This window comes from Sphaerisporangium sp. NPDC049457, assembly GCF_055586705.1.
The window spans coordinates 155,568-270,910 of the sequence record NZ_JBVJHR010000001.1; the positions used below are offsets into that span (position 1 = coordinate 155,568).

Below are 115,343 nucleotides of genomic sequence, written 5' to 3' on the forward strand. Positions count from 1 at the left end.
GGAAAACGGAAGCCCCCGTCCCCCCTCCCTTGGGCCCCCCCCCCCCCCTCCCCCCCCCCCCCCCCCCCCTTCCCCCCCCCCCCCCCCCCTGGGGGCCCCCCACGGCCGGCCTCGGGCCGGGAAGCGAAGTGCTCACTCACCAGCGGCCACCGGGCACCGGGTCCGCCCGATCGGGCGACCCGGTATCTCCCGTCAGGCGACGGGGGCGCGGGTGAGGGCGACGGCCACGCCGTAGGCCACGCCCATCACGGCCACCTCCAGCGCCGCCCAGGCGGCGAATGCCGCCGGCCTGCGCTGGACGAGGGACGGCATCAGGCGCCAGCGGATGTTGGCGCCCAGCAACGCCACGCCGGCCATACAGGCGATCTTCACGAGCACCAGCTGGCCGTAGTGGGTCGTGAACAGCGACCCCGGCAGGCTGGTGATGGGCGACAGCGCCAGCTCGACGAGCCCGTTGAACAGCCCGGACAGGCCGACGACGATGAGCGCGACGGTGGCCAGGCGGGAGAACCTCGGCAGAGCCCGGGCCAGCAGGTCGCGGTGCCGCGCCAGCAGCACAACCATGGCCGCCAGGCCGCCCGTCCACAGCGCGGCCGCGACGACGTGCAGCTCCATCGAGACCATGCTCAGCTCGTGCCAGTACCAGTTCGAGGCGTGCCCGCTGACCGGCAGCGGCAGCAGGCCGAACACGGCGACGACGACGCGGATCTCCGCGGGCACGTTCTCGCCGAAGCGCACGGCCAGCAGGCCGAAGAACGTGAAGGCCAGGGCGCAGGCCGCGCTGATCACCAGGCCCTGTCCCGAGCCGAGCGTCTCGACGTAGGCCCCGGGGTCGGGCGCCCGTCCCGGGGTCACCTCCGCGGCGCTGAGCACCATGGCGGCCAGCGCCGTGACGGCCCAGCCGAAGGCGGCGAGCACCGCCCAGGCGCGGGCCCTGGTCAGGACCGGCTCGGTGCGTGCGGGGTCGTCGAAGCCGAGCAGCTTGGGCAGCAGGCTGAGCCCGACGGCGGCCAGGGCGCACAGTTCCATGGCCAGGCGGGTGACCGGCAGGCCGTACGCCACCAGCGGCCCGGGGAGCGTGATCCCTGGAACGGCCTGCGGGGAGGTCCACCAGGTCGCGGCCGTCACCGCCACCAGCGCCGCCCCCGCCAGGCCCCACGCCGGCCCCCACACCGGCCACAGCCGCACGCCCCCGCCGGCCGGCGCCGCGTCGCGACCGGCCCCGTTCGGCGCAGCGTCGTGCTCCGTGACCGGCGCCGCGTCGTCGCCGGCGGCCGGTGGCGTCTCGTCCGGGCCGGGAGGGCGGGTCGCCGTCCGGCCGCCGGTCTCGTCGGTGGTGCTCACGCGCCGCCTCCAGCGGTCGCGCGGCCGTGGCGGGCGACGACCAGGATGCCGAGGCCCGAGAGCAGCAGCGCGGCGACGAGCAGGCCCCACACCCAGCCCCCGCCGCCCGTGCTCTGCGCCGCCGACCGGGCGAGCGGCTGGGCGCCCGCGGGCGCCTGGCCGCCCACACCCGGGGAGGCGTCCGGCGCGGCCTGGGGCGGGGCTCCCGCCGCCGAGGGGCCAGGCGTGGGGACGGCCCCGGCGGAGGGCGGTGCGGCCGACGGCTGAACGGCCGCCCCGGTGACGGTGAAGCCGATCTTGCCGGTGACCGGGTGCCCGTCGTTGGACAGGATCTGGTAACCGATGACGTACGCGCCCGCCGCCCCCGCGGAGGGCGGAGCGGGCAACTCGGCCGTTACCTCGGCGTCCACGACCTTGATCGCCGCCTTGGAGGTCGACCCGTCGGGCCCGGTGACGGCCACCTGGGCGAAGTCGGCACGCACCGGTTGGTCGAAGGTCAGCGTCACCCGGCCGGGGAGCGCGGCGAGCCGGGCGCCGTCCTTGGGATCGCTGCCGGTCAGCACGTTGTGCGCCTGGGCGGGCGCGACCGCCACGGCCAACGCCGCGCAGGCGGTCAGCAGGACCGTGAGCAGCCGTCTCACTGGGCTCTCCAGCCGTGACAGGACGTCAATGGACATGACCTTTCCATCGTTCAGAGCAGACGCTGCCATGGTGCCACCTGTGCGCCCCGGTGAGGTCCCGAGGGGCCCCGGCGCGACCGCCGCCACCTCGCCCGCATCCCCGGCCTGCGGCGGCGCCGACTAGGATTGCCGAGGTGGAGCCCAGGCTGCTGTACGACGGCACCGCCGAGCACTACCGGCGCTACCGCACCGGCTACGGCGATGAGGCCGTCGCTCACATCGCGCGCGAACTGGCCCTCGGCAGGCGGTCCAGGGTGCTCGACCTGGGGTGCGGCCCCGGCACGCTGACCATCCCGCTGTCCCGGTTCGCCGGCGCCGTCGTCGCCGTCGACCCGAGCGACGACATGCTGGCCGAGGGGGCGCGCGGAGCGCCGTCGAACATCCAGTGGCTCCAGGGCGATTCGAGCCGGCTGAGGCGGCTGCCGCTGGGCCGGGTCGACCACGTCGTGATGGGCCGTTCGTTCCACTGGATGGAGCGCGCCCAGGTGCTCGCCGACCTCGACGCCATGCTCCCCCCGGACGGGGCCGTCGTGCTGGCCGGCCCGGCCCGCGACCCCGTCGAGCCGCCGTGGGAGCCGGTGGTGCAGGCGGTACGGCGGCGGTTCGAGCTGGAGTGGCGGATGAACAGCGAGTCCTACCGGCAGTCCGGCCGCCGCCACCTGGAGGTGCTCGCCGAGTCGCCGTTCAGCGCGACCTCCGCGGCGTCGTTCCACCGCACGGTGCGGCGCGACACCGAGCAGGTGATCGGCCTGCAGTTCTCGTTCTCCTACTCCACGCCCGCCCGCCTCGGCGACCGGCTGCCCGACTTCGTCGAGGCCCTCGGCGCCGCGCTGACCGAGGCCAACCCGAGCGGCGTCTGGCAGGAGGAGTTCACCACCGAGGTCCTCACCGCGCGCAGACCCTGACGACCACTCCTTCCTCGCGGCGTCTCGCGGCCTCATCCGATTTCGGGGAGTGTCGAAGTGGGTCTTTATCGGCGGGGGGTGCGGCCACTACCATCCGGGCACGCCTCGTCACTAGGAGCCGCGCTGGTGAGCACCGTCCCCCCTGTCACACCGCCGCACGACCTCCCGATCGCCCTCGCCGAGCCCGTCGCGCGGGTCCGCCCCCGCTGGGTCGCGTTCATCTCGCTGGCCAACCTCGTCCTGTGGATGGGGTACTTCGGCCCGCTCCAGGTGCTGCTGCCGCAGCAGATGGCGCTCGCCGCCCCCGCGGGCAAGGAGAGCGCCCTGGCGTGGGTGACCGGCGCCGGCGCGGCGGTGGCCATGGTCTTCAACCCGCTGGCCGGGGCCCTGTCCGACCGCACGACCGGCCGCTTCGGCAGGCGTCACCCGTGGACGCTGCTGGGCGCGGTCGCCGGCGGCCTGGGCCTGGCCTTCCTGGCGTTCCAGGGGTCGGTCGCGGGCGTCCTGATCGGCTGGTGCCTGGCACAGGCCGGGCTGAACGCCATGCAGGCCGCGCTCACGGCCGGCGTGCCCGACCATGTCCCGGTCGGCCAGCGCGGCGAGGTGTCCGGGTGGATCGGCGTCCCGCAGACGCTCGGGGTGGTGCTGGCGGTCGTGCTGGTGACGATGGTCGCCACCACCACCGAATCGGGATATCTGCTGATCGGCGCACTGGTGCCGCTCGGGGTGCTGCCGTTCGTCCTGACCACGCGCGACCCCCGGCTGCCCGCCGGGCACCGGCCCCCGTTCGGCCTCGGGAGCTTTCTGCGGAGCTTCTGGGTGAGCCCGCGCGCCCATCCCGACTTCGCCTGGGCCTGGCTGACCCGCTTCCTGATGCAGCTCGGCAACGCCATCGCCCTGCTGTACCTGCTGTACTTCCTCACCGACGCGGTGGGCTACGAGCGGCTGTTCCCCGGGAGCAAGGCCGAGGACGGCCTGCTGGTGCTCATCCTCGTCTACACCGTCGCGGTGGTGCTCACCGCGGTGGCCGGCGGCGTGATCTCCGACCGCCTGGGCAGGCGGAAGACGCTCGTGACGGCGGCGGGCGTGATCAGCGCCGTCCCCGCCGTCATGCTGGCCTTCTGGCCCGCGTGGACGGTGGTCGTCGCGGCCGCCGTGATCATGGGGATCGGGTTCGGCGTCTACCTGTCGGTGGACAACGCCCTGGTCACGCAGGTGCTGCCCGCGGCGGCCGGCCGGGCGAAGGACCTCGGTGTGATCAACATCGCCAACTCGGGCCCGCAGGTGCTCGGGCCGGTGATCGCCGGCCCCATCGTGTCGGGGCTGGGCGGCTACCCGGTGCTGTACCTCACCGCCGCCGCGCTGACGCTGCTCGGCGCGGGCCTGGTGTGGAAGATCCGCTCCGTCCCCTGAGCCGCCGCTCCGCCCGCCGCCCCCGCCCGGCGCCGCACGCCTGGCGTGGCCGGTCACGACGGCCGCGTCCTCCCGAGTCCGGGCGGCGGGAGGCGGTGGGCGTCAGCCGCCGAGGGGGTAGGTGTCCAGCCGGCCGCACATGCCGAGGCGCGGCTCGGGGGCCGTCGAGAGGATCCCGGCGTCCCTGAGGTGCTCGGTGTCTCCTTCGCGCAGGGCCCGCAGGTGGACGCCCGTGGCCTCGGCGGCCCGCAGCGCGCCGGCCCGCCACCGCCTCTCGAAGCCCTCGACGGCGAGGTCCCTGCGCCGCCGCGCCCCCGCCTCGTCGGTGATCGCCGCGACCTTGTGGTACCTGGCCGGGTCGTCCAGCACGGCGGGCGGGAAGGTGAACACGGCGTCGCCCGCCTCGGGCAGGCCGCTGTTCTGCATGACGACGACGATGCGCAGGCGGGCGTCGTCGTTGACCAGCCGGTGGATCGTGCCGGGGGTGAACCGGACCACCGCGCCGGGCGCGAGAGGCGTCTCCGCGTACCCGTTCCAGGTCAGCGTCTGCACCGCGCCTGCGCCCTCCACCACGACGTAGGCCTCCGAGCACAGCAGGTGCATGTGCGGCGTGCCGCCGCGGACGCCGTCGGCCGAGGGCCAGTCGTAGACGCGCAGTCCGGAGACGCCGACGCCGCCGGGGAAGGTCATGGCCGCTCTCCTGTCCTCAGGGCGCGGGCGGGTGGTCCCGCACGTAGCTTTCCAGCGCGTCGCGGTCCCAGGCGCCGTCGGCGACCACGACCCGGTAGCGCACGCTCCAGCTCGCGCCCGGGGCCAGCTCGACCTCCTCGTGGAAGGCCAGCGAGGGGTTCACGGCGGCGAAGGGAGTGGTGCGGACGAACCACGTGGTGCCCGGCGCGGCGAGGAACAGCAGCGTCGAGGCCCGGTCCACCTCGTCGTGCCACCCGGTGTAGGCCAGCCAGGACGCGGTGCGCCCCATCATCTCCGGCCCGCCCTGGCCTCCCTCGGCGATCACCCGGCCGTCGGCGAACGCCCTCGGGCCGCGCCAGAACAGGCCGCAGTACCCGGCCATCGGCCTGCCGTGGGTCGTCGGGCTGCCGAAGCGGAGCGGCTCCGCCCGGGTGTTGGTCATGGTGGAGGACACCTCGAGCGCCCATGAGGTGCCCTCCACGTCTTTGACGGTCAGCCGCCGCACCTCGTCCACCCAGTGCTCGCCCGCCTGCGTGTGCCAGCTCAGCCGTTCGCGGCCGGGGGCGGTGAACTCCTCGTGGCGCATGCTGCCGACGTTGGGCAGATCGACGTAGGTCCGCCTGTCGTGCACGTACGTCCCGCCGCCCCAGAAGTTCTGGCCCGACAGGTGGGACACCGTCATCTGCAGGCCCTTGTGCCAGCGGTGGTCGTGCGGCCGGTAGCCGGTGACCACGTCGCCGGCCAGGGTGCGCAGCGGGTGGGCGTAGGGCTTGCTGGACTCGGTCGCCGGCATGTCGGGGCGGTAGACGTACCGCATCAGCTCGACGCCGCGGGCGGTCGCGACCAGTTCGGTCCCGGTGTCGTCGACTGTCACGGCGTCGCCGGCGCTCATGAGGCCGCGCCCGCGTCGAGACGGCGGTAGAACGGGTGGTCCGCCGTGAGCTCCGAGCGCAGCACCGGCCTGCCGGTGAACGCCGAGGCGTACAGGCCGGTGGCCAGCTCCAGCGCCTGCCGTCCCTCGGCGCCGCTCATCGGCGGCCGCTCGCCGCGCTCGTAGGCGTCCAGCAGGCCCGACAGCTGGGCGGCGTGCGAGCTCGGCACGTCGTCGGCCGGCCGCCACAGCTCAGGGGGGTCGCACGTCCAGTTCTGGTTGCCGTACCCGTACAGGTGCCTCAGCTCGACGGTGGCCGCGCCGAAGTCGAAGCGCAGGTAGCTCTCCTCACGGCGGGACAGCACGCTGTTGACCACCGAGGCCATGGCCCCGCCGGCGAACCGCACCGTGGCCATGGACACGTCCTCGGTCTCCACCGGGCGGTCGATCCGGCCGGTCATGGCGCGGATCTCCTCCCACTCGCCGAGGATCGACAGCATGAGGTCCATCTGGTGGATGCCGTGCCCCATGGTGGGGCCGCCGCCCTCGGTCTTCCACCTGCCTCGCCAGGGCACCGAGTAGTAGGCGTGGTCCCGGTACCACGCCGTGACGCACAGGCACACCATGGCGGGCCCGAGGACGCCGCTCGCGGCCAGCTCGCGCAGGTGCCGCGCGCCCGAGCCGAAGCGGTGCTGGAAGACCACGGCGGCGTAGGTGCCGTTCTCCGCCGCCGTGATCCGATCGTGTTCCGCCAGTGACAGGCACAGCGGCTTCTCGCACCACACCCACGCACCGGCGCTCAGACACTGGACGATCTGGCGCGCGTGCAGGTGCGGCGGGGTGCAGACGTGGACGAGTTCGGGACGCTCGCGGGCCAGCATCTCGCCGAGGTCGGTGTAGGCCCGCGGGATGTCGTGCTCGGCGCAGAACGCCCGCGCTCGCGGCCCGTCGACGTCGGCGGCGGCCACCACCGTGGCGCGGTGGCGCTCGGCGGCGAGCGCCGGCATGTGGGAGTACCCGGCGATGCCTCCGGCGCCGACGATGGCCACCCGGATCATCGCGCGTGCCCGTCGGCGCGGGGAACGACCGCGTCCGGCGAAAACCGGAAACGGGTGAGCACGCCGGCGTATGCCTGATGAGCAGCGCTTACCATCTCGCAGATGGCGACCCGCGCTCGTCTGGGCACCCGGACCCTCCGAAACTTTCAGAAGTTTTACGAGAGTTTTCGTGTGCCAGAAACCTAAAGCGGGCGGGCGACGGACGTCAAGACCGCCCGCCCGCCGGCCGCGAGGGCGAGATCGCGCCCCGGCGGGCCGGAGGCGGGACCGCTATGGCGTCCGCGGCGCCGTGCTGTCGCGGATGAGCAGGTCGGTGGCGAGCTCCACCCGCCTCGTCTCCAGGGAGTCGCCGCGCGAGATCTCCAGCGCCATGCGGGTGGCCAGCGCGGCCATCTCCTCCAGCGGCTGGCGCACGGTGGTCAGCGGCGGCCACGCCGAGCGGGCCAGGGGCAGGTCGTCGAACCCGACCACGCTGAGGTCGTCGGGGACGCGCAGCCCGGCGCGCCGCACGGCCTCGAACACGCCGAACGCCTGCATGTCGCTGCCCGCGAAGATGGCGGTCGGCCGGTCGGGCAGTTCGAGGAACGCCTTGCCGTGGACGTGGCCGGAGTCCACCAGGAAGTCGCCGTAGCGGATCAGCTCGGGGTCGACGGCCACCCCGGCGGTCTCCAGGGCGGCGCGGTAGCCGTCGATGCGCGCCCGGCTGCAGAGCATCTCGGGCGGCCCGCCGATCATGCCGATGCGGCGGTGGCCGAGCTCCAGCAGGTGGCGGGTGGCGGCGAGGCCGCCGTGCCAGTTGGTCGCCCCCACCGAGGCGACGTCGGGCGCGGGCTCGCCCTCGGGGTCGACGATGACGAACGGTATGGAACGGGCGAGGAGCTGGCCGTGCTGGCGGCGGGTGAGCCGCGAGGCGACCAGGACCACGCCGTCGGTGCGGCGGGCGGCGATGCGGTCGAGCCAGTCGCGGCCCGGCCCCGAGTGGGTGTGCAGCACCGAGACCACCACGGCGGCGTCGGCCTCGCGGGCCGCCGTCTCGGCCCCGCGGATGATCTCCATCGCCCACGGGCTCTCGATCTCGGCGAAGACCAGGTCGATGAGGCCCACCGGGCCGTCACCCTGGCCGGTGCGGCGCCGATAGCCGTGCTCGTGGAGCAGCCGCTCGACCCTGCGGCGTGTTTCCGGCGCCACCTCGGGACGGCCGTTGACGACCTTGGACACCGTCGGGACCGAGACTCCGGCCTCCTCGGCGATCAGTGCGATGGTGACCCGCCTCTTCGCTGACATGCGACGGAGTGTATCCGAAAGCTTTCGGAATTGCCCCGCCGGGGCCACTGTTCTCAGCACCCTTCCGGCCGCCATGCTGTCCTTGGCACCGCGAACCCGTTCCTGCGTGGCTATTGACGTGTTACGGGGGGTTTACGTACTCTCCGGGTCACGAAATATTCGGGGGTGCCAAAGAAACTTTCAAAGTTCTCGGGGCTGAGTCCGTAGGTCTCGCAGCGGGTGCGTAAATGAGGAAGGAACCACGAGGATGTCGTTGAGTCGGCGAAGTGTGGTCTTACTGGCCGCAACGGCGGTGCTGCTAGCGGGAGGCTGCGGCGGGCAGGGCAACACAGAGGGGGCCACGGGCGGGGCGGCGACGGGGACCGCGTCGGCCGGCAAGGTCACCGTCGAGTGGTGGAACATCTCCACCACCGAACCTATGAAAAGCTTCTATGAGCAGAAGGTCAAGGAGTACCAGACCGCGCACCCGAACGTCACGATCAAGAACGTCCCGATCGAGAACGAGGCGTTCAAGGCCAAGCTCGCCACGGTCACGCAGTCCGGCAAGACCCCGGACATCTACACCACCTGGGGTGGTGGCGTGCTGAAGCAGCAGATCGACGCCGGCCTGGTGAAGGACCTCTCCTCCGAGGCGGCCACCTGGCTCGCCGACTTCACCCCGGCCGCGCTGGCGGCGTACCAGTTCGACCAGAAGACCTACGCGGTGCCGCAGGACATCGGCATGGTCGGCTTCTGGTACAACAAGACGCTGTTCGAGAAGGCCGGCGTCACCCAGCCGCCCGCCACCTGGACCGAGTTCCTCGACGCCGTCAGGAAGATCAAGGCGGCCGGCATCACCCCGATCGCGCTCGCCGGCAAGGAGAAGTGGCCCGGTCACTACTACTGGGCCTACCTCGCCATGCGCATCGCCGGCCTGGACGCGCTCAAGCAGGCCGCCGTCGATGACGACTTCAACAAGCCGGACTTCATCGCGGCCGGTCAGAAGCTCAAGGAACTGGCCGACCTGCAGCCGTTCCAGAAGGGCTACCTCGGCGCCGCCTACTCCACCCCCGACGGCCAGGCCGCCCTCATGGGCAACGGCAAGGCCGCCATGGAGCTGATGGGCCAGTGGGCGCCGACCGTCCAGAAGGACGCGAGCAAGAAGGGCCTGGGCGACAAGCTCGGCTTCTTCACCTTCCCGGCCGTCGACGGCGGCAAGGGCTCGGCCACCGACGCCTTCGGCGGCGGCGGCGGGTACGCGGTCGGCGTGAACGCCCCGGCCGAGGCCGTGGACTTCCTGAAGTTCCTGTCCAGCAAGGACATCCACGGCCAGGCGGTGGAGACCGGCGGCATCCAGCCCGTGCTCAAGGGCGAGGAGAGCGTGGTGAAGGACCCGAACCTCGCCGTCGTCGCCAAGACGCTCGCCGGCGCCTCCGGGTTCCAGCTCTACCTGGACCAGGCCTACCCGCCGGCCGTCGGGCAGGAGGTCAACGACAGCGTGGCCGCGCTGATCGCCGGCTCCAAGACCCCCGAGCAGGTCGCCCAGGCCATCACCGAGACGGCCAAGACCGAGTAACGAAGGCGCGGACAGCGAAGTGGGAACCACGCGCGCCGTGACCGGCGGGCCCGGCTCGGGCCGGTGCTCGCCGGCGGCGCACCTCACGGGGCCGGCGGCGTCGTGGTTCCCGCCGCGGCGCGTCCACCGCCTCACCGGCCACCGCGGGGCGCCCCGCTCGGGGCGGCTCCGCGGACCGCACGATCTCACCCGCCACCGCGGGGCGTCCTCCTCGGGACCTCCCCGCGGAGGGCGCTTCTCCATCCGCCGCCGGGAGCCCCTCGCCGGGTCTCCCCGCGGAGGCGGCATCTCCGCGCGCCGCCGCGCGGCCCCCTCCCTCGGGCGGTCCCGCGGACGGCGCCCAACCACCTGCCAACGAGCGGCACCGTGCCGCGTTTCCCCAGGGCTGCGCCCGGGGCTCCACGCTGGGACAAGACGATGACACGACCCGCGCTGACCGACCGTCCGAAGACCGCGGCGGGCGTACCGCGCAGGGCGAGCCCGGGCTCCGCCTCATCCCCACGTCGTCGCCGGTTCAGGGGTCTGGCGACGATCACGCTGTTCCTGCTGCCGGGGCTCGCGCTCTTCATACTGCTGGTGCTCGCGCCGATCGCCATCGCGGCGTACACGAGCTTCTACAAGTGGAACGGGCTCGGCGGCCTGCCGGACAACTGGATCGGGCTGGACAACTACACCCGGATGTTCAGGGACGAGGTGTTCCTCGGCGACCTGCGGCGCGGCGCCGTCCTGATCATCCTGTCGCTGGTGATCCAGCTTCCGCTGGCGCTGGCGATCGCGATGCTGCTCAACCAGAAGATGCGCGGCCGGGCGTTCTACCGGCTGCTGTTCTTCGCGCCGTACGTGCTCTCCGAAGTGATCACCGGTGTGCTGTTCTCCATGATCCTGTCGCCGGAGGCGGGCCTCGCCAACCAGATCCTCGGCTCCATCGGCCTGGAGAGCCTGCAGTCGAGCTGGCTGGCCGAACCCGACACGGTCATGATGTCGCTGTTCCTGGTCATGATCTGGAAGTACTTCGGCTTCCACATGATCCTCTACTTGGCCGGCCGCCAGTCCATCCCCAAAGAGCTCGGCGAGGCGGCCTCGATCGACGGCGCGGGCCCCTGGAAGCAGTTCCGGTACGTCACCCTGCCGCTGCTCGGGCCGACGATCCGCATCAGCGTGTTCCTGTCCATCATCGGGGCGATCCAGCTCTTCGACCTGGTGTGGGTGCTCACCGCCGGCGGGCCCATCCACTCCTCCGAGACCATGGCCGTCACGATGTTCCAGTTCGGCTTCAAGCGCTCCCAGATCGGCTACGGCAGCGCCATCAGCGTCGTGATGTTCCTGATCAGCCTGGTGTTCGCGCTCGGCTATCAGCGGTTCGTCATGCGCCGCGACACACAGGGAGCGATCACCACCATGGGAGACCAGCGATGACCGCGCACGCCAGGGAGCAGACGGGGCCCCGCCTCGGCCGGCTCCGCTCCATCTCGCTGCAGACGGTCGTCATCATCCTCGGCGCGTTCGTCGTGGTGCCGCTGCTGTTCGCCGTGATCGGCGGGTTCAAGGACACCGGCCAGCTGTCGACCAACCCCTTCGGCCTGCCCGACCCGTGGGTCCCGGAGAACTACACCGACGTGCTCTTCTCGGGCTCGTTCTGGCGCCAGCTCATCAACAGCATCTTCGTCGCGGTCGCCACGACGCTCATCGTCGTCGGCCTGTCGGCCATGGCGGCGTACGTGTTCGCCCGCTTCGCCTTCCGCGGCAGGGAGTTGCTGTACACGCTGTTCGCGATGGGGCTGATGTTCCCGTTCGCCGTGGCGATCCTGCCGCTGTTCGTGCTGCTGCGGACCCTCGGACTGCTGGACAACCCGTTCGGCGTGATCCTGCCGCAGGCCGCCTTCGGGCTGCCCATGACGATCATCATCCTGCGCGCGTTCTTCCGCACCATCCCCCGGGAGGTGGAGGAGGCCGCGACGATCGACGGCTGCACCTCGTTCGGCTTCTTCTGGCGGATCCTGCTGCCGATGGCAAGGCCCGCCCTGGCCACGGTGTCGGTGCTGGCCGTCGTGGCCAGCTGGAACAACTTCTTCCTGCCGCTGGTGATCTTCAACGACCCCAACTGGTGGACCATCCCGCTGGGCGTCCAGCAGTTCACCGGGCAGTACTCCGCCGACACCGCCAGGATCCTCGCCTACATCGTTCTCGCGATGGTGCCCGCCCTCGCCTTCTACGCCGTGGCGGAGCGCCAGCTCATCGGCGGTCTCACCGCGGGAGCGACGAAGGGGTGATCCGCCTGCACGGTAAACCGAGCTTCCACGGCCTACAAGGCCATCCCTGAAGGAGCGCTGATGACCCTGCGTGTGTCCGGATCCAACCTCGTCGCCGCCGACGGCACCCCGGTGCGGCTGCGCGGAGTGGGCCTTGGGGGCTGGATGAACATGGAGAACTTCATCACCGGCTACCCCGCCAACGAGTCGGCCATGCGCGGCGCCGTGCGCGAGGTGCTGGGGGAGGAGCGGGCGGCGATGTTCTTCGACCGGCTGCTCACCTCGTTCTTCGGTCCCGACGACGCCGCGCTGCTCGCCGCCATGGGTGTCAACTGCGTGCGCATACCGGTGAACTACCGGCACTTCGAGTCCGACGACCGGCCGCTGGAGGTGATCGAGGACGGCTTCCGCCACCTCGACCGCGTCGTCGCGCTGCTGGCCGAGCGGCGCATCTACAGCGTCATCGACCTGCACGCCCTGCCCGGCTCGCAGAACCAGCACTGGCACTCCGACAACCCCACCCACGTGGCGTCGTTCTGGCAGCACCGGCACTTCCAGGACCGCGCCGTCCACCTGTGGGAGGCGATCGCCGACCGCTACAAGGACAACCCGTGGGTCGCCGGGTACAACCCGATGAACGAGCCCGGCGACGTCGGCGGCCGGGTCATCGGCCCGTTCTACGACCGCCTGGTCAAGGCGCTGCGCGCGGTCGACCCCGCCCACGTCCTGTTCCTCGACGGCAACACCTACTCCACCGACTTCTCCATCTTCCGCGAGGTGTACGAGAACACGGTGTTCGTGTGCCACGACTACGCGCTCGCCGGCTTCGCCCACGGCGGCCCGTACCCGGGGTACACCCGCGGCGAGTGGGTGGACCGCGGCCAGCTGGAGCGGGCCTTCGAAGAACGCACGACCTTCCAGCGGCAGACCGGCACACCGCTGTGGGTCGGCGAGTTCGGCCCGGTCTACACCGGCGACCCGGAGATCGACCGGCAGCGCTACCAGATCCTGTCCGACCAGCTGGAGATCTTCGACGCCCACCAGGCCGGCTGGTCGCTGTGGACCTACAAGGACATCGGCCTGCAGGGCCTGGTGCACGCCGACCCCGACGGGCCCTACCTGCGGCGCTTCGGCGACTTCGTGGCCAAGAAGAAGCGGCTCGGCGCCGACCGCTGGGGTTCGACGATGGAGGAGGCGGCCGACACGCTCTCGCCGCTGCACCGGCTCGTCGAAGAGGAGTTCCCCCAGTGGGACCCCTACCCGTGGGGCTCCCGGTACCAGACCGACGACCTCGTCCGGCACATCCTCATCGCCCAGGCGCTGGTGCCGGAGTACGCGGCGCTGTTCGGCGGCCTCGACGACGGCGAACTGCTCGCGCTGGCCGACTCCTTCGCGCTGGCCGGCTGCGTCCGGCGCGACCCGCTCATCGAACTGCTCACCGCCAACCTCACCTCCGGCGCCGCCTGACCGGCGCGCCGGGCCGACCCGCACAACCGAAACACCCGGGCCACGTCCCAAGCCGGTACGCGTCCTCCGATGCCCGCCCCTGGAGGACCGTCCGTCCAGGAGTCACGCCCTCCGGCACCTGACCCCGGAGGCTCCTCCGACGGGCCGGCCCGCCCGGACGTCCGGCACGTGATCGCCGGGACCGTGCCCGGTCCCGGCGATCACCGCTGTCCGGGCTGTCTTGCACCTGGCTCTATTCGACCTGACCTTGAGGAGACCAGCATGCGGTTCCCGCGTTCGTGGGTGGCGGCCGCCCTGTTATGCCTACCGCTGTCCGTCCTGCCGCCCGCCGCGGCGGGCACCGCCCAGGCGGCGGCGCAGGTGACGATAGCGACGTACGACTTCGAAAACGGCACCGCCCAGGGGTGGACGCCGCGCGGCGACGGAGTGTCGGTCGCGGCCGTCTCCGACGCCGCCCACTCCGGCGGCGCGTCCCTGCTGACCACCGGCCGCACCGAGACCTGGCACGGCGCCTCGATCACCCCGCCCCTGGAGAAGGGGGTGATCTACTCGGTCACCGCCCACGCCCGCCTGGCCGCGGGGACGCCCGCGAACACGATCGCGCTCACCGTGCAGCGCACGCCCGACGGCGGCACCACCACCTACGAGCGGGTCGGCGCGGCCACGGTCACCGACGCCGCCTGGACCGAGATCAGCGGCACCTACTCCTTCAGCGCCGACTCGCCCGGCCTGCAGCTCTACGCCGAGAGCTCGGAGGCCACCGCCGCCTTCTACCTCGACGACATCACGATCACCGCGGACACCGACCCCGGCCGGTCCGGCGTGACCAGCGACTTCGAGACCGGCACCGCGCAGGGCTGGTCGCCGCGCGCCTCGGCGTCCCTGACCGTCACCGCAGACCAGGCCCACGGCGGCGCCGCCAGCCTGCTCTCCACCGCCAGGAGCGCCTCCTGGGACGGCCCCGCGCTGCGCATCCTCGGCAAGATGACCAAGGGGTCGAAGTACACGCTGTCGGTGTGGGTGCGGCTCGGGCCGGACACGACCTCCGGCGACCTCGGCCTGTCGATCGAGCGCGGGCTGAACGGGACCGCGAGCTACGACAGGGTGGCCGCGCCCACCGCGATCGCCGCCGGCGGCTGGGTGCAGTTGAAAGGTTCATACACCCTGGCCTACGACGTGGACTTCCTCAGTGTGTACGTCGAGTCGGCGAGCGGGACCTTCCCGTTCTACATCGACGACTTCACACTGGCGTACGTGCCCGCCAAGCCCGTCCAGACCGACATCCCGTCGCTGAAGGACGTGCTGCCGTTCGACATCGGCGCCGCCATCGAGCGGGGGGAGACCCTCGGCGAGCACGGGAAGCTGCTCACCAAGCACTTCGACAGCGTGACCACCGGCAACTCCCTCAAGTGGGACGCCACCGAGCCGCGTGAGGGCGAGTTCACCTTCGAGGAGGGCGACCACCGGGTCGGCTTCGCCCTCGACAACGGCATGAAGGTCCGCGGCCACACGCTCGCCTGGCACAGCCAGACCCCCGACTGGGTGTTCAAGGACGGCGACCGCGACCTGACCGCCACCCCCGCCGACAAGGCGCTGCTGCTCAAGCGCCTGGAGAACCACATCAGGACCGTGGTGGGCCGCTACAAGGGCAAGATCAAGACGTGGGACGTCGTCAACGAGGTGGTGGACGAGTACCAGCCGGACGGCATGCGCCGCAGCCCGTGGTTCACCGTCACCGGGTACGACTTCATCCGCACCGCCTTCCGCGTCGCCCACGAGGTAGACCCGGCGGCCGAGCTGGTGCTCAACGACTACAACACCGAGTTCCCGCGCAAGCGCCAGGCCGTGTACAACCTGGTCAAGAAGCTCAGGGCCGAGGGGGTGCCGATCGACGCCGTCGGCCACCAGTTGCACGTCAACATCGAACGGCCCGCGGCGTCCGAGATCGAGAAGACGATCGAGCTGTTCGCCGGACTGGGCGTGGACCAGCAGGTCACCGAGCTGGACGTGAGCGTCTACACCGACTTCGTCTCCTCCTACACGACCGTCCCGCCCGAGGTGATCGTCCAGCAGGGATACCGGTACAAGGAGATCTTCGACGTCTTCCGCCGCCAGGCGTCCCGCCTGTCCTCGGTCACCCTGTGGGGCCTGGCCGACGACGGCACCTGGCTGTCGACCTTCCCGATCAACCGGCTCAACCCGCCGCTGCTGTTCGACGACGAGCTGCAGGCCAAGCCGGCGTACTGGGGCGTCGTGGACCCGGCCGAGCTGCCGCCGCTGACCCGCCGCCTCGACGCCCCGCAGGCCGCCGTGAAGGTCGACGCCGAGCGCGAGCAGCAGTGGAACCTGCTGCCCGACACCCCGATCGCCCGCGTGGGAGACCTGGCCGCCCGCTTCCAGGCCCGCTGGTCGCCCGCCGGGCTCGCCGTCTGGGCCGAGGTCGACGACCGCACGTGCGACAGGACCGACACGGTGACGCTGCGGCTCGGCGGCGCCGACCGCGTGGTCAAACGGGACGGCCACGCCCCCTGGTACCGCACGGCGCCCCTGAAGGACGGCTACCGCGCCGAGGCCCTGCTGCCCGCCTCGGCCGTCCTCGGCGGGAAACTGCCGTTCGAACTGGTCGCCCGCGACGGCAAGACCGGCAAGGACGTCTCGTGGAAGGGCGAGCTGACGCTCACCGCGCCGGTCAAGGTCACCACGGCCGCCAAGGGCGCCCCGGTCGTCGACGGCGTCGCCGACGCCGCCTGGGCCAAGGCTCCGGAGATCACCACCGCCACCTGGATCCAGGGCGGCTCCGGCGCGACGGCCAAGGTGCGAACCCTGTGGGACGCCGGCCACCTGTACGTGCTCGCGCGCGTCACCGACCCCCGGCTCAGCGAGGAGTCGCAGAACGCGTGGGAACAGGACTCCGTCGAGATCTTCGTCGACCCCGGCAACGACAAGACCAAGGGATACGACGATGACGACGGGCAGTACCGCGTCTCGTTCACCGGCAGGCAGACCATCGGCGGCACCTTCGACGCCTTCGCCGTCAAGGACAACCTGGTGAGCGCGGCCAAGGCGGTGCCGGGCGGGTACGTCGTCGAGGCGTCCATCGCGCTGCCGACGATCACCCCGGCCAAGGGCGGCCTGCTCGGGTTCGACGTCCAGGTCAACGACGCGACGGGCGCCGCGCGCACCGCGGCCGTCACCTGGAACGACTCCTCCGGCGTCTCCTATTTGAGCACGGCGGGATGGGGAGTGCTCGAACTGGGCAGGTAGCCGGGACGGTAGCGTCCCTGAGTAGAAAGGCCGTACGTGGTGCGCTTCAGCAACCCGATCCTGCCGGGGTTCCATCCGGACCCCTCGATCTGCCGGGTGGGCGAGGACTACTACCTGGTGACGTCGAGCTTCGAGTGGTTCCCCGGCGTGCCGATCTTCCACAGCAAGGATCTGGTCCACTGGCGGCAGCTCGGGCACGTGCTCGACCGGGCGTCGCAGCTCCCCATCGACGGCGTCCGGCCGAGCGGCGGGATCTACGCGCCCACGCTGCGCCACCACGACGGCCTCTTCTACATGATCACCACGTTGATCGACGGGTTGATGGAGTCGGGCAACTTCATCGTCACCGCCGCCGACCCGGCCGGGCCGTGGAGCGAGCCGTACTGGCTGCCCGAGGCCGAGGGCTTCGACCCGTCGCTGTTCTTCGACGACGACGGCCGGGCGTGGGTGCACGGCACGCGCCCCGCCCGGCAGCAGCGTCACGAGAACCACACCGAGGTCTGGATCCGCGAACTCGACCTGGACGGCATGAAGCTCGTCGGCGAGGAGCACGTGCTGTGGGACGGCGCCGTCAAAGGCGCCGTCTGGGCCGAGGGACCGCACATCTACAAGGTCGACGGGGCCTACTATCTGCTGGTGTCCGAGGGCGGCACCGACTACGACCACGCCATCAGCGTCGCCCGCGCCGAGCGGGTCACCGGCCCCTACACCGGCAGCCCCCGCAACCCCGTCCTCACCCACCGCAACCTCGGCCGCGACCATCCGATCGTCGGCACCGGCCACGGCGACCTGGTGCGCACGCCCGGCGGCGACTGGTGGATGGTGCTGCTGGCCATGCGGCCGTACGGCGGCTACCACTACAACCTCGGCAGGGAGACCTTCCTGACGTCGGTGCGCTGGGAGGACGGCTGGCCGGTCCCCGGCCCCGTCCGGCTCGACGGCGAGGCCCCCGCCCTGGCCACCTGCCGGTGGCCGGTCCCGCCCGCCTGCGACAACTTCGACAACCTGCGGCTGATGCCCCAGTGGAACCACCTGCGCACGCCGCGCGAGCCGTACTGGACCCTCACCGAGCGCCCCGGCTTCCTGCGGCTGCGCGGCCGCCCCGAGTCGATCACCGAGCGGGCCAACCCCAGCCTCATCGCCCGTCGCCAGGAGCATCCGAACTTCGCCGTGCACGCCGCGATGGAGTTCGTCCCGGAGAACCGCGAACGCGCCGGGCTGGCCCTGGTCCAGAACGACGACTTCCACATCCTGCTCGTCATGACCACCGGCGGCCTGACGGTGATCAGGAGGAAGGACGGCGCCGACCACACCCTGATCCAGGCCGACGTGTCACCCGGCCGCCTGTGGCTCGGCGTGGAGGCCCACGGGCAGGACTACCAGATGCTCTACGGCACCCGGCCCGGCGAATGGCGCCTGCTCGGCGAACCGGTCGACGGCCGCGTCCTCAGCAGCACCGTGGCCGGCGGCTTCATCGGCGCCTACATCGGCATGTACCTCAGCGGCGAAGGCCACCCCACCGGCAACGTCGCCGACTTCGACTGGTTCGAGTACCTCCCACTGCCCGAGCGCTGAGCGGTCGCCGGTCGCCGTCGTCCGGATGAAATATTCATCCGCGCTGCCGCGTCCGCACAGGTCACATGATCGCGGATGGCCCCACGCTTGACCGGCGGCCGGGGACGGAAGCACGCTCCACTGGACCACCCGCGCCTGTGCACGGGATCGGCCCGCGACTGATTGTTAGCGTTAACACATCGTCGCGGCGACCCGGTCACAGCCCTACCGGCCCGGCCGACCCGAACGGGCCGGACTCCACCCCCCGAGGAGCTTGGTGAACAGAAAACGGCTACGCGCCATCCTGGCCCCCGCCATCGCCGGAGCGCTGGCCCTGGCGTCGAGCGCGGTTGCGCTCACGGCCACCGCCGTCCCGGCACAGGCACTGGAGAACGGCGTGGGGCGCACGCCGCCGATGGGGTGGAACAGCTGGAACACCTTCGGCTGCAACATCAGTGAGACGCTGATCAAGCAGATGGCCGATGCGATCGTCAACTCCGGGTTGCGTGACCTGGGCTATCAGTACGTGGTGGTCGACGACTGCTGGTTCAATCCCACCCGCGATTCGGCGGGGAACCTGCAGGGCAACCCGTCGCGGTTCCCCAGCGGGATGAAGGCGCTCGGCGACTACCTGCACGGTAAGGGTCTGAAGTTCGGCATCTACCAGGTGCCCGTGGACAAGACCTGTGCGCAGTACTTCAGCAGCTACCCGGGCGCGACCGGAAGCCAGGGGCATGAGGTCCAGGATGCCCGGCAGTTCGCGGCCTGGGGTGTGGACTATCTGAAGTACGACTGGTGCTCGCCTAATGGCACCATGGACGACCAGGTGCGCACGTTCGCGAAGATGCGCGACGCGCTCGCCGCGACGGGGCGGCCGATCCTTTACAGCATCAACTCCAACAGCATTCACGACAAGACCGGGCCGCGGCGCAACTGGGGTGATGTCGCCAACATCTGGCGGACGACCGAGGACATCACCAACAAGTGGGACACCGGTCAGACCAACGGGTACCCGATGGGCATCCAGAACATCGTCAACGTCACCGTCCCGCTCGCCTCCTACGCCAAGCCGGGGGCGTTCAACGACCCCGACATGATGGAGGTCGGCCGGGGCGGCATGAACGACACCGAGATGCGCAGCCATTTCGCGCTGTGGGCGATCATGGCCTCTCCGCTGATCATGGGCAACGACGTGCGCAGCATGGATTCGGCGACGCAGACGATCCTGAAGAACCAGAACCTGATCGCCATCAACCAGGACTCGCTCGGGCTGCAGGCGACCCAGGTCAGCAACGACGGGACCCGGCGCGTGCTGGCCAAGCGGCTGGCCAACGGCGATGTCGCGGTCGCGCTGTTCAACCAGGGCGGCGGCACCACCACCGTCTCGACCACCGCCTCCGCGATCGGCCTGTCGGGTGGCTCGTTCACGCTGCGCGACGCCTGGACGAACGCCACCAGCAGCACTTCCGGCGCCATCTCGGCCAGCGTCCCCGCGCACGGCACCGTCGTGTACCGCGTCAGCGGCGGCGGCACGAACCCGACCCCCACGCCGACCCCGACCGTGACCCCCACGCCGACCCCGACCCCGACGGCTGGCGGGAACAGGCTGGTCAGCGTGTCGTCCGGCCGTTGCCTGGACGTGCCGAACAGCAACACCGCCAACGGCACCCAGCCGGTCATCTGGGACTGCAACGGCCAGGCCAACCAGCGCTGGACGGTCAGCGGGCAGACCATCCAGTCCCTCGGCAAGTGCCTTGACGCGCCGAGCGGCGCCACGGCCGGTTCGAAGGTGCAGGTCTGGGACTGCAACGGCGGCGCCAACCAGCAGTGGAACCTCAACTCCGACGGCACGATCCGCAATGTGCAGTACAGCAACCTGTGCCTGGACGTCTACAACAACGCCACCGCCAACAACACCCCCGTGATCGTCTGGACCTGCAACGGCCAGTCCAACCAGCGCTGGAACAGGAACTGACCGACCCGAACCAGGCCGGTGTCCGGCGACACCCGGACACCGGCCCGGCAGGCCGCACGCCTCACCATGAGCCATGCCATGTCCGTCGAGGAGATGGATGAGCTGGAGATGACGGCGTCGCGGGGGCCTGCACCCAGGTTCTCGCCGTGGCGCTCGTCGGTGACGAGCAGCCGGACGACGCCGCGGACCCGGGGAACTCCTCGGCCTCCCTCACGATCCAGTCGTCGCCGACGGGGGTGTCCTGCGTGCGAAGGATCCCGTAAGCGCCGGGATTGCCCGGGAGATGGCCATGTTCGCGAACGCGACCTTGAGCCTGCGCCTTCTTACCTCTCGCAGCACCTCGCCCACCGTCTTCCTGCTGCCCCCCGGGCGTTTCTGTGATGGTCCATACGAAGGACTGACTGGGCTCGAAGAGCTTGGTGTCGATCGGCATCCGCATCTGGCGCTGTGCGCCGGAGCCGTCCATAAGCCAGGCCGGGACCCAGCGCCACGCCCACGGCGAGCAGGGCGGCGACCCCCTGGCCGAGAAGGCGGGGCCGTACCGGCGGGCATGACGGACGGCGCGGGCCGGGCGCGTCGGCCTTGTGCCGGGTGCCCCCGCCGCCGGCGACGTCGGGTCTATCGGTCCTGAGATGTGATCGCGGGACATCGGCTCTTGCGTGCGCCCACGCAGCCCGGCCGCAGTGACGAGCTGTCCGGAATGTCACCGTATAGCGTGAACGGCGCTCACAACTATAGGTGAATCTATTGCTGAAATCGGTGTGTCTCTGTACCGTTCCGTACACAGAGCTGACTGTGGAGGCTGGGGAGGGCAGGTCGGCACGAGTGATCTCGTGGGGGGTCGCTCCTCCATGTCGGTTCCAGAGCTCGCTAGGGGTGGAGGTGCCTCGGTAGTGAAACGGTGCAGATGCGGCCAACACAAGGCGCGGCATCAAAAGGAGGGTACGCCTGAAGCTCGGGCGCCGCTGGGCTATCTCGCCGATTACGTGACGTGTCACGATTTGGAGGTCGTGGTTGCCCATGCCGCCGCAAAGGTGACGGCTGAGGACCTGACTTCGGGTATCCGGCTCTATCCGCCGGAAGGGCGGCGGCTGATCTTTCAGCAGGTGGGGCTGCGCAGTCAAAAGGGAATGAATCCGACCGTCGCCGCCAATCTCGTCCGGCTGCTGCGTGGTTCGGACGGAAAACGAGCGGCCCTTATACACATTCTGAGCGTGCCGCTTCTACACGCTTTCCGTAACGCGGACGACCTGACCGCCGAGGACTGTGGTCTGGTGCTGGGGAAGGAGACGGCGGGGAAAGTCCTGGAGGAGGCGGTGATCCTCCGGCAGGCCCTGCGGGTCATGGCGCCGCCGCTGCCCAGAGCCATCGCCGACCTCATGCTCGCGGCCGTCATACAAAGCGACCTGCCGCTGTCTCCTCTCGCCCTTGGCATGTTCAAGGGCTCTGAACGAGACATGGGGGACGAGGCCCGAAGCGTTGTCGAGGCGCTATGGAGCCAGGTCAGGGCGGAGGTCTTCGGGCTGCCGGAAACGCCGGCGGGAGTGGACGCGCTCTCCGCGCTGGCCGTGGCCGTCGCTCCAATGGATGGGGCCGACGAGGGTGATACGAACGAGGACACCGTCGCGGTCGAGGAAGAGGAGCATGCGCCGATGCAAGAGCATCATCACGATGTCGAGCCTTCGCAGGCCGGTTTGCGAGACGCGCTTCACCTGCTGGACCGGCGCTACGCGGAGGCGTGGGAGGCCGCGGGACGGGTCCGTGGAGCGCTCCAGGAACGCCGTCGCCTCAGTGGTGCCGACGTCGAATGCATCGTGCGTGTTCTGCACGAGTTCGACGAAATCCATGAGCGGATCCAGAGCCTGGACGATGTTGAGGTGGCGGCGACCTCGCTGCATGAACTGACCCGTGCGCTGGACCAGGTGGAGGCCGCACAGGCCATGGGCGAGAGGGTCGCCCGGCTCGTCCACCTCCAGGGACCGCCGGTGCTGAGTGAACAGCTCGCCGAAATCCGTAAGGCGGCCGCCGAAGGGTCCACCGGCGGATTGGACGCGCTCTGCCGACTCATCGAACTGTCCTCGGAGGATCCGGACGCCGTCCTCATCCTCGCCGACGATCTCGAGGAGCGGGCGCGGCGAGAGCTTCCTGGACGGTGGCATCCGTTGATACGCGCAGCCGTGCAAGGACGCCTCACGATAGAGGAGCCGATGGCGGAACCTCTTCCAGGCGTGGAAGCCGACGACGGACAACCTCGCGATGAACCGTCACGCGCAGCGGAGGAGCGGCCGATCGCCCGGAGCGAGGAGGAGAACGACGAGGGAGGCGGCCAAGGGGGCGCCCCGCTCACGGATGTCGATCCACATGACCCGCCTCCGGACGATCAGAGCATGGCCGAGCCGGTCAGACCGGAGGAGCCGGAGCTCGTGGATCTGGACGTCCTGTTGGCCGACAGGTTCGGCCGTCGCCCCGCGACGCCTTCCGCCGGGCTCCGCCCTGAGTCGTCCGAGCGGGTCCTCACGCCGGAGGTCGTGCTGGCGGACGCGCTCGCGGCTCCGGCCGCCGAGAACTCGTCCACGGCGGCCGCATCCGAGTCGCAGAGCCCGGCGTTCGCCGAGGCGGAGGTTGCGGCGCTCGCCGTCCAGCGATTCGGGCTCGCGGCCTGGATCCGGGAGGTGGCTGGCCGGCCGGCGTCCGAGATCGCGGCCCGGCGCTGCGCCGCTCTGGCCGCCGACATGAGCTCGTTCGCCGGCAGATTGTCTGCGGCCTTCATCGAGACGTCCCGGCAGATCACCATCGCCGGCATGGCCGACGACCCCACGGGCCGTCTCCTGGCGTGGGCCGCGGCCATCCGCGCCGGGCTGGTGCACCCCACCGTGGAGTCCTCCCGTCTGGTGGAAGAGTTCTCCTCCGCGGTGATGGGCTATCCGGCGCTTACCTTCTGTGGCACCGCCTTCAGCCAGGCTCTCCGGTCCGGTGTGTACCTCGTGCCGGGCCATTCCAGCCAGATGCGCGACGTCGCCCAGGCCGAGCGGGCCCAGGCCCACGCCGTGGCGGCCTGCACCAACCTCCTGGAGGAGGGGCCGCACAGAAGGATCAAGTACCCGCTGGCCACCGAAGTGTGGAAGTCGCTCATCCAGCCCGACGGAGTGGTGGGTGAACTGGTCGCGGTCGCGGCGCGCGACGACATCGGGCTACTGCAGGAGACCGTTCGCAAACTCGACGAAGTGCGTGAGGCGGGGGCGATCGACCGGCTGATCGACGGAGAGGCCAAGCGCTCCCGGACCACAAGGAACACCAAGATCATTGCAGGGGCGCGCGCGAAGCTCATCGAGATGATCGACGAAGCGGTGGAGAACGTGGCGAACTGGGCCACCGCCGTTCAGGAGGTGCAGATCCGACGTCCCTCCGGCACGGACGAGTGGCTGGCGAGAGGGCTGGCCGAGCTACGGCAGATGGTCAGCCGCAAGAGGGGCGAACTCCACGCCGAACTCGCCGCCTTGAGCGCACAGCCAGATCACCTGCTCGGCGCCGCCGCGGCGGGTGCGGCATATCTGATCAACGACACTCTTCATCTGCTCGACGGCGAGGCGCTCGGCGCAACAGAGCCGTCGGTGGCGGCGGTGCTCAACCAGGATCTCCTTTTCGCCCCAGAGATCCTGCTCGACGCGGATGGTCTCCAGCCCCTGGAACGTCCCAGCATCGAGACGATGGCCCGCATCGCGACCGAGGACGCGCATGACTGGCGCGGCGCCTTCGATGCCCGGGCCGCCCGGCTCGACCACGAAGGCACACGCGCCATCGTGGAGGTGGTCTGCCGTCTTGCCCCCGACCTGGGGAACGAGTTGCGGCACATGAGGGACACGCTCGTCGCGGAGGCTGCGGCGCGGCGCAACGAGCGAGTGGAGGAGGTCCTGGACCGGCTCGCCGGATGGCGCAAGGACGGCGTGGTTCCCGAGACCGACGCGACGAGGATCGCGAGCAGGCTCACGTCGTTGCAACGCTCCGCGCGGGAGGACTTCGGGATCATCGACGGAGAGATCACGTCTCTGGAGTCGGAGGCCGCGTCCATCCGCGCGAACCGCATCGCCGCCGTGGACCGACTGCTCGACCAGAAGATCGCGGCTCACCCCGACGTCCGGGCCGCCGCGTCCCGCATCAGGGAGCACATCGCCATTGGCGATCTGACCACGGCCCGTGAGTTCCTCCAGCAGGCCGAGGCGGGTAGGCCGCTGCCCGCCGTCCACAAGACCGTCGACCACTTCGACCTCTTCTTCCCGCGCTTTCCCGAGGCGTTCGAGGGCATGTCGCTGCAGTCCTCCGGAGGACGGGCTCGCAAGCAGGAGAGCGACGAGTGGGTCACCGAACTGATGGAGGCGATCCGGAGTGGGCGGGAGGTCGCCGACCCCGGCCTGCACGATGTCCTGTCCGAGGCAGGGCTGAGCGTTCAGGCCATGCCGCCCGGTCGGCGTGAGGAGTCCAAGGAAGGGCTGCGGCTGTGGAGGTCGCTCGCCCAAGGCCCCAAGTCCGCCGGGAACCTCGGCACGGCCATCAAGGCCGTGCTCCGGGTGATCGGTCTGGAAGGCCGTCAGGAGGCAGCCGGTCAGGACCAGAGCAGAATCTGGGTGACCTTGCACGACGTGCGATACGGTGACGCGCTGCTACCGGAGTTCGGATCGAAGATGAGCCCTTCCGGGGACAGCATGCGCCTGCTGTTCGTCTGGCGCAGGCCGGGACCGCAACAGCTCATCGAGTGGCTCAAGGACGAGCCGCAGGACCGCACCATCCTGGTCTTCTACTTCGGCGTTCTCTCGCCCGCACAGCGTGAGCAGCTCACCATGGCCTGCCGCAGGCGGCCTCGTCCGGTGACCGCGGTGATCGACGACGCCGCGATCAGCTACCTGGCCGCCCTGCCGGAGGCCAGTTGGACCGCTGCCGTCAGCCTGCTCGCCCCGTTCAGCGCGGCCAACCCCTACGCGCCCACCGGTGATGTGCCGATGGAGATGTTCTACGGGCGCTCGTCCCAGCTCTCCAGCGTGATCAGTGCTTCAGGCTCGTCGATCGTCTACGGCGGGCGCCAACTCGGCAAGTCGGCGCTGTTGCGCGAGGCGGCCGGGACGCTGCGCCGGAGTGATCCCGGCCGTGTGGTGATCCTTGAGCCCATCCAGGAGATCGGCAAGGTCGTCCCGGAGGGCATGCTGTGGCCGCGTCTCGCCACCCGGCTGGCAGAGGTGGGAGTGCTGCCCCAGTCGGGAGCGACGCTCAAGGATCGCGAGGAGATCTGTCACGCGGTAAAGCACTGGGCGAATCAGAGCTCGGGGCGGCAGTTGCTGATCCTGCTCGACGAGGCGGACGCGTTCCTCAACCAGGACGCACGGAACGCGAAGTTCACCAATGTCGAAGCGTTGCGCGACCTGATGCAGGCCACAGACCGGCGGGTCAAGGTGGTCTTCGCCGGCCTGCATCAGACCGCCCGGTTCCAGAGCCTTTCCAACCAGCCTTTCCCGCACCTCGGAGCCCCCATCCCGATCGGCCCGCTGGACCCGCAGGACGCCTTCGACCTGCTCACCAGGCCGCTCATGGCGCTCGGCTTCCGTTTCCCGCCGACTCTGGCGGCGAGGGTGATCGCGGAAGCGAACAACGCCCCGGCGCTCATCCAGCTCTTCGCCGAGGCTCTGCTCCGACGGCTGCGGCGCATTCCCATTCAGGGGGGTGGCCTGCCGTACGAGATCACCTCTGACGACGTGGACGCCGTCTGGCACGACCGAGCTCTTGAAGTGGGCTTCCGTGACCGGTTCGAATGGACGCTGGATCTGGACAAGCGCTACAAGGTGATCGCTTACGTGGTCGCCTTCCACTCGCTCGCCTACGACACGGACAAGACGCTCAGTGTCCAGGAATTGCGTGACGAATGCCTCGCCGTATGGCCCGCCGGTTTCGAGAGCTGCACCAGCGACGGCTTCCGCGGACTGCTGGAAGAGTGCGTCAATCTCGGGGTCCTGGCCTCGGACTCCGGCGGCTATCGGTTGCGGACACCGCACGTCCTTACCTTGCTGGGCGGCGCCGAAGAGGTGTACACGGTCCTGTCCAAGGCCGATGAGTTCGAGCAGCCCGACTCCTTCGACGCGTACGCCTATCGTGCCGTCTACCAGGATGGTCCCGACCGGTCTCCGCTCACCGGTGAGCAGGTGAGCCGCCTCTTCGATCGTCGTGACGGCGTCTATCTGATCGCAGGTTCCGCGGCGCTGCACATCGAACGCGTAGGTGCGGCTCTAGAGGAGGAGGCAGGGCGGCAGCATGTCGCTCACGTCCGGCGGGTACGGCGGGACGTCTGCACCTTCGAGGGCGCGGTGAAGCGCAGCAGAGACGGGGGCGGTCACAACGTCGTGGTCGTCGATCTCGCGGGCCGCTCGGTGGAGCAGGCAATGGAGAGTATGGAGGCCGCGGCCGGAGCCGTGGCCATGGATGGGGCCGGCACGCTGGCGGTCGCGCTGGTGGCGCCGCCCGAACTCTCCCCTCTCTGGCTCGCCGCCGTGAACACCGGCGAACCGTCGCAGCAGGTCTGGCTCGTGGAACTGCGGCGCTACGACCAGCCGGACGTGCGCCAGTGGATGAACGACACCGACGACGACCTTGGCTATCGAGACGTACCCGGGCAGGAGGCCCTGCTAAGGGTCACCGGCGGCTGGCCGTTGCTGATCAGCAAGGTCATCGGAGATCGCCACTCGAGCCGGGAACAGGCCCTTGAACGGTGCCTAACCTGGATCGACGACAATCCCATGGAGTTCGTCTCGTCGACCGGCGTGCGCAGGGACACCACGTTGTGGCAAGCCTGGCGGCACATCCTCGACGTCGGCTCCGCCCGCCCTGACGAATTGGCCGATTATCTGGAGATGGCCGGCGAGGAGCCGTCCAGCCCTCTCATCCGAGATCGGCTCACGGCCCACGGCTACCCGTCCTATGCCGCCTTGGTGGAGATTCTGAGGACGCTCGGCGCGCTGGAGCCCAAGGCGGACGGAACCTTCGCGTGCGAGCCGGTCCTGGCCGCGGCGAGCGGGCGGATGGAGGAGCACGGATGACGGACGTGTTGTCGCCCTTACTGAGGGCGGCGGCGGACGTTGCGCTCTCCCGCCCGGCTCTGGCCGGCTACGAGGACGACGCGGACCGGTTCGTCGCCGATCACCGGAGCGATCTGCTCGACATGCTCATCAAGTCGGAGGAGCTGCGGCGGCTCACGCAGGAACGGCTGCGGATCCCCCGCTCGCAGCGGACGGAGCGTGACGTCGCCGACCTTCTGCTGCACACCGATCCGGTGGTGCGGGAGGCCGCGGCGAGGGTCGCGGAGGCGGTCATCAAGAGATCGTCGAACACGGCCGCCGACCGCAGGCTGCGCCGCCTGACCGACAAGGTAGCGGAGTTGAAGGAAAGGCTCCGAACGGCGAACGGACGGCTCGCCAACGCCGGCGTCGACATCGAGACCTACCGCGAGGCGACGCGCGAGGCGACCGAACGGGCCGACCTGCTGGACGCCGAGCTCGCGGCGACGCGCCGGCGGTTACGTGACCCGAAGTTCATGACCTCGGCGCTCTTGGCTCTGCTGCAAGAGGAAGTCCCGGAGCCGGAGGGAGATTCGAGCACTCGTGACCCGCAACGGCCCAAGACCGAGCCCACCGAGCGGCCTCTCTCCCTCCTGGACTCCGCAGCCCGCGCCGCCGAGATCAGCCCCGACAGCCTGGTCAAGGCACTCCAGGCGCTCATCGAACCGCCGGTGGCACCGGACACCGCCACGGTGGTGGCGGTCCGGGAACGTGACCTGCGTGTCGTGCCTCTGGGCGGCGGGACGCGGATCGGCGGCTCGTGCCTGCTGGTCGAGGCCGGCGGGACGCGGGTCCTCGTCGACGCCGGGCTGGTGCCGGGGGACCCGTCCGAGCCGCCTCAGGACATCGACCAGGCCCTTGACGGCCCCGTCCACGCCGTCGTGGTGACACACGCCCACAACGACCACTGCGGCTACGTCCCCGCTCTGGCCGAGCGGCTCCCGGGCCTGCGGATCATCGCCACTCCGGAGACCACGCAGCTCATGCCGGCGATGTGGGCCGACTCCGTGAAGATCATGGAGCAGCGGCGCCGGCTGGCCGACACCTGGGGCGCCAGAACCGAGCCGCTGTACGGGCGCGGAGCGATCACGAGAGCCACCCAGGGATGCGAGGAGCTGGCCTTCGGCGTGCCCCGCCGGATCGGTGATCTCACGGTCGAGTTGTTCCCGGCCGGTCACATCCTCGGCGCCGCCGGAGTGGTGGTCCGGGCGGGTGACTCCAGGGTTGTGGTCACCGGCGACATCTCGGGATTCCGGCAGCACAGCGTCGGCGGGTACGCCCTCCCGGAGCCCGCGCGGTACGCCGACCTGCTGGTGATGGAGTCCACCTGCTGCACCGAGGACCACCAGGAGCGGAGCGACCTGGTGAGCACTCTCGTCAAGGCCGTCGAGAGTGTGTACGCCGGAGGTGGCCGGGTCCTCATCCCGGCGTTCGCCCTCGGCCGCGCGCAGGAACTGGCCCTGATCATGCGCGACCGGCTCCCGCACGTGCCGGTTCTCCTCGACGGCATGGCCGCGGAGATCGGCCGGTCCTTCGAGACCATCACCGCCGGTGGCCCGCGTCCGCTGTCGGTCTTCGGGGACAACGTGTCCCGCGCCCGTCCTGGTGACCTGGACGAGTTCACCCGCGGTGTCGTGATCAGCACGTCTGGGATGCTCGCGGGCGGCCCCGCGGTCCGCTGGGCGGCCTCGATCCTGCCGGACCCGAAGAGCGCCCTGTTCCTGTCGGGATACCAGGACGAGGAGTCACCGGGGCGACGGCTGCTGAACGCCGCCCAGGGCGGGGCGCCGCAGTTGGTCATCGACGACATGGGAGAGGAGAAGAAGATCCCTCTGCGCGCCCGGGTGGAGATGATGCGGCTGTCCGCGCACGCCGACAAGCGGGGCCTGCTCGACATCGCGGACGAGGTCGGCGCCCGAGAGGTGATGCTCGTCCACGGCCTGGCCAGACGGCAGGCCGACTTCCGCGAGATCCTCCGCCTCCGCGGCCACACCGCCACGCCCACCGCAGCGTGGCGTGTCGTCTGAACCGTCGAGCTTCCGGCTCCTCGCAGCTTTGGCCGCTTCTTCCACGTCGATCGTCGGCGGCCGAGGAAGACTGCTCGTCCTCGGCCGCTGTAGGGAGAACAACTCGTGACCCCCATCTACCACATCACTCATGTGGAGAATCTGGCCGGAATGATCGGTCGTGGCATCCTTTGTGATCATGACCGGCAGACTGGTGCGATGCGTTCGGTCAATATCGGGCACCGGCACATCAAGGACCGCAGATCGCGGCGAGTAGTGCCCTGCGGAGCCGGAGGCACGCTTGCCGACTACGTGCCGTTCTACTTCGCGCCGCGGTCGCCCATGCTCTACGCCGTGTATCGGCAGAACGTCGACGGCGTCACCGCGCGGCAAGAGGACATCATCTACCTCGTCTCCACCTGTGAGTCCGTTCTGTCCGCCGGGTTGGCCTTCGCATTCACCGACGGCCACGCCATCATGGGGTTCAGCGAGTTCTACGATGACCTGAGTGACCTGGACAAGGTCGATTGGGACATCATGCGGGCTCGCTACTGGAACGACACCGACCGAACGGGTGAGCGGCCACGGAAGCGTCAGGCGGAGTTCTTGGTCCACAAGCGGTTTCCATGGTCATCGATCACCATGATCGGGGTCATGAACGAGGCAGCCCGCATCCGAGTCCGCTCGATCGTCGCCGAAGTCGAACACCAGCCCGAAATAATTGTCCGCCGCGACTGGTACTACTAAGAGGAGGGAGGTCATCATGCTCACGCTGCGTAGCGGCAACCTCCTCGACGCGGATGTCGAGGCGCTGGTCAACACCGTGAACACCGTCGGTGTGGCAGGCAAGGGCATCGCCCTGCAGTTTCGGCAGGCATACCCAGACAACTTCACGTCTTATGCCAGAGCCTGCAAGCGCGGCGAAGTGGTGCCAGGGAAGATGTTCGTCTACGACGACGGGCGCATGGGTAGCGGGCGCTATGTGATCAACTTCCCGACCAAGCGCCACTGGCGAGCGGGCTCACGCCTGGAGGACATAGAGTCGGGCCTGGTCGACCTTGTGCGCGTTCTCCGTGAGCTGGACATCCGATCGGTTGCGATACCTCCTCTGGGGTGCGGTAACGGGGGGTTGGACTGGGGTGACGTCTACCCCCTTATCCAGAGGGCGGCAGCGAAGCTGCCCGATGTCGAGGTGGTCGTCTATCGCCCCGAAGGCTCGCCTGATCCCGAGAAGATGATCGTCCGCACTGAACGCCCGTCGCTCACGGTCAACCGCGCCGCTGTCATCGCCCTGTTCGGGCGCTACCTGCTCCCCGACTATCGCTTGACCGCTCTCGAAGCGCAGAAACTGACCTACTTTCTGCAGGAGTGCGGCCAGTCGCTACGTCTGCAGTTCACAAAGGGTAAGTACGGCCCATACGCGGAAAATTTGCACCATGCGCTGCAGCAGCTTGAGGCCCACTTCATCCGCGGCTACGGCGACCGAACGCAGGGTGCCCGCATCTTCCTGCTGCCCGGAGCGGTGGAAGAGGCCGACCAGGTGCTCTCCCAGGACCCGGAGACCGCCGCGCGTGTGGCGCGTGTGGCCTGCCTGATCGAGGGATTCGAGACCCCTTACGGCCTTGAGCTCCTTTCGACGGTGCACTGGGCGGTCAAGGAGACCAGCAGCGCCGATGCGTCAGATCTGAGCCGGTACATCCGCGAATGGTCTCCCCGCAAAGGGGCTTTGTTCGAGCCGTCGCATGTCAGCGTGGCGCTGGAGCATCTCCGCCAGTTGAAATTCGTGCCGGTTCGCGCCGGTGCTTGATCTTCTTCGCGAGAAGGCTCCTGCGGAGCCGACCACAGACGGCAGGTTGGCCACGGACGTGGTCCGCGAAGCGCTGCTCATCGCCAATCGCCTGCGGCGCATGGAAGTCGCCCGGCCGGAGGCGCAGGAACTCGCCAACGATCCGGAGGACCTGGCGGAAATCCGAGCCGTACGTCGCGACCTGGGCGAAGACTCTGCGCGGTGATGTCTGTCCTGAACAATCTACGTTCAAGGGAAAGATCGCGGCGGCGGGCGTAGGGCGGAGCGGGGGATGGGGCGACGTGGGCGTACCCGTGGTGCGGTGCCAGGGGTAGGCAAGTCGGCCTGGGATTCGTACCTCTCCGCCCGCCACACCAGCTCAGCGAGTTCCTCTGGACTGGCCGCCTCGATCAGACTGGGCCGCCCTTGGTGGCAGGCCGGTGCGAGCGCCCACCAGCGTCCGGTGGCGGCGCCGTACCAGAGACTCCAGCCGGTGAACCGCCGCGCCAGCGCCCCCACGATGTCCTGGCGCGCTGTGGCGGGGTCGGGACCGGTAGGTGCCGCCGTCACGCGGGAGCTCCTGGCGTAAGGGCGGGGGAGAGTTCGGCCCAGGTGGTGGTCCTGCGGTGGCCGATCACGAAGCCCCAGCAGGTCGCCACCTCCTCCACCAGGCGCAGGCCCCGACCTCGGAGGCCAACGTCGTCGAGGTCCCCGGCCCACCCCGGGAACGCCTCGCAACCGGCGGGGCGCATGCGGGGGACGCCGTCTGCGCCGTCGTCCCGCACCTCGACCCGTACGCGGACGCCGGCGAGCAGCACGTACAACGTCACCGTGCCGCCGGGCAGGGACGAGCGGGAGTGCTGGACGCTGTTGGAGACCAGTTCGGAGATCACCAGCAGCGCCTCCTCCAGGAGCGGGCACCCGTCGAGCAGCTTCCGCGCGAACGCGCGTGCCGCCCCCACCTGCTCCACCCGTCCGGCGAGCGTGACGAACCCGGCGACGGTTCGTGGCTTCGGCGCCACGGCCCGGTCACGGCCGACGTCCGGGCCGGTGTCGTCGGCCGCCTTGGGGCCGGTGGCGCCGCCTACGACGACCATTCCGGGTACCCGTTCCGCCCGTTCGCCGGAGGTCGCGCAGTCCCGAGCCGGTTCGACCGACTCGCAGCCCTGCGCCGTCGCCGCTCCGCTCTCCACCGCGACACGCTGCGCGGGCACCACCTCCCACAGCGGGACGCCGACCCGAGCCACCTCCCGCTCCAACACCTGAAGCACCCGCGCCCCAGCCCCCAGCAACTCCACCCGCCCTGCCTCACGCCCCACCACTACCTCCACAGGCTTGCGGTTGCCCGTCCCGTATCGACACAGGGCAACCGCTTGACTACTGACTGTTCTCGGAGTGTCGCGGAGCGCAACTGCGTCGTGCAAGTGCATCAAGCAAATCCGTCGAACTTTCGTCGCGTATTGTGCGGGCGGCGTGACGACTGGTGACGCTAAGGTTCACCCGAAACGTCTCCACGGCTCCGAGGTGCAGCATGTCCGTCAACCAGGGACCCACGGTTCGGCGACGTCGACTGGGCATGGAACTGCGGCGCCTGCGGGAGGCCGCCGACAAGACGATCGAGGAGGTTGCGCGCCACCTAGAGCGGTCCGCGTCGACCGTCAGTCGTATCGAGACGGGGAAGACTGTGCCGCGGCTGCGCGATGTGCGGGACATGCTCACTATGTACGGAGTTGTGGATGGCCAACAGCGGGAGTTGCTGCTCGCCATGGGGCGAGAGGCGCAGCAGAAGGGATGGTGGACGGACTACGAAGACGTCTTGCCTGCCGGCTTCGAGACATATGTAGGGCTCGAAGCCGAAGCCGCGTCGTTGCGCACCTACCAGACCAACCTCATCCATGGTCTGCTGCAGACCGAGGAGTATGCGCATGCTCTTCTTCGCGCCGTCCGTCTCATGGACAGCCAGGACAGCGTGGATCGCCTGGTTTCTCTACGCATGAGGCGGCAGTCGGCCCTCGTGCGTGACCCTCCACTTGAGCTATGGGCTGTGCTTGACGAGGCTGTTCTGTGCCGTCCCATCGGTGGGGCTGCCGCCATGCGGGCTCAGTTGAAGCACCTTGTGCAGCTTGCGGGCTCGCCCACCGTCACCATTCAGATCCTGCCGTTCGCGAAGGGGGCGCACGTCGGACTGATCGGCCCGTTCTCGATCATCGAATTCCCCGGCACGAACGATCCTGATGTCGTTTACGCGGAAAGTCCGGCTGGGAACCTGTATGTAGAGAAACCGAAGGATGTGCGGCGATATACCCTGGTTTTCGATCATCTCCGCGCTGTTGCGCTGCCACCGGATGAATCGATGGCCGCCATCACTGCGGCAATGAAGGCGATCGTGTGACAGAGACGGAAGGGCGGGAGCGGCGATGGATGGGACGCAGCTCAAGTGGCGTAAGAGCTCACGCAGTGCCAACGGGTCGGAGTGTGTGGAGATTGCCGTGACGGGAAGTGCTCCAGGGGGGCCAACGAGAGATCGCTGGGTGTTAGTGCGAGACAGCAAGAACCCGTCGGGCCCGATGCTCAGGTTCACTTCAATGCAATGGCGTGCCTTCATCGGCGGAGTGAAAGCGGGGCGGCTGGGCTGAGGGGACACCTTCAGAGCCGCAGATGATAGCTGTGTATGGCGCTCACAACTGTATTGCTGTAGGGTCTCGTTTGGCTGATCGGGCTTCGTGTGGGTCCGAGGGGCGGCAGACTTGCTCTGCTGTCTGAAGTGTCGACGAGAAGGGTCACCCCGTGGCCAAGCTGACGTTGCCCCAGTTGGAGCGCCATCTGTTCGGGGCGGCGGACATCCTCCGCGGCAAGATGGACGCCTCGGAGTTCAAGGAGTACATCTTCGGGATGCTTTTCCTGAAGCGGTGCTCCGACCAGTTCGAGGTGGTACGCGCCGCGCTCATCCAAGAGCTGCGGGCCGGCGGGCGCAGCCAGGAGGAGGCCGAGCGGGCCGCCGACAACCCGATGTTCTACGAGGGCGGCAGCTTCTTCGTCCCGGAGAACGCGCGGTGGCAGTACATCAAGGACAACTCCCGCAAGAAGGGCGTCGGCGACCTGCTCAACAAAGCTCTGCACGAGCTGGAGCTCGCCAACTCCCGGGCCTTGGAAGGTGTCCTTGAGCACATCGACTTCACCAGGAAGGTCGGCCAGTCCACCATCCCGGACAAGCGGCTCCAGCAGCTCATCGACCACTTCGACCGCTACCGCCTTGGCAACGACGACTTCGAGTTCCCCGACCTGCTCGGGGCCGCGTACGAATACCTGATCGGCCAGTTCGCCGACTCGGCGGGCAAGAAGGGCGGCGAGTTCTACACGCCGCGAGGCGTCGTCCGCATGATGGTCCGCTTGGTCAAGCCCGGCCCGAACATGCGCGTGTACGACCCCTGTTCCGGCTCGGGCGGCATGCTCATCCACGCCAAGGAGTACGTCGAGGAGCACGGCCTTAACCATCGTGACCTGACCCTGTGCGGCCAGGAGTACAACGGCGGCACCTGGGCCATCTCCAAGATGAACATGATCCTGCACGGCGTGCTCAACGCGGACCTGCGCAACGACGACACGCTGGCCAACCCGCTGCACAAGGAGGGCGGGTACCTCACCCTCTTCGACCGGGTCCTCACCAACCCGCCGTTCTCGCAGAACTACAGCCGTGACGGCATGGAGCACCCCGAGCGGTTCACGAAGTACGGCTTCGCCCCCGAGACGGGTAAGAAGGCCGACCTGATGTTCGCCGAGCATGTGCTGGCCGTGCTGAAGCCGGACGGGATCGGCGCGATCGTCCTGCCGCATGGCGTGTTGTTCCGTGGCGGCAAGGAGAAGGAGATCCGCGAGCGCATGCTCAAGGACAATCGGGTGGAGGCCGTCATCGGCCTGGCGCCCAACCTCTTCTACGGCACTGGCATCCCGGCCTGTGTTCTCGTCCTGCGCGGCAAGGCTCTGCGGCCGGAGGAACGGCGCGGCAAGGTGCTGTTCATCAACGCCGACCGCGAGTACACCCAAGGGCGGGCGCAGAACTACCTGGACCCGCAGCACGCCGAGAAGATCGTGGCGGCGTTCGAGGAGTACCGGGAGATCCCCGGATTCGCCCGCGTGGTCGACATCAAGGAATTGGCGGAAAACGACTTCAACCTCAACATCCGCCGCTACGTCGACAACACCCCACCGCCCGAGCCTCAGGACGTTCGAGCCCATCTGCACGGCGGCGTCCCCAAGGCGGAGGTCCGCGACAAGGCACACCTGTTCACCGCGTTCAACATCGCCCCGGCGACGCTGTTCGCCGAGCGGGACGCCGACTACTACGACTTCCTGCCGGAAGGCTGGCAGCGAACGCTCGAACGCCTGCCGTCTCTGGCCGAGCCGGCCGAGACGCGGCTGCGTGAGGCGTTCTCCGACTGGTGGTCCCGCCACAGCAAGCGCCTGGTCGAGCTCCCCGAGACCCGCAAGGTCATGGAGATCCGCGCCGAGCTCCTGCACTCCTTCGTCGCGGAGCTGAAACCACTTGGCCTGCTCGACCGCTTCGAGTTGGCCGGAGTTGTTGCCGCCTGGTGGGGCGAAACCCAGTACGACATCAAGACCCTGTCCCTGCACGGCTTCAACGGCGTCGTCGAAGGCTGGCTCACCACCATCGAAAGCGCCTTCGCTATGGACGAAGAAGAAGCCGAATATTGGGACAAGCAGAAGATCGCCACCGAAAAACGCAAGGCCCGCGACCATCGTGTCGTTCCTAAGCTCATCCCCGAATATTTAGTCGAACTAGAAGAAGCAGAAGCCCACTACAACGAACTGCATGCGAATTTGAAGGCGGTGTCGGCCAGGCCGAACGAGGATGAAGGTGAAGTCAACGAACTTGAAGAGACTATTTCGCCTGCCGATCTAAAGCGCCTAAGAGTCGATATTTCAGCTGCTCGCAGCAAGTTGAGTCTCCTTCAGACTGATTTCATTCGCCGCCTCCGTCAAGCTGTCGATCACCTTAGCGAGGACGCCCATATCAAGCTTGTCCTCAATGTGTTTCGTGATGCCCTACGCACTCGTCTGGATTTCCGTGCAGAAGTCGTGCGGCGAGCCTTGATTAATTCCGTAATAATGTGGGCGGACAAGTATGCCGTCACTCTTCGCGAATTGGAAGTGCAGAGAGTGGACGCTGCTGCACGCCTGGAAGCGGACCTCAAGGGGCTCGGGTATGTGTGACGAGTGGCGATCTGTCGAGCTTGGTAAACTCGCGATCGAAAAAGTCCTTGGCACGGCTTCCCGAGGTGAGAATGGAGTAGGCGACCTGACGCTGCTCAAAATGGGTAGCTTGCGAGCCGGAAAAATAGAGAAAACTCAGATAGAGCCGGTTGAGTCTAGAGCCATCTCAAATCTAAGTAGGCTTAGGTTGCATCCCGGTGATCTGCTTTTCAACACGCGAAACACTCCTGGTCTTGTTGGGAAAGTGGGCGTGTGGCGGGACGGTGATGGCGGCACTGTGCCGGATAACAATCTTATGATAATACGGTTCGAGAAGTCTGTAGACCCGCGTTATGTTGCTGCGCAGCTCACTTTCGGCCCGCCTGCTGCAAGGGTTCGTAGCTTGGCAATGGGTACTACGAGCGTTGCTGCTATCTATTGGCGGGATCTCGGTCTGGTGAAGATACCTCTGCCGCCGATCGAGGAGCAGCGGCGGATCGCAGATATTCTTGAGGCTCTAGACGGACAAGTCGCGTTGATCGGTAGCGTGCTGGAAAAGTACGCCAAACTCAGGCTCGGTCAGGTGCGTGCCGCGATGTCGGAAGGGCTTGATTTGCTCCGGTCGGCCGAAGCTTCCGAACTTGGGGCTGTCGCTATCTCAAACAGCGGCGCCTGGTCGATAGCCCCTTTGGGGGGCGCGCTGCTGGGTATAGAAGCGGGCCATAGTCCGAGTGTGGAGGATGTGCCAGCTGGGCCTGGCGAGTGGGGCGTTCTCAAGGTAAGTGCTGTTGGTAGAGATGGGTTTCGGCCGCAGGAAAATAAGGTGGCACACGATCGATCTCTACATATAGAGGCGTTGTGTGTGAGGCGCGGCGATCTTTTGATCACTCGAGCGAATACCTCTGAGTTGGTTGGGCTGAGCTGCATAGTACGGGAAAGCCCTAAAGGGCTGATGCTTTGCGACAAAACTCTGCGCTTGCGTGTAGATCGAGAACGGTCGTCCCCCGAATATATTCAGCTGAGTCTGGGATTGACTGAAGTTCGACGTCAGATTCAGATCGCGGCCACGGGCACCAGTGGAAGCATGAAGAATATCACTCAAGCATCGATCCGGCGTTTGATGATCCCTTGGGCTGACCCGGAAGCCATGGAAAAGGTCGTTAAGCTCGATGACGCATACGTCTGCCAAATGGGAGTTTATAGGCGGCAGATGCAAGCGCTGCAAAGCCTTAAAAGTGGTCTAACGGAAGATCTGTTGACCGGGCGAGTGCGGGTGTCGGAGGCGGAAACGGTGCTTGAGGGATTATAAACTCGGAGATCGGAGGGCGCGATCTTGACCGCATTTTCCGGTTATGTGGGATAGTGACGGGAGCTGGGATGGCTGGGCTGGAGTATTCGCTCGTTGAGCGGCCGTTATGTGAGCAGCTCAAGGTCATGGGGTGGGCGCATCTCGAAGGGGCCGAGTACGGGGCGGTTATTCCGACCAATCCGTTCGCGTCTGGGCGGTCGATGTTTGATGAGGTGGTGCTCGACGACCGGCTTCGGGCCGCTGTTCATCGGATCAACCTGGGGCCGGACGGGAAGCCGTGGCTGGATGAGGGGCGGATCACCAGTGCGGTGAACGAGCTTTCCCGGATTTCGGCCGGCAGTCTGCTCGAAGCGAACCAGAAGGCGACCGAGCTGCTGATCAAGGGCACGGTGGTGGACGGGGTGCCGGGGTGGGAGGGCGGTAAAGGGCGCACCGTTCACTTCATCGACTGGGAGACGCCGGCGAACAACGAGTTCACCGTGGTCAACCAGTTCCGGGTGAACATCCCCGGCACGCAGGGCAGGCCGGTCATCCCCGATGTGGTGCTGTTCGTGAACGGCATCCCGCTCGTCGTCATCGAGTGCAAGGAGCCCACGACCACCAGCCTGGGCAAGGCCGTCGACCAGCTCCTCGACTACGCCGAGCAGCGGCCGAGCCAGACCCGTACCGGCAACCAGAAGCTCTTCCACACCGTGCAGCTCACGATCGTGACCAGCGGCGAGCAGGCCAAGCTCGGCACGTTCTCCGCCCGGCTCGAACACTACGTGCCGTGGAGCGACCCCTACCCGCTGACCAAGGAGGAGCTCGCCGAAGGGCGCGGCAAGGCGGCGGCCGGGCAGCTCAGCCGGCAGGAGATCCTGGTCGCGGCCGTCCTGCAACCGGGCCGATTACTCGACATCGTGCACAACTACGTGGCCTTCATGACCACCGACCAGGGCAGGACCATCAAGGTCGCCCCCAGGTGGCAGCAGTACCGCGCCGTGGACAGGACGGTTCGGCGGCTGCGCACCGGCAGGACCCGCGCCCGGGACGGCAAGCAGGACCGGCGCGGCGGCATCATCTGGCACACCCAGGGCTCCGGCAAGAGCCTGACGATGACCTTCCTGGTCAGGAAGCTCCGCGCCACCCGCGACCTGGAGCACGTCAAGGTCGTCGTGGTCACCGACCGCACCCAGCTTCAGGACCAGCTCAGCGAGACCATGGAGCTCAGCGGCGAGAAGGTGGACGTCGCCGCCAGCGCGTCCAAGGCCAGGGCCGTCCTCGCCAAGCACGGGCCCGGCGTGGTCTTCGTCATGATCCAGAAGAGTCAGGACGGCGGGACGACCCAGGGGATGGCGGCGGGGACGTCGCTGGGCGAGGTGAACGCCGACGAGTCGATCGTCGTGCTCATTGACGAGGCACACCGCTCGCACACCGCCGCGCTCGGCGCCAACCTGCGCGAGGCGCTGCCGAACGCCGCCCGCATCGGCTTCACCGGCACCCCCATCATGACCAGGAAGGGGCAGCGCAAGACCAGCATCGAGCTGTTCGGCCCGTTCATCGACACCTACCGGCTCAAGGAGGCCGAGGAGGACGGGGTGATCGTCCCGATCCTCTACGAAGGGCACACCGTCACCGGCGCCGTCCGGGACGGCCGGGACCTCGACGAGGTCTTCGAGGAGGACCTGGAGGAGCTGACCGAGGAGGAGCGCGAGCGGCTGCAACGGCGCTACGCCACCAAGGGGCAGGTGCTGTCCGCCGAGGAGCTGATCGCCGCCAAGGCCCGGCACATGCTGCGGCACTACGTCGGCAAGATTCTCCCCGAGGGGTTCAAGGCGCAGATCGTGGCGCGCGGCCGGGAGGAGACGATCCGCTACCGCGAGGCGCTGCTGGTCGCCCGGGACGAGCTGGTCCGCCGCATCGAGGCGCTGCCGCCGAAGCTGCTGGACACCCCGTCCACCGAGCTCAAGAGGCGTGACGCGTTCCTGGTGAACGCCGCCCGCCACCTCGACCTGCTCAAGCGCATGGACTTCGTCCCGGTCATCTCGGCCGGCGAGAACGACGACAGCCGGTACACCGAGTGGACCGATCCGGTGCGCCGTAAGCAGCGGGTCGAGGAGTTCACCAAGCCGTACGGCGAGTCCGACATCGGGTTCGTCATCGTCAAGTCGATGCTGCTCACCGGGTTCGACGCGCCGATCGAGCAGGTCATGTACCTGGACCGCTCCCTGCAGGACGCCGAGCTGCTCCAGGCCGTCGCCCGGGTGAACCGCACCTCCGAGGGCAAGGACTTCGGGTACGTCGTCGACTACCAGGGCGTGGCCAAGAACCTGCTAGACGCGCTGCGCGTCTACGCCCGCGACTTCGACGGCACCGAGGCGGAGGACGTGGAGTCCGCGCTCAAGGACCCGAGCACCGAGATCGCCAAGCTGGAGCCGCAGCGCGACCGGCTCCGCCTGATGTTCCGCGACCCCGCGGACATCGAGGGGTGCGTGCAGACGCTGGAGGACGAGGAACTCCGCGCCCGGTTCAACGTCGCGCTGGCCGCCTTCCTCAAGACCGTCAACGCCGTCCTGCCCGATCCCGCGGCCAAGCCGTTCCTGGCGGACGCCAAGCGGTTCACCGTCATCCGGATCACGGCGACCCGCCGGTACCGCGACGACGACGGGCACTTCGACCCGGCGGCGTACGGGGCGAAGATCCGCGAGCTGATCGACGAGCACGTCACCGCCCTCGGCATCGAGCAGAAGCTTCCCCCGGTCGCGCTCACCGCCCCCGACTTCGCCAAGAAGGTCGAGGCGCTGCCCGGACCGCGGGCCAGGGCGTCGGAGATGGAACACGCCATTCGGCACCACATCACCGTGCACCGGGGCGAGGACCCGGCCCGCTTCCAGCGATTGAGCGAGCGGCTGGAGGAGATCCTCCGGCAGCACGCCACCGACTGGGAGCAGCTCGTCGCCGAGCTGAGCGGCCTGATCACCGAGATGACCGAGGAGGAGCCGCGGAATCCGTTCGGGTTGAGCAAGGTGGAGAGCGCGCTCTACGGGGTCATCCTGCAGGAGACCGCGACCTCCGCCGACAGCGCGCAGGACGAGCACCTCGCCGAGGTGGCCAGGAAGATCCACCGGACCGCCGCCGAGACGATCCACCTCACCGACTTCTGGACCGCCGGCAAGCAGGTGGACCAGGAGGACTTCCGCCGGCACATCTTCCGCATCCTGTTCGACGAGCGGGTGTGCGACACCAGGCAGCTCGACCACCTGGCCGGCCTGCTGTTCGACGTGGTCAGGAGCAACCGCCAGTACATACCTCGGGCGTGACCCTGGCATGCTGATGGCCGTGAGCGAGTTTCCGGGGGTCCTGCGCGTCGGCGACCTCGACGTGAGCGTGTCGGTGAGCGAGCGCCGCAGAAGCGTGCGCCTCACCGTCGAGCGGGACTCCTCGGTGACCGCGGTCGTGCCACCAGAGGTGTCACGGGACGAACTGGCCAAGGTCGTCAGGGCCAAGCGGTCCTGGCTGTACGGAAAGCTCGCCGAGCGGCGCGAGTTCGGTGCGCCGCGGCCCGCGCGCGAGTACGTGTCCGGCGAGGGGTTTCCCTACCTCGGCAGGTCCTACCGGCTGCGCGTCGTCGACCGGCCTGGTGATGTGCGGCTGGTGCGCGGGCGGCTGGAGCTGGGCCGCGGTGGCGGGGCGCCGGAGCTGGTCCGCTGGTACCGCCGGGTGGGGGAGGCCTGGCTGCGGCGCCGCGTCCGGCCGTGGGCCGAGCGGCTCGGAGTCGAGGTTTCCGGTCTGCGGGTGCTGCCGCTCGGCTACCGCTGGGGTTCGTGCTCGCCGTCGGGCACGGTGAACATCCACTGGGCGACGATGCAACTGCCTCCCACGCTGATCGACTACGTTCTGGCGCACGAGCTGGCCCATCTGCTCCGGCACGATCACGGTGAGGAGTTCTGGCGGCTGGTCGAACGGGCGATGCCGGACTTTCAGCGTCATCGCGAGCACCTGCGCCGACTCGGCCCCGACCTGTGGCTGCCGGAAGAAGGACGATGATGCGCGACGAGGTCACCGTCACCGCGGCGGAGATCGCACGCCTCGCCGACGTCGGACGCGCGGCCGTCAGCAACTGGCGCAAGCGGTTCGACGACTTCCCCGAGCCGGTCGGCGGCACGGCGACGAGTCCGGCGTTCTCCCTGGTGGAAGTGGAGCGATGGCTGCGCCGCCACGACAGGTATGTCGAGGTGCCGCCGCTGGAACGGGCCTGGCAACTGATGCGCGGCGCAGGCGACGACCTTCGGCTGGGCGACGCGGTCGGCTACGCCGGCGCCTTCCTGCTGTACCTCCAGCGCGACCCGTCCGGTTGGATCACGCTGTCCACCTGCACCGATCGCGAGCTGCTCGGGCGACTCCCCGTGGCCGTCGGGGAAGCGGTCCCGGAACTGCCCGGAGGGCCGCCGGAGGCACCGGGCGTCGAAGCGGACGTCATCCGCGCTCTGGCGGATGTCGCGGCCGAACAGGGGCCCGTCGAGACCTTCGACCAGATCTGCGACCGCTACACCGACCTGCACTCCCGTCGGCTGCTCGCCACCCCGCCCGACGTGGCCGGGCTGATGACCCGGCTGGCAGAGACGTCCGGCAGGACGGTGCTGGACCCGGCATGCGGCATCGGCACTCTGTTGATCGCCGCTGAGGGCTCCCGCGTCCTCGGACAGGACATCAATCAGAGCGCGGCACGGCTGACCGCGATCCGGCTGCTGTTGCACGGCGCCGACGCCGTCATCACGGCGGGTGATTCACTCCGGGCAGACGCCTTTCCCCGGCAGCAGGCGGACGCGGTGGTCTGCAACCCGCCGTTCAACGACCGGGGCTGGGGATACGAGGAACTGGCCGGCGACCCGCGCTGGCAGTACGGCCTGCCGCCGCGCGGCGAGTCCGAACTGGCCTGGGTTCAGCACTGCCTCAGCCACGTGCGACCGGGCGGGCTGGTGGTCATCATGATGCCGGGAGTCGCGGCGAGCCGTCGTTCGGGCCGCCGGATCCGTGGCAACCTGCTGCGCGCGGGGGTGACGCGGGCGATCATCTCGCTGGCGGCCGGCGCCGCGCCCGCGTCCAGTGGAGCGCCTGACCTATGGGTGCTGCGCCGTCCGGAGCAGGACGAGCAGCCTCCTTCCAATGTTCTCCTGGTGAACGCCGGTGAGGACCTGGCCGTCGCCGACGCGGCCTGGCGGGCCTACATCGAGGGCGGTGAACTGCCGGACGCCGCCCGTACCGCCCGGATCATCGACCTGCTCGACGAGGAGGTGTCGCTCACCCCCGCTCATCGAGTGAGCGACCCGGGTCTCACGGAGGCGTCCGCGTTCAGCGCCATCAGAGACAAGGCGGTGGCGGCGATCGCCCGGCTCGGTGTTCCGGACCTGACACCGTTGACCGAACGGCGTGAGCTGCCCATGGCCACGGTGGGAGAGCTCGTCAGGGCCGGGGTGATGACGGTCTTCCAGGGGCCGCTCAAGATGGCCTTCGAAGAGGACGGTGTTCCCGTTCTGACGGTCAAGGACCTCCTGCTCGGCCGCGCGGCCAGCAGGAGGACGACGGACGCGCATGAGCGGGTCGTCATCGAACCCGGGGACGTCGTCTGCCCGCTCGTCCATCGGCGCGACACCGCCGCCCGCGTGATGGCGAAGGGCGGAGCCCTTCTCGGGCCTGAGCTGCTGCTTTTCCGTGCCGACCCCGAGCGGCTCGACCCGCGGTTCCTCGCCGGATGCCTTCGCCGCATCAGTGAGACGAGCACGCGTCCAGGTTCCTCGGGTCGCATCGACCCCCGTCGCGCCCGGCTGCCCCGGCTGCCCATGGACGAACAACGGGTGTACGGGGAGACCTTCCACCGGCTCCAGATCTTCGAGGACGCCGTCCGGGAGATCGGAACGGCCAGTGAGGCCCTGATCCGGTCGGGTGTCGACGGTCTTCTCGAAGGCACGCTGCGGCCCGGCTAGATCCCTTACCCCGTAGACCCCCTTGTTGTCGCCCGGAGGCGTGGTGGCTGAACGCGTGCTGATCCTCGGCCGGTATGAGCTGGACCAGATGCCCCTCGGCAGGGGAGGCATGGGGGAAGTATGGGGCGGCTTCGACAAACGCCTGGACCGCCGGGTCGCCGTCAAGTTCGTCCGTTTTCCCGACGGCGTCCCGGACGCGGGCCTGGAACGCAGGTTCATGCACGAAGCGATGATCATGGCCAGGCTGGACCACCCCGGAATACCGGCCATCCACGACGCGGGAACATTCCGCGATCCGCTCCGCGGGCCCCGGCTGTTCATCGTGATGCAGTTCGTCGACGGGGTCACGCTCGACCACCTCATCGACGAGCAGGGGCCGCTGCCGATCGGCTGGGTCGCCGCGATCGGAGCTCAGGTGGCGGCAGTGCTCAGCGCCGCCCATGACCGATCGATCCTCCATCGAGATCTCAAACCCGCCAACCTCATGCTCTGCCCTGACGGCACGCTGAAGGTGCTCGACTTCGGTCTGGCGGTGCTTCATGACCCGGCGCTGTCACGGCTCACCCGCTCCGGCCAGACACTGGGCACCGCTTCTTACATGCCGCCGGAGCAGATCCGTGCGGGGACCCTCGCACCGCAGACCGATCTTTATGCCCTCGGGTGTGTGCTGTACGAGTTGTGCACCGGCAGCAGGCTCTTCACGGGCAGGACCGAATACAGCGTCTTCGAGCAGCAGATCCAGAGCGCGCCGGCCCAGGTACGGTCGCTCCGTCCCGACGTGCCACCCGAATTGGACGAACTCATCCTGTCGATGTTGGCGAAGCGGGTGGAGGACCGGCCGTCGGATGCCGCCACCGTCCATGACCTGCTGCTTCCTCTTGTGACAGGAGTAGGTCCCCTTCTCGGCGTGACGGCGAGAGGTCCAAGCCCCCTGCGCATGTACGCGCAGGTGGTCGGCCGCATGCTGAACCGTCCTGACGCGACGGCCGGCCAGGCCGCGCGGTTGTCCGCGCAGCCTTCGGGGTGGGGTGGCACCGACTTCAGCAGGGGCGACATCGAACGGGCCCGGCGCGAGGCGGCGTCCCTTGTACGAGAATCCCGCTACAGCCAGGCCGTCGAGGTGCTCGCCGCCGTGGCCGAGCCCGCGAGCAAGGCTCTCGGCCCTGAGGACGTGGAAGTGCTCAGCCTGCGCACGCATCTCGCCAATGTGCTGTTCGAGGCGGGCGACCACCGTCGGGCGGCTCCGGAGTTCCACCGGCTCGCCGATGATCTGGCGAAGCGGTACACCGCCGACGACGAGCGGGTTTTCCAATGCCGTATGCAGGAGGCCATCTGCCATGCGCACCTTGGTGACAGCGTGCTCGCACTCCAGATGTTGAACGACCTGCTGTTCGACGAGATGCACGCCTATCCGGTCGACGACCCGCGAACCCTGGAACTGCGACGGCAGATCGGCGAGTTGGAGAAGAGCGCGGGCGACATCGACTCCGCCCGCCGGACCCTCTCGGACCTACTCGACGATCTCATCCGCCTTTACGGCTCCGACCATCCGGCGACCATCAGAGTCCGCGACAGCCTCGCCCGTCTCACTTTCTAGCGGAGCGAGCGCTGGGACGGCTGTGCATCAACCTGCCTGTTGGAGGGCTTCGCGCATGCTGTCCGGATCCTGCTCACCTCGGGGGACCGCCTCCTCCGGGTCTTGTGGACGTGGAAGCAGGGGTGGAGCAGACGATCGTCGTCCGCCACGACGACACCGTCAGGATCCAGCTCGGCCCGCCGCTGTGATGGGCGGCGGTGTCATGGGGTGGTGGGGGGTCGCAGGGGGAGGAGGCCGCGCTGGTAGGCGACGGCGACCGCCGCCGCCCGGTCGTTGACGTCGAGTTTGGCGTAGATGTGCAGCATGTGCGTCTTGACGGTGGCCTCGCTGATGAACAGGCGGGTGGCGGCCTCGCGGTTCGTGGTGCCCTGGGCGACCAGGTTCAGGATCTCCAGCTCTCGCGCGCTGAGCTGGTCGGCGGGGGCGCGAACCTGGCCGAGCAGGCGGGTGGCCACCGACGGCGCGAGCGCGGCCTCGCCCCGGGCGGCCGCGGCCACGGCGCGTACGAGTTCGTCCCGCAGGGTGTCCTTCAGCAGGTAGCCGGTCGCGCCGGCCTCGATGGCGGGCAGCACGTCGCGGTCGGTGTCGTAGGTGGTGAGGACGAGCACGCGCGCCCGCAGGCCCAGCCTGGCGAGTTCCCTGATGGCCGTGACCCCGTCCATCCTGGGCATCCGCAGGTCCATGAGGATCACGTCGGGCTCCAGCGCCCGCGCCAGCTCGACGGCCTGGACGCCGTCGTCGGCCTCGGCGAGCACCTCGAAGCGGGGATCGCCGGTGAACATGCCGCGGATGCCGTCCCTGACGACGGGGTGGTCGTCGGCGATCAGCAGCCGGATGGGGGAGTCGGGCACGCGGGTCTCCTCAGAGGTGGCCGGCCGTCGGCGGGCGGACGGGGCGGTCGGGCACGGGGGTCTCCTCAGGGGACGCGTTCACGTCATCCTCAGCGATGGCGGGCACGGCAGTCTCCTCAGCGGCGGCGGGGACGCGGGTCTGCTCGGGGGTTGCGGGCACGCGGGTCTGCTCAGCGGAGGCGGGGACGCGGGTCTGCTCGGGGGTGGCGGGCACGTGGGTCTGCTCAGCGGAGGCGGGGACGAGGGTCTCCTCGGGGGTGGCGGGTGGGGCGGCGATGGCGGGGACGACGGCGGAGATGGCCGTGCCGGCGCCGGGCTCGGACTCCACCTCGAAGGCGCCCGCCAGGCGGGTGACCCGCCCGCGCATCGACGCCAGGCCGAAGCCGCCCCCGCCGGCCGCCCGCGCCGGGTCGAATCCGGCGCCGTCGTCGCGCACGTCCAGGCCGACCACGTCCTCCATGTACGACAGCGTGAGCCCGGCGCGGGACGCCCCGGCGTGCTTGGCGATGTTGGCCAGGGCCTCCTGGGCGACGCGCAGCAGCGTGGCCTCCACCTCGGGGTGCAGCGGGCGCGCGGTGCCGGTCGTGGTGACCTCGGCGCGCACGGCGTTCGCCTCCGACCAGCCGGCGGCGATCTCCGCGAGCGCGGCGGGCAGCGGGGCCGACTCCAGCGGCCCGGGCCGGACGGCGTGCACGGACCTGCGGGCCTCGACGAGGCTCTCACGGGCCAGGCGGGTCGCGGTGTCGACGTGCCGCCGCCAAACCGAGGGATCCGCCTGGGCGTGCACGGCGGCCTGGAGCTGGGTGATGATGCCGGTCAGGCCCTGGGCGAGCGTGTCGTGGATCTCCTCGGCCATGCGCTGGCGCTCGTCCAGCACCCCCGCCTCGCGGGCCTGGACGAGGAGCTGGGCGTGCAGGCCGGCGTTCTCCCGCATCGTCTCTTCGAGCCGGGCCACCATCGACTTCCGCTCGGCGCTGCGCTCGGCCGTCACGTCGCCGAAGATGCTGAACAGGCTGACCACGGCCACGATCGCGGCGGTGAAGACGAGATGGGCGAGGATCGAGGACGCCGTGGGCTCGGGCGGCCCGCCGGTGTACGCCGACACGCTGATCGCCGCCGTGGCGGCCACTCCGGCGAACCTCCACCAGCCCTTCAGCATCCACCAGGAGTGGAGGTATCCGACGAAGGCGAAGAAGCCGGCGAACCACACACCGCGCGTGCAGAGCACCGCGATCAGGATCATCAGGCCCGTCACGTAGACGGCCGGGTGACGGGCGGCCGTCAGGCGGATCCACGCCGCGGCCAGCGCGGCGAGGCTGAGCGTGACGAGGTGGTACGTCCACGGACGGTCGCCGCCCGTGAGCCAGGACAGCGCCGTCGAGATCGCCAGCAGGAGGTACGGCACGGCCGGCAGAAGGCGGTCCATGTGATCTTCCCAGCGGTCCAGGCGTGCGCCCGTCTCCGTCGTCATCGCTCACTCCCAGCGGAAGAACCGGGCCGCGGCGACGCTGACGACCAGCGCGTACACGACCATGACGCCCATCGGCAGGGGGGCCGGCGAGGCGCCGGCCCAGACGTCCTGGAGGGTCTGCCGGAAAGCGCCCAGGGGGGTGAACTCGCCGACGCGAGCCAGGATAACGGGCATTTTGTCCGAAGGTTGGATCAACCCGGCGAGGTAGGCCATCGGGAAGTACAGCAGCACGCCCACCCCGTTGGCGGTGCGCCCGTTCGCGGCCACGGCCGCGATGAGCAGGCCGATCGCGAACATCGCGGCGGTTCCGAGCAGGAAGGCGGCGGCGGCCGGCAGCGCCCGCGAGGGGATGCTCGCGCCGAGGAAGGCGCCCGCGACGGCCACCAGCAGGGCGCAGGAGACCAGCGCGAGGACGAACTGCAGGATGAGCTGCACGAACAGCATGCTCGCGGGCCGTACGGGGGTGGTGGAGAGCCGGCGCAGGATGCCCCGCTCCCGATAGGTGGCCAGGGTGGTCGGCAACTGGTACAGGCTCACGAGTCCCACGGCGATCGCCAGCGTCATCGGCAGGAGCACCGTGTCGCCCGGAGCGATCGAGCTGCCGAAGACGACCAGGATGAACAGCGGGATGAGGATCGAGAAGATCGAGCCGGGTTCGCGTGCCAGCAGCTTGAGCTCGACGGTGGTGAGCTTCGTGACGACGGTCATGTGGGGGGTCTCCATCTGAGGACGGGAAGCGGGTGGGGGCCGGGGCGGCTGCGGGGGGTGCGGGGGCTCAGGGGTTGAAGGAGCGGCCGGTCAGGGCGACGAAGGCGTCTTCCAAGGTGCGCTTGTCGATGCGCAGGTCGGCGACCGGGACGAGGTTGCGGGCCAGGACCGCGGTGACGGCGGTGGCGAAGTCGCCGCGCCCGGTGACGGTCACCCGGGCGCCGTCGCGGGTCACTCCCGACACGCCGGGAAGCCCGCTCAGCAGGGCGACCGGGTCGGCGCCTTCCCCCGTCATCATCGTGAAGCGCATGCGGTGGTCGGCGTCGACCCCGTCGATCAGCTCCGCCGGGGTGCCGGTCGCGACGATGCCGCCCCGGTCGAAGACGGCGACGCGGTCGCAGAGCTCCTCGACCTCGTCCATGAAGTGGCTGACCAGGACCACGGTCACCCCGGACGCCCGCACCCGCTTGATGAGCTCCCAGGTGGCCCGCCGGGCCTGCGGGTCGAGCCCGGTCGTGAGCTCGTCGAGGAAGGCCACCCGCGGGCCGCCCACCAGGGCGAGGGCGATGAACAGCCGCTGCTTCTGGCCGCCCGACAGCCGGCCGAACCGGGTGTCGCGCTTGTCGGACAGCCCCCACTGCTCCAGCAGCTCACGCCAGTCGCGCGGCGAGGCGTAGAACGAGGCGTACAGGTCCAGCGCCTCCCAGACCTTGATGTTCTCCGGTAGCTGCGTGTGCTGGAGCTGCACGCCGATGCGCTCGCGCAGCGGGCGGCCGTCCTTGACCGGGTCGAGCCCGAGGACTCTGATCGACCCGGCGTCGGGCCGCCGCAGGCCCTCCACGCACTCGACGGTGGTGGTCTTGCCGGCGCCGTTGGGGCCGAGGAGGCCGAAGATCTCGCCCTCCTCGACGGAGAACGAGACGCCGTCCAGGACTGTGTGGCCCGCGTACCTCTTGGAGAGGTCGGTGACCTCGATGACTGCCATGCCTCAAGCATGTTCTTCCAGCTCACGCCTAGGATCGCCCTACGGGCCACCATCGCGGCCGTATCCGGTGCACCTTCGAATCCACCGATCGGTGGATACCGCGCCGTCCCGATTTGTGATCGCGCCGCTCCCGCTATCCGATCTTCGTCGCCGGCCGGGAGGGCTCCGGGGAAGACAGGAGCGGGTGGCGGTGTTGTGGGGGCGTCGGCGCCGGGCTGAGCGGCCGGGGCCGGGAAGGGAAGACGGTCTGATGAGCTACGAGGAGTACCAGCGCGGGTGTCTGTACTTCGAGGCGAGGGACTACCCCGAGGCGGCGCGCATACTGTCGCCGCTGGTGGCGGCGGAGCCGGGTAACCGGGCCGCCGCCGAGCTGCTGGCCCGGGCCTACTTCCACAGCGCCCAGCTCGGGCGCGCCGAGGAGGCCTTCCGCCGCCTGCTTGAGCTGGACCCGGCGAACGGCTGGGCGTACGAGGCCCTGGCCCGGACGCTGGAGCGCCGCAGCCGCCACGACGAGGCCGAGCGCTACCGCAAGCTGGCGAACGCCATGGGGGCCGAGCAGGTCGGCGAGACCGACATGTCGGTGTACGCGGCGAACCTCGCCTGAAGCGCGCGAGGCTCGCCTGAGGTGGCGCGTCTCGCCGGAGATGGCGTACTTCGTCCGGGAAGGCGGGTCTCGCCCGTGTGAACGGCCCTGCCGGGTGGCGGCGGGGCCGTTGTCGTGTTCGGCGGAGATTCTCGCCGGACGCGCGTGCGTCCCGGTTGTGCGGACGCGCGTGCGTCGCGGTGGCGCTTTCACGGAGCGATTCGCGGGGAAATGCGAGGTGTCATAACGGACAATCACTGCGAGTGAAGGCGCGGTTACTCCGCTTTGTTCCGGATGGAACGGGTCGGAAACCTCCGGGGAGTGGACTGGGACCCGTGGCGAACCGCTGGTCCGGTGAGCCGCTTCCCTCACAGGAGGCTCGCGTGCCTGAGATGTACCCCCAGGTCAGACGGCCCGGCCGATCGCTGTTCCCCGGCGAGGGCCCGGTGACGGCCGCAAGGCCCGGCCGGTGAACGGGGACCGTCCCGCGGGGACGCCGGACGAGCGCCGGGCCGAGATGCCCGAAGAGCGTCGGGCCGAGGCGAGTGGGGAGCGCCGGGCCGAGGTGGGTGGCGGGCGTCATGCGGTGGTCGTCGTGGGCGGTGGGCAGGCCGGGCTGGCGATGAGTCACCACCTGAAGCGGCGCGGCGTCGACCACGTCGTGCTCGAACGGCACCGGGTGGGCCACGAGTGGCGTTCCCGCAGGTGGGACTCCTTCTGCCTGGTCACGCCGAACTGGCAGTGCCGGTTGCCGGGGTTCCCGTACGCGGGCGACGACCCCGGCGGGTTCATGGGACGCGACCAGATCGTCCGGTACCTCCAGGACTACGCGGCCTCGTTCGCGCCACCCGTGCTGGAAGGCGTCTCCGCCACCCGGCTGACGAGCGTGGCGGACGGGTTCGAGATCCGCACCGACCAGGGGACGTTCACCGCCGGCCAGGTGGTGGTGGCGACCGGGCCGTACCAGACGCCGGTGATCCCGCGCCTGGCCGAGCGGTTCCCTCCGCACGTGACGCAGCTCCACTCCGCCGAGTACCGCAACTCCCGGCGGCTGCCGCCGGGCGAGGTGCTCGTCGTCGGCAGCGGCCAGTCCGGCTGCCAGATCGCCGAGGACCTGCATCTGGACGGACGGCGCGTGCATCTCGCCGTGGGGTCCGCGCCGCGCGTCGCCCGGTTCTACCGGGGCAGGGACGTGGTGGCGTGGCTGGACCTGATGGGCCACTACGACCGGCCGATCGGCTCCTTCGCCGACCCCGACGGGGTGCGGGCCCGCGCCAACCACTACGTCACCGGGCGCGACGGCGGGCGCGACATCGACCTGCGGGCCTTCGCCCGCGACGGCATGCGCCTGTACGGCAGGCTCGCCGGCGTCGAGGACGGGACGATCAGGTTCGCCCCTGACCTGCGGCGCAACCTCGACCACGCCGACGCGGTGTGCGAGAGCATCAAGGACACCATCGACTCCTTCATCGCCGCCCGCGGCATCGAGGCGCCCGCCGAAGCCCGGTACCGGCCGGTGTGGGAGCCTTCCGGCGAACCGGACGGCCTGGACGCGCGCCGCGTCACCTCGGTGATCTGGTGCACCGGATTCCGCGCGGACCACCGGTGGATCAGGGTGCCGGTCTTCGACGGCACCGGGTATCCGGTCCACGAGCGCGGCGTCACCTCTGCGCGCGGGCTGTACTTCCTCGGGCTGCCCTGGCAGCACACCTGGGGGTCGGGCCGGTTCTCCGGCGTCGCCGCCGACGCCGAGCACCTGGCCCGCCACATCGGCTCCGTCCCCGCGCCCCGCTCCCGCCCGCGTGCCGCCCCCGTCGCCGCCGGCCGGCGCCCGGACCAGGCCGCGGACGCCGGGCGGTACTTCGTCCATCCCGAACTGCTGGGGAGCTGAGCGATGGTCTTCGACGCGCATCGGCACCTCGGCGTGCTCCCCGCCTACCCGTTCTACGGCGGCCCGCCGGTACGGCCCGACGTGACCGCGCGGGCGACCGTGGACGGGCTGCTGGACGACCTGTACGCCGAGGGCACCGAGCGGGCGCTGGTGCTGCCGAACTACGGGGTGCCCGACCCGGCGGTCGCCTTCGGGTTCAACGAGCTGTGCCTGGAGGCGGCGGCCCGCGACGAGCGCGTCCGCTGCGGGCTGTGGGTCTCGCCGCGGCCGCAGGACGCCGAGCGCACCGCGGCGGCGCTGGCGCTGGCCGGCGAGCGGGGCGTGCGGGCGCTCAAACTGAGCTTCCTGCTCGGCGGCAGGCCCACCGACCCGGCCTGCCGGCCCGCGCTGGACCGGATCTTCGCGGTCGCCCGCGCCCACGACCTCGTCGTCCACGTGCACACCTCGCCGGGCGCCGCCTCCGACATCGACGAGGTCGGCCACCTGGTCGAGTGGTACGGCGACGAGACCGCGGTGCACCTGGTGCACTTCGGCGGTGGGATGAGCGGCCACATCAAGCTCGCCGGCTCGCGCTTCTTCGACTGGATCGCGGCGGGCAAGCGCGTCTACACCGACCTGTCGTGGGCGATCGGGTTCGCGCCCCGGTGGCTGGCCCGCGAGATCGAGCGCCGCGGCGTCGGCCACGACCGGGTGCTGTTCGCCAGCGACGAGCCGTGGGGCGACTTCACCGGGGAGCGCGCCCGGCTCGGCGCGGCGGTCGGCGACGGCGAGCTGGCCCGGCTGATCTTCCACGACACCTTCGGGAAGCTCTACGGCTGACCATCCCGTCCCCGGCCCTCCGATCCGCCCACCACCGCGAACGCCCTGACGGCCCCCATCCACCAGACGGCCCCCCCGACCTCCGGCCCCCCGACCTCCGGCCCCGACATCCGGCCCCTCGGCCTCGATCCTTCGACAAGGAGACCTCCATGGCGGAAACGACCGACCTGACCGACCTCGAGAAGCAGAGCCTGACGGAGATCCCGCACCCCTCGCTGCCCGAGGGGTCGAGCCTCTACGGCGGCACCAAGGTCTTCCCCGACTACCAGGCGGAGGACGGCGAGTGCTACTTCACGCTCGTGCACGGCATCGCCCATGAGTCGTCGGTCAGCTTCGTGGCGATCCTGCAGGCCACCAGGGCGCTGCGGAAGGGCTTCGAGTCGGCCATCTACTTCTACGGGCCGGGCTCGCTGAACTGCCTGGCCACCCGGGGCTTCCCCACCACGGGCAACTCCGCCTTCCCCGGCGAGCACAACATCAACAACTCGCTCAAGACCTTCATCCAGGAGGGCGGCAAGGTCTACTGCTGCCGCTTCGGCCTGTCCCTGCACGGCGCCCGCGAGGAGGACCTGATCGAGGGCGTCATCCCCACGCACCCGCTGGACGTGCAGGACGCCCTGATCCACTACGGCCGCAAGGGCGCGATCATCAACTCGACCTACATGTTCTAGGAGGTCCGCGTGAGCGTCGGTACCAGGGTCGACGTGGCGATCAGGGGCGTCCGCGCGGACGCTCCGGTACGCCGCGCCGGCGGGGCGGGGCCGAGCGACGACGGCCACCTGATCATGGGTGGCGCCGGCGCGGCGATCCCGTTGAACCCCGAAAGTCCGTACATCGTCCGCGACGGCAGCTTGTGGCTGGGGGAGACCGATCTCGGCGTGCCGGTCCTGCCGGTGCCGCGGCCCCGCTTCTACGACCTGGTCACCGCCGACGGCGTCCCGTACGAGAAGATCGCCAGGTTGCACGGCGCCGACGTGCTGGCCACCACCGTCGTGCAGACCTGTGTCCGGTACGGCGAGGCCGACCGGTGCCGGTTCTGCACCGTCGAGGAGTCCCTCAGGACGGGCGCCACCGTCGCCGCCAAGACCCCGGCGCAGCTCGCCGAGGTCGCCGAGGCGGCGGTGCGCCTGGACGGGGTGCGGCAGATGGTGATGACCACCGGCACCACCTCCGGACCCGACCGGGGCGCGCGGGTCCTCGCCCGGTCGGTCCGGGCCGTCCTGGAGGCGGTCCCCGGCCTGCCGATCCAGGTGCAGTGCGAGCCGCCCGCCGACCTGTCGTGGATCGCGACGCTCAGGGAGGCGGGGGCGACCGCGATCGGCGTGCACATCGAGTCGCTGGACGAGGCGGTCCGCCGGCGGTGGACGCCGGGCAAGGCGAGCGTTCCCCGGGCGGCGTACGACGCCGCGTGGGCGGAGGCGGTGCGCGTGTTCGGCCGCAACCGCGTCTCCACCTACCTGCTCGTCGGCCTCGGCGAGGACCCGGACGAGCTGGTCGCCGGGGCCGCGGAGCTGATCGAGCGCGGCGTCTACCCGTTCGTCGTGCCCTTCCGCCCGCTGAAGGGCTCACCGGCGGCCCGGGACGGCTCGCCGGCCCCGTCGCCGCAGGTCGTCCGGCAGGTCACCGAGCGGGTGGCGGCGCTGCTGCGCGCCGCCGGCATGGCCGGCGCCGACCAGCGGGCGGGATGCGCCGCCTGCGGGGCGTGCAGCGCCCTCGCCGTGGCCGGCGGGTGAGGCGCCCATGAGACCGCCGCACCACTCCATGACGACGAGGTCCTCGCACGGCTCCGTGACCCGGGCGAGGGGCCGATGACGACGGCGTCCGGCCTGGGGGAGGTGCTGCTCGGCACGTCCCGGCGGCAGGTACGACCGCGCGACCTCGCCGGCGGCCCGCCGGGGACGCCGTCGCGGGCGGCCGGTGACCCGGTCTGTGATGTGCTGCTCGGACGGCGGCGGCCGTACGTTCTGGTCGAGGAGGCCGACCGCGCCGGGCTCGCGGCCTACCGGGCGCTGCGCAAGCAGGTCTTCGTCGAGGAGCAGGGACTGTTCCACGGCCACGACCTGGACGACCACGACTTCGACCCGCGCACCGTGGTGCTGGTGGCGAGGAACCGCGCGGGCGCCGTGCTCGGCGGCGTCCGCCTCGGCCCCGCCGCGGACGGCCCGGACATCGGCTGGTGGCGGGGCGGACGCCTGGCCGTCGACCCCGCCGAGCGGGGCGGTTCCGGCATCGGGCCCGCGCTCGTGCGGGCCGCGAGCGCGCGGGCGGAGGCCGCGGGCGCGCTCCGCTTCGAGGCCGCCGTACAGCCGCACGCCGAGCGGATGTTCACCCGCCTCGGCTGGCGGACCGTGCGCGCGACCCCGGTGGCGGGCGTCCCGCATCTGCTCATGCGCCGGCCGATCGGGCGGATCGCCGCCCTGGCCCACGGCGCCAAGCGGGCGCTGGGCGCGCTGCTGGCCGGCATGGCCCCGGGAGGCCCGCGGTTCCTCGGCGACGACGGGGCCCCGGTGCCCGGCAGCGACCTGGTCGCGGCCTGCGACGCGATCCTGCCGTCCATGGTGGAGCGCGACCCCGGCTGGGCCGGGTGGTGCTCGGTCCTGGTCAACCTCAACGACCTCGCCGCGATGGGCGCCGCTCCCGTGGGCCTGCTCGACGCGCTCGGGGCACGGGACGTGGCCGCCGCCGAGCTCGTGCTCGGCGGGCTGCGCCGCGCGGCCGCCGCGTACGACGTCCCGGTGCTCGGCGGGCACACCCAGCTCGGCGTGCCCGCGGCGCTGTCGGTCACCGCGCTCGGCCGTACGCCGCGTCCCGTCCCGGGCGGCGGCGGCCGTCCGGGCCACGCCGTGCGGCTCACCGCCGACCTGGGCGGCGGCTGGCGGCCCGGATACACCGGGCGGCAGTGGGACTCCACGACGCGCCGCCGCACTCCTGAGCTGCGGGCCATGCTGGGCGCGGTGGCGGCGGCCCGTCCCGCGGCCGCCAAGGACGTCTCGATGGCCGGAGTCGCCGGGACGCTCGGCATGCTCGCCGAGGCGTCGGGGTGCGGCGCGGTGCTGGACGTCGCCGCGGTGCCCCGTCCCGGCGCGGCGACCATGGGCGACTGGCTCACCTGCTTCCCCGGCTTCGCGATGCTCACCGCGGACGAGCCCGGCCGTCCCGGCCTCGCGGCGGGGCCGGCGACCGGAGCCGCGTGCGGCGAGCTGACGTCCGGGCGCGGGGTCATGCTGCGCTGGCCGGACGGCGAACTGACCGAGGCGATCGCCGGCCCGGTGACCGGGCTCGGCGCCGCGGGCGAGAAGGGCTGGGCATGAAGGTGCGCATGGGCGCCGTCGCGGCGCCGTTCGACCGTGACGTGGAGGCGTGCTTCGCGCGCGTCGGGCACCTGGTGGCCGAGGCGCGCGCGCAGGGATTGGGGCTGCTCGCCCTGCCGGAGGCGTGCCTGGGCGGCTACCTGCTCAGCATGGACGGCGACGCCGGTGACGTCCCGCCCGCGTTCGAGCGGGACGGGCCGCAGATCCGGCGGCTGGCGGCGATGGCGGGTGACATGGTGGTCTGCGCCGGCTACTGCGAGGCCGCCGGGCCGTGGCGGTACAACAGCGTCGTGTGCGTGACCGGCGACGGCGTGCTCGGCCACCACCGCAAGGTCCACCAGCCGCTGAGCGAGGACGCCCTGTTCGCGGCCGGTGACGGGTTCGCGGCGTTCGACACCCCGGTCGGGCGGCTCGGCATGATGATCTGCTACGACAAGGCGTTCCCCGAGTCGGCGCGGTCGCTGGCCCTGGACGGCGCGGAGATCGTCGTGTGCGCGTCCGCGTGGCCGGCCAGCCGCACCGACCCGGCGCCCGACCTGGCCGAGGACCGCTGGACGCGGCGCTTCGACCTGTTCGACCAGGCGCGGGCCCTGGAGAACCAGGTGGTCTGGGTGTCGGCCAACCAGTCCGGCGCCTTCGGCTCGCTGCGGTTCGTCGGCAGCGCCAAGATCGTCGGCCCGGGCGGGGAGGTCCTCGCCCGCACCGGAGTGTCCGGCGGCGTCGCGGTCGCCGAGCTGGACGTGCCGGCGGCGCTCGCCGTCGCGCGCCGCTCCATGGGGCACCTGCGCGACCGCCGCCCGGACGCCTACGCCCGCGACGACGGCGCGTCGGCGTCCGCTGCCGCGGTGGGGCGCTGACCGGTGGTCCGCATCGCCGCGGTGTCCGCGCACTTCGGGCGCGACCTCGCGTTCGACGTCCAGCGCATCGCCAAGCTCGTGGCGGACGCCCGCTCGTCCGGCGCCGCGCTGCTGGTCCTGCCGGACGCGTCGCTGGGCGGCTACCTCGCCGACCTGCGCCACCCCGACCCCGACTCCCTCCCGCCGGCGCTGGACAAGGACGACCCGATCTTCAAGCGGCTCGGCGTGCTGGCCGGCGAGATGGTGCTGTGCGTCGGGTACTGCGAGGACGCGGGGCCGGTCCGATACAACGCGGCGGTGTGCCTGAGCGGGGACGGCGTGCTCGGACGGCACCGAAAGGTGCACCTGCCGGCCGGGGAGGCCGCCGCCTACGCCGCCGGCGACCGGTTCGACGCCTTCGACACGCCGGTGGGCCGCGTCGGCATGCTCATCGACTACGACAAGACCTTCCCCGAGTCGGCGCGGTCGCTGGCCCTGGACGGCGCCGAGATCCTCGCCTGCCTGTCCGCCTGGCCGACCAGCATCACCAACCGGGCCCCGCGGATGGCGCAGGACCGCCAGTCCCGCCTGTTCGACCTGTACGACTGCGCGCGGGCGGCGGAGAACCAGGTCGTGCTGGCCTCCTCCAACCAGACCGGCGCGATGGGCGGGATGCGCTTCCTGGGGCAGGCCAAGGTGGTCGGCCCCGGCGGGGACGTCCTCGCCCGCACCTGGTCCAAGGCGGGGCTCGCGGTCGCCGAGGTCGACGTGGCCGCGGAGATCGCCACCGCGCGGCGGGTGCTCAAGCACGTCGACGAACTGCGCCCGGAGAGCTACCGATGAGACCGGCCGCCGCCATAGAGCGCGGGAGAGTCGCCGATGAGGCCGGGTGGCGCCGCGGAGCGTGGAAGCCGTCGATGAAGCCGGGCGGCTCCGTGCAGCGGAAGAGGCGGGTGGCGCCGTGGCGCGCATAAGAGCAGCCGATGCGGCCGGGCGGTGCCGTGCGGCAGGGCGGCCGTCGATGAGGCAGGGGGGCCACGGGTGAGGATCGCGCTGCTGACCTACTCCACCAAGCCCAGGGGCGGGGTGGTGCACACGCTGAGTCTGGCCGAGGCGCTGGCCGCCGCGGGCATGCAGGTCACGGTGTGGACGCTCGCCCGGGGCGGGGACGCAGGGTTCTTCCGCGCGGTGGACCCGGCCGTGCGGCAGGTGCTCGTCCCGTTCCCCGACATCCCCGGCGAGACGGTCGGCGATCGCGTCCTGCGCTCGATCTCGGTGCTGCGCGAGGCGTTCGACCCCGCCCCCTACGACGTCGTGCACGCCCAGGACTGCATCAGCGCCAACGCCGTCGAGGACTGCGTGCGCACCGTGCACCACATCGACCACTTCACCACACCCGAGCTGGCGGCCTGTCACGAGCGGGCGATCGTCCGCCCGCACACCCACGTCTGCGTCTCGGCGGCCGTCGCCCGCGAACTGGCGGAGGACTGGGGGATCACCGCGACGGTCATCCCGAACGGCGTCGACGCCGGGCGCTTCGCGCGGGCCGCGTGCGACGGCGACCGGCGCTGGCGCGACCGGTTCGGGCCGTACGTGCTGACCGTGGGCGGCATCGAGCCGCGCAAGGGCTCGATGGACCTGCTGGAGGCGTACGCGCTGCTCGCCGACCTGGATCTGCGCCTGATCGTCGCCGGCGGGGAGACCCTGTTCGACTACCGCGGCTACCGGGCCGAGTGGGATCGCCGCGCCGCCGCGCTGGGCGTGGAGCCGATCGTGCTCGGCCGGGTCGGCCACCATGAGCTGCCCGACCTGGTCGCCTCGGCCGCGGTCTTCGCCTTCCCCTCGCTCAAAGAGGGGTTCGGCCTGGCCGCCATGGAGGCGCTGGCGGCCGGGGTGCCGCTGGTCACCCGCGACCTGCCGGTGTTCCGTGAGGTGTTCGGAGCGGCGGCCGGCTTCGCGGCCGGCCCGCGCGGGCTCGCCGAGGCGATGCGCGCGGCGCTCACCGCCCCCGACCCTGGCCGCCGGGCCGCCGGACGCGCGCTGGCCGCCCGCCACACCTGGTCGGAGGCCGCCGCCCGCCACATCGCCCTGTACGAGTCGCTCTAGCCTCCCGCCCGGCCCGGGTGCGGCGGGCGGGATTCAGGCGGGGGACGGGCGCGGCGATGGGTCTTGCACAATCTTGTCAAGAACGTTTTAATCCCCGTAAAGCTCTTGTGAACCATTTGACGTACCGCGAGGTGAAAGGCCGTCGCGCGCCTTTCGCAGGAACTCGTGAGCGCTGCGCATGTACGGGGACGGGTTTTTCGCCGTCACCGGAAAGCGCTTTCCACAGGAGGCGATATGTCGTTGCGCAAGGCCCTGACGGGAGCGGTCGCGACCGGTCTGCTGGCCGCCCTGGCGGCGTGCGGGGGCGGCGGCGGAGGGGGCGCGGGCGACGGCACGGTGACCATCCGCTTCGCCTGGTGGGGCAGCGACCAGCGCGCGAAGATCACCAACGAGGCCGTCCGGCTGTTCATGAAGAAGAACCCGGGCGTCAAGGTCGTCACCAGCACCGCCATCTACGACGCCTACTTCCAGAAGCTGGCCACCGAGACCGCCGGCGGCAACGCCCCCGACGTCATGCAGATGAGCGACCGCCACCTGCGTGAGTACGCCGACCGCAACGTCGTGCTCGATCTGCGCCCGCACGAGGGCAAGGAGATCCGCACCGCCGACCTCAAGAAGGAGGTCATGGGGCTCGGCACGCTGGGCGGCAAGCTCTACGGCCTGCCCCTCGGCCAGACCGCCGTCGTGATGGTCTACGACCCGGTGCTGTGGAAGCAGGCGGGCGCCAAGGAACCCAAGCTCGGCTGGACCTGGGACGACTACTTCGAAGCCGCCAAGAAGGTGACCGCGCGCACCGGCGGCAAGGTCTACGGCGCAGACGACTTCGGCGGCATCGAATCGTGGTTCAAGGTCTGGCTGTCCCAGCAGGGCAAGGGCCTGTACACCGCGGACGGCAGGCTCGGCTACACCGAGCAGGACGTCCTCGCGTGGTGGGAGATGGCCACGAGGTTCCGCAAGGCGGGCGCCGCCACCCCCGGTGAGATCACCGCCGTCAACCCCGCGGGCTCGCCGCTCGCGCGCAAGCTGTCGGCCTCGGAGTTCCAGCCGGACTCCACCGTCGCGCCCGACGCCTGGGCCGGCTACGACAACCCCTACGCGCTGGCGCCGCTGCCGCAGGTCGGCGACGATCCCGGCCTGTACGGCGAGCCGCCGATGCTGCTCAGCGTGTCGGCCAGGACCAAGCAGCGGGCCGCGGCGCTCAAACTGGCCGACTTCATCATCAACGACCCCGAGGCCGCCAAGATCCTCGGCATGTCGCGCGGCCTGCCCGCCAACGTGAAGAACCGCGAGGCGATCGCGCCGGCCCTGACCGGAGCGTGGAGACAGGTCTACGACTACGAGGAGCTCATCGCCGGCAAGATCAAGCTCGGCCCGCCCGCCCCGCCGAAGGGCGCCGGCACGCTGTTCACGCTGTTCGACAAGTACTACCAGGACGTCATGTACGACAAGGCGACCCCGGCCGACGCCGCCAAGCGGTACTACGCCGAGGCCCAGCAGATCATCGCCGGCTGACCGGGACCGCGGATGTCCATGACGCGACGCGCCCCGGGGAGGACCCCGGTGGGACGCCCCCGGGACGCGCCCGCCGCGGCCCGGCCCCGCCGCACGGCCTACGGCGAGCGGCCGGGCGTCGCGTACCTGTTCCTGTCGCCGTGGGTCGCGGGCGCGGTCCTGCTCACCGTGGGGCCCATGCTGGCCTCGCTGTACCTGTCGTTCACCGACTACGACCTGTTCACCGCGCCGTCGTTCGTCGGCCTGTCCAACTACGCCCGGCTGTTCACACAGGACGCGCACTTCCTCAACGCGGTGGAGGCGACGGTCAAGTTCGTCGTGTGGTCCGTCCCGGTGCAACTGGCGGCCGCGCTGGCGGTGGCCATGCTGCTCAACCGGGCGAGCCGCCTGCAGGGGCTGTACCGCTCGGCGTTCTACGCACCGTCGCTGCTCGGCGCGAGCGTCGCGGTGGCGCTGGTGTGGCGGGCGATGTTCTCCGGCGGCGGCGCCGCCGACCAGGTGCTGTCGGTCTTCGGCGTCAGGACGGGCGGCTGGGTGACCGACCCCGACCTCGCGCTGCTGGTGCTCGTGCTGCTGGGCGTCTGGCAGTTCGGCGCCCCGATGGTGATCTTCCTGGCCGGGCTGAAGCAGATCCCGGCCGAACTGTACGACGCGGCGTCGGTGGACGGCGCGGGATGGTGGCGGCGGTTCTGGTCGGTCACGGTGCCGATGCTCTCGCCGGTGATCCTGTTCAACCTGGTGCTGGACACGATCAGGGCCTTCCAGGTGTTCAACGCCGCGTTCGTCGTCAGCAACGGCACCGGCGGCCCCGGCGACTCCACCCTGTTCTACACGCTCTACCTGTGGCAGAAGGGCTTCGTCGACTTCAAGATGGGCTACGCCTCCGCCATGGCCTGGGTCCTGCTGGCGGGCATCGCCCTGGTCACCACGCTGATCTTCAGGTCGGCCCGTTCGTGGGTGCACTACGGAGGCGGTGAGCGGTGAACGGTCACGAATGCCGCCCGGCCCGCACGGGAGGTGGCGGGCGGTGAACGGCCGCGGGCTGCGCCGGGTGGTCTGGCACGTGGTCGTGCTGGCGGCGCTGGCGGTGATGCTGTACCCGGTGCTGTGGCTGGTGACCAGCTCGGTGAAGCCGAGCGCGCGCATCGCCGCGAGCGTCGGGCTGTGGGCGGAGTCGTTCACCTTCGGCAACTACGCCGCCGTTTTCGACGCCTCCGCCGCCACCCCGGTGTGGCGGTACTTCCTCAACTCCACGCTGGTGGCGGGCGGCGCGGTGATCGGCAACGTGGTCACCTGCTCGCTGGCCGCCTACGCCTTCGCCCGGCTGCGGTTCCGGCTGCGCACCCCGCTGTTCGCGTTCATGCTCGCCACGATCATGCTGCCGCAGCACGTGGTGCTGATCCCGCAGTACACCGTCTTCCAGCGGCTCGGCATGGTGGACTCGTTCTGGCCGCTGGTGCTGCCGAAGTTCCTGGCCACCGACGCGTTCTTCGTCTTCCTGATGGTGCAGTTCATCAGGCAGCTGCCCCGCGAGCTGGACGAGGCGGCCCGCATCGACGGCTGCGGGCCGGTCAGGATCTTCGCCCACATCACGCTGCCCCTGATCAAACCCGCGATGATCACGACGGCCATCTTCACGTTCATTTGGACCTGGAACGACTTCTTCACCCAGCTGATCTACCTGTCGTCCCCCGAGCGGCTCACGGTGCCGCTGGCGCTGCGCATGTTCGTCGACCTGCAGGAGAGCGCCGCCTCCTTCGGCCCGATGTTCGCCCTGTCGGTGCTCTCGCTGGTGCCCGTGCTGCTGTTCTTCGCCGCCTTCCAGCGCTTCCTGGTCCAGGGCCTGGCCACCTCGGGCCTGAAGGGATGAGCCGCCGCCTGGCGCTCCTGTCGGAGTCGCTGCTGCTCGGGGTGCTGGTGTTCCTCGCCGCGCTGCCGGTGGTGACGGCCTTCGCCGCGCTGGCGGCCGGCTGCGCGCTGCTGCGCGACCGCGGCGAGAGCGCCGTCGGGGTGCGGCCGTACGCCCGGCGCCTGCTGGCCGTCGCCCGCGCCGGGCCGCTCGCGCTCGCCGTGCCGCCGGCGCTGTGCCTGGTGCTGGCGCTCGACTGGGCGGCCGTGGACGCCGGGCTGCCCGGGCACGAGGTCTTCGCCGTGCTGGTGCCGCTGCTGGCCGTCGCCGCCGCCGGGCTCGCCCTGCGCTGCGCCGGGGCCTGGCGGCCCGGCCTCGGCTGGCCGGACGCCTTCCGCGCGGCCCTGCGGGCCGACCTGCACGGGACGGCGCTGCTGGCTATGGCGGCGGCGGCCGCCGCCATCATCTGCTCCACGTTCCCCCTGGTCACGCCGCTGGCCCTCGGCCAGCTCGTCCTCGCCGCCGTCGCCGTCGACGCGCGGGTCCCCGCCCAGCACGCCTGACCTCGGAGCGGAAGGCACGTCCGCGAGGTCGGCCACCACGTACGGAGGTGCAGTTCAGCCATGCCTGAGATCGCCCGACGAGATGTGTTGAAGGGGATGGCGGCGGCCGGCGCCGGCGCCGTCCTGCCCCTCGCCCCGCAGCCCCCGGCCGCCGCGCCCGCCGCGGCGACGGCCGCCGGGGTGCCCGGGGTGCCCGAGGTGCCCGAGGTGACGGTGCGCTGGCTGGAGGAGGCGCCGTCCCTCGCCGCCGGCTCCACCTGGGGCACCCCCTGGCCGCGCGGGACGGTGCCCAAGGGGCAGGCGTTCGCGCTGACCGCCCCGGACGGAGCGGCCGTGCCCGTGCAGAGCTGGCCGATCGCCTACTGGCCCGACGGATCGCTGAAGTGGACCGCGCACGCGATCAGCGCCGCCGTCCCCGCCGCGGCCTACACCCTCGCCGCCGGCACGCCCGCCGCCCCGGCCGCGCCGGTCACCGTGAAGGACGCCAAGGGCCACGTCGAGGTGGACACCGGCGTGATCAGGGTCCGCGTCCGCAAGGACGGCCCGGAGCTCATCAGCCACGTCTGGCGCGGCGGGGCCGAGATCGCGCGCCGGGGCCGGCTCGTCGCCCTCCGGCAGGACGCGATCGCCGAGGACGACGACGAGGACATGCCGCGGCGCGAGCGCTTCCTGAGCGACGTCCGCCAGGTGACCGTGGAGCAGTCGGGCCCGGTGCGCGCGGTGGTCCGCGTCGAGGGCAGGCACCAGAGCGCCAGGGGCAGGACGTGGCTGCCGTTCACGGTGCGCCTGTACTTCTACGCGGGCGCCGAGAGCATCCGCATGGTGCACTCGTTCGTGTTCGACCGCGACGGCCGGCACGACTTCGTCGCCGGGCTCGGCGTGCGGTTCAGGGTGCCCATGCGCGACGAGACCTACGACCGGCACGTGCGCTTCGTGGGGGAGGGGCACGGCATGCTGGCCGAGGCGGTCAAGGGCGTCACCGGCCTGCGCAGGGACCCGGGCGCGGCCGTGCGCGCCGCCCAGGTCGCGGGCGGCAGGCTGCCCGACGTCTCCACCTGGGACACCCGGGTGAGCGGCCGCGTCGGCCTCATTCCCGCCTGGGGCGACTACACGCTCGCCCAGCCGTCCGCCGAGGGCTTCACCGTGCGCAAACGGACCAAGAAGGGCCACGGCTGGGTCGACGTCGACCAGGGCGGCCGCGCCTCGGGGCTGGGGTACGTCGGCGGCGTCTCCGGCGGGCTGGCGTTCGGGCTGCGCGACTTCTGGCAGCGCCACCCCACCCAGCTCGACGTGCGCGGCGCCGCGTCGCAGGAGGCCGAGGTCACCGTCTGGCTGTGGTCCCCGCAGGCGCCCCCGATGGACACCCGCTTCTACCACGACGGGATGGGCCAGGACACCTACCCCGAGCAGCTGGAGGGGCTGGAGATCACCTACGAGGACTACGAGCCCGGGTTCGGCACGCCGTACGGCATCGCGCGCACCAGCGAGCTGATGTTCTGGGCGGTCGGCGCCACCCCGGACGCCGCCCGGCTGGCCGCGATGGCCGACGCCGTGCGCACCCCGCCGCAGATCGTCAACCCGGTCGGGCACCTGGTCGCGGCGAAGGTCTTCGGCGGGCTGTTCGCCCCCGCCGACCGGTCGAACCCGGCGGCCGCCGCGATCGAGGACCATCTGGACTTCCTGTTCTCCTACCACAGGTCGCAGGTCGAGCAGCGGCACTGGTACGGGTTCTGGAACCACGGCGACATCATGCACACCTACGACACCGACCGGCGGGTCTGGCGGTACGACGTCGGCGGGTACGCCTGGGACAACTCCGAGCTGTCGCCCGACCTGTGGCTGTGGTACGCGTTCCTGCGCTCGGGCCGGGCGGACGTCTACCGGTTCGCCGAGGCGATGACCCGGCACACCGGCGAGGTGGACGTCTACCACGCGGGCCCGTGGGCGGGGCTCGGCACCCGGCACAACGTGCAGCACTGGGGGTGCAGCGCCAAGCAGCAGCGCATCTCCACGGCGGCCTACCGGCGGATCTTCTACTACCTGACCGCCGACGAGCGGGCGGGCGACCTGATGCGCGCGCTGGTCGACTCCGACAAGACGTTCATGGCGCTCGACCCGCTGCGCAAGATCCGCACCGAGCCGTACACGCCGGACCCCGAGGCGCTGGCCATCGGTCTCGGCACCGACTGGTCGGGACTGGCCGCCGCCTGGCTGACCGAGTGGGAGCGCGGCGGGGACCCGGTCGCCGAGCGGAAGCTGAAGGCGACCATGCGCACGATCGCCGCGATGCCCAACGGCTTCGTCACCGGCGAGGGGTCGTACAGCCTGAGCACCGGAGAGTTCGCCCCGGCGCAGAAGAAGGTGGCGGTCTCGCACCTGTCGGCCATGTTCGGCCAGGTGGAGATCTGCGCGGAGCTGATCGACCTGGTCGACATGCCGGAGTTCGAGGCGGCGTGGCTGCAGTACTGCCGGCTGTTCAACGGCACCGCCGCCGAGCAGACGGCCGAGACCGGCGCCGCCTTCGGCAACCTCATCCTCCGGCAGGGGCATTCCCGGCTGACCGCCTACGCCGCGGTGCGGCTCGGCCGCGACGACCTGGCCGCCCGGGCGTGGCGGGAGTTCTACACCGGCGACGGCTACGCCCCGAACCTGCCGTGGCGGTCGGAGAAGGTCGCCACGACGCTGAACCCCACCGAGGAGGCGGCGTGGGTGTCCACCAACACCACGGCCCTGTACGGGCTGGCGGCCATCCAGAACCTGGCCCTCGTCGGCGACCGGATCACCCCTCCCTGACCCGCGGCGGCCGGTTCAGGGACCGGTGAGGAGGGGCAGGCGCAGGACGAAGCGGGCGCCGACCGGGGAGTCCTCGATGACGAGGTTCCCCTCGTGGTGCTGGGCGATGTCCCGGGCGATCGCCAGCCCGAGGCCGGTGCCCTGCTTGTCCTTCTCGCGGCCCGAGGGCAGCCGGGTGAAGCGCTGGAAGACGGCCTCCCGCTGGTCGGGCGAGATGCCCTCGCCGTCGTCGATCACCTGCAGCTCGGCCCGGCCGTCGTCGCGGTCGACGAGGATGGTCACCGTGGAGGTGGCGTGCCGCTCGGCGTTGTCCAGCAGGTTGGTCAGCAGCCGCAGCAGCTGGAGCCGGTCGCCGCTGACGACGACGCCGGGTCGCAGGTGCAGCACGACGCGCTTGCGCCGGGGCCGGCGGCCGACCTCGGTGCGCACCAGCTCGGCGAGGTTGATGTAGCTGCGCGAGACCTTCTCGCCCGCGTCGAGCTTGGCCAGCACCAGCAGGTCGGTGACGATGGCCTGCAGCCGGTCCAGGCTCGCGACCACCGCCTCCGCCATCTTCGTCCAGTCGGTGTCCTCCGGGTGCAGCAGCGCCTCCTCCACCTGGGTCCGCATGGCCGTGATGGGGCTGCGCAGGTCGTGGCCGGCGTCGGAGGCGAAGCGCCGCTGCTGCTCCACCGCCTGCTGCAGGCGGTCCAGGGTCGAGTTGACGGTGACGGTCAGGGCGGCGATCTCGTCGCGCTGCGCCGGGACCGGTACCCGGCGCCCCAGGTCGGACACGGTGATCTCGGCCAGCTCCTCGCACACGCTCTCGACGGGCGCGAGGGCGCGGCGCACGATGCGGTACGTCCCGACGGCGGTGGCGCCCGTGAGCGCCAGGGAGGCGACGCCGAGCAGCGCGAGGACGGCGGGATGGACGTACCACGGGACGGGCGTGCCGGCGCCGTAGATGACGTAGTCGCCCCCGGTCCGGTAGAAGCGCAGGGCCACGACGTCCACGCAGGTGTCCGCGATGCCCGGCGGCGAGCAGAGCTTCCTGCTGGCGACCGCGGCGTCGTCCGGCGGGGTGAACCGGGCGATCGGCGGCTCGCCGGCGAGCTCGGGGGTCGCGGCGAGGACGCGGCCGGAGGGGTCGACGACCTGGATGTGCCGCGCGTGGTCCTCCGGTTTCAGGGTCGGGGGCAGCCTGTCCTCATGGATCATTCTCGAGACGTGCATGAGGCTCGCCATGATCTCCTGGCGCTGGCGGGACTCGGCGAGGCCGTACATTCCCAGGAAAACGAGCACGCTCACGCCTACGCATAGCAAGGCCGTCATGACGCTGGCGACCCACGTCAGCCTGGTCCGCACGGACCAGTCGCGCCAGAGCCTCACCGCAGCGCCCCCCTGTCCGCCTCGTGATCACCTTAAATCCGCATCATTCGAGGTCGGGGCAGTGAAAGGGCAAGATGGCACAAACTATGGATCAAGGACATGTAGTGTGCGGGGCGCCAGGTTCATGGTCCGCACCCCGGTTTCGCTGCATTCCACTACGTCTCCGACTCGGGCTCCGTAAAGGTCGGGTACGTGGATCGCAGGTTCGATCGCCAGGGTCATGCCCGCGGCGAGCACCGTGCGGTCGGCGGCGGTGAGCCAGGGGCCCTCACGCGGCTCCAGCCCGATGCCCTGGCCCGTCCCGCGCGTGACGTACGGCCCGTAGCCGCTCTCGTCCAGCACGGTCCAGGCGGCGGCGTCCACCTCGGCGGCCGTCGCGCCGGGCCGCACGGCCGCCGCGGCGGCGTCGCGGGCCGACAGCAGCACCGCGTACAGCGCATCGAAGTCCTCCGGCGGCTCGGCCACGAAGAAGGCGCGGGCGGCGTGCGCGTGATACCCGCCCGACCGCGCCGCGACCTCGACGGTGACCGCGTCGCCGGGGTTGATGACCCGGCCGGACGGCACGTGCCGCGGCCGCGCCGTGTTCTCCCCGCTCGCCACCACCACCGACAGGTGCTCGGCGTCCCCCGCCTCCGCGGCGAGCCGCGCGGCCATGCCCTCCTCGGTGGCGCCGAACCACGACAGCGCCCGCGCCGCGCCGAGGACGCGGTCGGCGGCCGCCGCGGCCCGTTCGATCGCGGCGACCTCCTCGGGGCGCTTGCGCATCCGCAGCGGGTCGAGCACGGCCGAGGCCAGCACCAGGTCGGCGTCCACGCGCAGCACGAACAGCTCGTGCGCCCGCATCTGCGCGTCCACGCCCACCCGCGAGGCCGAGGCGGGGATGAGCGCGGCGGCCTCGGCGGCGTCCGGGGCGAACCCGGGCGGCAGGCCGGGCACCAGCACGAGGAACCCCGGCGCGTCGTGCCCGGCGACGTAGCGCATGTCGGGGGAGGGGCGCAGCACCAGCGCGTCCAGGCCCGCCTCCGACATCCGCGCCTGGACGGCCGCCATGACCTCCTCGATCATGCGGGCGGGTGCAGCCAGCAGGCCACCGGCCCGAACGCGGGCTCCTCGTCCGCGCACACCTGCATCGCCACCGGGCACCGGGGGTGGAAACGGCATCCGGGCGGCGGGTCCGCCGGGTCGGGCACGTCCCCGGGCAGTTCCTCGGGCAGCCGGCCGAGGCCGTCCGCCTCCGGGATGGCCCGCAGCAGCGCCTGGGTGTACGGGTGGCGCGGCTCGGCCCAGATCTCGGCGGTCGGCCCGGTCTCCACGATCTTCCCCAGGTACATCACGGCGATGCGGTCGGCGATCAGCCGGACGACCGACAGGTCGTGGCTGATGAACAGCAGCCCCGCGCCCGACTCGACCGCGAGGTTGCGCATCAGCGTCGCCACCTGCGCCTGCGCGGAGGCGTCCAGCGCCGAGATCGGCTCGTCCCCGATCAGCAGCGAGGGGCGGGCCGCCAGGGCGCGGGCGATCGCGATGCGCTGGCGCTGCCCGCCGGAGAACTCGTGCGGGTAGCGCTCGGCCATCCGGCCGGGCAGGCCCACGCGTTCGAGCATGCCGGCGGGGGTCGTCTCGCGGTCGCCGGCCGCCGCCAGGCCGTCGGCGATCTGCGCGCCCACCCGCCGCCGGGGGTTGAGCGAGGCGTAGGGGTCCTGGAACACCATCTGGATCTTGGTGAGCGCGGGGGTCCTGCGGCGCAGGCCGAGGGGCGTGACCGGGCCGCCCTCGAACGCGACGGCCCCGCCGCCGGCCGGGACCAGCCCGCAGACGGCGCGGGCCAGGGTGGACTTGCCGCAGCCGGACTCGCCGACCAGGCCGACCACCTCGCCGGCCGCCACCTCCAGGCTGGCCCCCGCGACCGCCCGCACGGCCGGCCTGCCGGGCGTCCGGTGGTCGACGACCAGGTCCCGCACGGTCAGCAGGCTCATGACCCCTCCCTCGGCAACACGTCCGTTCCCTCGCCGGGCGGCACGGGCCCGCCCGGCGACGGCTCCTGCGGGCCGCCCGGAGACGGTTCCCGCGGGCCGCCCGGCGGCGGCTCCTGCGGGGCGTCCGGCCGGACGGCCGCGCCCTCCTTGGGCAGCGCGTCCAGCAGCGCCCGGGTGTAGGGGTGCTCGGGTTCGCGCAGCACCCGGGCGCGCGGCCCGGTCTCAAGGACCAGGCCCTCGCGCATGACGCTGACCTCGTCGGCGACCGCCGACATGACGCCGAGGTCGTGCGTCACCAGCAGCACGGCGAGCCCGAGGTCGTCGCACAGGCCTCTGATCAGCCGCAGCACCCCCGCCTGGACGGTCACGTCCAGCGCGGTGGTCGGCTCGTCGGCGATCAGCACCTTCGGGCCGCAGGCCAGGGCGATCGCGATCGCGATGCGCTGGCGCATGCCGCCGGAGAACTGGTGCGGGTAGCGGTCGAACGCCGCCGACGGGCCCGGGATGCGCACCTTCCCGAGCAGCTCCTCCGCCCGCGCCCGCGCCTCGGCCCTGCCGACGCGCAGATGGTGGCGCATGTGCTCGGTGATCTGGCGGCCGACGGTCAGCATCGGGTGCAGGCTGGTCGCCGGGTCCTGGAACACCATGGCGATGTCGCGTCCGCGCACGGCGTTCAGGTCGCGCTGCGACAGGCCGAGCAGGTCGCGCCCGTCCAGCGCTATGCGGCCGCCCGTACGGGCGCCGTGCGGCAGTAGGCCGAGCGCGGCCAGGCCGGTCATCGTCTTGCCAGAGCCGCTCTCGCCGGCCAGGCCGTGCACGCGTCCCGGTCGCAGCAGCAGGTCCACCCCGCGCAGGATCTCGTGGCCGCCGATCGAGACCGTCAGCCCTTCGACGCTCAGCACCGGGGAGTCGTCCCGGACGTCGTTCACGGTCACAGCGCACGCTCCTTGATGGCCCGGGCCGTGCGCGGGTCCAGGGCGTCGCGGAGGGTGTCGCCCAGGAAGTTGAAGGCGAGCACCACGGTGAGAATGGCCAGGCCGGGGAACGTCGCGACCCACCAGCTGTCGAAGACCTCCACGCCGGAGGCGACCATCGCCCCCCACTCGGCGGAGGGCGGCTTGGCCCCGAGCCCGAGGAAGGACAGGCCCGACAGCAGCAGCAGCGCGCTGCCGATGTCCAGCGTCGCCAGCACCAGGATGGGGCCGGTCACGTTGGGCAGCACGTCGACCCGCAGGGACCGCCAGGCCGAGAAGCCGAGCAGGCGGCCGCTGAGCACGAACTCGCGCTCGCGCATGCCGAGCACCAGGCCGCGCGTCACGCGGGCGTACGACGGCCAGGCCACCACCAGCACGGCGAGCACCGCGTTGGTCAGGCTGGCGCCCAGGGCCGCGGCGACGACCATGGCGAGGATGACGGTGGGGAAGGCGAAGACCAGGTCGGCCAGCCGCATGATCCCCTCGCCGACCCATCTGCCGAAATATCCGGCGCAGGCCCCGAGCGCGCCGCCGATCAGCAGCGACAGCACCACCAGCAGCAACGTCAGCGGGATGGACACCCGCGCCCCGTACATGACGCGGGACAGGATGTCGCGGCCGAGCTGGTCGGTGCCGAGCCAGTGGCCCGGCCCGGGGGAGGCGAGCCTGGGCAGGTCCTGGGCCAGCGGGTCGTGCGGCGCGAGCAGCGGGGCCGCCACGGCGATGACCAGCCAGGCGAGCGCGACCACCCCGCCCGCGACGGCGAGCGGCCGCCGCCACGCCTCCGGCAGGCGCGCCAGCACGCCCTTCCTGTCCGGGGCGCCGGGAAGGATCCTCACGCCGGCCCCCCTCCGCGGCGGACGCGGGCGATCACGACAGCCTCACTCTCGGGTCGATGATCCCGTACAGGATGTCGACCACCAGGTTGATCAGGACGTACACGAAGCCCACCACCAGGCCGACGCCCATGACGGCGGGCAGGTCGAGGGTCGTGGCGCTCTTGTAGGCGTACTGGCCGATGCCGGGTCGCGCGAAGACCGACTCCACCAGCACCGTTCCGGACAGCAGGCTGCCGAACGCCAGGCCGGCGACCGTGATGATCGGCACCAGCGCCGACCGCAGCACGTACCGGAACAGGATCACCCGGCCGGGCAGGCCCTTGGCCCGCGCGGCGCGCACATAGTCCTGCCCGAGCACCTCCAGCACCGCCGACCGCGTGAAGCGGGTGAGCAGGCCGATGGTGTACGCGGCGAGCACCAGCGCCGGGGTGATCAGGTGGCCCACGGCGGAGGAGAACACCTCCCACTGGCCCGCGAGGGCGGCGTCGACGGTGTACAGGCCGGTGACCGCGGGCGGGGCGCTCATGTCCGGCGCGATCCGGCCGCTGCCGGGGGTGATCTGCAACCGGAAGAAGAACACGTAGAACGCCACCAGGGCGAGCCAGAAGGTCGGCACCGAGATGCCGACCAGGCTCACCACGCGCAGTACCTGGTCCGACAGCCGGTCGCGGCGCAGCGCCGCGATCACGCCGAACGCGACGCCCGCCACCAGCGAGATCAGGATCGCGCCGCCCGCCAGCTCGATCGTGGCGGGCACGAACTCCGCCAGGTCGTCCAGCACGGGACGGTGGCTCTGCTGGCTCATGCCGAGGTCGCCCCGCAGCAGGCCGCCGAGGTAGGTCAGGTACTGCGCCGGCAGCGGCTTGTCCAGGCCGTGCTCGGCGCGGAACTGCGCCACGATCGCCGGGTCGCCGAGCGCCCGCTGGCCGAGGTTGGCCGTCACCGGGTCGCCCGGCACCAGATTGGTCAGGACGAAGGTGACCAGCGTGATCCCGAATCCGAGCAGCACCGCGATCGCGATCCTGCGGGCCAGGAACCGCGCCAGCGGATGCCGCCGGTGCCCCCTGCCGCGCGGCCGGCGGCGACCGCCGTCGTTCACGGCAGGGCCGCCGGTGGTGGTGTCGTTGTCGCCCGGGCCGGCGGCACGGCTCGCCGCCGCGCCGCCCGCCCGGTCGTCACTTGGCGCCGAGGGCCGCGACATCGACCGTCCACACCGGGTGGAACTGGAGCCCGGTGACCGAGGCCGCCGTCACGATGTTCTGGCTCGGCTGGATCAGCGGGATGAACGGACCTGAGGCGTTCAGCTTGTTCTGGATGTCGGTGTAGAGCTGCTTGCGCGTGTCGTCGCCGATGGTGGCGGCCGCCTTGTCGCCGAGGGCTTCGAGGTCCTTGTCGGCCCCCGCCTTCCAGCCGGCGCGCAGGCCGACCGTCTTGCCGGGGAGGAAGGCCAGGTAGTCCGTCGGGTCCGGGTAGTCAGGGCCCCAGTACCACAGGCCCAGCTCCTCCTTGCCGTTGCGGTAGTTGTCCAGCGCCGTCGCCACCGGCCCGGGGGCCAGCTCGACGGTGATGCCGACCTCCTTGAGGTTGGCCTGGACGCGCTCGGCGAACGGCTGGAACGACAGGCCCTGCAGGGTGATGTCGCTCGGGTACTCCAGCTTCACCGTCGGGTTGCTCACCCCGCTCGCCGCGACGGCTGCCTTGGCGCCCTCGACGTCCCGCTTGACGGCCTGGTCGGCGGGCAGCGCGCCCAGCAGCATCGTCGGGATGACGCCCGGCGCCTGCACCGAGCCCTCGCCCGCCAGCTCCAGCAGGCCCTGGTAGTCGACGCCCTTGCGGACGGCCTCGACGATCTTGGGGTTGCTCGTGACCCCGCTGACGCCCGAGTCGTGGTTGGCCAGCAGGAACACGACGTTCGCCGAGGCGGTCTTCAGGGTCTGCAGGTTCCCGCCGACGCCCTTGACCTGGTCGCCGGACAGGTCCAGCGCGATCTGGCTGTCACCCCGCTGGACGTTCAGCTTCTGGGTGGCCGACTCGACGTTGCGGATGACGACCTTGGTGTAGGCGGGCTTGTGGGCGCCCCAGTACTTCGGGTTGGCCTTCAGCACGACCTGCGAGGAGGTGTTGAACGACTCCAGCTCGTACGGCCCGGACCCGGCGGAGGCGCTGTTGAGGTACTGCTCGGCCTTGTCGGAGGAGTCGGCCGTGCCGCCGTGCTCCTTGACGACCTTGGAGTTCAGGATGCCCAGCGCGGGGTTCGGCAGGACGAACGGCAGCTCGGGCCGTGGCGTCTTGGAGGTCAGCGTGATCGTCGTCGCGTCCGTCTTGGCCACCTCGACGCCGTCCAGCAGGAAGGACGGGTTGCCCTTCAGGTCGCGGACCCGGTTGAGGGAGAACACGACGTCGTCGGCGGTGACCGGGGAGCCGTCGGAGAACGTGGCGCCCTGGCGCAGCTTCAGCGTCAGCGTCCTGCCGTCGGGGGACTGCTCGTAGGACTCGGCGAGCGAGGGGAGCGGCTTGGTGACGTCGGAGCCCTCGAAGGTCAGCAGGGTGTCGTAGAGCGCCTTGCCGACGGTCAGGCCGGTGGGCTCGTAGTTGCGGCCGGGGTCGGCGGTCTTGAGGGTGAAGGACGCGTCCATCACCAGGGTCTTGCTCGTGCTGCCGCCGCCCTGCGACGACGTGGTGGACGGGGTGCCACCGGAGCAGGCGGCGAGGGAGAGCGCGCCGGTGAGCAGGACCGGCAGCAGAGCCGCCCTCGCCTGCCAAGCCGTACGGCGCCGCGAGCGGGTCGCCATTCTGTGTCCTCCGGAATTGGGCTATGTAGACGATTGTTAGCGTGTGGTCCAGGATTGTCCGATAAAACGTCCAGCTCATGGCAGTGAGCCGAGACGGATAGAGCGCATGGGGACGATGTATGACCGAAATGTCAGGCACGCCATCGTCCGGGACCGGGGTCCCTGGACGGATCGGCATCGGCCTGCAGCTCGACGCCATCCACATGAAGATCATGGAGGTGCTGCGGGAGAACGGCCGCATCTCGGTGGCGGCGCTGGCCGAGCGGGTCGGGATCTCCCGGGCGAGCGCCTACACCAGGTTCGAGGCGCTGCGCGCCGACGGGGTGATCAAGAAGTTCACCGCCGAGGTCGACCACGTGCGCGCCGGGCTCGGCATCACCGCGCTCGTCTTCGTGACCGTGCGCCAGCAGATGTGGAAGCAGTTCCGCGCCCAGCTCGCGCAGATGCCCGAGGTGGAGTACTGCGCGATCACCACAGGGCAGCACGACGCGATGATCCAGGTCAGGATGCCCGACGTCGCCTCCGTGCACACCCTGGTCACCGAACGGCTGGCGAGCATCCCGGCCGTCAAGGCCACGGAGACCGTCTTCATCCTGGACGAGGTGCTCAGGCGGCCCTACGTCCTGCCCTCCGACGGCCGCTCCCGTCAGCCCGCCCGCCGCCCGCCCGCAGCCGCCGCCGACCCGCCCCCGCAGCCCCCGTCGAACGTCCCCCTGGGCAAAATGCGCTTCGTCGGCGCCGCAGAAGGCCGCGCCCACCTCCACAAGGAACCGTGACCCCCGCCGACCTCCCGCTCCTCGGTCCCTCGCCCTTGGGGGCAAGCGGATCCGGCGAAGGCCGCGCCCACCTCCAGGACGTGAGTTCGCCCGCTGACCTGCGGCTCCTCGATCCCTCGCCCCTTGGGCAAGCGGATTCGGCGCTGCGGCGGTGGGATGTGGTGTGGTGAATCCGGCGCCGTCGTACGGAGGGGAACCGGACCGGCCGACTCCTCAGGTGGTCTCGATCTCCTCGCAGACGCTGATCTGCGGGGTGTCGTCGCCGTCGAAGGCGAACTCCTCGATCAGGCGCAGCCGTCCGTCGGGCAGCGGCTCGATGCGGCTGGTGGCGCGTCCGGCCGCCCGGCCGCCGGTCTTCAGCGCGTGCGCGTAGGCGAGCTCGACGCGGTCGTCGTCGCGGGTGCCGACGAACCGGCCGTGGACGACGGTGTCGCCGATGTAGTCGCCCCAGACGATCCCGTTCGCCTCCTGGTAGTGGAAGCGCGTGGGCTCGTCGGCGTTCACCTCGCTCGCGGTCGAGCTGACCATCGCGAAGGTGCGGCCGTCGAGCAGGTCGCCGGAGGCGCCGGGGGAAAGAATCGTCTCGCTCACGTCTCCGCATCGTGCCCCTCCGCGCTCCGACCGCAAAACGGGGTTGGACGTTTCGCTCACCTTCGCCAGACTGACGAAGTGATCTGTCTGCGGCGGCCCCGCGGACCGAGCCATGTTCTGTACGACCGGCCGGGCGGGTTCGGAAGAGCAATGTTCTGGGGACGGAGTACCTGAACCGCCCCCCACGCCTCGACCACCGCCCGCGACGAGGAGCGCCCATGGACATCAGCGAGCTTCCCGGCTTCTACGCCATCGCCGGTGCAGACCCCGATCGCAGGGCGGTCGTGGGCGCCGACGGCGCCGTCACCACCTACGGCGAGCTGCTCGCCCGCGTCAACCAGGTGTCCCACGGCCTCAGGGGTCGCGGGCTGGTCAAGGGCGACGTGGTGGCGGGCGTGCTGCCCAACGGACTCGACCCCGTGGTCATGCTCCTGGCGACCGGGCAGATCGGCCTGTACTACGTGCCCGTCAACTGGCACCTGACCGCGTCCGAGATCGCGTACATCCTGCGCGACTGCGACGCCCGCGTCGTCGTGCACGGCGACACCGGCGACGGCGCGCTCGCGGCCACCGTCAAGGACGCCTGCGCGGCGGCGGGGATCCCGGCCGAGGCGACGTTCGACGGCCACGCGGGCCTCGCGGAAGGGCGGCCGGCGGACGCGCCGGAGGACCGGTCGAACGGGTCGGTCATGTGGTACACCTCCGGCACCACCGGGTTCCCGAAGGGCGTGCAGCGGCCGCTGTCCGGCGCGGCGCCCGAGCGGTCCGCGCCGATCGTCCGGTGGTTCGTGGGCGAGGTCTGCGACCTGCGGCCCGGCGATGCCGTCCACCTGGTCACCTCGCCGATGTACCACTCGGCGCCGTGCGCGCACACGCAGATGGCGCTGAACCTCGGGCACACCGTGGTCATCGCCCCGAGGTTCGACCCGGCGCTCATCCTGGAGCTGATCGAGCGCCACCGGGTGACCAACGCGATGATGGTGCCCACGATGTTCCACCGCATGCTGCGGCTGCCCGACGAGGTCAAGAAGCGGTACGACCTGTCCTCGCTCCAGCAGGTCGTCCACACGGGCGCGGCCTGCCCGGTGGCCGTCAAGAAGGCGATCATGGACTGGTGGGGTCCGGTGCTGTACGAGTACTACGGCTCCACCGAGTCCGCCATCGCCTTCGCCGTCAAGCCGCGCGAGTGGCTCGCCCGCCCGGGCACCGTCGGCCGCCCCGCGCCCTCGTTCGAGGTCCGGATCCTGGACGACGACGGCGGCGAGCTGCCCGCCGGGCAGCCCGGACTGATCTACATCAAGTCCTCCATGGGCGCCTTCCAGTACCGCAAGGACCCCGCTCGCACCGCCGCGAGCAGGCGCGGCGAGTGGTACGCCCCCGGCGACATCGGCTACCTGGACGAGGACGGCTACCTGTTCCTGTGCGACCGCCGCACCGACCTGATCATCTCGGGCGGGGTGAACATCTACCCGGCCGAGGTCGAGGCCGCCCTGCTGGAGCATCCGGCCGTCGCCGACGTGGCCGTGATCGGCGTCCCGGACGAGGAGTGGGGGCAGCAGGTCGTCGCCCTCGTCCAGCCGGCCCCCGGCGCGGCGCCGGGCCCCGAGCTCACCGCCGAGCTGCTGGCCCACTGCGAGCCGCGCATCGCCCGCTTCAAGCACCCCCGCGTCATCGGCTACCGCGACGAGCTGCCCCGCACCCCCACCGGCAAGCTCTCCCGCTCCCGCGTCCGCGACGCCTACCTCCACGACCGCTGACCCACGAGGCGGGTCGGCTCGGGGCGTGTGCTCCCGCTCGATCCGCGGGCCGGCCCGAGTGGTATCGCAGGGGACATGACGATCGATGAGATGTACGCCGCGTTCGCGGTGCGCGAGGCCCGCGGGGTGTCGCCCACGTACGAGCGGCTGGCCTCCGCGGTGTCGCGGGACGAGGAGCTCCTTGGCCTGCTCGCCGCTCTTCCCCCGGCCAAGCGGCAGCCGAACCTGCTGTTCGGCGTCGTCCGGTCGCTCGGCGGGCCGGTCGGCGATCCGGCCGCGTTCCACGCGTACGCGGTGGCGAACTGGCCGCTGATCGAGGCGGAGATCCGCGTCCGGGTCACGCAGACGAACGAGGCCGGGCGGTGCGCGGTCCTGGCGCCCGTGCTGGCCGCGCTGCCGCAGCCGGTGGCGCTGCTGGAGGTCGGCGCGTCCGCCGGGCTGTGCCTGTACCCCGACCGGTACGCCTACCGTTACGGCGACCACGTCGTCGGCTCCGGCGGGCCGGTCCTCGACTGCGCCGCCGTCGGCATGGACCCGCCGGCGAGCCTTCCCCAGGTGGTGTGGCGAGCCGGGCTGGACCTGAACCCGCTCGACGTGACCGACCCCGCCGATCTAGCGTGGCTCGAAGCCCTCATCTGGCCGGAGCACGCGCATCGCCGCTCCCGGCTGAGGGCGGCGGCGGCCGTCGCCGCGGCCGACCCGCCGCTGCTCGTGAAGGGCGACATGGTCGACGACCTGCCCGCGCTGGCCGCCCAGGCCCCCTCCGGAGCGACGCTGGTGGTGTTCCACAGCTCGGCGCTGTACCAGCTGCCGCCGCTGCGGCGGGCGGCGTTCGCCGAGGTCGTGGGCCGGCTGCCCGGACACTGGATCACGAACGAGACCCCGGACGTACTGACCTACGAGTCGCTGCCGGCACCGCCGGACGAGACGCTGTACAACGTGCTCGCGCTCGACGGGACACCGCTCGCCTGGACCAGACCGCACGGACAGGGGATCGTCTGGATCGCGTAGCCCCCGTCACCCTTCACCTTTCACCCTTCACCGGTTACCGCCGCCGCCCGTCGCGTCGTCCTGCGCCGTCGCGTTCCCGCGAGCGCCGGTCGGCGGCCCCCGGCCGGATGGCGTTATTGATCAACTTATGTCCGGTGGGAGAGGATGCGTTCTCGTACCCGCCATGCGTGGTGGGTGCGATGTCCGCCGGGATGAAGGGGAAACCATGCCGTCTCGACCCGTCGGTACCGTCTTGTCGGTGCTCGTCCTGCTGCTCGCCGGATGCGCCGGCGTGGCGGTGTGCCTGGCGACCGCCCCGGTGGCCTCCGCGACCGCGTCCCCCGATCTGATGGACTCCTCCTACCTGCTGCCCATGTTCCTCCTCCTCGCGCTGGTGACCGGGCTCGTCGAGTGGTGGGCCGGCCGGAAGGGGTTCTGGTGGGGCCTGGTGGCGCCGGTCCCGTTCCTGGCCTGGTTCGTCGTGGGCGTGTTCCGCGGCGGGGCGGACGGCGAAAGCCAGGGCCTGTGGCCCGTCGGGCTGGTCTTCCTGCTCGTCCTGGCGCTCGTCCACGCGTGCATCGCGCTCGCGGCCGTGTCCGTGGTGCCGAAGCACCGGCGCGGACCGTCCGCGAGCTGACCCCGCGCGGGACCGTCCGCGAGCCGACCCCGGGTGGGGTCCGCTCCCGGACGGTCCGCCAGAGCCCGCCCCCCGGACCCGGGCCGCACAGGTGCGCGCGGTCGGCGGACGGCCGCACCGGCATGGGTGCTCACAGGATGGCGAGGGCCTTGGCCACGGCCGGGTCGCGTCCGGTGGCGAGGTCGAGGGCCGTCAGAGGCGCGTAGTGGTCCACCGGCACCCCGATGGTGTCGATGATCTCGCGGGCGGGGCCGAGGTGCCGGACGTGCGGCAGGAGCAGGACGCTGCCGTCGTCGAGCAGGTGACCGGAGGCGGGCCCGGAGACGGCCCCGGCGGTGCGGGTCCCGATGAGGGTGCCGATGCCGTTGTCCTTGACGGCCCCGCTGAAGTCCTCGCAGGCCGAGGCACATCCGCGGTCGGTGAGGACGACCAGGCGCGCGCCGAGGAGCGGCACGCCGTCGTCGGTGCGGTTGGCGGTGCACTCGCCCTCAGGCGGGCAGAAGTAGCTGGTCACCTTGCCGTGCGCGAACGCGCCGAGCAGCCGCGTCACCTCGTCGGGCGACCCGCCGCCGTTGCCGCGCAGGTCGAGGACGACGGCCTCGGGCTTGTCCCGCAGCTTGGCGATGACCTGGTCGGCGGCGCCGGAGAAGAACCCGGGCAGCCGGACGTAGGTGACGCCGTCGCCGAGCGCCTTGGACGTCACCGTCCGGGGTTCCGGCGTGACGGGGCCGTCCTTCAGCGTGACGGTGCGGATCCGTCCGGTCGTGGGGCGCTTGAGGGTGAGCCGTAGCGGGCTTTTGTCCAGGACGGCGAGAATGCCCCGGTTGAAGGTGTCCCCGATGAACGGCGGCATGCCGCCGGCCTTCAGCACGATGTCACCGGGCCTGACGTCGGCCCTGGCCGCGGGGCTGCCGGGCAGGACGCGCGTGATGAACATCGGCGGCCGCGCGGCCGGGTCCGGCTCCGGGCCGTACAGGCCGGAGGCGCCCGCCAGGCCCGTCCCGGTCGGCCCGCCCTCCGGCGGCGGGGTCGGCCGTATCCAGCGGGCGTGGTTGTCGTGCAGCCCCGCGACCATCCCGTCGATCGCGGCGCGCAGCGCGGCGGCGTCGCCGGCGCCGAGGACCTTCGCGAAGGCCGTCCAGTCGCTCTGGCGGTTCCCGGTCAGGGCCGGTAACCGCAGGCCGGGCTGATCGGCGCCGCGCCGCAGCAGGTTCTGGGTGTAGGCGGCGAAGGCGCTCTTCAGCAGCGTCCTCGGGTCCATGACGGGGCCGCCGTAGTAGTTGTCCAGCACGCAGAAGTACGCCTGCCGGAGGGTGTTCACCGTGGTCGGCGGCGCCGGTTCCGGTGGCGGCGCCGTGGCGGGCGCGCACCCCCCGCCGGGCGCGGGAGTGGCCGGCGGGGACGTGGACGGCGCCGGTGACGCCGGTGATCCCGGTGACGCAGGTGAGGACAGGGTCGCCGGGGCGTTCGGGGCGTTCGGGGCGGACGGCTTCGGAACGGGCGTCGGGGTCGCCGCGGGAGCGGACAACAGGACGGCCGCCGACACGGCGGTCGCGCACAAGGCTTTGATCATGGCGACCAGCGTGGCCGGAAGCGGGTTGCGCGGCCGTGAACGGAATCGTTAACGCCGTTGTTACCCCGGTTCGGCTACGAACCTCAGTATGCGCGTACTGGTGGCGGAAGACGAACGTGACCTCGCCGATCTCGTGGCGGTGGGGCTGCGCCGCCACGCCATGGCCGTCGACGTGGTGTACGACGGCGCCGCCGCGGCGGAGCGGCTGGCCGTGCACGACTACGACGTCCTCGTGCTGGACCGGGATCTGCCCGAGACGCACGGCGACCAGGTGTGCCGTGCGCTGGTGGAGCGCGGCAGCCGTACGCGGATCCTGATGATGACCGCGGCGGCGTCGGTGCCGGAGCGGGTCGCGGGCCTCGGCATGGGGGCCGACGACTACCTGCCCAAGCCGTTCGACTACGCCGAGCTGGTGGCACGGGTGCTGGCGCTGGGACGGCGCAGCCGGTCGCAGGTGCCGCCCGTGCTGACGCGGCACGGGATCGTGCTCGACCCCCACCGGCTGCAGGCGTCGCGGGACGGGCGGCACCTGCACCTGTCGCTGAAGGAGTTCGCCGTCCTTGAGGTCCTGATGAGGGCCGACGGCGCGGTCGTGAGCTCGGAACGGCTGCTCGAAGAGGCGTGGGACGAGCACGCCGACCCGTTCACCACGGTGGTGCGGGTCGTGGTCAGCCGCCTGCGCGCCAAGCTCGGCGACCCGCCGTGCATCCAGACGGTTCCCGGCGCCGGATACCTGCTGTGACGACGGGCCGGGGATCCGCCGGTACGACCGGCGCGGGCTCCGCAGGGGCGGCGGCCCGCGGGGCGGCGAGGACGAGCGGCGGGCGCTCCGCCGGGACGACGGGCGGGCGCTCCGGCGGGACGACGGGCGGGGGCTCCGCCGGGACGACGGGCCGGAGGTCCGCCGCGGCGACGGTCCGGGTGCGGCTCACGCTGATCTACTCCGGGCTGTTCCTGCTGACCTCGGTCGTACTGCTCGTCACGGTCAACGTGCTGCTCAGCCAGGCCCTGCGGTCGCGCGTCGCCCGGCTCCCCACGGCGCCCCCCGCGCCCGTCGCGCCGGGGGAGATCGGCCGCCTGGCGCCGGACGACCGGCCCGCGCAGCTGCCCGGGCTGGTGGCCGACGTGGTCAACTACCAGTGGGAGATGGCCACGCTCACGGTCGGCGTCCTCGCGCTGGTCTCGGTCGTCGTCGGCTGGCTGGTCGCCGGGCGCATCCTGCGGCCCGTCCACCGGATCACCGCCACCGCCCGCCGGTTGTCGGTGTCGAACCTGCACGAACGGATCGCGCTCACCGGGCCGGAGGACGAGCTGAAGGAGCTGGCCGACACCTTCGACGCGATGCTCGACCGGCTCCAGCGGTCCGTCGAGGGGCAGCGGCGGTTCATCGCCAACGCCTCCCACGAGTTGCGGACCCCGCTCGCCGTCCAGCGCGCGGCGATCGAGATCGGCCTCCCCGAGGACGTCGGCGAGATCCGCGACAAGTTGCTGTTCCACAACCGGCGTACCGAGAACCTCATCGACGCCCTGCTGGTGCTCGCCCAGGCGGAGAACGGCCTGGACCGCAGCGGCCCGGTGGCCCTGGACGAGGTGGTCCGGCTCGTCGTGGCCGAGGCGGACCCGGGCCGGGTCACCGTGACGACGCGCGTGGAGCCGCTCCTCGTCGACGGCGACCCGGTACTGCTGAACCGGCTCGTCACCAACCTCGTCGACAACTCGCTCCGCTACAACCGTCCCGGCGGCACGGTCGCGGTGACGCTCGCGCGCGGGGCGCTGACCGTCCGGAACACCGGCCCCGCGGTGCCCGCGGAACGCCTGGGCGAGCTGTTCGCGCCCTTCCGGCGGCTGCACACCACTCGCGAGCAGGGCAGTGGCCTCGGGCTGTCGATCGTCGCCTCGATCGCCAGGGCGCACGGCGCCACCGTCCACGCCACCCCCAACCAGGGCGGCGGCCTGGAGCTGTCGGTCGTCTTCCCGCCCCGCCGAGCCCCGATGACGGCGCAAACGCCTCCCGCCGCCTCCGGCCTCCCGTCGCGATAACGGCCGAGCGGCCGTCCGCCGCCTCCTGCCGTGAGGACGACCGTGCGGCCGGCCGCCGCCTGCCGCGATGACGGCCAGGGAGCCCGGTGACGGTCAGCCGGTGATGCGCATGAGGGAGACGAGGTCGTCCTCGACGGTGAAGGCGAAGTCGGACGGGCCGTTGAAGCCGTCGCCGCCGACCATGGCCGACACCACCACCGTGTCGCCGGTCTGGCGCACCCCGGTGAGCGTCAGGCTCACCCGGACGCCGATGAACTCCTTGTCGCTCCAGCCCCTGATCGCGGCCGGGCCGCGGAACACCCGTCCCCAGTCGTCGACGGCGCCCTCGTCGGCGAAGCAGCCCAGGAAGTCGTCGATGTCACCGGCGTTGGCCGCGTCCACCGCCCGCTGGACGGCGGGAGGAAGGGTGAAAGTCGTCATGGTACGAGCCTCCGTGCTGCAAGATCGGTCCACGGCCTTATCCCCGTCATCCCCGTCACCGAAGCGGCCGACGCCTGCGATGACCACGGGTTATGTCGTCTCCAGCGAGGCCGCGGAGGCCGTCCCGCGCGATGCGTACCGGACCGCGGCCGCCGGTCTCAGAGGGGCAGCCATTCGGTCGAGGTGGTGATCCGCGCGAGGACGTCGGGCAGCGGGTCGACGCCCAGCCCGGGGCCCGCCGGGACGGCGAGGTGGCCCTCGTCCAGGACGAAGGGCTCGGTGAGGTCGGTGGCGTAGTAGCGGCGGGAGGCCGAGGTGTCGCCGGGCAGCGTGAAACCGGGCAGCGCGGCCAGCGCGACGTTCGCCGCCCGGCCGAGGCCCGTCTCCAGCATGCCGCCGCACCACACCGCGACGCCGTGCGCCCGGCACAGGTCGTGGATGCGCCGGGCCTCCAGGTAGCCGCCGACCCGCCCCGGCTTGACGTTGACGATCGAGCACGCGCCGAGCGAGATCGCCGCGGCGGCGTCGCGCGCGGACTCGATCGACTCGTCCAGGCAGATCGGAGTGCGGAGCCGCCTGGCCAGGGCCGCGTGCTGCACCATGTCGTCCTCGGCCAGCGGCTGCTCGATGAGCAGCAGGCCGAAATCGTCTAGTTTGGCCAGGTGTGGGGCGTCCGCCAGGGTGTAGGCGGCGTTGGCGTCCACCTGGAGCATCAGAGCGTCGCCGAAGCGCTCGCGCACCGCCCGCACCGGCTCCACGTCCCAGCCGGGCTCGATCTTGATTTTCACGCGGACGTAGCCCTCGTCCACGTACCCCGCCACCGCGTCCAGCAGCCGGGGGATGGTGTCCATGATGCCGACCGACACTCCGCAGGGCACCCGGTCGCGGGAGGCGCCGAGGAACCCGGCGAACGAGGCGCCCGCCGCGCGCAGCTCGGCGTCCAGCACGGCGGTCTCCAGCGCGGCCTTGGCCATGCGGTGGCCCTTGAACGGCGCCAGCGCCCGCTCGACGGCATGGGCGCCGGCGTTCGGCAGCGCGGCCAGCGCCGGCACCATGAAGCGCCGCATGACCGCGGCGGCGCCGTCGACGTACTCGGGGGAGTACAGCGGCTCGGACATGGCCACGCACTCGCCCCACCCCTCGCCCTCGGGGGTGACCACCCTGACCAGCAGCACGTCGCGCTCGGTCTCGGTGCCGAACGACGTCCGGAACGGCGCGACCAGCGGCATCGCCACCCTGCGCAGCTCCACGCCGGTGATCTTCATGTTCGCTCCACGATGTAGTGGCCGTCGGCGGTGAACCCGATCACGACGGCGCCCTCGTCCAGCAGGCCGCCGAGCACGCGGCGCACGGCGTGCCGCCACGCCTTCGCCGTCGCCGGGTCGCGCGGCCTCAGCGTCTCGACGTCCCTGGGCGTGCCGACCAGCAGCACCCGGCCTTCGGCACAACCCTCGGCACGGCTCTCGACGCGGCCCTCGACCGGACGGCCGTCCTGCTCGGCGAGGGCCACCACGGCACCGGCGGGCGCGGCGGGCCGGCCCGCCGAACCCGAGCAGGCGGCCTCGACGGACGGATCGTCCAGCCGCCACGCCGCGAGCAGCCGGTCGGACTCGTCGCCGGCGTTGATGGCGTCCCCCATGGCTCCGTAGAAGGACCGAAGATACCGCTCTGGCCGGGCGCCGAGCTTGGCGATGTTGAAGTACGCGTTGCGGCGCACCAGCGGATCGTAGGTCCAGGTGATCACGCCGATACCCCGGTCCACAGCCCAGGCGCGCTGGTGGAGCTTGAGCGCGAACCCGATGCCCTGGCCGCGCGCGCAGCCGGTGACGTGCGAGTGCAGCGCCGTGCCCGAGGGCGCCGCGAAGAAGCCGACGCTCGCGCCCACCAGGTCGCCGCCGGCCCCGAACGCGCCGCTCACGTAGTTGCCGCTGTGGGAGAGGGCGACCATGAGTTCGACGTTGATCGGGGCGTGGCCGGGCTCGGTCTCCCAGATGCCGTCGAACAACTCGACGACCCGCTCGAACTCGGCGATCTCGCGCAGCTCGCGCACCTGGACGCCGCACCGCCGTGCGGCCCGCTCGTACTGCGCGGCGGCGCTCGCGTGCCGCCGCGCGGTGGTGGGCGCCGCGCCGGGGGAGGCGGCGGCAGGCCCCGGCTCGCTCACCGCGCGGGCTCGGACAGGGACGGCTCCGAGGAGGACGGCTGCGAGGGGGACGGCTGCGCGGCGGCGGCCTGTGCGGCGGATCGCACGGGCTGGGCGGGCGCCGGACGTCCCATCTCGGCGCGGAACAGCCGCATGACGTTCCCGCCGAGGATCTTGCGGATGTCGTCCTCGGGCAGACCGCGCCTGAGCAGCTCCTGGGTGACCAGCGGCATGCCCCGCGGCCCGTCCAGGCCGGGAATGGTGGCGAGCGTGTCGAGGCCCGTCGTGCTGTAGGACTCGCACGGCGGGGTCACGTCGAGCAGCACCTCCCGTATGAAGTCGGGCCCGAGGCCGACGTGGTCCACGCCGGCGACCTCGGTGATGTGCAGAATGTGGTCGGCCAGCCGTTCGACGGTGTACCCCTCGGGCTTGTCCGACAGGAACGCGGCCAGGAAGTTTACGCACACCACGCCGCCGCCCGCCGCCACCGCGCGCAACTGGTCGTCGGTGAGGTTGCGGTGGTGGTCGCGCAGGACGCGGGCGGAGGAGTGCGTCGCGATGACCGGCCGCGTGGCGATCTCAAGGACGTGCGCCACGCCCGACGCCCCCAGGTGGGAGATGTCGAAGACCATGCCGAGCCGTTCCATCTCGCGCAGCGCCGCGACGCCGTGGGCGGTCAGCCGGCTGCCTGTGGCGTCCTCGCCGCTGCCGTCGGCGAGCGGCGTGCGCCCCCAGTGGGCGATGGACGCCACGCGGACGCCGAGCCGGTGGAAGGTGGGCAGCAGCTCCACGCTGGCGTCCAGGCCCGGCATGCTCTCCAGGGCGATGACCAGCGCGATCTTGCCGTCCGCGAGGGCCTGGTCGATCTCGCGCCCGTCGAGGCAGATGCTCACCTCGTCGCCGTTGCCCTCGGCGAGGACGTGGGCGCACTCGATCATGCGCAGGGTCTGGCGGAGCGCGCCCTCCGGGCGGAACTGGACGTCGATGAACGCCGGCAGCACCTGCACGTCCACACCGCCCTCGCGCAGCTGCGGCAGCCACTGCTCGCGGAAGAACGACGCCCACCTCTCGGGCGGCCGGGCCGACACGGTCATCAACAGGTCGTTGTGGGCATCCGCCACGATGGCGTCCCGATGCAGGTCTGCGTACACGTGTGGATCCTCCCCGACCGGCGCCGCCGCTCTGTTCCGCACTCTCGACCCGACCGTATACGCACGCAGGGACGACTCGGGCCCAGGCGGCCGGGCGAGGAGGGTCATCCGAACCGGTAGGCCTCGCGGCGCGGCGCGCGGGTGATCCTGCGGTACACCGTCGTCGGGCGCGGCCAGTTGTTGGTCACCCGGCCCGCGTCGTTCTTGTACCAGCTGTCGCAGTCGCGCACCCACGCCGTGCGGGCCATGGCGGCGTCGAGCGCCCGGCGCCAGCCGTCCATGGCGGCCGGCCGCACCTCCATCGGGCCGTGCGCCCGCAGCAGCGGCAGGCAACCCATGATGTACCGGACCTGCGACTCGATCATGAGGATGATCGAGTTGTGGCCGAGGTTGGTGTTCGGCCCGTACAGCAGGAACAGGTTGGGGAAGCGGGGCACGGCGATGCCCAGGTACGCCTCCGCGCCGCCCTTCCACGTGTCGTGCAGCAGGTGGCCGCCCCGCCCGGTGATCTCGATCGGGGCCAGGAAGTCGGTGGTGTGGAAGCCGGTCGCGTAGATGAGGGTGTCGGCCTCGCGCACCGTGCCGCCGGCCGTCTCGACGCCGCCCGGGACGACGCGGGTGATCGGGTCGGTGACCACGTCCACGTTCGGCCGGGTGAGCGCGGGATAGAAGTCGCTGTCGATGACGATGCGCTTGCAGCCGATCGGATGGCCGGGGGTCAGCTTGGCGCGCAGCGCGGGGTCCTTCACCTGCCGCTCCAGGTGCTCCCGCGCCCGCTTGGTGACGAGCTTCCTGCTCCAGCCGTCGACCAGGACCGGGTAGATGACGGTTTCCAGGAACCGGAAGACGCGCTCGCGGTCGGCGTCCTGCAGGAACGGCACGTGCCGGTAGGCGAGTCGCCGGCGCTCGCCGTACACCTCGCCCACCTTGGGGATCACCCAGTTCGGCGTGCGCTGGTAGACGTCCAGGTGCCCGGCGACGGGGGCGATGCGGGGGATGAACTGCGCCGCCGAGGAGCCGTTGCCGATCACGGCGACGCGGCGGCCCCGCAGGTCGTGGCCGTGGTTCCAGCGGGCCGAATGGAAGCTCGTCCCCTCGAAGGACGACATGCCGGGAATGTCGGGCAGGCGTGGCCGGTTCAGCTGGCCCACACCCGAGACCACCACGTCGAACGCGTGCCGCTCCCCGTCGGCCGTCGTCACCTGCCACAGGTTCGCGGACTCGTCGAACGCCGCGGCCGTGACCTCGGTGTTCAGCCGCAGGTGCGGGCGGACGCCGTACTTGTCGGCGCAGTGCTCCAGGTAGGCCAGCAGCTCGGGCTGGGCCGGGTAGCGCCGCGACCAGCCGCGATGCCGCTCGAACGAGTAGGAGTACAGGTGGGAGGGCACGTCGCAGGCCGCGCCCGGGTAGGTGTTGTCGCGCCACGTGCCGCCGAGGTTGCCGGCCTTCTCGAAGACGGTGAAGGTGGTGATCCCCGCCTTCCGGAGCTGGATCGCCATGCAGAGCCCGCCGAAGCCCGCCCCAATGATCGCTACCGTTGGTGCCATTCGCCAGCCCTCCGGGTGTCAGGACGTACTTACGGTAGATCGTGCCGGTAGTCTGCGCACGTGTCCCCGACAGCGTTGTCCGCGATCATCGCGGAACTTGAATCCACCTATGACCCGGCTTGGGCGGAGCCCTGGGACGCTGTAGGCCTGGTTTGCGGAGACCCCGCGCAACCCGTACGCAAGATCCTGTTCGCGGTGGACCCGGTGGCGAGCGTCGCCGACGAGGCCGTGGCCTGGGGCGCCGATCTCATCGTCACCCACCACCCGCTGTACCTGCGCGGGACGACCACCGTCGCCGCCGACACCGTCAAGGGCGCGCTGATCCACCGGCTGATCAAGAACGACATCGCCCTGTACACCGCGCACACCAACGCCGACGTGGCCGACCCCGGCGTCTCCGACGCGCTGGCCAGGGCGGTCGGGCTCACCGGAGCGCTGCGCCCCCTCAGGCCGTCCCCCGACGACCCGGCGCGCGGCCTCGGACGCGTCGGCGAACCGCCCGCGCCGACGACGCTCGGCGAGTTCGCCGCCCGGGCCGCGCGCGGCCTGCCGCGCACCGCCTGGGGCCTGCGGGTCGCCGGCGACCCCTCCCGCCCGGTGCGCACGGTCGCCGTCAGCGGCGGCGCGGGCGACTCCTTGCTCGGCACGGCCGCGGCCGCGGGCGTCGACGTCTTCCTCACCGCCGACCTCAGGCACCACCCGGCCGCCGAGTTCGTGGAGTCCGGGGCCTTCGCCGGTGGCCCTGCCTTGATCGACGCGGCACACTGGGCCACCGAATGGCCCTGGCTGCCGCAGGCCGCCGGGATTCTCACGTCCGGGTTGGCCGCCAAGGGGATTAATGTGGAGACGCGCGTCTGCGATACGGTCACCGACGCCTGGACGACAACAGCACAGTGCGAGGATTAAGTGAAAGCTGCCCCTGAAGCACAGAAGCGCCTGCTCGAGCTCGCCGAGCTCGACGCCGTCCTGGACCGGCTGGCGCATCGCCGCCGCACGCTTCCCGAACTCGCCGAGATCGACGAGCGCGCCGCCAAGCTCGCCAGGCTCGCCACCGAGGTGATCGCCGCGGAGACCCGCGCCGGCGACCTCGCCCGCGAGCAGTCCAAGGCCGAGTCCGACGTCGACGCCGTACGGGTGCGGGCCGAGCGCGACCAGAAGCGCCTGGACTCCGGCCAGGTGTCCTCGCCCAAGGACCTGTCCAACCTCCAGTCCGAGATCGCCTCGCTCCAGCGCCGCCAGGGCGACCTGGAGGACGTCGTCCTTGAGATCATGGAGCGCCGTGAGGCCGCCGAGACAGAGGTGGCCCGCCTGTCGGCCGAGCGCACCGAGATCGGCGCCGGCCTCACCACGCTGGAGGAGAAGCGCGACGTCGCCTTCGCCGAGCTCGACAAGGAGAGCGAGGACGCCAAGGGCCGGCGCGGAGGCATCACCGCCGACATCCCCGCCGACCTGCTCGCCCTGTACGAGAAGCTGCGCGGTCAGTACGGCGTCGGCGCCGCCATGCTCCACGGCGGACGCTGCCAGGGCTGCAAGGTCTCGCTGTCGATCGCCGACATCAACCGCATCCGGGCCGCCGCCCACGACGAGGTGCTCCGCTGCGAGGAGTGCCGCAGGATCCTGGTCCGCACGCCCGAGTCGGGGCTGTGAACCTCGTCGTCGAGGCGGACGGCGGCTCCCGCGGCAACCCCGGCCCCGCCGGGTACGGCGCGGTGGTGAAGGACGCGGACGGCCAGGTGCTCGCCGAGGCCGCCGACTCCCTCGGCGTCGCCACCAACAACGTCGCCGAGTACCAGGGTCTTATCGCCGGCCTGCGGTCGGCCCTCGCGCTCGGCGGCGAGGGCGCGACGGTGGAGGTCCGCATGGACTCCAAGCTGGTCGTCGAGCAGATGGCCGGCCGCTGGAAGATCAAGAACGAAGGGCTGCGCCCGCTCGCTCGCGAGGCCGCCGAGCTGGCCGGCCGCCTGCGGGTGACCTGGAAGTGGATCCCGCGCGAGCGCAACCGCGACGCCGACCGCCTTGCCAACGAGGCCATGGACGCCGCCTCCCGCGGCGAACGCCGGCACCCCGCCCCCCTCCCGAACCCCCCAGAAGCCCGCGCCTCCACCCCGAACGAGTCCGACGTCTCCGTCCCGAACGAGCCGGACGCCTCCGCCGGCCGGACCCACCAGTCCGGCACCGGCAGCGGATGGATGGGGCCGGCCCGCACGGCCACCACCTTCCTGCTCCTGCGGCACGGCGAGACGCCGTTCTCCGTCGAGCGCCGCTTCTCCGGCACCGGCGACCCCGAACTGACCCCCAAAGGCGTCGCCCAGGCGGAGGCGGCCGCCGCCCGGCTGTCCCGCCCGCCGTACGAGCTCGACGTCATCGTCAGTTCCCCGCTCAGGCGCGCCCAGGGCACCGCCGAGGCCGTCGCCGCGCGCGCCGGTCTCAAGGTCGCCGTGGACGACGGGCTGCGCGAGGTGGACTTCGGCGCATGGGAAGGGCACACCTTCACCGAGATCCAGCGCCGCTGGCCGGCCGAACTGGAGGCCTGGCTCGCCGACCCGTCGGTGGCGCCGCCCGGCGGCGAGAGCTTCGACCAGGCGGCGGCGCGCGTCCAGGCCGCCAGAGAACGCCTGCTGCTCGACCACAAGGGCAAGAAGGTCCTGGTCGTCTCGCACGTGACCCCCATCAAGCTGCTGCTGCGCTTCGCGCTCCTCGCGCCGTCCGCGGCGCTCTACCGCATGCACCTCGACGTGGCGTCGCTCTCCAGCGTCGACTACTTCCCCGACGGCCCCGAACTGGTCAGATCCTTCAACGACACCGCCCACCTTCGCTGATGGGAGTTACCGGGTCCGCCGATCGGGCGGACCCGGTGCCTGGCAGCCGCCGGTCGCCCGCCCGGGACATGGCGCGGCGCGGGCTCGTTCCATTCGGCCTGGTCGTACCGGTCTCCGGGTTGGAGGCGACTTGTGATCCGTTAGACTGGGACGACAGCGGACGAGTCGGCCGGGCGACCGCGTCGGGGCTCTCGCAGCCCCGCCGAGGAAGGTCCGGGCTCCACAGGGCAAGGTGGTCGGTAACGCCGACCCGGGGTGACCCGCGGGACAGTGCCACAGAAAACAAACCGCCTCTCCTCCGGGGGAGGTAAGGGTGAAACGGTGGTGTAAGAGACCACCAGCGCCCACGGTGACGTGGGCGGCTAGGTAAACCCCACCTGGAGCAAGGTCAAGAAGGGGTCTCCTCGGAGACCCCGCGCGCGACGTTCGAGGGTGACCCGCCCGAGTCGCGCGGGTAGACCGCTTGAGGCCGCCGGCAACGACGGTCCTAGATGGATGGTCGCCTCTTTGCACCAGCAAAGAACAAAACCCGGCCTACAGGCCGACTCGCCCGCTGTCAATCCTGTGACCAGGGGAAATGCCCTTCACAAGATCAAGAACTCTGCGACCTGTCATCACTTTGTCATCAGACTCGATCTGAGAGACCCCAAGAGCCCCGCCGATCGCGGCCCCGGGATGTGATCACGTAGCACGGAATCGCCGACGACGCCGGGCGGTCCACCGCTTCTCCCGTCCGTGTGATGGGTTCTCCCATCGGCGCCGGGTCGGCGGGATGGTGGACGGGGAATGTCGGCGCCGCCCTACGGTGGGGGCCCGGCGTGCCTTTCCGGTCATCGGGCGGGGTCCCTGTGCGCGCTCGCCGTGCCATCGAGTTGTTGCGGGGCGTGATGGCGTCGGCCGTCGTCGGGTACATCGGTTGACCGGCGATCGATGCGCGTGATCTCCGTCTGACCGCAGGGAGACGCTTCTGCCTGATCACGCCGGGGAGCCCTTACTGGCGATTTCCGGTTGAACTATTTCAATGCGGAACGGTGCGCACAAGCGGGGTGCGACAAGTTTTGGACAAGCCTGTGTGGTTAGCGTGAGCGGCCGCTAAGAAGGGAGTCGCCATGCCATCTTCGTTGCCGACCGGTCTGTGGATTCGTTCGGGCGGGAAAGATGGCGGCGCTTTCCAGGTGGCATGCGGAGTGTTGATCGCGTTGGGCGGGGCGCTGGTGGCATTCGTCTTCAACGCGATATACGCGAGGGGCTGGATCGATCTGGAGGTCTACCGGGAAGGCGGAGCGGCGGTGCTGCGGGGCGCCTCTGTCTATGACCTGCTGGTAGGTGAAAGATCGCTGCAGTTCACCTATTCGCCGTTCGCGGCGATGCTGTTCACGCCGCTCGCGCTGGTCGAAATGGACGTCGCCGCCGGCCTGTGGGTGCTGATCTCCATACTGGCCCTTGAGGCGGTGGCATGGATTCTCGTCGGCCGTACCACGGGGAAGCGCGGTGGCCGCCGGGCGGCTCATACGGTACTGGTCGTCATCGCGATGCTTCCTCTGTATCCGGTGACGCTGACGCTGTGGAACGGGCAGATAGGCATCATCCTGCTGCTGGCGGTGGTCGTGGATCTGACGCATGGCAAGGAGAAGTGGCGCGGCATAGGGACGGGTATCGCCGCCGGCATCAAACTCACTCCCCTGATATTCATCCCCTATCTGCTCATCACACGCCGTTTCCGTGCCGCCCTGATGACCGGCCTCGGTTTTGCGGGCACCGTGATCCTCGGGTTCCTGCTGTTGCCGGCCGACTCGCGTGACTACTGGGGTGGTGCGTTCTTCGACACGCAACGGGTGATCGCCGGGCAGGCGCCGGACGTCTTCAACCAGTCGCTTCGCGGCGTGCTCATGCTCATGTCCGGCTCTTGGCCCGTCGTGCCCGTCTGGCTCGCCCTGTGCGCGGTGGTCGGGACGGGTGGACTTCTGGTCGCCGCATGGACCGAGAAGAAGGCGGGCGAGCTCGCCGGAATCACCGCCTGCGCCATCGTGGGGCTGCTCGTCTCGCCCGTTTCCTGGCCGCACCATTGGGTCTGGTGCATACCGCTCCTGGTGCTCTGGGCGCAGCGCGCGCAGCGGGTGGACGTCACGCTTGAGAAGATGGGCGTGGCGTTCCTGTGGTTCGTCTTTCTGCTGCCTGACTACATCACCCTGGCGACACTTGTGATATATCCGTCCCACGCCGGGACGTGGCTGATGTCGCTGACGGGCAGCTATGTACTCAGCGGATTGTCGACATTGCTGGCGCTCGCGGTCTATATCGGCCGGAGCGACTGGCGGCGAAGAAGGCACGAGTCAGGCGACGACCATCCCCTTTCCGTCGTCCCGGGATAGCCGTCGGGCATGGCGATCCGCTCTCGTCCGCAGCGGGCGATTCCTTAGATGCAAGAGTGCTCGCGGATGGTCGCCGTACGCACACCAGGACCGGCACGTCCCGCCCCGGCCGGTCCCGCCGGTGCCGGACAACTATTGAGCCACGACGCCCTGCTTTCCGGGATCCGGCGGCGAGCGAAGTCCTAGCCTGAGAGCGTGGCATTATTCGAAACGGTGGCCATTGTCTCTGCCACCACCACTATCGTTCCGCTGATCTTCCGCGCGGCCAAAGAATGGCTGGTTTCCAGACGCTCCAAAGTCCAGCTTACGGTCACCCTCTCCAGCGGCGATGAAGTGTCGATCACCACGTCGAAGTCGGACGCCAAGGACATCGTCGGGCTGCTGAACAGGATTGCGGCCGAGGAAGCGGCAAAACAGGACGAGACCCTCTCGAACGGGGAGGGGCGATGACCACCGAGACAACGCGCTCGCGGTCGAGCCATGGCGCCAGAAGGGTGGGATCCGGGGCCATCGGCGCTGTCGGAGCGGGAACGACCCTCGCATCTCTTAGCCAGCTCGTCGGGCCGCATTCCGTTCTGAGCACGCTTCTCCTTCTTTCCGCGCCGTCTGTGTCCGCGCTGATCGCCGCGTACGGCCCGTATCTTCGTGAAGTGACCAGCAACTACGTGAAGACGGAGATCGAGAGGACGCTCAAGCAGCGAGCTGAGAGGAAAGCGAGAGAGCGGCCCATCAGGGACGCCAGAAGGGAACTCCAGGGCAGACTCAAGAATCGCCGGCTCTCCCCCGAGAAGAAGGCGGATCTGCTGAAGGCGCTTGAGCACTTGGACGACATGGCCTTGGCGAAGACGCTTGAGGCGGCGGGCCTCACCATCACTTCCGTGACCGTCGACTCCCACCCGGTCACCTCCGTGGCCGTTGACCCCCAGCCTGCGGAACACGGCACCGCGAAAGACTGACCGGCGGTCCGCGTTTCCGGCCTGATCGCTTGTTCTAGGAGAATCGTTCGATGGTCACCGGGATCTGGCCTTGGTGGCGCATCGTCGTCGTCAGTTCGCGGAGCAGGGGGCCGACTGTGGCGTCGGACGGGGTGGACAGGCAGGCGGTGAGGTCCAGGGCGCAGGCGGCGCCGGGGCCGACGCGGCGCAGCTCCCAGGTGAAGACGTCGTCGGCGACGCGCCGGTGGGCCGTGCCGATGAGGCGGGCGCGCGGGTCGGTGACGTCGTCGGCGAGCGTCATCTCCCAGGCGGCCTGGAGGCGGGGGAGGTGGCCGGGAGCGAGGTCACCGGCGAAGAGGACGCGGTAGACGCGCCTGTCGTGGAATCCGTCGGGGACCTGGGGCTCGTCGAACCGCAGGGGAGGCGAGCCGGGCAGCGGCAGGCGGTCGGTGAAGTAGCCGCGCAGCGTCGTTTCGCCGGGCAACTCGCAGCCGTACAGCCGCAGGTGGGCGACTTCGGCATCGCGGCGGGGGACGGGTACGACGCGGGCGCGCAGGGCCGGGTCCGCGCGCATGCCGCGGCCGAAGGCCGCCGAACTCCACCAGGAGGCGTCGCCCGTGGTCCGACCGGCGGTGTCCAGGCCGATCGCGGTGTGGTCGGCGGCGAGCACCATCTCCTCGACCACGATCCCGGCGAAGTCGGCGCCCGGGGCCGCTCCCCCTGAGCGGAGGGGGTCCGGGGCGATCAGGTAGTAGTCCAACGGTGGCCGTGCGCCGGAGGTGCCGCCGATCGCGGTCGTGTGGGGCGGTGCGGTGCCGGCGATCATGGATGCGCGGGTTGGTTCGGTGTTCGCGGTCATGGGCGCGCGGGTGGGGTCGGTGCCTTTCGTCGCGGTCGTGTGGGTTTGCTCGGGGGCTGTGGGTTCGTCGGGGCGGGTGATGTCGGTGCTCATACGTCATTGTCCCGCGATGCGGGCCACTTTCGCGTCGCGGGACGGGGGAGATGTCTTGCGTTGCTTGGCGGCCGCGTATCAGGTGGTGTCGGGTATTTCGCCGGGAGAGCGGCGTAGTTCTGGTTTCGAAGGGGAGTGACCGGGATTCGCGATGCCGGACTTCGCGGCTTCGCGGATAAGAGATCTGGTCGTTGGCGCGGACGGCTTCAGGGCAGGTCGCCGGCGGTGTCGTCGGCGCCGGAACGGCGGGCGAGGAGAGGTGGAGTCGAAGGTCGCTGAAATGGCCTGCCGTTCGGCCCCGGTCGTGTGGAGGGGGGCGGTCGGCGGCACGGGAGGTCCCGGCGCAGGTCCGCGTGTCACGACGTTTCGTCGTAGGGCGTCATGTGGGACGGGATCATCGCTGCCAATAACGGGAAAGCCGCCGAACGCCTCTATAGTGGACGGATTCCCGCCTAAAGGGTATTAGTGAATGGCGTGACCTGGAGTCGGGTTTCTTTTCTTTATTGTGTTCGTCTGTTTTTCCTATCAGCGTGCCGCTGCGGCGTCACTGGTTCGCTGAATGGGTATTCCCTGGTCGCAGTGCTGCCGCGGTGGCACGGAAAAGGTCCGATTCATCGGAATTCAAGCGATATGGGGGAACCGAGTGATTCCTCGGGAAACAGGTCCTTTCATAGGTAAGCGCGCGTTCACTCTGGCGGTCGCGACGGCGATCACCGGTGGGGTCGTCGCACTGTCGCTCCCGGCCACGGCCCAGGCCGGTACGGAAGTGCGGGGCGTCCCGGGGCACCGGGCGCACCACGTCGCTCACGCTTCCGCCGCCGGTCTCGTCGCCGTCGCCAAGAAGAAGACCCGCGCCGGCGACGGCGAGGAGGAGGACGGCAAGAGGAAGAACTGCAAGCACTGTCCTCCTGGCCCTCCCGGGCCTCCCGGTCGGACCGGTGGCATCGACACGGCGTTCCAGGGCAACAACAAGTTCGTCGGCCTCGCCCAGGGCAACGGGCCGACGTTCGTCCGGGACCCGCGAACCACCCCGCCCTGGCATGACATCTCCTCGCTGCCCGGATACCCGGGGAACGCGAGCGACGTCAGCCTGGCCGTGATGGGGAACACCCTGCACGTCACGGTACGCAGCACGACCGGCCTGATCCGCCAGACGGCGTGCACGGTCAACCCCACGCCCGGCACCGGCGGCAACCCGGCCTGGCCGGGCAACTGCAGTTCGTTCGTGGACCTCACCCCGCCGCTCTAGCCCTTGCGGGCCGGCGAAGCGAGAACGCGTGCCGCATCCGGGGCCGTCCCGGATGCGGCACTGTCGTGCCGGGGGTCTTCATGAACGGCCGACGGAGGTCCGGCGGTCATCGCCGTGCGCTCGTCCCGGCGGCCGGCGCCGTTCTACTCGGCCTCTGCGCCGATCGTCCGCCGCAGCCGTGCCGCCAGGCCGGTGTGGTCGACCCCCGCCAGGGTGAGCGCCCGCGGCACGGTGCCGGCCTCGGCTCCCAGGATGCCGAGCAGCAGATGCGCCGGTCGCAGGTCCTTCTTGCGGGACGCCGACACCATGCGGTCGAGGGCGAGCTTGGCGGAGGCGCCCAGTTGGGACGGGACCTTGGGCGAGGGACTCGGCCGCGGCAGGTCGAAGGCCGCCAGGGACACTCCCGCCGCGCTCAGGCTGTGCTCGAACTCCCGGTTCAGTGCGGCGCGGATCGCCTGGTGATCCAGGCCGGCCGCGCTGAGGACCTGACGGGTCGTGGGTTCGCCCTGGGCGGCGATCGCCAGCAGCAGATGCTCGGCCTCGATGGTCGCCGACCCCGCCGCGCGGGCTTCGCGCGCGCCCTCCTCCATGATCGTCGCAAGGTATTCGCCGAACACGGTGGACATCCTCAGCGCCTCCTCAGCTGGACGCCGGCCTCGATGAGCCGCTTGGCGTGCTTCTTGTGGACCGCCTGGCGCGTCACTCCGAGCGCCTCGGCGACCTGCGGCCAGCTCCAGCCGACCCGCATCGCCTGTTCGACGGCGGCGTCCTCCAGTTGGTCGGCGAGCCGCCTGAGCGCGGCCACGGCGGCCAACTGGTCGGCGGGTTCTCGCGACACGGGATGCTCAACACCGGACATGCTAGCAACCCTAGTTGACTAATCTGAGGACAGGCAACCAGGGTTGCCAGAGCGTCGCGGGGGCGGCCTCAGGCGTTGATCGCCATGCCGGGGGGCACCAGCAGGAAGACCTTGTGCGCGATGCGGTCCATGTCGCCGCGCCGGCCGAAGACCAGCCCGGCCGCGAAGTCGACCAGCGGCTTGGCGTCGGCGTCCGACATGCCGGTGAGGTCCATGACCACGGGCATGCCCTTCCGGAAGAAGTGCCCCACATACAGGACCTCGTTGTAGTCCTGTGGGCGGAGTGTCTTCACATACGACATGTCCGGTGGGGGGCCGGCGAAGGCCCTTGGCTTCTCGTGCTGGTATGGACCGCTGGTCCCCGCGTCTGCCACGTCGCCGACGCTAACACCCGTAGACCGCCCTTAGTGATCACATGCGGCAAAACCCCTCGACAGGGGCGGAATGACTATGGGGACATCATTCCTCCGCACTAGCCCACGCCGCCAGGATGCGCGTCTCCTTGTCCGGCGCGATGCCGTGCCGGCGCCAGGACGCGTATCGCTTCTCTAGGGCGTCGTGGTCGCGGTCCTTCAGCCACTCCCAGGTGTCGTGGACGGTCTCGGTCACCGGGCGGCACCGCAGCCCTGCGGCCTCCGCCTTGCCGGTCGAGATCTGCCAGACGGCCGCGGCGTCGGGCTGGGCCGGCATCCACAGCGGCAACTCGGTCCACGGCTGCACGTCCCGGTCGAGCAGGAAGCGGTCGTCGACCCACACGAGCTCGGCGTCCGAGCCGGTCACCTCGGCGCAGTCGGCCAGCCACCGCCCGAAGGTGGTGTTCCCGGACGGGCCGGTGGTGATGAAGCGATCGCTCACCCCGTTCGCGGCCTGGTCGAGGGTGAAGGCCGCGATGTCACGGGCGTCGATGAGCTGCATGGGCGTCTCAGGGTCGCCCGGGGCGAGCACGCGGCCGCCGCGGGCGATGCGGCGCAGCCACCACGGCAGGCGGCCGACGTTCTCCCACGGGCCGAGGATCAGCCCCGGCTGCACGATCAGCGCGGCGCCTTCGAAGTAGCGCTCGACCGCCCGTTCGCACCCGGCCTTCAGCACCCCGTAGTCTCCGTCGTCCGGGCCGGCGTCCGGCGAGCACTCCCACCGCGGCGAGGACTCGTCGGCCGGCCGCGCGGGATAGCCGGAGAACGCCGAGACGCTGGAGATGAACGTGTAGGTGCCGGCATGGCCGGACAGGGCGCGGGCCGACTCGGCGACCACCTTGGGCGTGTACCCGCACACGTCCACGACGGCGTCCCACTCGCGGCCCGCCGCGAGGGCGGCCAGGTCGTCGCGTGACTCGCGGTCGCCCCGGACGGCCGTCACGCCCGGCAGGTCCTCGCCCGAGCGGCCCCTGTTGAACGTGGTGACGTCGTGGCCCCTGCGCAGCGCCTCTTCCACGATGGCCCGGCCGAGGTACAGCGAGCCGCCGATCACAAGAATCCTCATGGCGACCACTCTGGCCCCGTACGGCCCCGGCGCCACCCGTTTTCACGGTCAGCGGATCCACCCCGGGCGCCGGGGGGCCGCGGTTCGCCCAAAGCGCACTGTCGCCGGCGTCCTGCCGCCGATCTCCCCGCCGCCGTCGGCAACGAGCCACCGTCGCCGACGGCAACGCACGACGGCAACGAGCCACCGTCGCCGACGGCAACGCACGACGGCAACGAGCCGCCGCCGGCGGCAACGCATCACCGGCGGCGGAGCCGTCTCGGGCCGCGGCGTCCGGGACTCAGCGGTGGCCGCTCGTCACCGGGCTGAAGCCCTCCTGGTCGAGGACGTGCACGCGGGCCGCGGCGATGTCGAAGTACAGGCCGACGAGCTGCAACCGCCCGGAGTCCTCCAGACGGGCCACCGACGGGTGGGTGCGCAGGTTGTCCAACTGCTGGGCGACGTTCACCCGGCACAGCCGGTCGAACGGTCCGTGATCGGCGACGGCGGGGTCGGACAGGATGTAACGGGCGAGCGTGTGGTCGCCGTGCCGCAGCCAGTTCGACAGGCCCGGCAGCCCGGTGATGTTCTCGCCCGCGCAGAGCAGCGCGGCCATCGCCCCGCACCCGGAGTGCCCGCACACCGTGATCGTGGACACGTTCAGCGCCGCGGTCGCGTACTCGATCGCCGCCACCACCGAGTCGTCGGGCGGGGCCGCGCCGTGCCGAGGCACCAGGTTGCCGATGTTGCGCACCGTGAACAGGTCGCCCGGCCCGCTCGCGGTGATCAGGTTCGGCACCACGCGGGAGTCGGCGCAGGTGATGAACAGGTGGGAGGGCTCCTGCGTGCGCGCCATGCGGGTCAGGAAGGGACGCACCAGGGGAGCCGTGCGCCGCTGGAAGTCGGCCGTGCCGGCCAGCAGATCGGGCACGGCGCCCCGCCCGTCGCCCGTCTCGTCGTCGGCGGCGCGCGAGGGCGTCCACGTCTTGCCGTGGCGCACCGGGATCCGCGACAGCGGGCCGCCCCGCCGGTACGCGCGGGGCAGCCACCAGCGTTCCGGCGCGCGCGGCGGCGTCTTGGCGGCCGACACGCGCGTCCCGCTCGCGGCCGTCGTGTACCACTGGTCGTGGATCTCGTCGATGGAGATGGTGCCGCCGGTGCGTTCGTGCTCCAGGCGCCAGCCGTGCAGGGCCTCGAACGCGGCGTTGTCCATGAAGTCGACGTTGAGGTCGAGGTCCACCGCCGCGCCCGCCGGGATGGCCCGCAGGCAGGAGGTCAGCGACGGAACGCCCACGAACGTCAGCGAACCGGTCACCACCACGTGCCAGCGGTCGTCCGGCTCCAGCCGCACCTGGATCGACACCCGGGTGAGGCGCCGCAGGGCGAACAGCGCGGCCAGGCCCAGCCCGAGCAGCACCCCCTCGGCCAGGCCGATCACCACGACCGCGCCCATGGTGAGCACGTAGATCGGCAGCTCGCCGTGCCCGTGCAGGCCGCGTACGGTGCCGAGGTTGACCATGCGGACGCCGATGAACACCAGCAGGGCCGCCAGCGCCTCCAGCGGGATGAGCGTGACGCTCCAGCCGAAGCACACCGCGAACAGCAGCACCCAGCCGCCGTGCAGGGTCGCCGACCACCGGCTGCGCCCTCCGGCGCGCACGTTCGTGGTGGTACGGACGATCACCCCGGCGACCGGCAGCCCGCCGAGCGCGCCCGACACCAGGTTCGCCACGCCCTGCCCGGTCAGCTCGCGGTCGAGGTCGGCGCGCGGGCCGTCGTGCAGGCGGTCGGCGGCCACCGAGCACAGCAGCGACTCGACCCCGGCGAGCAGGGCGACCAGCAGCACGGCGCCGGCGATGCCGTGCCAGTCGCCCGCGGGCAGCACCGGCGTCGCCCAGTCGGCGAGCCCACGGGAAAGGTCGGCACGGGCCACGTCCCACCCCAGCACGCCGGACGTCAGAGCGGCGATCGACAGCGCCGCCAGCGGAGCGGGGACCACGTTGACGCGCGGCAGACGCGGCCACAGCACCAGAAGACCGATGGTGAGCACGCCGACCGCCACCGCGTGGCTGTGGTTGTCGGCGATCTGCTTGGGCAGCTCCAGCAGGTTCTCCACGGCCGACCTCTGCGGCTGGCCGCCGAGGACCACGTGGAGCTGCGAGAGGGCGATCACCACGCCCACCCCGGCCAGCATGCCGTGGACCACCGCGGGCGAGACCGCGAGCGCCGTCCGCGCCACCTTGAACGTGCCCAGCACGATCTGCAGGATGCCGGCCATGAGGGTGATCATGCAGGTGGCCCGCCAGCCGTACCTGTGCACCAACTCGGCCACTACCAGGGCGAGGCCGGCCGCCGGCCCGCTCACCTGGACGACCGACCCGCCGAGCGGCCCCGCCACGATGCCGCCGACCACGGCCGCGACCAGCCCCGCGAGGAGCGGCGCGCCGCTGGTGACGGCTATGCCGAGCGAGAGCGGTATGGCGACCAGGAAGACCACCAGCGAGGCCGGAAGGTCGTGCCGGAGCACCGATTGAATACGCTGAGTCTTGCTTTCGCCACGTTCCGTATCCCCGGTCATGATGTGACCATACGACGCGGCGGCCATGCGCCTAAGGCTTTGGCCGCCGCGTTTTACATCTGCCGGTGGAACGCTGGGTGATCAGCGGTAATAGTCGGGATAGTCGGTGTCGGCCGGGCGGCGGTGGCCGCCGCGGGACGGCGTCCCGTTCGACGACTGGACGGGGGGATCGTCGGGGTTGCCGACCCCGTTGCCGTACAGCTCGCCGTACGACGGCCAGCTGCCGCCGGTGTTCTGCCGGGGCTGCGTCCACGACGAGGACGTCGCGCCGGAGGCGGAGGTGCGGTCGGGCTCGTACGCCGCGCCGCCGTAACCCTGCCCCTGGCCGCCCTGCCCTGGCAGCGCCTCGTCGTTCCTCGCGGGGCGACCGGCCTGGGCGTCGTACCCGCGCGGGCCGCGGGAGGCGTCGGCCGGCAGACCGGCCGGAGGAGTCGTCCCGTTGACCGTGTCGGAGTCGTCGATCACCGCCCAGCCCGGACGCACCTCGTAGGAGGGCGCGCTGGGCGCGGGCGCCGCCGTGTACCCGTCGTAGGCGGGCAACTGGTAGTCCGACGCCTTCCACGTCTCGTTCGACGAACCCGCCGGCGGGGTGGGTTCGTCCAGGATGTCGTAGGAGCCGGTGGCGGAGTAGGTGGGACGGGCCGGCCACGACTGCGCCGCGGGCGACTGCGCCGCCGCGGGCGGGGAGGCGGGGAACTCGCCGGTGGGAGAGTTCGCAGGGGCGGCGCCCGCCGCCCCGTAGGAGCCGGACGCCGGGAACGAGCCGGTGCCCCGCGGAGCTCCCGCGGCGCGCGGCGTCTCGTACGAGCCGGTCGAGGAGCGGCCCGCGTCGAACATGCCGCCCCCGGCCGCGCGGGAGCCGTCCTGCGGGCCGTTGGCACGCGGGCCGGCCGGGCGGGAGCCGGCGGGCGCGGCGCCGCCGGGCAGCGGGCCGCGGGAGACGGCCGCGCCGGACACCGCGCCACCCGACGAAGCCCTGCCTGAGGTCAGGGGATCGCGCGAGGACAACGGGTCGCGGGGCGCGCCGCCGCCGGAGAGCGGCCCGCTGGACAGCGGGTCGTTCGCCAGCGACCCGGTGGGGTGCTGCGCGCCGGCGAGCGGCCCGGTGGCCAGCGGGTCGACCCGCGGCGCGGTGGCCAGCGGATCGGCGCGCGGACCGGAGACCGGCGGATCGGCGCGTACGGGCTCGGGGCGGCCGGAGCCCCCCCGTCCCGGGTCGCCGGGCCTGCCCGCACCCGTGCGCCTGCGCGGGTCGGCCGGCCGGCCGGGAGCCGCGGGACGGCCCGGGTCGCCCGCGCCGGACTCCGGACGCCGCCGGGCCTTCGACCGCCCGGTGTCGGTGATGCCCAGCGGGTCGGCGGGATCGGGACGGGAACCGCGCCGGTTGCGGGCGGACGCCTGCGAGGCGCCGATGGCCCCGAGCACGTCGGCCGCGGACGGGGCGGATGCGGCGGCGGGCGAAGACGCCGGGGACGCAGAGGACGCCTGCCCGGGGACCGGGGCCGAGAAGGCGACCGTGCGCTCAGTGGCCGCCGCGGGGGAGGCGGGCGTGCTGTTGCGCGAGGGCTCCGCCACGCCTGACATGCCGGGTGACCTGGAAGGAAGGGGCGCCTGGACGGTGGCGGCGTTCGGATCGGCCTCTTCCTTGGCCTTAGGCGCGGGCGGCTTGGCGGCGGGAGACGACGGAGAGTCCAGATCGGGACGGCTGGCCCCCACCCGGGCGGCGATCGTGCCGCCGAAGGCGCCGTCGTCCGCGCGCACGCGGGACCAGTAATCGTCGTCGTAGTCGTCGGCGTCGCCCCACTCGTCGACGCCGCGCCGGCCGCGCGCGGCATGCTGCTTGCCGCGCGGAGCGGGACGGCCGCCGGGCCGTCCGGCGGGCCGGGAACCGGGCTTGCCGCCCCCGGGCCGCAGGCGCGCGGTGGCGCGCTCGGGTTCCTGGAAGGCGTCGAAGCCCTCGGGGAAGCTCTCGAAGAACGTCTCCTCGGCGGGGCGGCCGGGACGCTTGGCGTTGGGATCCTCCGCCTGCTTGGCCAGCTTCTCCAGGCGCTCGGGAGGCAGGTTGCTCTCACGGCGGTTCATGGACCGCATGCCGAGTGCAACGACCACCAGCACGAGCAGCACGACGGCGACCAGGCCGAAAATGACCGCGATCATTGCACCACCTTCATGGCCATCGCCTTCCAGTGGCGCTGAGGAGACCGCGCGGCCATCGACGCGATCTGCCCCCGTTGACCACCTGCGCTCGAGGATTGCATCTGATTCTGTCCGACCACTATGAGCGTTGTCACACCCTACGAGAAGATCCGGTATCCATTACTACCTGCGGTGCTCAGCATGTCACTCGATGTGGGCCGCCGAGAGCCGTCCCCGCGCGATGGTGTGCTGGGCGATCTCTTCCAGCGTCTTGCGCAGGTCGGCGCCGTTCTTGAGCACGAGCATGGCGTCCAGTGCGTACACGCTGAAGCGGTAGGTGTCGTCAGGACGGCACGGGGGGGCGTAACCCGCCTTGCCGGTCGAGGTCAGCCCCTGCAGGGCGCCTCTGGGCACGCTGTTCTGCGCGAGCTCGGTGGTGAGCGGGTCGATGTTGAACAGCACCCAGTGCACCTCCGCCGCGCCTTGTGCGTTGTTGGCGTCGACCACCAGGGCGATCGACTCGGTCTGTTTCGCCGGCACGCCCGACCAGCGCAGCGGCGGATTGCCGGACTGCCCGGTGCAGGAATACTCGGCCGGGAGGGGCGCCTCGTCGCGGAACCGCGGGCTCGAGACGCTGAGCCCGTCCAGGGAGTTCTCGGTGGGCGAGCCGCCGCCCACGATGCCGCAACCCGCCGACGCCGCCATCACCGCCATCACCGCGGCGACGGTGATGCGTCGGCGTCCCATGCGCCCAACCCGCACGGTGTTCATCGGCAGCCCCATGGTCGCTGATGCTACGCGGGTTCGGAGAGTGGCCTGACCCCATCGCCGGAATGGGCGGCGCCGTGGGACGGCCGAATCGGCCAGAATCGAGGCATGGATGCGGCGGCGCGGGGGACGAGCCTGGGCTTCGCGCTGCTCGGCCCGCTGGAGGTCGTTCACGACGGCGCCCCGCTGTCGATCGGCGGGCGGCGGCTGCGCGCGCTTCTCGCGTCGTTGCTGCTCAGCCCGGGTCGCACCGTGCCTGTCGACATGCTCGTCTCCGCGGTGTGGGAAGCCGACCCGCCAAGCGGCGTGGGCAACGCGCTGCAGGCTCTGGTCTCGCGCCTGCGCGCCGTCCTGGGAAGCGATCTGGTGGCCGCCGAAGCGTCAGGTTACCGGTTGGTTATATCTCCGGATCAGGTGGACGTCCACCGGTTCGCCCGTCTTGCCGCCGATGGCCGCGAGGCACTGCGCCTGGGCGACGCGGCCGGCGCCGCGCGCACCCTCAGAAAGGCCCTGGCGCTGTGGCGCGGCCCCGCGTTCGCCGACCTGGCCGGCGCGGGGACGGCCGATTCCGAGATCGCCCGCCTGGAGGAACTGCGCCTGGCCGCCGTCGAAGACCGGGCGGAAGCCGACCTGCTGCTCGGCGGGCACGCCGACGTCCTGGCCGAACTGCCCGCGCTCATCGCGGCCCACCCGCTGCGAGAACGGCCGCACGGCCTGCTGATGCGTTCGCTGTACGCGGCGGGACGGCGGGTGGAGGCGCTCGCCGCCTACCAGGCGGCCCGCGACACCTTCGCCGACCGGCTCGGCACCGACCCCTCGCCCGCGCTCGCCGACCTCCACCTCTCAATACTCCGCGACGCCCTTCCCCCGACCCCGGCGTCCGTCACGCACACGCCTGCCGACGGCGGCGCGGCCACCGCACCCACCGGTCACGGGGGCGGGTTCGCCGGGGCGGGGGGTAGGAAGGGGAACCTGCGGGCGCGGCTGACCAGCTTCGTCGGCCGGGAGAAAGACCTGCGACGCGCCGGCGACCTGCTGGCCGGCCATCGGCTCGTCACCATGCTCGGACCCGGCGGGGCCGGCAAGACCCGCCTCGCCGTCGAGGCGGGCGAGGCGCTCGCCGGCCGGATGCCCGCCGGCGTCTGGCTGGCCGAGCTGGGGCCGGTGCGCGACCCCGACGACGTGCCGCGGGCGGTGCTCGCCGCGCTCGGCCTGCGCGACATCGGCCGCACTCCCGTGCTGTCGCAGAGCCCGCCACCCTTCGAGGCGGCGGACCTGACCGCGACCCTGGTCTCCGGCCTCGGCCAGGGAGACCGGCTGATCATCCTCGACAACTGCGAGCACCTGGTCGACGCCGCCGCGCGCCTGGCCGACCGCATCCTCGCCGAATGCCCGCAGGTACGCATCCTCGCCACCAGCCGCGAGCCCCTCGGCATCACCGGCGAACTGCTCTGGCACGTCCAGCCGCTCGACGACGAGCACGCGCGCAGCCTGTTCGCCGACCGCGCCGCCACGGCCCGCCCCGGCTACGTGCCCGGCGACGACGAGCAGGCGGTCGCCCGCATCTGCCGTGAACTGGACGGCATGCCCCTGGCCATCGAGCTGGCCGCCGCCCGGCTGCGCACCCTGTCCGCCGGGCAGATCGCCGACCGCCTCGACGACAGGTTCCGCCTGCTCACCGGCGGCAGCCGCACGGCCCTGCCGCGCCACCAGACTCTGCGCGCGGTGGTCGAGTGGAGCTGGGACCTGCTGGAGGAGCGCGAACGGGTGCTCGCCCGCCGCTTCGCCGCGTTCGCCGGCGGCGCCACGCTCGACGCGGTGGAGACGGTGTCGTCCGACGGCCTGCCGCCCGGCCTGCTGCCCCGTGCGGAGGTGCTGGAGACGCTGGCCAGGCTGGTCGACAAGTCGCTCGTCGTCTACGAGGACCAGCGCTACCGGATGCTGGAGACCATCCGGGTGTACGCGACCGAGCGGCTGGCCGAGTCAGGGGAGGAGCACGCCGTCCGGCTCTCACACGCGCGGTTCTTCACCGCATTGGCCGAGGACGCCGAACCGCGGCTGCGCCGGCCTGAGCAGGTCGAGTGGCTGGCCGCCCTGTCCGCCGACAACGACAACCTCACGGCGGCACTGCGCTGGGCGGTCGAGGCCGGTGACCGCGACCTCGCGTTGAGACTGGTGGGCGCGCTGGGCTGGTACTGGTTCCTCATGGGGCGCCGCACCGAGGGAGCACAGCGCGCCGCCGAGGTGATCGCCCTGCTGGACGACACGAGCGCCGGCGGTGCCGGGCGAGCCGACGCCGTCGTAGGTCATTCCGGCGTGGGCGATGCCATCGACGCTGCGGATGCCGTCGCCGGTGCCGAGGTAGTCGCGAGTGCCGAGGTTGTCGGAGGTGCCGGCGGCGGGGGCGCGGGTGGTGGGGATGCCGGCGATGTCGGGGCGCGTCGGCGGGCGGTCGCTCTGACCGTCCAGGGCATCCTCATGGCCGGCGGCACCACCCAGTGGCGGGAGTCGAAGGACGTGCTCGAACGAGCCCTGGACCTCGCCAGGTCATCGGTGGGGCGCCCCTGGCCGGTGCTGGTGTCGCTGGCCGAACCGGTGCTGGCGCTGTTCGTCGACTACGCGCCCGACCCCGACCGGATCTTGTCCGACATGTTCGACGACCCCGACCCGTGGGTGGTCGCCTCCGCTTACCTGTTGCGCGGGCACTTCAACTACAAGATCGGCCAGATCGCCGAGGGGGAGGCGGACGTACGGGCCGCGCTGGAAGGCTTCCGCGCCACGGGCGACCGGTGGGGCGTCAGCACGGCCATGGCCTCCCTCGCGGAGGCCGGCACACTGCGCGGGGACCACGCCACCACCATCGCGACGATCAGCGAAGCGCTCACGCTGGTGGAGGAGATCGGCGCCGTGGAGGACACCCCGTACATGCGCACCCATCTCGCGCTGGCCCTGCACGCCTCCGGAGACCGGGGCGGCGCCGAGGCGGTGCTCGACCAGGCGCTGGACACCTGCCGCATATCGGGCGACCGCATGGGGGAGGCCGGGGTGCGCAGCGTGCGCGGCGACTTCGCCCGCGAGGAGGGCGACCTGCGGCGCGCCGGGCTTCACTACGAACGGGCGCTCGCCCTGGCCGCCGACGACGTCGCTCCCGCGCCGTTCAGGGCCCTGCTGTACTCGTCGCTGGGGTTGCTCAGCGAGCAGAAGGGCGACCTGGCGGCCGCCCGGGAGGCGCACGCCGAGGCGCTGCGGCTCGCGTGGCACACCCGGGACGGCGGCACGTTCGGCCTGGTGCTCATCGCCCTCGCCGGACTGGCCGTCCGCGAGGGCGACGCCGCCGGCGCCGCGATGCTGCTCGGGGCCGCCGCCGGAGTGCGAGGCGTCGATGACGTGGTCGGATACGACCACGTCCGCATCACCGAAGCGGTGGTCGCCGCGCTCGGCACGGAGGAGTGCCGGCGCCGCCACGAACGCGGCGCCGCCTTGCCTCTCACCCAGCTCTTCGACCTCGCGCACCGGCATGTCCGCCCCCTGACCGCACAACGTCCTCCCACCCCCGCCCCTCTCCGGCCGGCCACCTGAGCCCGGCCCCGCGAATGGGGGCGTACAGCGTCGTGATGAGCGCCGGGCTCAGCCGGGCACGGGTCAGCCGCGGGCGCGGAAGGCTCGCAGGGACAGGGGGGCGAAGATCACGGCGATGCCCAGCCCCCAGAGCAGCGAGATGGTCGCGTGGCCGGCGACCGGACCTCCGCTGAGCAGGCCGCGGACCGCGTCGGCCAGGTGCGTGACCGGGTTGACCTCGACCCACCGCTGCAACCACTCGGGCAGCGTCTTGGTCGGGACGAACGCGTTGGAGGTGAAGGTCAGCGGCATCATCACCGAGAACGCGATGATCTGGACCTTCTCGGGTTCGGACGCGGTCAGGCCGATGAGGACCGACAGCCAGGACATCGCGAGGGCGAACGCGAGCAGCAACGCCAGCGCGCCCACCACCCCGGCCACGCCGGTGTGGATGCGGAACCCGAGCACGGTGCCGAGGCCCACGAACAGCGCGAAGGCCCAGACCTGCTTGAGCGTGTCGGCGACGATGCGCCCGGCCAGCGGGGCGGTGCGGGCGATCGGCAGGCTGCGGAGCCGGTCGAACACGCCCTTGTTGATGTCGGTGCTCAGCCCGATGGCGGTGGTCAGGGTGGCGAACAGCATGTTCTGCACGACCAGCCCAGGCAGCGAGAACTGCAGATATTCGCCGGTGGACCCCGAGATCGCCCCGCCGAAGACGTAGGTGAACAGCAGCAGGAACATGATGGGCTGGACCGACAGGTCGAGCAGCTCCATCGGGTTGTGCTTGATCTGCACCAGGCTCCGCCAGGCGAGCGTCATGGTGTGCCGCAGCGCGGCGGCCGGGCCGACGCGGTTGGGGATGACGGGCGTGGGCACGGCCCCGGTCAGCGTGGTCACGCGGACACCCCTTCCTTCTCCTTGGTGTCTTCCACGGAGGTCTCGTCCTCCACGGCGCGATGGCCGGTCAGGGCCAGGAACACCTCGTCGAGGCTGGACTTGCGCAGGGTGAGTTCGGAGGCGACCACCCCGTGCTCGTCGAGGCGGCGCACGATCGCCGGGACCACCTTGGGGTCGTTGACGTTCACGGTCGCCAGGCCGCCGATGACCTCGGGACGGACGCCGATCACGTCGGTGATCACATCGGTCACCAGGTGGATGTGCTCGCCGAGCAGCGGGCGCACCTGGAGGACCTGGGCGCCGGTGGTCGACTTGAGCTCGTCGGAGGTGCCCGAGGCGATGACGCGGCCGTGGTCGAAGACCACGATGTCGTCGGCCAGTTCGTCGGCCTCCTGCAGATATTGCGTGGTGAGGAGCACGGTGACGCCCTCGGCCATCAGGCCGCGCACCACCCCCCACAGCTCGGTGCGGCTGCGAGGGTCGAGGCCGGTGGTCGGCTCGTCCAGGAAGAGCACCTGCGGACGCCCCACGAGACTGGCGGCCAGGTCGAGCCGGCGCCGCATGCCCCCGGAGTACGTCTTGGCGGCGCGGCCGCCTGCGTCGGTCAGCTCGAACCGCGACAGCAGCTCGCCGGCCCGCTGACGGGCGCCCGCGCGGGGCATGCCGAGCAGCCTGCCGATCATCACGAGGTTCTCGACGCCGGTCAACGTCTCGTCGACGGCGGCGTACTGCCCGGTCAGCCCGATCAGGGAACGGACCTTGTGCGCCTCGCGGGCGACGTCGAAACCGCCGACCGTCGCATGCCCGGCGTCGGCTCTGAGCAGGGTCGCCAGGATGCGCACGGCCGTGGTCTTGCCCGCGCCGTTGGGGCCGAGGACGCCGAGCAGCCGCCCCTCGGGCACGACCAGATCGACCCCGTCGAGCGCTTTGGTCTCGCCGTAGTGTTTGACCAGGCCTTCTGCCTGGACCGCATATCGCATCGCTTCGACTCCTCGGTGGGGGGATGGCGGTCACGCTCGGCTCGCGGCCCGGGTGACTGACCAGAAGTCTGCTGTACGGCACTGACATTTCTCTGAGATCTGAGCGCCGCCCGTCCCTCAGCGGCTGACAGATCGCTGATATCGAGGTGCATGGTGATCGGACGGTCACCTTACGCGCCCGAATATGGTCCGGGCTTCTCCCGGCGGCCGTCGTCGTCGGGCGGCCGTGATCTCGTTAGGCTGGGGGCGTGACTGCTCCCCTGCGTGATCCCGCTCATCGCGTGTCGCGCCGCGCGATCACGCTGTGGCTGCTCGAAGCACTCGTCGGGTACGTCATCCTCGTCGGGGGCACCGCTCTGGCGGCGTCCTGGATCTCCGCTTCCGGCTGGGCGTGGATCCCGTCGTGGATCCGCGAGCACATCTGGTGGGTGCCGGTGGCGCTCGGCGTCATAGAGCTGCCGTTCGTGGTGATCGAGCCGCTGTGGCGGTACGCGGTGCATCGCTGGGAGCTCGCGGACGACGTCGTCTACGCCCGTTCCGGGTGGTTCAGCCGGCAGTGGGTGTTCGTGCCGGTGAGCCGCATCCAGACGGTGGACAAGGAGCAGGGCTGGTTCGAGCGCTTGCTCGGCCTGGCGACGGTGGAGATCCGCACGGCGTCCTACGCCGGGTCGTCGTCCATCAAGGGCCTCGACTTCATCGTGGCCGCACGGCTCGCCGAGGACCTCGCCCACCGCGCCCACCAGCTGAGGGACGACGCCACATGACCGAGGACTCCGCCCCCGGCGACGACGAGCGAGACCGCGCCCCCCATCAGCCCGGCCCCACAAGACGCGACCGGCCCTCGGAAACCATCACTGACCGGTCTTCGGGAACGAGCCCTGAGTCTGGACCGCCCCTCGGGCCGGTGCCGCCGGCCGGGGGACCGGCGCCCGCACCTGACGCGGCCGGGGAATCCGGGCAGAGGGGAGGCGGGGGCGCGTTGTGGGTCGCGCCGTCGCGGTTGAGCCCGCTGGTGTTGCTGATCGATCCGGTGCGGATGCTCCCGTCCCTGTTCCTGCCCCTCGTCGGAGTGCTGTTCGTCGGAGGTTTCTCCCCGTCGTCGTTCCTCTGGGCCGCGTTCGGCATCGTGGGCTCGGTCGGATACGCCGCCGTGCGCTGGGCGACCTTCACGTTCCAGATCGCCGGCGACCGGTTGGAGATCACTCGGTCGCTGGTGAGCCGTTCGGTCCGGACGATCCCGCTCGACCGCGTCAGGGGCGTGGACGTCACCACCCCGCCCCTGCATCGCCTGTTCGGCCTCGCCGTCGTCCGCATCGACACCGGCGCGGGAGGGGGCGACAAGCAGGAGGGCGAGCTGGACGGGCTTCCCGTCGCCGAGGCCGAACGTCTGCGCGAGGTGCTCCTGCGACGGAGCCGCGCCGTACGGCAGGACGGCGTCTCGACGGCCACGGCCGGGACGGAGACCACGGCGTACGGGACGAACGGTGCGACCAGCGAGCATCCGGGCGCCGCTCCGGCTGCCGCGCGGGTGGACCGGCCCGGCGCGCGGCCTGAGCGCGTCTACGCGCGCGTTCCCTGGCGCTGGCTGCTGTACGGGCCGCTGTCAGGGGCGTTCCTGTTCACCCCGTTCGTTCTGCTGGGCGGTGCGATCGGCCTCGCGTTCCAGTGGGGCAACGAGTTCGGCCTGAGCGAGCGCGCCGCGATCAGCCTGGGGGAGTGGCTGTGGCACCGGCCGATCCTGCTGATCCTCGTCGCGGTCGCGCTGGTGCTCATGATGCCCGTCGCCGGCGCGGTCATGTACGCCGTGTTCAACTGGAACTTCACGTTGCGCCGGCGTGATGCGTCGCTGGTGGCCGAGCGCGGGCTGATCACACGGCGCAGTGTGTCGCTCGAACACGACAGGATCCGGGGCTACGAGATCGCCGACGGCGTCCTGGAGCGGAGCGCGAAGGTCGTGCGGCTCTGGGCGATCGTCACCGGGCTCGGCGATTCGCGGACGCGTGGCCAGCTGCTGCCCGTCGCGCCGCGTGACTTCGCCGTCCGGACGGCGGCCGAGGCGATCGGTCCGCTCGACGCCGCTCTGCGCCCGCATCCTCCGAAGGCGCGGCAGAGACGGCTTTTCCGCGCGGTGGCCCCCGGAGTCGCCGTCGCGCTCGCCGCCTTCCCGCTCGGCTGGGTCGTGGTCGGCGTTCTCGCGCTCATCGTCGCCGCGCTCGGCGTCCCGCTCGGCCTCGACCGTTATCGCTCGCTCGGCCACGCCTACGACGGCGCCCGGCTCTCCATGCGTTCAGGGTCGCTGCCCCGCTCCCAGGCCGTGGTGGAGCGGCGTGCCGTGGTGGGCTGGACGCTGCGGCAGACCTGGTTCCAGCGGCGCTCCGGCGTCCTGACGGTCATCGCCGGCGTCGGCGCCGGCAGCGGCGGCTATGCCGCGGTCGACACGGGCGAGGAGCAAGGGGTGCGGTTCGCCGCCGAGGTCACCCCTGACTGGATCACGCCGTTCATCGCCGAAGGGTGAGACACGGCCCCGGGCCGCTGTCCGGGCGTCGCCGGACACCCGCGTCGTCCCGATGGCCGCCGGCGGACGTGCGGCGTGCCGCTCGCTCGTCGAAGCCGGTGGCGTGGTCAGGCGGCGGGTCGGAGGGCGCGGGGGACTCTCAACGCAATGTGGACGGCCTGCGGCGGAGTTCGCCGGCCGTAGAGGCCGGTGAACCCGCCGCAGGGCAGCTCGCCGCAGGACGGGTGTCGCCTGGCGGGGCGGATCAGTCCTGGCGGCGGGCGCCGAACATGATCTCGTCCCAGGTCGGGACGGAGGCGCGGCGGCCACGGGATCCCTTGCGCGCGGGCCGCGGCTTGGGGGCCTGCGGAGGAACGGCGGGCTCGGCGGCCTTGGGCTCCTTGTCCGGCTGCTCGGCCTTATCGGGCTCGACGGCCGCCGCCGCAGGACGGTCGGCCTTCTCGCCGCTGGTGCGCGCCGCGGGGACCGCGACCGCGGCTTCCTCGGCCTCGGCCTTCCTGGCGGCCGCGGCCTTCTTGCCCGAAGGGGCGGGCCTGGCGACGGGTGCCGCCCCGGGCGCGGGCCGTGCCACCGGGGCCGCAGCCCGGGCCGCGGCCGGCGCGGGTTTCGCCACCGGGGCGGGCCGCGGGACGGGAGCCGCCGTCGGTGCGGGCCGTGCCACCGGCGCCGCGCTGGGCGCCGGGCGTGCGACGGGGGCCGCGGTGGATGCGGGCTGTGCGACGGGGGCCGCGGTGGGCGCCGGGCGTGCGACGGGAGCCGCCGGCGCGTCCTGCTGTGCGGACTCGTGCTGGGACGGCTCGGCGCCCGCGTGCTGGGAAGGCTCGTCGTTCGCCGGCGGCTGCCCAGTGGTGGAGCCTTCCGCAGCCGTCACCTCGGACATGTTCGCCGGCGCCGGTGCCGCCTGGACCTCGGGCGCGGCGGTTGCCGCGCGCGGTTCGCCCTCGGAGGCGGCGGGCGACGTCGTGGACGGTACGGACGCGGCCGCGGTGGCCGCCGGCTCGCGGGTGGAGGGCTCGGCCGCGCGCTGGGGCTCTTGCTCGGTGTGGGACCGCGAGGCCTCCGCCGTTTCGGCCTGCGCGACCTCGGCCTGCCCGGACGTCAGCGGAAGGCCCTGCTCGGACGTGGGCCGGGAATCCCGCTCGGACGTGGGCCGAGGCTCCTGCTCCGACGTGGGCCGTGGGCCCTGCTCGGCCTCGGTCCGGGGGCTCTGCTCGGGCTCGGCCTGGAGGCGGTGCTCGGGCTGGGTGTGTGAGTGCTGTTCGGGACGCGGGTGCTGTGCGGGCGCGGAGCGGGGGTCGTGCTCGGCCGTGGACGCGGCCACGGCGCCCTGGACGGCCCCGGCGTCGGCGTCCCGGGCTGCCGAAGCCGTGCCCTGGTCCGAGACGAACTCGGCCGCCGAAGCCGTGCCCTGCTCCGAAACGGACCCGGCGGTGCTCGGTCCGCTCGCCACCGCGGCGGCGTCATGGCCGCCCACCGTTGGGTCATGACCCGTCGCGGAGACCGCGTCATGGGCGGCCGTCGGCGCGGCGGGGCGCGGTGAGGAGGGCTCATGGAGGCGCGACGACGCGGACTCCTGGAGGTAGGCCGCGGGCTCCTGGTGAACCGGCTGGTGGGCGGGCCGGGGAGCCTCGCGCTGCTCGGTGCGGGACGGTTCGTGCGCCTCCCGGACGTCAGCGCCGGAGAGTTGGTCGGCTGCGCGTGCGCCGGCACCGGAGAGCTGGTCTGCTCCGCGCGCGTCGGTGGCGAAGGACCGGTCAGCCTGGTGGACGTCGGCGCCGCTGGAGGGCTGGTGAGCCTGGTGGACGCTGGCGCTGGAGGGCTGGCGGGTCTGGGGGGCGTCGGTGGCGAAGGGCTGGCGGGTCTGGTCGGCGTGCGCGGGGACGTCCGCGTAGGTGTGGTCCTGGTGGCCGCGCGAGGGCGCGGCGTGGCCCAGCGGGGGCTCCGCGAGGGTCCGCGAGGACTCAGGGAGGTTGCGTGGAGGCTCGTCGTGGTCCCGCGAAGACACAGGAAGGCTTCGCGAGGGCTCTGGGAGGTCGCGTGGAGGCTCGGAGTGGCCGCGTGCGGGCTCCGGGAGGTCGCGTGCGGACTCGGAGTAGTGGCCGCGGGGGTCGTGGCGCGTGACGCCGGGCAGCGGCGCGGGGCCCTCGACCGGGATGGTGGGGACGGGCGCGAGCTTGGCGGCGAGCCTCGGGACGAAAGGCGTCACCGTGGCTTCCTCGCCCGGCTCGACGTACTCGGTGGCGGACAGCCGCAGCGCCTCGTCGTCGTACGGGGTGACGTGGCGGCGCCGGAGGTCGAACAGCCATTCGGCGCTGCGCGTGTGACCGTTCCAGACGAAGCCGAGCTTGATGCGCCACAGGCCGTCGTCGCGCTTGCAGGAGTCCCAGTCGATCTCGTCGGCGGGCACGCCGCGGCGGCTCAGCCGCTCGGTCACCAGCTCGCCGAGGGTGGGTCCGGGGGTGGACTCGCCGGGCAGCCGCACGGCGACGCGCTGCGCCTGCTGCGCGGTGTACTCGCGTTCTTGTAGAACAGGTCCCTCGAACCAGCGGACACGCTCCACCGGAATACCCGCGGTGGCGGCGATCTCCTCCGCGGTCTCCCCCGCACGGATGCGGGCCTGGATCTCCTTGGGGCGCAACGGACTCTCCACTTCGATCTCGTACTGGCCGAGACGGGAGAAGTTGCCGCGGACCGCCGCTCGGAGCCGTTCGTCGACGGGAAGCGTGAACCGTGTACCCCTGCCGGCCGTGGCCAGCACGAGGTATGTTCCGTCCTCGCTCACCGCGACGAGTCGGAGCTCCTGCATGCGAGTCCCTTCGTCGTCGTGCTCAATCTTCCCCCGGACCCTTGAGTCTCTCGCGTGAGCCGGTTGCCTGCCAGCACCGTACCCGGCATGTCCGAACATCGCCTTCCTCAGAGACGCGGGAAGCGATGAGAGGCGGTACAAATGTCGCATTCACCCTATCCACCGGCTGCTCGATATGCAGCAAACGGGGTTAGGCGTCCTTCCCAGATTCTGGCGAATCACGCGGCTCGGCACCTCCCACTTCGTGCAACGGGCATGGGACCCGCCGTGGCGGCGCGGCGCGGGGACGGTGTTCCCGCCGGGAAGGACGGGCCCGGCCGGCCTTCCCCGGGCGTGGCGGACCGCGCGCGGCGGCGGAGGTGGAACCGGCTGATCACCCCTTTGACCGGCGAGAACAGCAAGAAATGGTTGTTTCTCTGCATCTCGGATAAAAGCGATGCGGCGGTGTGCGATCTCCCCGGCGGCGTCGAAAGGCGTGCGCCGCGGGGCGACGGATGGGCGGGCGAGAAGACCGATGGGTGAGACCGATGGGTGAGAAGGAAACACCGAGCCTCAGCGCTCCGCAGATCGTGGGCAGCGCGCTGGCGGCGGCCACGGCGGCCACGGCGGCGTCCTTCCTCGGGGTCCATGGGACGGTCATCGGCGCGGCGCTGGCCAGCGCCGGCACCACCGTCGGCAACGCGATCTACACCCACTACATCCACCGCACCAAGCACCGGCTCAAAGAGGCGCACGGGCTGATCATCGGACAGCTCGGGCGCGACGACCCGGACGGGCGGGCGGAGGAGCCGGTGATGGCGAGTCCCGGAGAGGAAGGGCTGGCCGCGGCCGCGCACGCCACCGTCCGCGACCACGGCCCCGCCGACCTGCCCACCGGCGCCGACGACCCGGTCCACCCGGGGGCGCCGGCCGGGGGGACCGCGGAGCTGCCGCCTCTGCGCCGGGAAGGGAGACGCAGGCCGCTCTGGGCGACCATGATCGTCGCGGCGGTGGCCACCTTCGGGCTGAGCATGGGCGGGATCCTGGCGTTCGAGCTGGTCAGCGGCAGGCCGCTGACCGCCACCGTGCACGGCACGCAAGGGTCGGGGACGAGCCTCGGCGGGACGGTGTCCGAGCAGGGCGAGCCCTCGCTTGAGCCGTCCGCTCCGGGCGGCGGGTCCGGGACGGGCCGGTCGGACGAGCCCTCGGCGGGCGGCTCGGCGAAGTCCGCCACGGACGAGCCGGGGGATGGCGGGCGGCCTTCGGCGGAGCCGTCGGTCGAGCCATCGGCCGCCGCGTCGCCGGAGAGCGGCGGTGGCGGCGGCACCGGCGAGGTCCCGACCGCCGGCCCGGAC

The 115,343-nt window shown here is 71.3% G+C and carries 91 protein-coding genes and 1 other RNA gene (1 of these 92 only partly in view); 56 read left to right on the plus strand and 36 right to left on the minus strand.

Translation table 11 applies throughout. From position 1 onward, the window contains the following. Nucleotides 1-192: 192 nt before the first annotated feature. Entirely contained in the window at nt 193-1,344 is a 1,152-nt protein-coding gene (locus tag ACZ6QO_RS00690; RefSeq protein ID WP_465846319.1) for a copper resistance D family protein, read from the minus strand. Further along, a complete protein-coding gene (locus ACZ6QO_RS00695; protein ID WP_465846321.1) occupies nt 1,341-2,021 on the minus strand; it encodes a copper resistance CopC family protein in 681 nt (226 codons plus the stop codon). The genes ACZ6QO_RS00690 and ACZ6QO_RS00695 overlap by 4 nt, the downstream gene beginning before the upstream one ends. A 137-nt stretch (nt 2,022-2,158) precedes the next feature. On the opposite strand from ACZ6QO_RS00695, the gene ACZ6QO_RS00700 reads away from it, so the two are divergent. Together ACZ6QO_RS00700 and ACZ6QO_RS00705 are read left to right on the plus strand one after the other, a co-directional pair. After that, nucleotides 2,159-2,929, plus strand: coding sequence for a class I SAM-dependent methyltransferase (locus ACZ6QO_RS00700; protein ID WP_465846322.1), 771 nt, complete (start codon nt 2,159-2,161; stop codon nt 2,927-2,929). A 126-nt stretch (nt 2,930-3,055) separates the two neighbouring features. Beyond that, nucleotides 3,056-4,342 (plus strand): MFS transporter, encoded by a 1,287-nt coding sequence (locus ACZ6QO_RS00705; RefSeq protein WP_465846323.1) that lies wholly within the window; start codon nt 3,056-3,058, stop codon nt 4,340-4,342. Nucleotides 4,343-4,444: 102 nt separating this feature from the next. Here ACZ6QO_RS00705 and ACZ6QO_RS00710 read toward each other — a convergent pair whose 3' ends face one another. The 4 genes from ACZ6QO_RS00710 to ACZ6QO_RS00725 all read right to left on the minus strand — a co-directional run bounded on the left by ACZ6QO_RS00710 (nt 4,445) and on the right by ACZ6QO_RS00725 (nt 8,245). Continuing rightward, a complete protein-coding gene (locus ACZ6QO_RS00710; protein ID WP_465846325.1) occupies nt 4,445-5,032 on the minus strand; it encodes a cupin domain-containing protein in 588 nt (195 codons plus the stop codon). Nucleotides 5,033-5,048: 16 nt separating this feature from the next. Beyond that, entirely contained in the window at nt 5,049-5,906 is an 858-nt protein-coding gene (locus tag ACZ6QO_RS00715) for a DUF6807 domain-containing protein (RefSeq protein ID WP_465846326.1), read from the minus strand. A gap of 14 nt (nt 5,907-5,920) precedes the next feature. Beyond that, entirely contained in the window at nt 5,921-6,961 is a 1,041-nt protein-coding gene (locus tag ACZ6QO_RS00720) for a Gfo/Idh/MocA family protein (protein WP_465846327.1), read from the minus strand. Nucleotides 6,962-7,231: 270 nt separating this feature from the next. Next, nucleotides 7,232-8,245 carry a LacI family DNA-binding transcriptional regulator gene (locus ACZ6QO_RS00725; RefSeq protein WP_465846328.1) on the minus strand — a complete coding sequence of 338 codons (1,014 nt, stop codon included), beginning with the start codon at nt 8,243-8,245 and terminating at the stop codon, nt 7,232-7,234. A gap of 418 nt (nt 8,246-8,663) precedes the next feature. Between ACZ6QO_RS00725 and ACZ6QO_RS00730 the strand changes: the two genes are divergently transcribed. From ACZ6QO_RS00730 to ACZ6QO_RS00790, 13 genes are all read left to right on the plus strand, one after another. Further along, on the plus strand, nt 8,664-9,800 hold the full coding sequence (locus tag ACZ6QO_RS00730) for an extracellular solute-binding protein (protein WP_465846330.1): 1,137 nt from the start codon (nt 8,664-8,666) through the stop codon (nt 9,798-9,800). A gap of 417 nt (nt 9,801-10,217) precedes the next feature. Then, the gene (locus ACZ6QO_RS00735; RefSeq protein ID WP_465846333.1) at nt 10,218-11,216 is read left to right on the plus strand and encodes a carbohydrate ABC transporter permease; all 999 of its coding nucleotides are present in this window, start codon (nt 10,218-10,220) and stop codon (nt 11,214-11,216) included. Continuing rightward, nucleotides 11,213-12,070, plus strand: coding sequence for a carbohydrate ABC transporter permease (locus ACZ6QO_RS00740; protein WP_465846334.1), 858 nt, complete (start codon nt 11,213-11,215; stop codon nt 12,068-12,070). Before ACZ6QO_RS00735 ends, ACZ6QO_RS00740 begins: the two co-directional genes overlap by 4 nt. Before the next feature lie 60 nt (nt 12,071-12,130). Further along, nucleotides 12,131-13,516, plus strand: coding sequence for a glycoside hydrolase family 5 protein (locus ACZ6QO_RS00745; RefSeq protein WP_465846336.1), 1,386 nt, complete (start codon nt 12,131-12,133; stop codon nt 13,514-13,516). A 261-nt stretch (nt 13,517-13,777) separates the two neighbouring features. Further along, nucleotides 13,778-16,780 carry an endo-1,4-beta-xylanase gene (locus tag ACZ6QO_RS00750; protein ID WP_465846338.1) on the plus strand — a complete coding sequence of 1,001 codons (3,003 nt, stop codon included), beginning with the start codon at nt 13,778-13,780 and terminating at the stop codon, nt 16,778-16,780. Nucleotides 16,781-16,816: 36 nt separating this feature from the next. Next, on the plus strand, nt 16,817-18,355 hold the full coding sequence (locus ACZ6QO_RS00755) for a glycoside hydrolase family 43 protein (protein WP_465846340.1): 1,539 nt from the start codon (nt 16,817-16,819) through the stop codon (nt 18,353-18,355). Between the two features lie 256 nt (nt 18,356-18,611). Then, nucleotides 18,612-20,309, plus strand: coding sequence for a glycoside hydrolase family 27 protein (locus ACZ6QO_RS00760; RefSeq protein ID WP_465846342.1), 1,698 nt, complete (start codon nt 18,612-18,614; stop codon nt 20,307-20,309). A gap of 419 nt (nt 20,310-20,728) precedes the next feature. Beyond that, nucleotides 20,729-20,863, plus strand: a complete 135-nt coding sequence (locus ACZ6QO_RS00765; protein ID WP_465846344.1) for a hypothetical protein — start codon at nt 20,729-20,731, stop codon at nt 20,861-20,863. 456 nt (nt 20,864-21,319) lie between these two features. Then, nucleotides 21,320-27,385, plus strand: a complete 6,066-nt coding sequence (locus ACZ6QO_RS00770; RefSeq protein ID WP_465847216.1) for an nSTAND1 domain-containing NTPase — start codon at nt 21,320-21,322, stop codon at nt 27,383-27,385. Next, nucleotides 27,382-29,430, plus strand: coding sequence for an MBL fold metallo-hydrolase (locus tag ACZ6QO_RS00775; RefSeq protein ID WP_465846346.1), 2,049 nt, complete (start codon nt 27,382-27,384; stop codon nt 29,428-29,430). Before ACZ6QO_RS00770 ends, ACZ6QO_RS00775 begins: the two co-directional genes overlap by 4 nt. A gap of 105 nt (nt 29,431-29,535) precedes the next feature. Then, nucleotides 29,536-30,156 carry a type II toxin-antitoxin system toxin DNA ADP-ribosyl transferase DarT gene (gene darT / locus ACZ6QO_RS00780; protein ID WP_465846348.1) on the plus strand — a complete coding sequence of 207 codons (621 nt, stop codon included), beginning with the start codon at nt 29,536-29,538 and terminating at the stop codon, nt 30,154-30,156. A gap of 16 nt (nt 30,157-30,172) precedes the next feature. Beyond that, nucleotides 30,173-31,216 (plus strand): type II toxin-antitoxin system antitoxin DNA ADP-ribosyl glycohydrolase DarG, encoded by a 1,044-nt coding sequence (darG, locus tag ACZ6QO_RS00785; protein WP_465846350.1) that lies wholly within the window; start codon nt 30,173-30,175, stop codon nt 31,214-31,216. After that, a complete protein-coding gene (locus ACZ6QO_RS00790) occupies nt 31,209-31,421 on the plus strand; it encodes a hypothetical protein (RefSeq protein ID WP_465846352.1) in 213 nt (70 codons plus the stop codon). The genes darG and ACZ6QO_RS00790 overlap by 8 nt, the downstream gene beginning before the upstream one ends. Before the next feature lie 340 nt (nt 31,422-31,761). Here the strand turns inward: ACZ6QO_RS00790 and ACZ6QO_RS00795 are convergent, their stop codons facing one another. Further along, nucleotides 31,762-32,442, minus strand: a complete 681-nt coding sequence (locus ACZ6QO_RS00795; RefSeq protein WP_465846353.1) for an ATP-binding protein — start codon at nt 32,440-32,442, stop codon at nt 31,762-31,764. A 284-nt stretch (nt 32,443-32,726) separates the two neighbouring features. Between ACZ6QO_RS00795 and ACZ6QO_RS00800 the strand changes: the two genes are divergently transcribed. The 8 genes from ACZ6QO_RS00800 (at nt 32,727) to ACZ6QO_RS00835 (ending at nt 45,275) form a co-directional block, all read left to right on the plus strand. Further along, nucleotides 32,727-33,587, plus strand: a complete 861-nt coding sequence (locus ACZ6QO_RS00800; RefSeq protein ID WP_465846355.1) for a helix-turn-helix domain-containing protein — start codon at nt 32,727-32,729, stop codon at nt 33,585-33,587. Nucleotides 33,588-33,612: 25 nt separating this feature from the next. Further along, nucleotides 33,613-33,831, plus strand: coding sequence for a DUF397 domain-containing protein (locus tag ACZ6QO_RS00805; RefSeq protein ID WP_465846356.1), 219 nt, complete (start codon nt 33,613-33,615; stop codon nt 33,829-33,831). 151 nt (nt 33,832-33,982) lie between these two features. Beyond that, nucleotides 33,983-36,427, plus strand: coding sequence for a type I restriction-modification system subunit M (locus ACZ6QO_RS00810; RefSeq protein ID WP_465846357.1), 2,445 nt, complete (start codon nt 33,983-33,985; stop codon nt 36,425-36,427). After that, nucleotides 36,420-37,715 carry a restriction endonuclease subunit S gene (locus ACZ6QO_RS00815; RefSeq protein WP_465846358.1) on the plus strand — a complete coding sequence of 432 codons (1,296 nt, stop codon included), beginning with the start codon at nt 36,420-36,422 and terminating at the stop codon, nt 37,713-37,715. The genes ACZ6QO_RS00810 and ACZ6QO_RS00815 overlap by 8 nt, the downstream gene beginning before the upstream one ends. 68 nt (nt 37,716-37,783) lie before the next feature. Further along, entirely contained in the window at nt 37,784-41,014 is a 3,231-nt protein-coding gene (locus ACZ6QO_RS00820; protein ID WP_465846360.1) for a type I restriction endonuclease subunit R, read from the plus strand. Nucleotides 41,015-41,033: 19 nt separating this feature from the next. Further along, nucleotides 41,034-41,741, plus strand: a complete 708-nt coding sequence (locus tag ACZ6QO_RS00825) for a M48 family metallopeptidase (RefSeq protein WP_465846362.1) — start codon at nt 41,034-41,036, stop codon at nt 41,739-41,741. Next, nucleotides 41,738-43,678 (plus strand): HsdM family class I SAM-dependent methyltransferase, encoded by a 1,941-nt coding sequence (locus ACZ6QO_RS00830; protein ID WP_465846364.1) that lies wholly within the window; start codon nt 41,738-41,740, stop codon nt 43,676-43,678. Before ACZ6QO_RS00825 ends, ACZ6QO_RS00830 begins: the two co-directional genes overlap by 4 nt. Nucleotides 43,679-43,721: 43 nt before the next feature. Beyond that, a complete protein-coding gene (locus ACZ6QO_RS00835; RefSeq protein WP_465846366.1) occupies nt 43,722-45,275 on the plus strand; it encodes a serine/threonine-protein kinase in 1,554 nt (517 codons plus the stop codon). 200 nt (nt 45,276-45,475) lie between these two features. On the opposite strand, the gene ACZ6QO_RS00840 is transcribed toward ACZ6QO_RS00835, so the two are convergent. From ACZ6QO_RS00840 to ACZ6QO_RS00855, 4 genes are all read right to left on the minus strand, one after another. Continuing rightward, on the minus strand, nt 45,476-46,126 hold the full coding sequence (locus tag ACZ6QO_RS00840) for a response regulator (RefSeq protein ID WP_465846368.1): 651 nt from the start codon (nt 46,124-46,126) through the stop codon (nt 45,476-45,478). 10 nt (nt 46,127-46,136) lie between these two features. After that, nucleotides 46,137-47,597 (minus strand): sensor histidine kinase, encoded by a 1,461-nt coding sequence (locus tag ACZ6QO_RS00845; protein ID WP_465846369.1) that lies wholly within the window; start codon nt 47,595-47,597, stop codon nt 46,137-46,139. A gap of 3 nt (nt 47,598-47,600) precedes the next feature. After that, nucleotides 47,601-48,305, minus strand: coding sequence for an ABC transporter permease (locus ACZ6QO_RS00850; protein ID WP_465846370.1), 705 nt, complete (start codon nt 48,303-48,305; stop codon nt 47,601-47,603). Between the two features lie 67 nt (nt 48,306-48,372). Then, nucleotides 48,373-49,290 carry an ABC transporter ATP-binding protein gene (locus ACZ6QO_RS00855; RefSeq protein ID WP_465846372.1) on the minus strand — a complete coding sequence of 306 codons (918 nt, stop codon included), beginning with the start codon at nt 49,288-49,290 and terminating at the stop codon, nt 48,373-48,375. A 250-nt stretch (nt 49,291-49,540) separates the two neighbouring features. On the opposite strand from ACZ6QO_RS00855, the gene ACZ6QO_RS00860 reads away from it, so the two are divergent. The 14 genes from ACZ6QO_RS00860 to ACZ6QO_RS00925 all read left to right on the plus strand — a co-directional run bounded on the left by ACZ6QO_RS00860 (nt 49,541) and on the right by ACZ6QO_RS00925 (nt 65,553). Then, a complete protein-coding gene (locus ACZ6QO_RS00860) occupies nt 49,541-49,894 on the plus strand; it encodes a tetratricopeptide repeat protein (RefSeq protein WP_465846373.1) in 354 nt (117 codons plus the stop codon). A gap of 448 nt (nt 49,895-50,342) precedes the next feature. Further along, the gene (locus ACZ6QO_RS00865; RefSeq protein ID WP_465846375.1) at nt 50,343-51,764 is read left to right on the plus strand and encodes an MSMEG_0569 family flavin-dependent oxidoreductase; all 1,422 of its coding nucleotides are present in this window, start codon (nt 50,343-50,345) and stop codon (nt 51,762-51,764) included. A 3-nt stretch (nt 51,765-51,767) separates the two neighbouring features. Continuing rightward, complete coding sequence (locus ACZ6QO_RS00870) at nt 51,768-52,583, plus strand: amidohydrolase family protein (RefSeq protein WP_465846377.1); 816 nt, start codon at nt 51,768-51,770, stop codon at nt 52,581-52,583. Between the two features lie 149 nt (nt 52,584-52,732). Next, a complete protein-coding gene (locus ACZ6QO_RS00875) occupies nt 52,733-53,254 on the plus strand; it encodes an MSMEG_0572/Sll0783 family nitrogen starvation response protein (protein ID WP_465846379.1) in 522 nt (173 codons plus the stop codon). 9 nt (nt 53,255-53,263) lie between these two features. After that, a complete protein-coding gene (locus ACZ6QO_RS00880; protein WP_465846381.1) occupies nt 53,264-54,316 on the plus strand; it encodes an MSMEG_0568 family radical SAM protein in 1,053 nt (350 codons plus the stop codon). Between the two features lie 75 nt (nt 54,317-54,391). After that, entirely contained in the window at nt 54,392-55,894 is a 1,503-nt protein-coding gene (locus ACZ6QO_RS00885) for an MSMEG_0567/sll0787 family protein (RefSeq protein ID WP_465846383.1), read from the plus strand. After that, complete coding sequence (locus ACZ6QO_RS00890; protein WP_465846385.1) at nt 55,891-56,751, plus strand: carbon-nitrogen hydrolase family protein; 861 nt, start codon at nt 55,891-55,893, stop codon at nt 56,749-56,751. The genes ACZ6QO_RS00885 and ACZ6QO_RS00890 overlap by 4 nt, the downstream gene beginning before the upstream one ends. Before the next feature lie 3 nt (nt 56,752-56,754). Continuing rightward, nucleotides 56,755-57,573, plus strand: coding sequence for a carbon-nitrogen hydrolase family protein (locus ACZ6QO_RS00895; protein WP_465846386.1), 819 nt, complete (start codon nt 56,755-56,757; stop codon nt 57,571-57,573). Between the two features lie 198 nt (nt 57,574-57,771). Continuing rightward, nucleotides 57,772-58,836 (plus strand): MSMEG_0565 family glycosyltransferase, encoded by a 1,065-nt coding sequence (locus ACZ6QO_RS00900; RefSeq protein ID WP_465846387.1) that lies wholly within the window; start codon nt 57,772-57,774, stop codon nt 58,834-58,836. 234 nt (nt 58,837-59,070) lie between these two features. Continuing rightward, complete coding sequence (locus tag ACZ6QO_RS00905) at nt 59,071-60,348, plus strand: ABC transporter substrate-binding protein (RefSeq protein WP_465846389.1); 1,278 nt, start codon at nt 59,071-59,073, stop codon at nt 60,346-60,348. Nucleotides 60,349-60,366: 18 nt separating this feature from the next. After that, a complete protein-coding gene (locus ACZ6QO_RS00910; RefSeq protein ID WP_465846391.1) occupies nt 60,367-61,332 on the plus strand; it encodes a carbohydrate ABC transporter permease in 966 nt (321 codons plus the stop codon). A gap of 10 nt (nt 61,333-61,342) precedes the next feature. Then, nucleotides 61,343-62,218, plus strand: a complete 876-nt coding sequence (locus ACZ6QO_RS00915; RefSeq protein WP_465847218.1) for a carbohydrate ABC transporter permease — start codon at nt 61,343-61,345, stop codon at nt 62,216-62,218. Then, a complete protein-coding gene (locus tag ACZ6QO_RS00920) occupies nt 62,215-62,760 on the plus strand; it encodes a hypothetical protein (RefSeq protein WP_465846393.1) in 546 nt (181 codons plus the stop codon). The genes ACZ6QO_RS00915 and ACZ6QO_RS00920 overlap by 4 nt, the downstream gene beginning before the upstream one ends. A gap of 60 nt (nt 62,761-62,820) precedes the next feature. Further along, the gene (locus ACZ6QO_RS00925) at nt 62,821-65,553 is read left to right on the plus strand and encodes an exo-rhamnogalacturonan lyase family protein (RefSeq protein ID WP_465846394.1); all 2,733 of its coding nucleotides are present in this window, start codon (nt 62,821-62,823) and stop codon (nt 65,551-65,553) included. A gap of 15 nt (nt 65,554-65,568) precedes the next feature. On the opposite strand, the gene ACZ6QO_RS00930 is transcribed toward ACZ6QO_RS00925, so the two are convergent. The 7 genes from ACZ6QO_RS00930 to ACZ6QO_RS00960 form a co-directional block, all read right to left on the minus strand. Continuing rightward, the gene (locus tag ACZ6QO_RS00930; RefSeq protein ID WP_465846395.1) at nt 65,569-66,840 is read right to left on the minus strand and encodes a sensor histidine kinase; all 1,272 of its coding nucleotides are present in this window, start codon (nt 66,838-66,840) and stop codon (nt 65,569-65,571) included. A 165-nt stretch (nt 66,841-67,005) separates the two neighbouring features. After that, the gene (locus tag ACZ6QO_RS00935; protein ID WP_465846397.1) at nt 67,006-67,986 is read right to left on the minus strand and encodes a M24 family metallopeptidase; all 981 of its coding nucleotides are present in this window, start codon (nt 67,984-67,986) and stop codon (nt 67,006-67,008) included. Then, nucleotides 67,983-68,897 carry an ABC transporter ATP-binding protein gene (locus ACZ6QO_RS00940; protein WP_465846399.1) on the minus strand — a complete coding sequence of 305 codons (915 nt, stop codon included), beginning with the start codon at nt 68,895-68,897 and terminating at the stop codon, nt 67,983-67,985. Before ACZ6QO_RS00940 ends, ACZ6QO_RS00935 begins: the two co-directional genes overlap by 4 nt. Beyond that, entirely contained in the window at nt 68,894-69,832 is a 939-nt protein-coding gene (locus tag ACZ6QO_RS00945) for an ABC transporter ATP-binding protein (protein ID WP_465846401.1), read from the minus strand. The genes ACZ6QO_RS00940 and ACZ6QO_RS00945 overlap by 4 nt, the downstream gene beginning before the upstream one ends. Then, nucleotides 69,829-70,710 carry an ABC transporter permease gene (locus tag ACZ6QO_RS00950; RefSeq protein WP_465846403.1) on the minus strand — a complete coding sequence of 294 codons (882 nt, stop codon included), beginning with the start codon at nt 70,708-70,710 and terminating at the stop codon, nt 69,829-69,831. Before ACZ6QO_RS00950 ends, ACZ6QO_RS00945 begins: the two co-directional genes overlap by 4 nt. Nucleotides 70,711-70,741: 31 nt before the next feature. Then, entirely contained in the window at nt 70,742-71,911 is a 1,170-nt protein-coding gene (locus ACZ6QO_RS00955) for an ABC transporter permease (protein ID WP_465846405.1), read from the minus strand. Then, the gene (locus ACZ6QO_RS00960; RefSeq protein ID WP_465846406.1) at nt 71,886-73,502 is read right to left on the minus strand and encodes an ABC transporter substrate-binding protein; all 1,617 of its coding nucleotides are present in this window, start codon (nt 73,500-73,502) and stop codon (nt 71,886-71,888) included. The genes ACZ6QO_RS00955 and ACZ6QO_RS00960 overlap by 26 nt, the downstream gene beginning before the upstream one ends. 119 nt (nt 73,503-73,621) lie before the next feature. On the opposite strand from ACZ6QO_RS00960, the gene ACZ6QO_RS00965 reads away from it, so the two are divergent. Next, entirely contained in the window at nt 73,622-74,278 is a 657-nt protein-coding gene (locus tag ACZ6QO_RS00965; protein WP_465846408.1) for an Lrp/AsnC family transcriptional regulator, read from the plus strand. Nucleotides 74,279-74,491: 213 nt separating this feature from the next. On the opposite strand, the gene ACZ6QO_RS00970 is transcribed toward ACZ6QO_RS00965, so the two are convergent. Beyond that, nucleotides 74,492-74,869 (minus strand): avidin-fold protein, encoded by a 378-nt coding sequence (locus tag ACZ6QO_RS00970; RefSeq protein WP_465846410.1) that lies wholly within the window; start codon nt 74,867-74,869, stop codon nt 74,492-74,494. Between the two features lie 218 nt (nt 74,870-75,087). Here ACZ6QO_RS00970 and ACZ6QO_RS00975 point away from each other — a divergent pair, with 218 nt between their 5' ends. From ACZ6QO_RS00975 to ACZ6QO_RS00985, 3 genes are all read left to right on the plus strand, one after another. Next, nucleotides 75,088-76,626: an AMP-binding protein gene (locus ACZ6QO_RS00975; protein ID WP_465846412.1), complete on the plus strand. Its 1,539-nt coding sequence runs from the start codon at nt 75,088-75,090 to the stop codon at nt 76,624-76,626. A 75-nt stretch (nt 76,627-76,701) separates the two neighbouring features. Beyond that, nucleotides 76,702-77,637: a DUF2332 domain-containing protein gene (locus tag ACZ6QO_RS00980; RefSeq protein ID WP_465846414.1), complete on the plus strand. Its 936-nt coding sequence runs from the start codon at nt 76,702-76,704 to the stop codon at nt 77,635-77,637. Between the two features lie 205 nt (nt 77,638-77,842). After that, nucleotides 77,843-78,253 carry a hypothetical protein gene (locus tag ACZ6QO_RS00985; protein WP_465846416.1) on the plus strand — a complete coding sequence of 137 codons (411 nt, stop codon included), beginning with the start codon at nt 77,843-77,845 and terminating at the stop codon, nt 78,251-78,253. Nucleotides 78,254-78,383: 130 nt separating this feature from the next. Here ACZ6QO_RS00985 and ACZ6QO_RS00990 read toward each other — a convergent pair whose 3' ends face one another. Then, on the minus strand, nt 78,384-79,574 hold the full coding sequence (locus tag ACZ6QO_RS00990) for a S41 family peptidase (protein WP_465846417.1): 1,191 nt from the start codon (nt 79,572-79,574) through the stop codon (nt 78,384-78,386). Here ACZ6QO_RS00990 and ACZ6QO_RS00995 point away from each other — a divergent pair. From ACZ6QO_RS00995 to ACZ6QO_RS01005, 3 genes are all read left to right on the plus strand, one after another. Further along, complete coding sequence (locus tag ACZ6QO_RS00995; RefSeq protein WP_465846419.1) at nt 79,567-79,878, plus strand: hypothetical protein; 312 nt, start codon at nt 79,567-79,569, stop codon at nt 79,876-79,878. The genes ACZ6QO_RS00990 and ACZ6QO_RS00995 overlap by 8 nt on opposite strands. 36 nt (nt 79,879-79,914) lie before the next feature. Further along, nucleotides 79,915-80,568, plus strand: a complete 654-nt coding sequence (locus tag ACZ6QO_RS01000) for a response regulator transcription factor (RefSeq protein WP_465846421.1) — start codon at nt 79,915-79,917, stop codon at nt 80,566-80,568. 179 nt (nt 80,569-80,747) lie between these two features. Further along, nucleotides 80,748-81,866, plus strand: coding sequence for a HAMP domain-containing sensor histidine kinase (locus ACZ6QO_RS01005; protein WP_465846423.1), 1,119 nt, complete (start codon nt 80,748-80,750; stop codon nt 81,864-81,866). Nucleotides 81,867-81,959: 93 nt separating this feature from the next. Here ACZ6QO_RS01005 and ACZ6QO_RS01010 read toward each other — a convergent pair whose 3' ends face one another. The 5 genes from ACZ6QO_RS01010 to ACZ6QO_RS01030 form a co-directional block, all read right to left on the minus strand. After that, nucleotides 81,960-82,286, minus strand: a complete 327-nt coding sequence (locus ACZ6QO_RS01010; protein ID WP_465846425.1) for a nuclear transport factor 2 family protein — start codon at nt 82,284-82,286, stop codon at nt 81,960-81,962. Nucleotides 82,287-82,444: 158 nt separating this feature from the next. Next, entirely contained in the window at nt 82,445-83,551 is a 1,107-nt protein-coding gene (gene menC, locus ACZ6QO_RS01015; protein ID WP_465846427.1) for an o-succinylbenzoate synthase, read from the minus strand. After that, nucleotides 83,548-84,450 carry a GNAT family N-acetyltransferase gene (locus ACZ6QO_RS01020; protein WP_465846429.1) on the minus strand — a complete coding sequence of 301 codons (903 nt, stop codon included), beginning with the start codon at nt 84,448-84,450 and terminating at the stop codon, nt 83,548-83,550. The genes menC and ACZ6QO_RS01020 overlap by 4 nt, the downstream gene beginning before the upstream one ends. Next, entirely contained in the window at nt 84,447-85,580 is a 1,134-nt protein-coding gene (locus tag ACZ6QO_RS01025) for a dipeptidase (protein ID WP_465846431.1), read from the minus strand. The genes ACZ6QO_RS01020 and ACZ6QO_RS01025 overlap by 4 nt, the downstream gene beginning before the upstream one ends. A 104-nt stretch (nt 85,581-85,684) precedes the next feature. Then, complete coding sequence (locus ACZ6QO_RS01030; protein ID WP_465846433.1) at nt 85,685-87,127, minus strand: flavin-containing monooxygenase; 1,443 nt, start codon at nt 87,125-87,127, stop codon at nt 85,685-85,687. A 60-nt stretch (nt 87,128-87,187) separates the two neighbouring features. On the opposite strand from ACZ6QO_RS01030, the gene ACZ6QO_RS01035 reads away from it, so the two are divergent. From ACZ6QO_RS01035 to ACZ6QO_RS01065, 7 genes are all read left to right on the plus strand, one after another. Further along, nucleotides 87,188-88,033, plus strand: coding sequence for a Nif3-like dinuclear metal center hexameric protein (locus tag ACZ6QO_RS01035; protein ID WP_465846435.1), 846 nt, complete (start codon nt 87,188-87,190; stop codon nt 88,031-88,033). Continuing rightward, nucleotides 88,034-88,774 (plus strand): zinc ribbon domain-containing protein, encoded by a 741-nt coding sequence (locus ACZ6QO_RS01040; protein WP_465846437.1) that lies wholly within the window; start codon nt 88,034-88,036, stop codon nt 88,772-88,774. Continuing rightward, nucleotides 88,771-89,946: a bifunctional RNase H/acid phosphatase gene (locus tag ACZ6QO_RS01045; RefSeq protein WP_465846439.1), complete on the plus strand. Its 1,176-nt coding sequence runs from the start codon at nt 88,771-88,773 to the stop codon at nt 89,944-89,946. The genes ACZ6QO_RS01040 and ACZ6QO_RS01045 overlap by 4 nt, the downstream gene beginning before the upstream one ends. A 161-nt stretch (nt 89,947-90,107) precedes the next feature. Then, nucleotides 90,108-90,499: RNase P RNA component class A (gene rnpB / locus ACZ6QO_RS01050), an RNA gene on the plus strand. 556 nt (nt 90,500-91,055) lie between these two features. Next, on the plus strand, nt 91,056-92,318 hold the full coding sequence (locus ACZ6QO_RS01055) for a glycosyltransferase 87 family protein (RefSeq protein ID WP_465846441.1): 1,263 nt from the start codon (nt 91,056-91,058) through the stop codon (nt 92,316-92,318). Between the two features lie 195 nt (nt 92,319-92,513). Further along, entirely contained in the window at nt 92,514-92,768 is a 255-nt protein-coding gene (locus ACZ6QO_RS01060; RefSeq protein ID WP_465846443.1) for an effector-associated constant component EACC1, read from the plus strand. Next, a complete protein-coding gene (locus tag ACZ6QO_RS01065) occupies nt 92,765-93,274 on the plus strand; it encodes a hypothetical protein (protein ID WP_465846445.1) in 510 nt (169 codons plus the stop codon). Before ACZ6QO_RS01060 ends, ACZ6QO_RS01065 begins: the two co-directional genes overlap by 4 nt. A 34-nt stretch (nt 93,275-93,308) precedes the next feature. On the opposite strand, the gene ACZ6QO_RS01070 is transcribed toward ACZ6QO_RS01065, so the two are convergent. After that, nucleotides 93,309-94,205: a hypothetical protein gene (locus tag ACZ6QO_RS01070; protein WP_465846447.1), complete on the minus strand. Its 897-nt coding sequence runs from the start codon at nt 94,203-94,205 to the stop codon at nt 93,309-93,311. Nucleotides 94,206-94,971: 766 nt separating this feature from the next. Here ACZ6QO_RS01070 and ACZ6QO_RS01075 point away from each other — a divergent pair. Next, nucleotides 94,972-95,454 carry a hypothetical protein gene (locus ACZ6QO_RS01075; RefSeq protein ID WP_465846449.1) on the plus strand — a complete coding sequence of 161 codons (483 nt, stop codon included), beginning with the start codon at nt 94,972-94,974 and terminating at the stop codon, nt 95,452-95,454. Nucleotides 95,455-95,597: 143 nt separating this feature from the next. Here the strand turns inward: ACZ6QO_RS01075 and ACZ6QO_RS01080 are convergent, their stop codons facing one another. The 7 genes from ACZ6QO_RS01080 to ACZ6QO_RS01110 form a co-directional block, all read right to left on the minus strand. Next, the gene (locus tag ACZ6QO_RS01080) at nt 95,598-96,080 is read right to left on the minus strand and encodes a Clp protease N-terminal domain-containing protein (RefSeq protein WP_465846451.1); all 483 of its coding nucleotides are present in this window, start codon (nt 96,078-96,080) and stop codon (nt 95,598-95,600) included. Nucleotides 96,081-96,082: 2 nt separating this feature from the next. After that, the gene (locus ACZ6QO_RS01085) at nt 96,083-96,313 is read right to left on the minus strand and encodes an RNA polymerase subunit sigma-70 (protein ID WP_465846453.1); all 231 of its coding nucleotides are present in this window, start codon (nt 96,311-96,313) and stop codon (nt 96,083-96,085) included. Between the two features lie 68 nt (nt 96,314-96,381). Further along, entirely contained in the window at nt 96,382-96,606 is a 225-nt protein-coding gene (locus ACZ6QO_RS01090) for a cell division protein SepF (protein ID WP_465846455.1), read from the minus strand. A 166-nt stretch (nt 96,607-96,772) separates the two neighbouring features. Further along, nucleotides 96,773-97,792, minus strand: a complete 1,020-nt coding sequence (locus tag ACZ6QO_RS01095) for an SDR family oxidoreductase (RefSeq protein ID WP_465846457.1) — start codon at nt 97,790-97,792, stop codon at nt 96,773-96,775. 280 nt (nt 97,793-98,072) lie between these two features. Beyond that, a complete protein-coding gene (locus ACZ6QO_RS01100) occupies nt 98,073-100,349 on the minus strand; it encodes a SulP family inorganic anion transporter (protein WP_465846459.1) in 2,277 nt (758 codons plus the stop codon). A gap of 81 nt (nt 100,350-100,430) precedes the next feature. Continuing rightward, entirely contained in the window at nt 100,431-102,506 is a 2,076-nt protein-coding gene (locus ACZ6QO_RS01105; RefSeq protein WP_465846461.1) for a hypothetical protein, read from the minus strand. Between the two features lie 183 nt (nt 102,507-102,689). Beyond that, nucleotides 102,690-103,268, minus strand: coding sequence for a YbhB/YbcL family Raf kinase inhibitor-like protein (locus tag ACZ6QO_RS01110; RefSeq protein ID WP_465846463.1), 579 nt, complete (start codon nt 103,266-103,268; stop codon nt 102,690-102,692). Nucleotides 103,269-103,361: 93 nt separating this feature from the next. On the opposite strand from ACZ6QO_RS01110, the gene ACZ6QO_RS01115 reads away from it, so the two are divergent. Further along, complete coding sequence (locus ACZ6QO_RS01115; protein WP_465846465.1) at nt 103,362-106,832, plus strand: BTAD domain-containing putative transcriptional regulator; 3,471 nt, start codon at nt 103,362-103,364, stop codon at nt 106,830-106,832. Nucleotides 106,833-106,895: 63 nt separating this feature from the next. Here the strand turns inward: ACZ6QO_RS01115 and ACZ6QO_RS01120 are convergent, their stop codons facing one another. Both ACZ6QO_RS01120 and ACZ6QO_RS01125 read right to left on the minus strand, forming a co-directional pair. Further along, nucleotides 106,896-107,708 carry an ABC transporter permease gene (locus tag ACZ6QO_RS01120; protein WP_465846466.1) on the minus strand — a complete coding sequence of 271 codons (813 nt, stop codon included), beginning with the start codon at nt 107,706-107,708 and terminating at the stop codon, nt 106,896-106,898. Further along, nucleotides 107,705-108,688: an ATP-binding cassette domain-containing protein gene (locus tag ACZ6QO_RS01125; RefSeq protein ID WP_465846468.1), complete on the minus strand. Its 984-nt coding sequence runs from the start codon at nt 108,686-108,688 to the stop codon at nt 107,705-107,707. The genes ACZ6QO_RS01120 and ACZ6QO_RS01125 overlap by 4 nt, the downstream gene beginning before the upstream one ends. Before the next feature lie 248 nt (nt 108,689-108,936). On the opposite strand from ACZ6QO_RS01125, the gene ACZ6QO_RS01130 reads away from it, so the two are divergent. Both ACZ6QO_RS01130 and ACZ6QO_RS01135 read left to right on the plus strand, forming a co-directional pair. Next, nucleotides 108,937-109,452 (plus strand): PH domain-containing protein, encoded by a 516-nt coding sequence (locus tag ACZ6QO_RS01130; RefSeq protein WP_465846470.1) that lies wholly within the window; start codon nt 108,937-108,939, stop codon nt 109,450-109,452. A gap of 248 nt (nt 109,453-109,700) precedes the next feature. Continuing rightward, the gene (locus ACZ6QO_RS01135) at nt 109,701-111,203 is read left to right on the plus strand and encodes a PH domain-containing protein (RefSeq protein ID WP_465846471.1); all 1,503 of its coding nucleotides are present in this window, start codon (nt 109,701-109,703) and stop codon (nt 111,201-111,203) included. A gap of 244 nt (nt 111,204-111,447) precedes the next feature. Here ACZ6QO_RS01135 and sepH read toward each other — a convergent pair whose 3' ends face one another. Beyond that, complete coding sequence (gene sepH, locus ACZ6QO_RS01140; protein ID WP_465846473.1) at nt 111,448-114,009, minus strand: septation protein SepH; 2,562 nt, start codon at nt 114,007-114,009, stop codon at nt 111,448-111,450. A 527-nt stretch (nt 114,010-114,536) separates the two neighbouring features. Between sepH and ACZ6QO_RS01145 the strand changes: the two genes are divergently transcribed. Next, nucleotides 114,537-115,343, plus strand: the 5' portion of a protein-coding gene (locus ACZ6QO_RS01145; RefSeq protein WP_465846475.1) for a hypothetical protein. It continues 117 nt past the right edge of the window; only the first 807 of its 924 coding nucleotides appear in the window; it begins with the start codon at nt 114,537-114,539; its stop codon lies beyond the right edge, outside the window.

Coding starts and splice junctions, on each gene's coding strand:
- ACZ6QO_RS00885 (WP_465846383.1), top strand. CDS start 54,392: ATGACGACGGCGTCCGGCCTGGGGGAGGTGCTGCTCGGCACGTCCCGG.
- ACZ6QO_RS01080 (WP_465846451.1), bottom strand. CDS start 96,080: ATGTCCACCGTGTTCGGCGAATACCTTGCGACGATCATGGAGGAGGGC.
- ACZ6QO_RS01110 (WP_465846463.1), bottom strand. CDS start 103,268: ATGGGGCTGCCGATGAACACCGTGCGGGTTGGGCGCATGGGACGCCGA.
- ACZ6QO_RS00910 (WP_465846391.1), top strand. CDS start 60,367: ATGACGCGACGCGCCCCGGGGAGGACCCCGGTGGGACGCCCCCGGGAC.
- ACZ6QO_RS01010 (WP_465846425.1), bottom strand. CDS start 82,286: ATGACGACTTTCACCCTTCCTCCCGCCGTCCAGCGGGCGGTGGACGCG.
- ACZ6QO_RS00965 (WP_465846408.1), top strand. CDS start 73,622: ATGACCGAAATGTCAGGCACGCCATCGTCCGGGACCGGGGTCCCTGGA.
- ACZ6QO_RS00745 (WP_465846336.1), top strand. CDS start 12,131: ATGACCCTGCGTGTGTCCGGATCCAACCTCGTCGCCGCCGACGGCACC.
- ACZ6QO_RS00775 (WP_465846346.1), top strand. CDS start 27,382: ATGACGGACGTGTTGTCGCCCTTACTGAGGGCGGCGGCGGACGTTGCG.
- ACZ6QO_RS00975 (WP_465846412.1), top strand. CDS start 75,088: ATGGACATCAGCGAGCTTCCCGGCTTCTACGCCATCGCCGGTGCAGAC.
- ACZ6QO_RS01115 (WP_465846465.1), top strand. CDS start 103,362: ATGGATGCGGCGGCGCGGGGGACGAGCCTGGGCTTCGCGCTGCTCGGC.
- ACZ6QO_RS01100 (WP_465846459.1), bottom strand. CDS start 100,349: ATGACCGGGGATACGGAACGTGGCGAAAGCAAGACTCAGCGTATTCAA.
- ACZ6QO_RS00925 (WP_465846394.1), top strand. CDS start 62,821: ATGCCTGAGATCGCCCGACGAGATGTGTTGAAGGGGATGGCGGCGGCC.
- ACZ6QO_RS00855 (WP_465846372.1), bottom strand. CDS start 49,290: ATGGCAGTCATCGAGGTCACCGACCTCTCCAAGAGGTACGCGGGCCAC.
- ACZ6QO_RS01070 (WP_465846447.1), bottom strand. CDS start 94,205: ATGAGCACCGACATCACCCGCCCCGACGAACCCACAGCCCCCGAGCAA.
- ACZ6QO_RS01105 (WP_465846461.1), bottom strand. CDS start 102,506: ATGATCGCGGTCATTTTCGGCCTGGTCGCCGTCGTGCTGCTCGTGCTG.
- ACZ6QO_RS00980 (WP_465846414.1), top strand. CDS start 76,702: ATGACGATCGATGAGATGTACGCCGCGTTCGCGGTGCGCGAGGCCCGC.
- ACZ6QO_RS00730 (WP_465846330.1), top strand. CDS start 8,664: ATGAAAAGCTTCTATGAGCAGAAGGTCAAGGAGTACCAGACCGCGCAC.
- ACZ6QO_RS00920 (WP_465846393.1), top strand. CDS start 62,215: ATGAGCCGCCGCCTGGCGCTCCTGTCGGAGTCGCTGCTGCTCGGGGTG.
- ACZ6QO_RS00720 (WP_465846327.1), bottom strand. CDS start 6,961: ATGATCCGGGTGGCCATCGTCGGCGCCGGAGGCATCGCCGGGTACTCC.
- ACZ6QO_RS00985 (WP_465846416.1), top strand. CDS start 77,843: ATGCCGTCTCGACCCGTCGGTACCGTCTTGTCGGTGCTCGTCCTGCTG.
- ACZ6QO_RS00750 (WP_465846338.1), top strand. CDS start 13,778: ATGCGGTTCCCGCGTTCGTGGGTGGCGGCCGCCCTGTTATGCCTACCG.
- ACZ6QO_RS01095 (WP_465846457.1), bottom strand. CDS start 97,792: ATGAGGATTCTTGTGATCGGCGGCTCGCTGTACCTCGGCCGGGCCATC.
- ACZ6QO_RS00905 (WP_465846389.1), top strand. CDS start 59,071: ATGTCGTTGCGCAAGGCCCTGACGGGAGCGGTCGCGACCGGTCTGCTG.
- ACZ6QO_RS00960 (WP_465846406.1), bottom strand. CDS start 73,502: ATGGCGACCCGCTCGCGGCGCCGTACGGCTTGGCAGGCGAGGGCGGCT.
- ACZ6QO_RS00935 (WP_465846397.1), bottom strand. CDS start 67,986: ATGATCGAGGAGGTCATGGCGGCCGTCCAGGCGCGGATGTCGGAGGCG.
- ACZ6QO_RS00805 (WP_465846356.1), top strand. CDS start 33,613: ATGGATGGGACGCAGCTCAAGTGGCGTAAGAGCTCACGCAGTGCCAAC.
- ACZ6QO_RS00915 (WP_465847218.1), top strand. CDS start 61,343: ATGCCGCCCGGCCCGCACGGGAGGTGGCGGGCGGTGAACGGCCGCGGG.
- sepH (WP_465846473.1), bottom strand. CDS start 114,009: ATGCAGGAGCTCCGACTCGTCGCGGTGAGCGAGGACGGAACATACCTC.
- ACZ6QO_RS01000 (WP_465846421.1), top strand. CDS start 79,915: ATGCGCGTACTGGTGGCGGAAGACGAACGTGACCTCGCCGATCTCGTG.
- ACZ6QO_RS00820 (WP_465846360.1), top strand. CDS start 37,784: ATGGCTGGGCTGGAGTATTCGCTCGTTGAGCGGCCGTTATGTGAGCAG.
- ACZ6QO_RS00815 (WP_465846358.1), top strand. CDS start 36,420: ATGTGTGACGAGTGGCGATCTGTCGAGCTTGGTAAACTCGCGATCGAA.
- ACZ6QO_RS01055 (WP_465846441.1), top strand. CDS start 91,056: ATGCCATCTTCGTTGCCGACCGGTCTGTGGATTCGTTCGGGCGGGAAA.
- ACZ6QO_RS01125 (WP_465846468.1), bottom strand. CDS start 108,688: ATGCGATATGCGGTCCAGGCAGAAGGCCTGGTCAAACACTACGGCGAG.
- ACZ6QO_RS01085 (WP_465846453.1), bottom strand. CDS start 96,313: ATGTCCGGTGTTGAGCATCCCGTGTCGCGAGAACCCGCCGACCAGTTG.
- ACZ6QO_RS00940 (WP_465846399.1), bottom strand. CDS start 68,897: ATGAGCCTGCTGACCGTGCGGGACCTGGTCGTCGACCACCGGACGCCC.
- ACZ6QO_RS00850 (WP_465846370.1), bottom strand. CDS start 48,305: ATGACCGTCGTCACGAAGCTCACCACCGTCGAGCTCAAGCTGCTGGCA.
- ACZ6QO_RS01030 (WP_465846433.1), bottom strand. CDS start 87,127: ATGGCACCAACGGTAGCGATCATTGGGGCGGGCTTCGGCGGGCTCTGC.
- ACZ6QO_RS00710 (WP_465846325.1), bottom strand. CDS start 5,032: ATGACCTTCCCCGGCGGCGTCGGCGTCTCCGGACTGCGCGTCTACGAC.
- ACZ6QO_RS01065 (WP_465846445.1), top strand. CDS start 92,765: ATGACCACCGAGACAACGCGCTCGCGGTCGAGCCATGGCGCCAGAAGG.
- ACZ6QO_RS00870 (WP_465846377.1), top strand. CDS start 51,768: ATGGTCTTCGACGCGCATCGGCACCTCGGCGTGCTCCCCGCCTACCCG.
- menC (WP_465846427.1), bottom strand. CDS start 83,551: ATGAAGATCACCGGCGTGGAGCTGCGCAGGGTGGCGATGCCGCTGGTC.
- ACZ6QO_RS00800 (WP_465846355.1), top strand. CDS start 32,727: ATGTCCGTCAACCAGGGACCCACGGTTCGGCGACGTCGACTGGGCATG.
- ACZ6QO_RS00725 (WP_465846328.1), bottom strand. CDS start 8,245: ATGTCAGCGAAGAGGCGGGTCACCATCGCACTGATCGCCGAGGAGGCC.
- ACZ6QO_RS00860 (WP_465846373.1), top strand. CDS start 49,541: ATGAGCTACGAGGAGTACCAGCGCGGGTGTCTGTACTTCGAGGCGAGG.
- ACZ6QO_RS00875 (WP_465846379.1), top strand. CDS start 52,733: ATGGCGGAAACGACCGACCTGACCGACCTCGAGAAGCAGAGCCTGACG.
- ACZ6QO_RS00890 (WP_465846385.1), top strand. CDS start 55,891: ATGAAGGTGCGCATGGGCGCCGTCGCGGCGCCGTTCGACCGTGACGTG.
- ACZ6QO_RS00845 (WP_465846369.1), bottom strand. CDS start 47,597: ATGACGACGGAGACGGGCGCACGCCTGGACCGCTGGGAAGATCACATG.
- ACZ6QO_RS00830 (WP_465846364.1), top strand. CDS start 41,738: ATGATGCGCGACGAGGTCACCGTCACCGCGGCGGAGATCGCACGCCTC.
- ACZ6QO_RS00735 (WP_465846333.1), top strand. CDS start 10,218: ATGACACGACCCGCGCTGACCGACCGTCCGAAGACCGCGGCGGGCGTA.
- ACZ6QO_RS00695 (WP_465846321.1), bottom strand. CDS start 2,021: ATGTCCATTGACGTCCTGTCACGGCTGGAGAGCCCAGTGAGACGGCTG.
- ACZ6QO_RS00740 (WP_465846334.1), top strand. CDS start 11,213: ATGACCGCGCACGCCAGGGAGCAGACGGGGCCCCGCCTCGGCCGGCTC.
- ACZ6QO_RS00955 (WP_465846405.1), bottom strand. CDS start 71,911: ATGTCGCGGCCCTCGGCGCCAAGTGACGACCGGGCGGGCGGCGCGGCG.
- darG (WP_465846350.1), top strand. CDS start 30,173: ATGCTCACGCTGCGTAGCGGCAACCTCCTCGACGCGGATGTCGAGGCG.